The following is a 115,343-nucleotide window of genomic DNA, read 5'->3' on the forward strand; positions in this document are numbered from 1 at the left end:
CGGTGACCGCGTGCACGCTGACTCCGACCTGGCAGTTGCCCCGCTTGCCCAACGCTCCGCAGTACATCCGCGCCACTCCGGGCGAGGAGGTGCCGTCCTTGGGGAAGCCGGTGTCGTCCACGGCCAACGCGTCCGGATCGACGAACCCCGCTGCCCATACCGCCAACCGCCGCCTCACCTCGACGTGGTCCCAGGTCGAGGTCGTGACGAACTGCTGCAACTGCTGATGATCGACACCGAGACGTTCGGCCATGGGCTGCATCGACTTGCGCCTGCCGTCCAACAACAGCCCACGCAGGTACAGCTCGCCCTTCCCGCGCTGGTCACGACGGGCGAACCCGCCGAACACCTCCGCAGCGAACTCCTCGATCACCGGCCGAACCTCGGCCATCTCCTCCGGCGTCACCACCGCAGAAGACCACACCGCCCACCCATCCCATCACTCGACCTAACAAAGCCCTACTAGGGCGCGTTTCGGAAGTGGGGCGCGCTCCGGACGGGCGGCCCGATCGGCTCGCGGCACGGTCGGACCACGCCGGGACACACCCTCGCGCCTGCTCCGGAGCGCCCGCACCGCGAGGGCGCCGAGCATTCATGATCGACGCGCGCCACTTTCGGCGCACGTCCTGGAAAACGCCGCGCGGATCAGCGCGCTTCGGCTGTGCCACGCGGGCTTTCCGGCGGGGCGTCGCGCATCTCCGAAAGCAGTACCACACGGGGACCCTCCCCTCGGAGCACCGGAACCCCACTCCGCCGCGTAGGGGCTCTTAGGGGGCCAGGGCGGCGATAGCTTCCGATTGGAATTCCGGTCAGCGCGCCGTTTTGCCGCTGCCGTGGCCCGTTCCAGCGAATGCAGCCCAAGGAGGTGGTCTTCGTGCCGTTCGGAATCAGCGTCCCCTCGCCCAGCGCCAAGGGAACCGTGGCTTTCCGCGACTACCGGACCTGGTACCGCGTGACCGGTGAGCCGGGCGGCGACCGGCCCGCCGTGGTCGTGGTCCACGGTGGGCCCGGCAGCACGCACGACTACCTGCTACCGCTGGCGCGGCTCGCGGACGACGGCTGGCCGGTGGTGCACTACGACCAGCTCGGCAACGGCGGGTCGACGCACCTGCCCGACGCCGATCCGGCGTTCTGGACGGTCGAGCTCTTCATGGCGGAGCTGGACAACCTGCTGACCAGCCTGGGGGTCGACGACAACTACGTCCTCTTCGGACAGTCGTGGGGAGGTCCGCTGTGCGCGAAGCACGCCGCGACCGGCCCGGCGGGGCTGCGCGGGCTCGTGGTGGCCAACGCGCCCGCCTCTTACCCGATCTGGTTGCAGGAGATGGCGCGCCTGCGCGCCGACCTGCCCGAGGAGAGCAGGGAAGCCCTGCTCCGCCACGAGGCGGCGGGCACCTACGACGACCAGGAGTACCTCGCGGCGATGCGGGTCTTCTACGACCGGCACGTCTGCCGGGTCCAGCCGTGGCCGCGCGACTTCGTCTCCTCGTTCATGGAGATCTACAACAATCCCGCCGTCTACTACGCGATGAACGGGCCGAACGAATTCCACGTGATCGGCTCGCTCAAGGACTTCTCGGTCATCGACGACCTCCCCGCGATCGACACCCCGACGCTGCTGCTCAGCGGCAGGCACGACGAGGCGACGCCGACCGTGGTGCGGCCTTACGAGGAGCACGTCGAAGGCGCCCGCTGGGAGATGTTCGAGGAATCCTCGCACCTTCCGCACCTCGAAGAGCCCGAACGCTTCCACGAGGTGCTCGTCGACTTCCTCAAGGGGCTCTGAACGATGGGCTCACCGGTGGCACCGGGCGGCGGCGGTGCGCTCACCACGGCGATGGTCTTCCCCGGCATGGGACCGGTGCCGTTCCGCGACGTCGGCCGGTTCATGGTGGCCAACCCGTTCGCGCGGGAACTGGTCGCCGTGGCCGACGACGTGCTCGGCTACTCACTGGTCGACGCGCTGCGCGAGGCCTCCGGCGACTACTCGGAGGCCGCGCAGGTGGCGTTCCTCGTGAACTGCCTCGCCTGCGCGCGGTGGGCCGAGGCGGACCTCGGCGTGACACCGGACGTGGTGACGGGACCCAGCTTCGGGGAGAAAGCGGTGCTCGCCCACACCGGCGTGCTCGAACTGCCCGACGCGGTGCGGCTCACCGCCGACATCGCCCGGTGCCTCGACGAGTACTTCGCCGAGGAGCACACCGATGTGGTCACGCTGTCCTTCATCCGCGCGCCCCTGGCGAAGATCGAGCCGATCTTCGCCGAACTCGCCGAACGCGGTGAGTGGCACGAGATCTCCTGCCACATCGACGACGGGTTCTTCATGGTGTCGATCGCGGAGGGGGAAGTCGAGTGGCTGGTCGCGCGGGTGCGCGGGATCGGCGGGATGCCGCTGTACACGATGAGGCCGCCGATGCACGCCTCCCTCTTCCGAGGGCTGCGCGACAAGGCTGAGCGCGAGGTGGTCTCGCGCTACCGGTTCGCCGACCCCTCGCTGCCCGTCGTCGCCGACCAGGACGGCTCGCTGCTGCACACCGGCGAGCAGTTGCGCACGATGCTGCTCGACGGGTTCGACCACCCGATGAACTGGCCGAGCGTCACGGACGCGCTGCGCGAGTCCGGTGTGCGGCGGCTGTGCGTCGCCGGACCGGACAGCTTGTTCGGCCGCGTTCCGTGCGCGGCGGAGCGGTTCGACGTCGTCGCCGCCCAGCCGAGGCTGGCGATGACCCCCCGGCGCCGCGTGCTCGCGGCCTGAGCCAGACAGATGGAGGAAACCATGTGGAACGATGACTTCGAGAACCTGCTCCGAGGCTTTCTGCCGTTCCTGCCCGACGGCGAGGAGCTGGCGCCGGAGGCCGAGCTCAAGGAACTCGGCCTCGACTCGCTGAACGCGGTGCACCTGCTCAGCGTTCTGGAGAACACGTACCGCGTCCGCTTCGACGACAGCGCGCTGAGCATGGAGACCTTCCGCACGGCGGGCGCGCTGTGGTCGACCGTGGAGCGCACACTCGACCACGCGGCGCGCTGAGCCATGACGGCGAACCTGGTCCAGGTCACCGACGACACTCTGGCAGGACGGTTCTCCCGAGGCCTCGCCCTGTCACCGGAGCGGCCCGCGGTGCGCGCGGACGGGGACGTGACGACCTTCCGCGAGCTGCACGAGCGGGCACTGCTGCTCGCGGGCTCCGCGCTCGCCGGCCTCCCGGAGGACACCCGGACGATCGGTGTGCTGGTGGGCAGGGGAACCTCGGCCTACGCGACCCTGCTCGCCGGGTTCTACAGCGGACTGACCGTAGTGCCGCTGCAGCCCGCGTTCCCCCCGGCGCGCACCCGGCAGATGATCGAGGCGGCCGGTGTGCAGGCGCTTCTCGCCGACAACGACTCCCTGCCCGCGCTGCGCGCGCTGGCCGAGCAGGGGGTTGAGCTGCCGACGTTGTTCGCGCCGGGCGGCCAACCCGCGCCGGGGCTCGACGTCGATCCCGGCAGCGTGTTGACCGCCCCGGCGCCGACACGTCCGCACGATGTCGCGTACGTGCTGTTCACCTCGGGATCCACGGGGCGCCCCAAGGGCGTCCCGGTCACGCACGCCAACACGGCGCACTACTTCGCCTTGCAGGACAAGCGCTACGACTTCGGTCCCGAGGACGTCTTCTCGCAGACCTTCGACCTCAACTTCGACTGCGCGATGTTCGACCTGTTCTGCGCCTGGGGCGCGGGCGCGCCGGTGGTCCCGCTGCCGCCCCGCGCTTACGCGCGGCTCCCCGAGTTCCTGAGCGAGCACGGCATCACGGTGTGGTTCTCCACGCCGAGCGCGATCTCCCTGGCGCGCAGGACCGGCGCTCTCCAGGCGGGATCCCTCCCCACCCTGCGGTGGAGCTTCTTCGCCGGTGAGGCGCTCTACGACGTCGACGCGGGGGACTGGGCGCTCGCCGCCTCGGGATCCACCGTGGAGAACCTCTACGGCCCCACCGAACTGACGATCACCGTCAGCGCCCACCGCTGGTGCGCCGAGGAACGACAGCACCACGTCGTGCCCATCGGCGAACTCCACGAAGGTCACGACCTGCTGCTGCTCGACGACGACGGCAGGCCGAGCCGGACCGGGGAGGGCGAGCTGTGCGTCGCGGGCCCGCAGCTGACCGCAGGCTACCTCGACCCGGCCGACGACGTGAACCGCTTCCTGGTGCACGGGGGAAAGCGCTTCTACCGCACCGGCGACCGCGCGCGGCTCGCCACCGACGGCTCGGGGCTGCTCTACCTGGGCCGCAAGGACTCCCAGGTCCAGGTGCACGGCATCCGCGTCGAACTGGCCGAGGTGGACGCGGCGGTCCGCGACTGCGAAGGCGTCGACCAGGCCGTCACGCTGGCGCTGGAGCTGGAGGGCGCCGTCGAGCTGGCCGTGTTCCACACCGGGGAGCCGCTCTCGCCCGCGCTGCTCGCCCGTCACCTGCGCGACCGGCTGCCGCCCGGCGTCGTGCCGAGGGCCTACTACCACATCGACGCGTTCCCGCTGAACAGCAACCGCAAGATCGACCGCTCGAAGCTCGCCGCAGAGGTGAGCGGGACAGCGCTCCAAGGCCGGCCGCGCCATCGTGGCGGCCGGTGACCGGGAACCAGCACGGAAGGCCCGAGCCACAAGTGAACTCCACGCAGACCACCGGGGCCCGCACCAGGGCGGCCCTGGTCCACGACCTGCTCGACGAAGCCCTCGCGGGCCACCCCGACTCCTTCGCGATCAGCGACTCCGCTGGCCGGTGGACCTACCGGGAACTGGCCGACCACAGCCACGCCGTCGACGCCTGGCTGGCGCTCTCCGGCATCGGTCGAGGCGACCGCGTGCTGGTCCAGCTGCCGAGCAACCGCGAACTGGCGGCCCTGCTGTACGGCACGTCGCGCTGCGGCGCGGTGCTGGTGCCGGTCAACACCGGGATGAAGGACTACCACCTGCGCGGGGTGGTGCAGAACGCCGAGCCCGCGCTCATCGTCGTGCCCGACGAGGCGGTGGACCGCGTCGCCGCGCTCTCCGGCGGCGTGGGCGTGTGCGGCTTCTCCGGTGTGTGGGGTGAGATCGAGGAGCTGCGCCGGATGAAGGCGCGGGGGGCAGGCGCGGACGTGCGCCCCGACGACGTCGCCGTGCTCGTCTACACCTCGGGCTCGACCGCGGCCCCCAAAGCGGTCATCTGCCCGCACCGGCAGATGGTGTTCGTCACCGAGGCGATCAACGCCGAACTCGGCTACCGGCCCGACGACGTGGTGTTCTGCCGGTTCCCGATCTCCTGGGACTACGGGCTCTACAAGGTGCTGCTCACGGCCGTCGGCCACAGCGAGCTGGTGCTCGCCGACGGCGAGTCGGACCTGCTGCTGCTGCGCCGGATCGTGGACACCGGCGCGACCGTCGTGCCCATCGTCCCCTCGTTGGCCACCATGATCGGCACCCTCGCGCGGCGCGGTGTGCCGGAGGGCGCGCGGGTGCGGATGTTCACCAACACCGGCGCCGCGCTGCCCAAGCCCACCGCCGACGCGCTGCGCGCGGCCTTCCCCGGCAGCGAGGTGGTCATCCAGTTCGGGCAGACCGAGTGCAAGCGGGTGTCCGTGCTGCCGCCGGAGTTCGCGGGCGGCAAGCCGGACTCGGTGGGCAGGCCCCTGCCCGGAACCCGCGCCTTCGCCGTGGACGAGCACGGCGAGCCGCTGCCGCCGTGGCGGACCGGGGAGATCGTCGTCGAGGGACCGCACGTCATGCCCGGCTACTGGCGCGCCCCCCAGCAGACCGCGCGGTCCTTCCGCGTCGGGCCCGGTGGCGCGCTCCGGTTGCACACAGGCGATTTCGGCCACGTGGACGAGGACGGGTTCCTCTACTACGAGGGCCGCCGCGACGACATGTTCAAGCACAAGGGCGTGCGCATGAGCACGAGCGAGCTGGAGGCCGCGGCCGTCGACGTGCCAGGGGTGCGCGCTGCCGCCGCGGTGCCGCCCGAGGACGGCCGTGAACTCGCCGTGTTCGTGGAGGGCGACGTCGAACCGCACGCACTGCTGCGGGAACTCGCGCGCAGGCTCGAACCCGCGAAGGTGCCCACGGTGGCGAGGATCGTCGAGGAACTGCCGCTGACCCAGCACGGCAAGTACGACAGGGCCCGGCTCACCAAGCTCCTGGAAGGAGTCGCTCCATGACCGGCCACCGCGAGATCGCGGACCGCTTCGGCACGCCCACCTTCGTCTACGACCTCGACCGCGTCGTGGCGGCGAGGGACGACCTGCTCGCGGCGCTGCCCGAGCAGGTGGTGCTGTACTACGCAGCCAAGGCCAACCCCCACCCCGAACTGCTGCGCGAGCTGCGGTCCGGCGAACGCGGCGTCCGCGCGGAGATCAGCTCGACCGGCGAGCTGGACGCTGTGCTGCGCGCAGGTTTCCCCGGTGACGAGGTGCTCTACACCGGCCCCGGCAAGACGGCGGGCGAACTCGCCACAGCGATCGCGCACGGCGTGCGGTTGTTCTCGGTCGAGTCGATCGGCGACCTGCGCCGCGTCGGCGCGGTGGCTCTGGAGGCGGGCGTGACCGCGGACTGCCTCCTGCGGGTCAACAACGCCACGGGGGCCGCGGCGACGAGCATCCGCATGACCGGTGTGCCGTCGCAGTTCGGATTCGACAGCGAGACGCTGGCCGACCTCGGCCCGGCTCTGCGCGAGGCGCCGGGGGTGGACATCGCCGGGCTGCACTTCTTCCCGCTGAGCAACACCCAGGACGAGGACAGCCTCATCGCGGAGTTCCAGCACACCATCACCAGCGCCGCGCGGCTGCAGGACGTGCTCGGCGTCCGGTTCCGCTTCGTCGACATCGGCGGTGGTTTCGCCGCGCCGTACGCCGTGCAGGGCCACCGCCCCGTCTACGAGCACCTGGGCAAGGCCATGTCGGAGGCGCTCGACGAGCACTTCCCCGGCTGGCGGGACGGCTCGCCCCGGATCGCCTGCGAGTCGGGGCGGTACCTCGTCGCGGACAGCGGCACGCTGCTGACCTCGATCGTCAACGTCAAGCACAGCAGAGGACAGCGCTACCTGGTCCTCGACGCGGGGATCAACACCTTCGGCGGCATGTCCGGGCTCGGGCGGATCATGCCGATCTCCGTCGAGCCGCACGAGGCCGTCGCCGACGGCGCGGGCGCGCACCTCGCAGGCCCGCTGTGCACCCCCGGTGACCTGCTCGGCAGGGGGGTCCGGCTGCCCGACCTGGAGCCCGGTGAACTGCTGACCGTGCCCAACGCCGGATCCTACGGCCCGACCGCGAGCCTGCTGATGTTCCTCGGCAGGCCCGCGCCCACCGAAGTCGTCGTCCGCGGCGCGGACGTCATCTCCGCCTCCCACATCGAGCACTCACGAGCATACGAACACGGAGAGGCACTCTGATGAGCACTCCTTCGTCGCAGCGCGACAACCTCGGCCTCCTCCCCGGCGACGCGGACGACCAGCCCGTGCTCGTGGCGGGCGGCACGTCGGACTCCCACACCTGGAACCTCGTCTACCTCCAGCTGCTGATCGAGGAGCACGGCAGGCGGGTGGTCAACCTCGGCCCGTGCGTGCCCGAGGACCTGCTCGTCGACGAGGCGGTGGCGGAGCAGCCCGCCCTCGTGGTCGTGAGCAGCGTCAACGGCCACGGCTTCCACGATGGCATCCGGATGGTCGCACGGCTGCGCGCGCGGCGGGAGCTGGCCGACGTCCCCGCCGTGATCGGGGGCAAGCTCGGCATCACCGGCAGCTCCTCCGCCGAGCAGGTCGCCGAGCTGAAGGCGGCGGGCTACGACGTGGTGTTCGCCGACGGAGCGGACGGCGGGGGCATCGACGAGTTCAGCCGCCTGCTGTTCACACTCCCCCAGCGGCTGCGGGTATGACCCGCGCGGGAACCGGTTTCGGCGCCTTCGTCCGCGAGGCGCGCGAGCGCGGCAGGCTCGTCGTGCAACCGCGCATGGGGATGAGCGATCCCGAGCGGATGCGCGCGGGCCTGCGGGCCACCAAGAAGGCGGGCGCGACCACGGTCGGCACCCTGACCATCGACAGCTACACGCGCGTCGGTGATCTGGAGTCGGCCCGCCTGGCCCTGCTGGAAGGGGCCGCGCTCAACGGCTACCCGATCGTCAGCCACGAACGCCGGACCACCGAGGCGGTGCTCGACGACCTCTGCGGACCGGACTTCCCGGTCCAGGTGCGGCACGGCTCGGCGGCGCCGGAGGACATCATCCGCGCTCTGCTCGCGGTCGGGCTGGACGCCTCGGAGGGCGGCCCGATCTCCTACTGCCTGCCCTACGGGCGGGTGCCGCTGCGGGAGTCCGTGGCGCACTGGACGGCGGCGTCCGAGCTGATGGCCGCCGCGCGAGGGCCGGGCGTGGAACCGCACCTGGAGACGTTCGGCGGGTGCATGCTCGGGCAGCTGTGCCCGCCGAGCCTGCTCGTCGCGATCAGCGCGCTGGAAGCGGTGTTCTTCCGGCGGCACGGCATACGCAGCATCTCGGTGAGCTACGCGCAGCAGACGAACGAGGCCCAGGACGCCGAAGCCGTCGCCGCGCTGCGCGCGCTGTGCTCGACGCTCCTGCCGGACGTCGACTGGCACGTCGTCATCTACGCCTACATGGGCCTGTTCCCGGAGACCGAGAACGGCGCGCGCGCGCTGCTCGGCGCGGCGGCGGGGCTGGCGTCGCGCACGGGGGCGGAGCGGATCATCGTCAAGACGGTCGCGGAGTCGCAGCGCATCCCGTCGATCGAGGAGAACGTGGCCGCCCTGAGGTTGGCCTCCGACGTCGCCGCCCGCACGCCGCACGCGCCCGCCTCCCTGGAGGGCAACGTCGTCTACGCCGAAGCCCGCGCACTGGTGGAGGCCGTGCTGACGTTGAACGACGACCTCGGCGAGGCGTTCCTGACGGCGTTCGCGACGGGCCTGCTCGACGTGCCGTACTGCCTGCACCCGGACAACGCGGGGGAGAGCAGGAGCTACATCGACACCGACGGCAGCCTGCGCTGGTCCCGGATCGGGCGGATGCCGTTGCGCGGCATCGCCGAGAGCCGCGCGACGCGCGGCCTCACCTCGTCGGAACTGCTGCGGTCGCTGTCCTTCGTGCGCCGAACCTACGACGGACTGGCAGCCGCAGGTGTGCCTTAGACCTCCTTTCGGAATGAGTGGAGGCGTCGGTGGCAGATCAGCGCACAGGCCAGGTTCAGGAAGCCTTGGTGTAGGTCGGTCCGGCGGTCCCAGCGGGTGCGTAGACGTCGGTACTGGTGCAGCCAGGACAGGGTGCGTTCAACCACCCACCGCAGCGTGCCCGGCCCCGAGCCGTGCGGCTGGCCGCGTCGGGCGATCAGTGGGTCGATCCCCCGACTGCGCAGGGCGTTCCGGTTGGCCTGGCTGTCGTAGCCACAGTCGGCGAGCATCACCGCAGGCCGCCACCTCGGACGTCCAGGTTTGCCCGAGACGCGGGGCATCGCGTCGAGCATCTCGGTCAGTGTGCTGGTGTCGGGAATGTCGGCCGCGCTGACCGCGACCGTCAGTGGGTGACCGACACCGTCGACGACCAGGTGGTGTTTCGACCCGCTCTTGCGGCGGTCGACCGGACTGGGCCCGGTGAAGCGCCCCCTTTTAGTGCTCGCACGTGGGAGGAGTCGATCGCCGCGCGGGACCGGTCGATCCTGTTCGCCGCGTGCAGTTCGGCGAGCATCACCTCGTGCAGGCGCTGCCAGACCCCTACCTCCGCCCACTCGAGCATCCGGCGCCTGCAGGTGGAACCGGAACCGAACCCCAACTCGGTGGGCAGGTCGGCCCACTCGATGCCGGTGTGCAGCACGAACAGGGTGCCCTGCAGACACTCACGGGCGGGCAGCCGTTTGCGGCCGGGGTGGCGGAAGTTCCTGGTCCGAACCGGGATCAACGGCTCGACCAGATCCTACAGCTCGTCATCGACGACCCACGGCGCAGCCATGCCCTATCGGGTTCCCCACCAGCCAAAACCCCAACCAACTCATTCTGAAAGGAGGTCTTAGGGGCTTCTAAGGGTGGGGTCCCTCCTCCCGCCCTCGTTACGTTTCAGGCAAGGACCAGAGATCGCGCCGGGCGAGTCGGGAGATGCGCGGATGAACGGGCTCGTAACCGAATCAGCACTGGCGAAGCGGCTGGCACAGGCCGCGCCGGGCGGACACCGCCGGGTGGTCACCGAGTTGGTGCGCGCCGCCGTGGCCGAGGCCATCGCGCAGGCGCGGCCGGACGACGCGGCCTCCGGCGCAGCGCTCGACGCCGAGCAGCCCTTCGCGGCTCAGGGGCTCGACTCGCTGGCCGCCGTCCACCTGCACCGCGTCCTCACCGAGCGCACCGGGATCCCCTTGCCGGTGAGCCTCGCCTACGACTGCCCGACGCTGCCGGAGCTGGTGGACCGGCTGCTGCGCGCGGCCGACGGAACCGACGACGCCGTTGACGTGCCCACCGCCCCCGCCGTCGACGACGAGCCGGTCGCGATCGTGGGCATCGGCTGCCGCTTCCCCGGCGGCGTCGACGATCCGGCGGCGTTGTGGCGGCTGCTCGCCGAGGGCGGCACCGTGCTGTCCGACTTCCCCTCCGACCGGGGCTGGGACCTCGGCGCCCTGTTCGACGACGATCCCGAGACGCCGGGCAGCGCCTACGTGCGCAAGGGCGGGTTCCTCGACACCGCGACCGACTTCGACGCCGAGTTCTTCGGCATCAGCCCGCGCGAGGCGCTGGGCATGGACCCGCAGCAGCGACTCGTGCTGGAGACCACCTGGCACGCGCTCGAGAACGCCGGGATCGACCCCACCGCGCTGCGCGGCACGTCGACCGGTGTCTTCGTCGGCGCGGAGATGCTGGACTACGGCCCGCGCCTGCACGAGGCGCCCGACGGCATGGACGCGTACCTGCTGGCGGGCAACGCCTCCAGCGTTGTGTCCGGCCGGGTCGCGTACGTGCTCGGCGCGGAAGGTCCCGCGCTCACCGTGGACACGGCGTGCTCCGCCGGACTCGTCTCGCTGCACCTGGCGTGCCGCTCGTTGCGCGCGGGGGAGACGACGCTCGCGCTCGCCGGTGGTGTGGCCGTGCTCGGCGGACCGGGCGTCTTCACCGCGTTCAGCAGGCAACGCGGCCTCGCGCCGGACGGGGTCTGCAAGCCCTTCGCCGCCGCCGCGGACGGCACCGGTTTCGCCGAGGGCGTGGGCGTCCTGGTCCTGGAGCGGCTGTCGGACGCGCGGAAGAACGGCCACCGGGTGCTCGCGCTGGTGCGCGGCTCCGCGGTCAACTCCGACGGCGCGTCCAACGGCCTCACCGCGCCCAACGGCACCGCGCAGCAGCGGGTCATCCGCAGCGCGCTCGCGTCCGCGGGGCTCGCGCCCGAGGACGTGGACGTCGTCGAGGCGCACGGCACCGGCACCCGGCTCGGCGACCCGATCGAGGTGACAGCGCTGCTGGCCATTTACGGGCGCGATCGCGCGAGGCCGCTGCTGCTCGGGTCGGTGAAGTCCAACCTCGGGCACACCCAGGCCGCCGCAGGCGTCGCCGGGGTGATCAAGGCCGTGCTCGCGATGGAGCACGGCGAGGTTCCCGCGACGCTCCACGTCGACGAACCGACGCCGCACGTCGACTGGTCCTCCGGCCAGGTCGAGCTGACCGTCGAGTCCCGTCCGTGGCCGGAGACCGGCCGCCCCCGCCGCGCCGCCGTGTCGTCCTTCGGCGTCAGCGGCACCAACGCGCACGTCATCCTCGAACGCCCCGAGCCGGAACCCGCCGCCTCCGCACCGAGCCCGGTCGGCGGGCGCCCGCTGGCGTTCCCGCTGTCCGCGCGAGGCGAGGACGCGCTCCGCGCGCGTGCCCGAGACCTGCTGCCCCTCGCCGACACCGTCGAACCGGTGGAGCTGGCGCGGGCGCTCGGCACCACGCGCGCCGCGCTGCGCGACTCGGCGGTGCTCGTCGCGACCGGCCGGGTCGAGCTGCGCGCCGCCCTGGAAGGTCTCGCGAGCGGCGCCACCCCGGCGCCGGAGCGGGCGCCGGGCGAACTCGCGTTCCTGTTCGCCGGGCAGGGCAGCCAGCGCGCGGGGATGGGCCGCGAGCTGGCGACCGCCTACCCCGTCTTCGCGGACTCGCTCGCCGCGACCTGCGCCCACTTCGACCTCCAGCTGCCGCGCGGGCTCGACGAGCTGATGTTCGCCGATCCGGGCGGCGCCGACGCAGCCCTGCTGGACACGACGGAGTACGCGCAGCCCGCGCTGTTCGCCTTCGAGGTCGCGCTGTACCGGCTGTTCGAGAGCTGGGGCCTCGCACCCGACCACCTCGCGGGCCACTCCGTCGGCGAGATCGCCGCCGCGCACGTCGCGGGTGTGCTGACGCTGCAGGACGCGACGATCCTGGTCGCCGCGCGCGGCAGGCTCATGCAGCGGCTGCCCGCCGGGGGCGCGATGCTCGCCGTTCGCGCGTCCGAGGCCGAGGTGACCCCCCTGCTGACCGGGGGAACCGGGATCGCCGCCGTCAACGGCCCCGAGTCGGTGGTGGTGTCGGGAGTGCTCGGCGACGTCGAGCGGATCGCCGAGGAGCTGTCGGCACGCGGTCGCGACACCCGACGCCTGCGCGTGAGCCACGCCTTCCACTCGCCGCTCATGGAGCCGATGCTCGACGAGTTCCGCCGCGTCGTGCGCGTGCTCGACTTCCACGAGCCGCGCCTGCCGATCGTGTCGACCGTGACCGGACAGCCGGTGTCGGGCGAGCTGCGCGACCCCGAGCACTGGGTCGGCCACGTCCGCGCGCGGGTGCGCTTCCACGACGCGCTGCGGGTGCTCGCCGACGCGGGCGTGCGCACGTTCCTCGAACTCGGACCGGGCGCCACGCTGTCGGCGATGGGACCGGAGTGCGTGGACGCCGACGGAACGGCCTTCATCGCGGCGCTGCGCCGGGACCGGCCCGAAGCGCGCGAGGCCATGTCGGGGCTCGCGGCCGTGCACTCGCGCGGCGTGCCCGTCGACTGGGAGCGGCACTTCGCCGAGTTCGGCGGCACCCCGGTCCCACTGCCCCGCTACCCGTTCCAGCGGCGACGCTTCTGGCTCGACCAGGGCACCTCCTCGGGCGCCGGCGCGCTCGGACAGCTGCCCGCCGGTCATCCGCTGCTCGCCGCTGTCGCGGGCGTGGGCGCGGACGCCGCCGTGCTGACCGGACGGATCTCCACGCGCACCCAGCCGTGGCTCGCCGACCACGTCATCGGCGGCAGGGTCCTGTTCCCCGGCACGGCGTTCGTGGAACTCGTGCTGCGCGCCGCCGACCACGTGCCCGCAGGCCCGCCGCTGCGGCTGGAGGAACTGACCTTGAGCGCGCCGCTCGCCCTCGACGGCGACCGGGAGGTCTCCGTCCAGGTGGCGGTCGGCGCGGCGGACGAGGACGGCCGTCGTCCGGTCACCGTCCACAGCCGCGCCGACCAGGCGGGCCGGTGGACCGAGCACGCGGCGGGCGTGCTCGCCCCGGCCGACGTCGCCGAGCCCGCCCCGTTCGGCGAGTGGCCGCCGCCGGGCGCCCACCCGGTGGACACGACCGACCTCTACGAGCGCCTGGCCGACGAGGGCTACGGCTACGGGCAGGCGTTCCGGGGTCTTCGCGCGGCGTGGCGGCTGGGCGGCACCACGTACGCGGACGTCGCGCTGCCGAAACGGATCGCGGAAGGCGCGGGCGCCTTCGGCCTGCACCCCGCGCTGCTCGACGCGGCGCTGCACGCGGCGGACCTGGACACGCCCGCACCGGGCGTGAGCGTGCCGTTCGCCTGGACCGGCGTCACGCTGCACGCCACCGGCGCGACCGCCGTGCGCGTCGCGATCACGCGCGGCGAAGGAGGCGGCATCGCGCTCCGGCTCGCCGACGCCACCGGCACGCCGGTGGCCGACGTCGGCGGGCTGATCTCCCGCCCCGTGCGGGACCAGGAGGCGCTGCACGCCCTGCGGTGGGTGCCGCACCCCGTCCCCGCGCACACCACGATTCCCCAGGGCGCTGTCGTGCACCGCTTCGGCGACGCCGCGAGCGCGGACGCGCGTGACGCCCGCGAGCACGTCGGCACGGCGCTGCGCCTGGTGCGCGCCTGGCTGGAGGCCGACGGCACGGCCGCGCCGCTCGTCGTGGTGACGCCACCCGCGAGCCCCGCGCACGCCGCCGTCCGGGGGCTCGTCCGCGCGGCGCAGGCCGAGAACCCCGGTCGTCTCGTGCTCGTCGAGCACGACGCCGAGCCCTCCGAGGCCGAACTGGGCCAGGCTCTCGCCAGCGGTGAGCCGGAGCTGTCGCTGACCGGCGGGCGGTTCCTGGTGCCGCGCCTGGTCTCCGCTCCGGTCCCGGTTCCGGCCTCCGCTCCGGTCCCGGTTCCGGCCGACGACTGGGGCACCGTGCTGGTGACCGGCGGCACCGGCGGGATCGGGTCGCTCGTGGCGCGGCACCTGGTCGAGGCGCACGGCGTCCACCGCCTGGTGCTGGTGGGCAGGCGCGGCGAGGCTCCAGGCTTCGTCGGGGACCTGGACGCCGAGGTGACCGTGGTGGCCTGCGACGTCGGCGACCGCGACGCCCTCGCGCGGTTGCTGGCCGAGCACCCCGTCGACTCGGTGGTGCACACCGCCGGAGTCGTCCGCGACGGTCTGCTCGGCTCGCTCACCGACGAGATGGTCGACGAGGTCTTCCACGCCAAGGCCCGCGGCGCCTGGCTGCTGCACGAGCTGACGCGGGATCGCCCGCTCAAGCGGTTCGTGCTGTTCTCCTCGCTCGCCTCTGTGCTCGACGCGCCGGGCCAGGCCAACTACGCCGCCGCCAACGCCTACCTCGACGCGCTCGCGGAGCACCGCGCCTCCCTCGGCCTGCCCGCCACGGCGCTGTCCTGGAGCCTGTGGGCGACGGGCACCGGCATGGGCGCCGCGCTCGACGCCGCCGCGCTGCGCCGCATCGCCGCCGCCGGTCTGCCGGGACTCCCGGCGGAGCGGTCACTGCGGCTGTTCGACCTGGCCGTCCGATCAGGGTGGTCCACGGCGGTGCCGGTCGAGGTGGACGCGGCAGCCGTGCGCCGCCGTTCCGACGGCGTGCCGCACCTGCTGCGCGAACTCGTGCGCCCCGCCGCGCGCCGTGCCGCCACGGGCGGTGCGCGGACTTCCGAGGAGAGCCGGTTCGCCACCGTTCCGGTCGCCGAGCGCGAACGCGTCGTGCTGGACCTCGTGCGCACCGAGGTGGCCGACGTGCTGCGCCACGACGGGGCCTCCGCCGTCGACCCGGCGCGCGCGTTCACCGAGCTGGGGTTCGACTCCCTCGCCGCCGTCGAGCTGCGCAACCGGCTCAACGCGGTGACCGGGCTGCGGCTGGCCGCCACCCTCGTGTTCGACCACCCGACGCCGCGCGCGCTCGCCAAGCACGTCGAGGAGGGCCTGTTCGGCGGCGCGGAGCCCGTGGTTCCCGTCGTCGCGCGCGACCCCGGCGCGGGCGCCGATCCGATCGTCATCGTCGGCACGGCCTGCCGCTACCCCGGCGGCGTCACCTCGCCCGAGGACCTGTGGCGGCTGGTCGCCGACGGCGTCGACGCGGTGGGCGAATTCCCCTCGGACCGGGGCTGGGACGCCGACGCGCTCTACGACCCCGAGCCGGGCACGCCCGGCCGCACCTACGCGCGGGAAGGCGCGTTCCTGCACGACGCCGCGTGGTTCGACGCAGGCTTCTTCGGCATCAGCCCCCGCGAGGCCACCGCGATGGACCCGCAGCAGCGGTTGCTGCTGGAGGTGTCCTGGGAGGCGCTGGAACGGGCGTCGATCGACCCCACCAGCGTGCGCGGCAGCCGGACCGGTGTGTACGCGGGTGTGATGTACCACGACTACGGCGCCTGGCTCCCCGAGCTGCCGGAGGACCTCGCGGCCTACGCGGGCAACGGCAACCTGGGCAGCGTCGTCTCGGGCCGCGTCGCGTACGCGCTCGGTCTCGAGGGCCCCGCCGTCACGGTGGACACGGCGTGCTCGTCCTCCCTGGTCACGCTGCACCGCGCCGCCCACGCGCTGCAGCACGGCGAGTGCGACCTCGCCCTCGCGGGCGGGGTGACGGTGATGTCCACTCCGGACACGTTCATCGACTTCTCCCGCCAGCGCGGGCTCGCCGCCGACGGCCGTTGCAAGTCGTTCGCCGACGGCGCGGACGGCACCGGCTGGGGCGAGGGCGTCGGGGTGCTCGTCGTCGAACGGCTCTCCGACGCGCGGCGCAACGGGCACCGGGTGCTGGCCGTGGTGAGCGGTTCCGCGATCAACCAGGACGGGGCGTCGAACGGGCTGACCGCGCCGAACGGCCCGTCGCAGCAGCGGGTCATCCGCGCGGCGCTGGCCTCGGCCGGTCTGGCGCCGTCCGAGGTGGACGTGGTGGAGGCGCACGGGACCGGGACGACCCTCGGTGATCCGATCGAGGCGCAGGCGTTGCTGGCGGCCTACGGGCAGGACCGGGGTGAGCCGTTGTGGCTCGGTTCGGTGAAGTCGAACATCGGGCACACCCAGGCCGCGGCGGGCGTCGCGGGGATCATCAAGATGGTGCAGGCCATGCGGCACGGCGTCCTCCCGAAGACGTTGCACGTCGACTCACCGTCCTCGAAGGTCGACTGGGACGCGGGCGCCGTCGAGCTGCTCACCGAGGCGCGGCCGTGGGAACCCGGAGCCCGGCCGCGCCGCGCCGCCGTGTCGTCCTTCGGCATCAGCGGCACGAACGCCCACGTCATCCTCGAAGAGCCCGGTGCACAGGAGGCGGTGGCCGGGGGGCAAGCGCCCCCGCTCGTCGCCCTGCCGGTCTCGGCGCGGACGACCGAGGCGCTGCGCCACCAGGCGCGCGACCTGGTCGCCACGGCGTCCGCCACCGCCACCGCCGACCTCGGCTTCGCGCTCGCCACCACGCGCGCCGCGCACACCGAGCGCGCCGTCGTCCTCGCGGGCGCGGACTCCTCCGACGACGTCGTCGCGGGCCTCGACGCGCTCGCCCTGGCCGCCGGTGCGCCGGGTCTCGTCGTGACCGGTTCGGCCAGCGAGGGCACGCTGGCGTTCCTGTTCTCCGGCCAAGGCGCCCAGCGGCCCGGCATGGGACGCGACTGGTACCGCGCCCACCCCGTCTTCGCGGAGCACTTCGACCGCGTCGCCGCGCGGTTCGCGGGCCACCTCGACCACCCGCTCGCCGACGTGCTGTTCGGGGACGGCGAGGCGGCCGACCTGCTCGACCAGACCGCCTACACGCAGGCGGCGCTGTTCACCACGCAGGTGGCCCTCTACCGGTTGCTGGAGTCGGCGGGGCTGCGTCCGGCGTGGCTCGCGGGGCACTCCGTCGGCGAGTTCGCCGCCGCGCACGTGGCCGGTGTCTGGTCGCTGGCCGACGCGGTGGCCGCGGTCGCGGCGCGGGGCAAGCTGATGCAGGCCTTGCCCCCTGGCGGGGCCATGATCGCCGTGCAGGCCTCCGAGGAGGAGGTCGCCCCGCTCCTCGGCGAACGGTGCGGCATCGCCGCGGTCAACGGGCCGCGCGCGGTCGTGGTGTCCGGTGACGAGGACGCCGTGGAGGCGATCGCCGCGCGGTTCGCCACGACTCGGCGGCTGAAGGTCTCGCACGCCTTCCACTCGCCGCGCATGGAACCGATGCTCGCCGAGTTCCGCGAGGTCGTGTCCGGGCTCACCGCGCACGAGCCCGCGGTGCCGATCATGTCCACGCTCACCGGCGAGCCCGCGACCGCCGCCCAGCTCGGCTCGGCGGGCTACTGGGTGGACCACGTGCGCGGGACCGTGCGCTTCGCCGACGCCGTGCGCGCGCTCGCCGATCGCGGCGTCGACACCTTCCTCGAACTCGGCGCCGCCCCCGTGCTCACCGCGATGGGGCCCGACTGCCTCGTCGAGGCCGGGGGCGACGCCGAACCGGCCTTCGCGTGCACCGCGCGCAAGGACACCGGGGAGGCGCGCGCGCTGCTGACCGCGCTCGCCGAGGTGCACGTGCGGGGCTTCGACGTCGACTGGCGTCAGCTCTACGGCGACTTCACCGGCGCGCACGTCGACCTGCCGACGTACCCGTTCCAGCACCGGCACCACTGGCTGCCGCTGGCCGCGACCGGCGGCGACGTCACCGCGCACGGACTGGCCGCGGCGGACCACCCGCTGGTCAGCGCGGCCGTGGACCTGCCGGGGGACGGCGGCCTGCTGCTCACCGGGCGCGTCTCGCTCGCCACGCACCCGCTGCTCGCCGAGCACGCCGTCCTCGGCGCCGTGCTGGTGCCCGGCGCCGCGCTGGTGGGCCTCGCCCTGCACGCGGGCCGCCTCACCGGTCGCCCCGCGCTCACCGAGCTGACCCTGCGGTCGCCGCTCGTGGTGCCGGGGGAGTCGGCCGTGCGGCTGCACGTCTCGGCCACCCCGGACGGCGCCGTCGAGATCCACTCGCGGCCCGACGACGGGGCAGGCGAGTGGACCTGCCACGCCACGGGCGTTCTCGACCTGGCCGGGGACGACCCCGGCCAGGCGGTCGCCGAGTGGCCCGAGCCGGGCGCGACCGGGCTCGACGTCAGCGGCCTGTACGAGCGGATGCACGCCGAGGGCTACGACTACGGGCCCGTCTTCCGCGCCGTGCGCGCCGCGTGGCGGGCAGGTGGGGACACCGTGCTCGCGGAGCTGGAGCTGCCCGCAGAGGCCAGGCACGACGCCGCCCGCTACGGCCTGCACCCGGCGCTGCTCGACGCGGCGCTGCACGTCACCGGGTTGCTCGACCCGCGAGACGGGGCCGCCGACGCGGGCGTGGTCGAGCTGCCGTTCGCGTGGACCGGGGTCACCCAGCACGGCTCCGGCGCGCTCGCCGCCAGGGTGCGCGTGACCCGAGGAGGCGGCGAGGGCGGTCTGCGGATCGAGCTGGCCACCGAGGACGGGGCGCCGCTGGCGACCGTGGCGTCGTACGTGACGCGGCCCTTCGCCGCCGACCGGCTGGGCGTCCCGGCGCGGGACCTGTACGTCGTGGCCGACGAGCCGCTGCCGAAGCCCGTCGCGCGGGCACGGCGGAACTGGGCGGTGCTCGGCGACGACGACCTCGGACTCGGTGTCCCGGTCGCACCGGAACCGGCCGCGCTGGGCGCCGTCGACGCGGTCCTGCACGTCGCGCAGGCCCCGGACGGCGCCGGTGTGCCGGACGCCGTGCGGTCGGCCCTCGCCGGGACCCTGCGGGTCGTGCAGGCGTGGCTCGCCGAGGAGCGGCAGGCGGTGCTCGTCGTGCTGACCCGCGACGACCTCGCAGGCGCGGCGGTGCGCGGTCTGGTCCGCGCCGCGCACGGGGAAGAACCCGGCCGCGTGGTGCTCGTGGACGTCGGAGGCGCTCGGCCGGAACTCGCCTCCCTCGACGCGGCGCTCGACACCGGTGAGCCGGAAGTGCGCCTCAAGGACGGCGACGTGCACGTGCCGCGTCTCATGCGCGCGCCGGACGCGGTGCGCCGCGTGGCGAGGCGCCCGTGGGGCACCGTGCTCATCACCGGGGGGACGGGCGGGCTCGGCGCCCTCGTCGCGAAGCACCTCGCGCGGCGCGACGACGTCGAGAGGCTCGTTCTCACGAGCAGGCGCGGGCCCGACGCGCCGGGCGCCACCGCCCTGCTCGGCGAGCTGAGCGCGCTGGGCGCCAAGGCCGAGATCGTCGCCTGCGACGTCGCCGACCGCGCGGCTGTCGCCACCCTGCTCGCGCTCACGCCGGTCGACAGCGTCGTGCACACGGCAGGTGTGCTGGACGACGGCGTCATCACGGCGCTGACGCCGTCGCGCGTGGACACCGTGCTGCGCCCGAAGGCCGAGGCCGCCTGGCACCTGCACGAGCTGACCCTCGGCCGCGAACTGGCGCACTTCGTGCTGTTCTCGTCGGCCGCGGGCACCATCGACGCCTCCGGCCAGGGCAACTACGCGGCGGCCAACGCCTTCCTCGACGCGCTCGCCGCGCACCGGGCGGACCTCGGGCTCGCCGCGACGTCGATGGCGTGGGGCCTGTGGGCGGGCGGCGGCATGGGCGCGTCGCTGGACGAGGGCGAACTCGCCCGGATCGGGCGTTCCGGCGTCGGCGTGCTCGAACCGGACGACGCGCTCGCCCTCTTCGACGCCGCTGTGGCGGCAGACCTGCCCGCCGTGCTGCCGGTCCGGCTCGACCTCCGCGCGCTGCGGCGGCGAGGCGCGGAGGCGCCCGCGCCGCTGCGGACGCTCGCGGGTGTCGGCCTGGCGCCCGCCCAGCACGCCCCCACCCTCGGCGACCGGCTCGCCGGCCTGCCGAAGGCCGACCACGAGCACGCCGTGCTCACCGCCGTCCGCGCCGAGGTGGCCGGGGTGCTCGGCCACGCCGGACCCGCCGACGTGGAACCACGGCGCGCGTTCACCGAACTGGGGTTCGACTCGCTCGCCGCGGTGGAGCTGCGCAACCGGCTCAACACCGTCAGCGGGCTGCGGCTGCCGTCCACGATGATCTTCGACTACGCGACGCCCGCCGCACTCGCGGGCTACCTCCTCGGCAGGCTGGCCCCGGAACCGCAGGCCGAACCGCAGGTGTCGCGAGCAGCGGACGCCGAACCCGGCATCGACATCAAGTCCATGGACGTGGCCGACCTCGTGCGCGCCGCGTTGAACCGCGGCGGCACCTGAGCCGCCTGCCCGGCCACACGGGGAAGCAGGGCCAGGGGCGTGTCTCAGAAGCAGCCGCGCGAGCAGGGGAGCGACACCGAGCATGGAAACATCCGTCGAGCAGATCGTCGAAGCGCTGCGCGAGTCGTTGATCGAGAACGAGCGGCTGCGCGCGCGGAACGCCCAAGCGGCTCGTGAACCGGTCGCGATCGTCGGCATGAGCTGCCGGTACCCCGGTGGCGTCGACACCCCGGAGAAGCTCTGGGAGCTGGTCGCCGGAGGCGCCGACGCGATCGGGGACTTCCCGACCGACCGCGACTGGGACGTCGAGAACATCTACGACCCCGATCCCGACGCACCGGGCAGGACCCACGTGCGCGAAGGCGGGTTCCTGCACGACGCCGCGTGGTTCGACCCCGCCTTCTTCGGCATCAGCCCCCGCGAGGCCACCGCGATGGACCCGCAGCAGCGGTTGCTGCTGGAGGTGTCCTGGGAGGCGCTGGAACGGGCGTCGATCGACCCCAACAGCCTGCGCGGCAGCCGAACCGGCGTCTACGCGGGTGTGATGTACCACGACTACGGGACCTGGCTCACCGAGGTGCCCGAGGAGGTCGAGGGCTACCTCGGCAACGGCAACCTGGGCAGCGTCGCGTCCGGACGGGTGTCGTACGCGCTCGGTCTCGAGGGCCCCGCCGTCACGGTGGACACGGCGTGCTCGTCCTCGCTGGTCGCGCTGCACCTCGCGGTGCAGGCGCTCCGGTCCGGTGAGTGCTCGCTGGCGCTCGCGGGCGGGGTGACGGTGATGTCCACTCCGGACACGTTCATCGACTTCTCGAAGCAGCGCGGGCTCGCCCAGGACGGCCGTTGCAAGTCGTTCGCCGAGGGCGCAGACGGCACGGGCTGGGGCGAGGGCGTCGGAATGGTGCTGCTCGAACGGCTCTCCGACGCGCGGCGCAACGGGCACCGGGTGCTGGCCGTGGTGAGCGGTTCCGCGATCAACCAGGACGGGGCGTCGAACGGGCTGACCGCGCCGAACGGCCCGTCGCAGCAGCGCGTGATCCGGGCGGCGCTGACCGACGCCGAACTCGAACCGTCCGAGGTGGACGTGGTGGAGGCGCACGGCACCGGCACGCCGCTCGGTGATCCGATCGAGGCGCAGGCGTTGCTGGCGACCTACGGGCAGGACCGGGGTGAGCCGTTGTGGCTCGGTTCGGTGAAGTCGAACATCGGGCACACCCAGGCCGCGGCGGGCGTCGCGGGGATCATCAAGATGGTCCAGGCCATGCGGCACGGCAGGCTGCCCCGGACCCTCCACGCCGACCAGCCCACCTCGAAGGTCGACTGGGCGGAGGGCGCCGTCGAACTGCTCCGCGAGGCGCGCGACTGGCCCGCGCGCGACGGGCGGCGCAGGGCCGCCGTGTCCTCGTTCGGCATCAGCGGCACCAACGCCCACGTCATCCTCGAGTCGCCCCCGGAGGAGCCCGTCGCGCAACCGGCCGAGCCGTGGTCGGGCCCGGTGCCCCTGGTGCTGTCGGGAGCGAGCGGACGCGCCCTCGCGGCGCAGGCCCGCCGGATGCTCGACCACCTCGCCTCCGCCCCCGACTCCCTGGCGGACACCGCGCACGGCCTCGTGGCGTCGCGCGCGGCGCTCGACGAGCGCGCCGTCGTCGTCGGCAGCGACCTCGCCGGGCTGACGGCGGGGCTCACCGCGCTCGCGGCGGGCGAGAGCGCCACCGGTGTCGTGCGCGGCGCCCGCGCCCCCGAGTCGCGGGTCGCGTTCGTCTTCCCCGGCCAGGGCTCGCAGTGGGTCGGCATGGCCGCCGACCTCCTCGACTCCTCACCTGTCTTCTCCGCCGCGCTGGCGGACTGCGCGGCGGCCCTGGACCCGATCACCGGATGGGAGCTGCTCGACACCATCCGCGCCCGGCGCGAGCTGGGTCGCGTCGACGTGGTGCAGCCGGTGCTGTGGGCGGTCATGGTGTCGCTGGCGGCGGTCTGGCGCGCGCACGGGGTCGAGCCCGCAGCGGTCATCGGCCACTCGCAGGGCGAGATCGCCGCCGCCTGCGTGGCGGGCGCGCTCAGCCTCGCCGACGGCGCGAAGGTGGTGACCCTGCGCGCGAAGGCCATCGCCGACCAGCTCTCCGGCCGGGGCGGGATGCTGTCGATCGCGCTCCCGGCCGAGCAGGTGCGCGAACGACTCGCGGCCCACGGGGGCCTCCTGGAGATCGCCGTGGTGAACGGGCCGCTGTCGGTGGTCGTCTCGGGCGACCCAGAGGCGCTCGGTGAGCTGAAGGCGTCGGTGGTCGCGGACGGGCACCGGGCCAAGCTCGTGCCGGTCGACTACGCGTCGCACTGCGCGCACGTCGAGGCGATACACGAGCGGCTGCTCACCGACCTCGCAGGCATCCGGCCGCGCGCGGCGGACGTGCCGTTCTACTCGACCGCGACCGGCGGCCGGATCGACACCGCGGTCCTCGACGCCCAGTACTGGTACGAGAACCTGCGGCAGACCGTCCTCTTCGAGCGGACGACCCGCGAGCTGCTCGACGCCGGGTACGGCGCCTTCATCGAGTGCAGCCCGCATCCGGTGCTGCTGCACAGCATCGCGGAGACGGCGGACGCCGCAGGCGTCGACGTCACCGGGGTCGGGTCGCTGCGCAGGCACGACGGCGGTTCCCAGCGGTTGCTCACCTCGCTGGCCGACGCGTTCGTCGCCGGAATCCCCGTGGACTGGCGCGCGGTGTTCAGCGCTTCCGGCGCGCGCGCGACCGATCTGCCGACGTACGCGTTCCAGCGGGAGCGCTACTGGCTGGGCCGGTCCGGGACGGCGGGCGACGTCACGGCGGCGGGCCTCGACACCGTCGCGCACCCGCTCGTCGGGGCCGCGGTCCCCGTGCCGGGGGACGGGGACGGCGCGGGAGCGGTGGTCTTCACCTCCCGCCTCTCGACGTCGGCGCTGCCGTGGCTCGCCGATCACGCGGTGGCGGGCGCGGTGCTGCTCCCCGGCACGGCGCTGGTCGAGCTGGCGCTGTCGCTCGGCCACGACCTCGGGCACGGTCATCTCGCGGAGCTGACCCTCCACGCGCCCGTCGTGCTGGCCGGGCGGGGCGGCGTCCAGCTGCAGGTGCGCGTCGATGCGCCGGACGAGACCGGGCGTCGCGCGCTGACCGTCCACTCGCGACCGCACGGCGATCCCGGCGAACCCTGGTCGCGCAACGCCTCCGGCCTGCTCGCCCCCCAGCCCGCGACCGCGGACTTCGACCTGGCGGCCTGGCCGCCGAGCGGTGCCGAGCCGCTGGTCGTCGACGGCGCGTACGACAGGCTCGCCGCGCTCGGCTACGACTACGGTCCCTCCTTCCAGGGGTTGCGCGCGGCCTGGCGGCGGGGTGACGAGCTGTTCGCCGAGGTGGAACTGCCCGTCGAGGCGGCGGGCTTCGGCCTGCACCCGGCGCTGTTCGACGCCGCCCTGCACGTGGACGGCCTGGTCGCCGACGGTGACGGCGGGACGAGCCTGCCGTTCGCCTGGACCGGTGTCTCACTGCACGCCACCGGCGCGACCGCCCTGCGAGTGGCGATCCGGCGCGGCGAGACCCTGTCGCTGCGCGTGGCCGACCCCACCGGCGCGCCGGTGGCGGAGGTGGCGGCGCTGGTGGCGCGCCCGGTCGACCGGGACGCCGCCGCCACCCGCACCGACGACCTCTACCGCCTGAGCTGGCCCGCGCTGCCCGCGCCCAGCGCCCGACCTGCCTCGTTCGTCGTGTGGGACGGTGAGTCCGCACTGCCCGACGGCGAGCGCGAGTGGGTGGTCCTGCCGATCAGCGGGGACCCCGGAGGCGCTCTTGATCCCGCTGCCGCGGCACGCGGCACCACGGCGCTCGCGCTCGCGGCGGTCCAGCGCTGGATCGCCGAGGAGCCTTCCGCGCGGCTGCTCGTGCTCACCGAGGGCGCCGTCACCGAACCCGTCCGCGACGTGGCCGCCGCCGCCGTGTGGGGTCTGGTGCGCGCGGCCCAGGACGAGCACCCCGGCCGGTTCGTGCTGGTCGACTCCGGCGACGGGGTGGACGCGGCCGTCGCGGTCGCGGGCGCGACCGCCGAACCGCAGCTCGCCGTGCACGATGGCGCCGTGTCCGTGCCGCGCCTCGCGCGGGTGCCCGCCGCCTCGCGCGCCACGACCCTCGACCCCGGGGGCACGGTGCTCCTCACGGGCGGCACCGGTGTCCTCGGTCGCCTGGTCGCGCGGCACCTGGTGCACGAGCACGGTGTGCGGCGGCTCGTCCTCACCGGCCGCCGAGGCGCGGCGGTGGACGACCTGTCGGACCTCGACGCCGACGTGTCCGTGGTCGCCTGCGACGCAGCCGACCGCGACCAGCTCGCCCGCGTGCTCTCCGCCGTGGACCCCGCGCACCCGCTGACCGCCGTGGTGCACCTCGCCGGTGTCCTCGACGACGGCCTGGTGAGCGACCAGACCCCCGAGCGCCTCGACGCGGTGCTGCGGCCCAAGGCGGACGCGGCGTGGCACCTGCACGAGCTGACGAAGGACCTGGACCTGGCGGCGTTCGTGCTGTTCTCCTCGGCCGCGGGCACGGTCGACGGCGGGGGACAGGCGGGCTACGCGGCGGCCAACGCGTTCCTCGACGCGCTCGCCGCGCACCGCCGCTCCCACGGCCTGCCCGCGCACTCCCTCGCCTGGGGGTTCTGGGAGCAGCGCACCGGGCTCACCGGACACCTGACCGACGCCGACGTCGAGCGCATGGCCCGCGCGGGCGTGCGCCCCATCCCCACCGCCGACGGACTCCGGTTGTTCGACGCGGCGCTGTCCGCGTCGGACGCCCGCCTGGCGCCGATCGCCCTCGACCTCCCCGCCCTGCGCAGAGCGGGAGAGGTGGCGCCGCTGCTGCGGGGGCTCGTGCCCTCGGGCAAGCGCGCCGCGACCGGCCTCGCCGCCGCCGCGCGGTCGACGCTCGTCGACCGCCTCACCACCCTCGGCCCCGCCGAACGCGACACCGAGCTGCGCGAGCTGCTCCGCACGCTCGTCGCCGCCGTGCTCGGCTTCGGCGACGACCTCGTGCTCGACCCGCGCCGCCCGTTCCGGGAGACCGGCTTCGACTCGCTGACCGCCGTCGAACTGCGCAACCGCCTCGGCACGGCGCTGGGCCTGCGGCTGCCCGCCACGCTCGTCTTCGACCACCCCGACGCCGACGCGCTGATCGCCCACGTCAGCGCGGAGCTGTTCGGCGCCGAGGCGGGCGAGCGGGCGCCTGCCCCGCCGGTCGCCGGTGACGAGCGGGAAGACCCGGTGGTGATCGTCGGCATGGCCTGCCGGTTCCCCGGCGGCATCACCACGCCGGAGGACCTGTGGCAGCTCGTCGCCGACGGTCGCGACGGCATGGGAGGGTTCCCCACCGACCGGGGCTGGGACCTCGCGCACCTCTACGACCCTGAGCCGGGCAAGGCCGGGCACTGCAGCACGGCCGTGGGCGGGTTCCTCCACGACGCCGACCGGTTCGACCCCGCCTTCTTCGGCATCGGCCCGAGGGAGGCGATCGCGATGGACCCGCAGCAGCGGTTGCTGCTGGAGGTGTCCTGGGAGGCGCTGGAGCGCGCGGGCGTCGACCCGCACACCGTGCGCGGCACCCGGACCGGTGTGTACGTGGGCGTGATGTACCACGACTACGGCAGCAGGCTGCGCGCCGTGCCCGAGGAGGTGCGCGACTACCTCGGCAACGGCAGTCTCGGCAGCGTCGCCTCCGGCCGCGTCGCCTACGCGCTGGGCCTGGAGGGGCCGACGCTCTCCGTGGACACGGCGTGCTCGTCCTCGCTCGTCGCGCTGCACCTCGCCGCCGACGCCGTGCGACGGGGCGAGTGCGACCGCGCCCTCGCCGGTGGCGTGAGCGTGATGTCGACCGAGGACACGTTCGTGGACTTCAGCAGGCAGCGCAACCTCGCGGCCGACGGCAGGGTCAAGGCCTTCTCCGACGACGCGGACGGCACGGCGCTGTCCGAGGGCGTCGGCGTCCTCGTGGTGGAACGGCTGTCGCAGGCCCGGCGCCACGGCCACGACGTGCTGGCCGTCGTCCGGGGCTCCGCGGTGAACTCGGACGGGGCGTCGAACGGGCTGACCGCGCCGAACGGCCCGTCGCAGCAGCGGGTCATCCGCGCGGCGCTGGCCTCGGCCGGTCTGGCGCCGTCCGAGGTGGACGTGGTGGAGGCGCACGGCACCGGGACGACCCTCGGTGATCCGATCGAGGCGCAGGCGTTGCTGGCGGCCTACGGGCAGGACCGGGGTGAGCCGTTGTGGCTCGGTTCGGTGAAGTCGAACATCGGGCACACCCAGGCCGCGGCGGGCGTCGCCGGGGTGGTGAAGATGGTGCAGGCCATGCGGCACGGCGTGCTCCCCGCGTCGCTGAACGTCACCGAGCCCTCGTCGGAGGTCGACTGGGACGCGGGCGCCGTGCGGCTGGTCACCGAGCAGCGCGCCTGGCCGGAGTCCGGCCACCCGCGTCGCGCGGGCGTGTCGTCGTTCGGGATCAGCGGCACCAACGTCCACCTGATCCTGGAGCAGGCCCCGGCGGGCCCTCCTGCCCCGGACCCCGTGGCGCAGGCTCCCCTGCTGCCGTTCGTGGTCTCCGCGACCACCCCGGACGCGCTCGCCGCGCAGGCGGCGCGGCTGCGGCAGGTCGCGGGCGCGCCGCTGCCGGACCTCGCCTACTCGCTGCTCACGACGCGCAGCGCGTTCGGCCACCGCGCCGCCGTGGTGGCGCGCGACGCCGATGAGCTGGACGCGGCGCTCGAAGCGCTCGCCGGGGGACGCGAGTCGGAGGCGGTCGTCACCGGGCGCCCGGTGGCGGGCAAGGTCGCGTTCCTGTTCACCGGGCAGGGCGCCCAGCGACTCGGCATGGGGCGGGCCCTGCACGAGAGCTACCCCGTGTTCCGCGCCGCCTTCGACGAGGCCTGCGAGGCGCTGGACGAGCACCTCGACGCCCCGCTGCGCGAGGTCGTGTGGGCCGACGCGGAAGACGCGACCGCGCTGCTCGACCGCACCGACTACGCCCAGTGCGCGTTGTTCGCCGTCGAGACCGCGCTCTTCCGGCTGCTCGAGTCCTACGGGGTGCGGCCGGACTGGGTGGCGGGCCACTCCGTCGGCGAGCTGACCGCGGCCCACGTCGCGGGCGTGTGGTCGCTGCGGGACGCCGCGCGCCTCGTCGCGGCGCGCGGACGGCTCATGGCCGCCCTGCCCTCGGGCGGCACGATGCTCGCCGTCGACGCGGCGGAGACCGACGTGCTGCCGTACCTGACGGCCGACGACGTCGCGATCGCCGCCGTCAACGGGCCGAGCGCCGTCGTCGTGTCCGGCTCCGAAGCCGCCGTGGCCGCCGTGGCGGACAAGCTGACCGGCCGTCGCACGAAGCGGTTGCGCGTCAGCCACGCCTTCCACTCGCCGCTGGTGGAACCGATGCTGGCGGAGTTCGAGCGGATCGCGAGCGGGCTGGCGTTCGCGGCGCCGTCGATCCCCCTGGTGTCCAACGTGACCGGTGAGCGCGCGACCGACGAGGAACTGCGCTCGCCCGCCTACTGGGTGCGGCACGTGCGCGACGCCGTGCGCTTCGCCGACGGCGTTCGCGCGCTCGTCGACGCCGGGGTGAGCACCTTCGTCGAAGTCGGTCCCGACGCGGTTCTCACCGCGATGGGCCGCGAGGTCGTCGGGGACGTGGAGAAGGCCGCGCCCGCCTTCGTGCCGACGTGCAGGCGCGGGCACGACGAGGTGCGGGCCTTCGCCACGCTGCTCGGCACGGCGCACGTCCGGGGAGTCGAGGTCGACTGGGCGCAGGCGTTCCACGGCGCGCGCAGGATCGACCTCCCGACCTACGCCTTCCAGCACCAGCGGCTGTGGCTGCACGACGAGCCCGGCGCGGTGGTGGACGCCCGAGGCCTCGGCCAGACCCCTGCGGCGCACCCGATGCTGGGCGCGGCCATGACGCTCGCGGACGACCACACCGTGGTGCTGACCGGGCGGCTGTCGATCGCGACGCACCCGTGGCTGGCCGACCACGTCGTCGCCGGGACCGCGCTCGTGCCCGGCAGCGCGTTCGTGGAACTCGCCGTGCGCGCGGGCGACCAGGCAGGCTGCCCGCACCTGGCCGAGTTGACGCTCGAACGGCCGCTGGCGCTCGCCGACGGCGAGGCCGTTCAGCTGCAGGTGGCCGCCGCCGCGCCGGGACCGGACGGAAGTCGCGCGGTCACCGTGCACTCCCTGCCGGAAGGGGCGGACGCGCCGTGGACGCGGCACGCCACCGGCGTCCTCGGCACGGCCTCGGCGGAGGAACCGCCCGCGCTGGGCGAGTGGCCGCCCCCCGGCGCGGAGCCGATCGACGTCAGCGGCGTCTACGACCGGCTCTCGGCGCAGGGGTACGACTACGGGCCGCTGTTCCGGGGGCTGGGCGCCGCGTGGCGCGACGGCGCCGACGTGTGCGCCGAGGTGCGGCTGCCGGATGGCGATGGCGCCGGTTTCGCCCTGCACCCCGCGCTGCTGGACTCGGCGCTGCACCTGCTCGACCTCCTGGAGGGCCAGGACCCGGACGCCATGGCACTGCCGTTCTCGTGGGAGGGCGTGGACGTGCACGCCACCGGGGCGACCGCGCTCCGGGTGCGGTTGACGCCGCTGGGGGAGGGGCGACTCGGCGTGCGCCTGCACGACGGCGTGGGCGCTCCGGTCGCGGACATCGCCTCGCTGCGCCTGCGGGAGATCACTCCCGGCCTGCTGCGGGCGACCGAGCCCGGTGACCTGCTCCGCCTCCGCTGGACGACGAAGCCGGTCGGAACCGCGACCGTCGAATCGCGGGTGCACACCGTGGACCACGCCGGTGGCGAGATGACGGCCGCGACGCACGCGACGGTGGCGGCCACCCTCGCGGTGCTGCAACGCGAGGTCGGCGACACCGCGAGCGGTCCGCTCGTGGTCCGCACCCGGCGCGCGGTGGCGGTCTCGGCGGACGAGACCCCCGACCTCGCGCAGGCGGCGGTGTGGGGCATGGTGCGCGCCGCCGCCGTCGAGCACCCCGGCCTGTTCGTGCTGCTCGACTCCGACGGCACGGCCGAGTCGGACGCCGTCCTCTCGGCCGCTGTCGCGACCGGGGCTCCGGAGCTGGCGCTGCGCGCCGGGGTGGCCCACGTGCCCGAGCTGTCCAAAGTGGACGATCGGGGCGCGCCTGTGCCGCTCGACCCGGAGGGCGCGGTGCTCGTCCTCGGCGGCACCGGTGGCCTCGGTCTGCTGCTGGCCCGCCACCTGGTGGCGCGCCACGGGGTCCGCCACCTGGTGCTGGTGGGGCGTGGTCACCGGGAGCCGGACCTGACGGACCTCCACGGGCTCGGCGCGCGGGTGGAGGTGGTGGCCTGCGACGTCACCGACCGCACCGCGCTGGCCGCGCTGATCGCCGGGGTGCGCGCGGACCGTCCGCTGACGGCCGTCGTGCACGCGGCGGGCGTCCTCGACGACGGACTGCTCACCGACCTCACCCCGCACCGGTTCGAGACGGTGCTGCGGCCCAAGGCGGACGCGGCGTGGCACCTGCACGAGCTGACGAAGGACCTGGACCTGGCGGCGTTCGTGCTGTTCTCCTCGGCCGCGGGCACGCTGGGAGCCGCTGGGCAGGCCAACTACGCGGCGGGCAACGCCTTCCTCGACGCGCTCGCCGCGCACCGCCGTTCCCTCGGCCTGCCCGCGCACTCGCTCGGCTGGGGCCTGTGGGAGACCGGGGGCGCGGGAGGAATGGGCGCGAGCCTGGACGAGGTGGAGCGGAGCAGGCTCGCCCGCGACGGCATCCTGCCGCTGCCGGTGAGTCGCGCGCTGGAGCTGTTCGACGCCGCGCTCGGCGCCGACCACGCCGCCGTCCTGCCGGTGCGGGTCCGCGTCACCGAGGACGCCCCCGCCCTCGTCCGCGCGCTGTCCAGGCACGCCTCGGGTGCTCCGGTCCGCCGCGTGGCGAACGCCGCAGGCGCGGTCGCGGCCGAGCCGCTGTCCGCGCGGCTGCCGAAGCTCCCGGCGGCGGAGGGCAGGAAGCTGCTCACCGAGCTGGTGCGCGGTCACGTCGCGGGCGTGCTCGGCCACACCTCCTCGGCCGCGATCGAACCCGACCGCTCCCTGGGCGACCTCGGCGTGGACTCACTGGCCGCGCTCGAACTCCGCAACCGGCTCGGGGCCGACACCGGCCTGCGGTTGTCGAGCACGCTCACGTTCGACCACCCGACCGCCGAAGCGCTCGCCGAGCACCTGTTCGCCGAGTTCGGCGGGGCGGCAGCGGCCGAGGGGGCGGTGGACCTGGAGGCCGAGGTGGTCCGGCTGGAGACGCTGCTGGACTCCACCTCGGACCCGGCCTCGGTGGACGAGGAGCAGCGTGCCAGGGTGGGCGCCCGCCTGCGCGCGCTGAGCGCGCGCTGGGACGGCGCCGCTTCCGGCGCGGACGTGCCGGTCGTCAGCGAGGGGCGCGCGCTGGAGACCGCGACCGTGGAGGAGCTGCTCGGCATCCTGGACGACGAGCTGGGAAGCCACGCCTGACGCGCGAAGCGGCCCGCCACGCTGTGGCGGGCCGCTTCGGCGAGGGCCCGGTGCGCTGCGGATCGTTCTCAGTCCACCGCCGATCTCTGCCGCTGCGCCTGCTCCCCGACGACGATGTCCGACGGGAGTTCGGAGCGCTTGGCGACGTTGAGCTTGCGGTACACGCGGGTCAGGTGCTGTTCGACGGTGCTGACCGTGACGTGCAGCCGGTTGCTGATCTCGCGGTTGGTGTAGCCGAGCACGGCGAAGTGCGCGACGCGGCGCTCGGCGTCGCTGAGCAGGACCGTGCCGCTCTGGTCCGAGTCGGAGGTCGTCGGTTCCGCGTCTTCGAGCAGGTGCTTGTCGACGGGGGAGACCATCCCGCACGCCTCCGCCTCGCGCGCGGCGTGCTTGGCGACCAGCCGTGCGCGGGCGAACTCGCCGAACTCGTAGTGCGCGGACGCCAGTTCGGCGTACGCGTGGGCGAGGGACTGCCGGTCACCGCAAGCCTTGAGCAGGTCGATCGACTGGTGGAGCAGCGGTGCGCGCTGGTAGGGCTTGCTGGTCGCCGCCAGCACCCTCAGCGCGAGGGCCTGCGCGTTCGCGCTGCTGGTCCGCGAACGCCGCAGCTCCTCCTCGGCCAGGGTGCGGGCCGTGCGCGCCTTGCCCAGCCGCAGGTAGGCCATGGCGAGGTCGGCACGCCACGGGATGCCGCGCTGCAGCTGCGAGTTGCCCTCCCTGATCAGCCGTGCGCTGATCTCGAAGTCGTTCAGGGCGGCGAACGGCTGCGCGGTCTCCAGGTAGTGGTGTCCTCGTGCACGCAGGTACTGCACGCCGAACACGGTGTGGTACATCGGTTTCGGCACCGGCAGGCTGAGCAGCTGCTCGTTGTGCGCGATCGCGCCGAGACCGGGGTTGGCGAACAGCGAGGTGGAGAGCGGCAGGCCGATGAGCACACCCCACCCCTGCGGGGCCAGCAGCTCCATCGCCTCCCTCGCTCCTTTCGACGCGGCCGGTAGATCCCCCTGTAATCGCGCGATCTCGGCCTGCACGCTGCTCAGGATCGCCTGCCACGTCTTGGCGCGCCGCGCGGCGGCGGAGTCCAGCAGCCCCTCGCAGGCGGCGCCTGCCAGCGCGGGCTGCCCCGCGTACGCGATCGCCAGCAGCGACATCGCCACGATCTCCAGGTTGAGGTCGTCCAGCCGGTGGCCCTGCAGGCACTGCACCAGGGCGGTGGTGGACTCCGCCGTGTCCACCCCGTCGAGCAGGGCGCTCAGCCGCGCCATGGTGCCGTACAGGGTTCGGCGCTTGTCGGCGCGCCCGCTGGAACGGGAGAGGCTGGCGGGTTCGCCCGCGCCGTAGAACCACTGCCGGATCATGTCGACCTCTTGCCGCACCAGCTCGTCGGCCGAGGAGACCGGCGGTGGCAGCGCCTGCGCGATCCGGCCTGCCAGCTCCGTGTCGCCCTGCCACAGCACGTGCCGGAGCACCGTGGTGGCATCACGCAGGTCCAGCTCCCCCTTCTCGGCGGCCTGCCGCAGCGGGTCGAGGCGCCTGCCCGCCGCGGCCGGGTTGGTGAGCCACTCGACCCTGGCGAGCGCCGCGGTGATCGCCTGGCTCTCGGCGGTGCCGGAGCAGCCGCGCAGGGCGAGCTGGAGGCAGGCGGCGCAACGTTCGAGGTCGTCCCGCCCGAGCGCCGCCTCCGCCGCGCTCCGCAGCGTGCTCGTGCCCCAGCCCGAGGGCACGATCTCGGCGGCGAGCAGGTGGGAGGCGACCACCTCGGCGGGTGCGCCCGCGTTGTAGAGCGTTTCGGCGATCCTGCTGTGCAGTGTCGTGCGCAGGTCCGATCTCATGTCCTCGCGCACCGCGGATGCGGCGGCCGGGTCGCGGAAGCGGCGACCGGTGAGCAGGCCGATCGTGTTGCCCCGGTCGACGGAGTTGCGGATCGTCTCCTCGTTCACCCCGACGATCGCGGAGAAACCGACGCTGTCGATGGTCCCGCTGAGGTGTTGGACGGACTCGCCGAGCATGGCCAGCACCCGCAGCACGTGGATCTTCTCGGATGAGTTGCGGTGCAGCAGTTGCAGGACCGCGTTGCGGTACGCGGCCCCCGCGACCGGACGCTCGACCAGGGCGCCGCGCGTCTTGCAGTCGTCCAGCAGCGCGTGCGCGAGCAGGGGGACGCCTGCGGTCATCCGGGAGAAGCCGGTCGTGAGCTCCTCGGAAGGCGGACTTCCGGCGTCCGCCGCGAGCAGTTCGGCGAGTTCCTCGGCGGACAGCGGCGCCAGCCGGATCCGCCGGTGCGGCCTGCGGTTCAGCTTCCGGGCTGAGGCGGTGTGCGAGGCGTCGTCCTCGATCCCGAGCGCGCACACGACCAGGAGCTTGCGGAACCGGCTGCGCTGCAGCAGGTGCACGATGCTCGTGATGGACCAGACGTCCATCACGTGTGCGTCGTCCACCGCGAGCACCAGCGGGCAGTCCTCGTCCACGAGGTCGAGCAGGGTCTCCGTCGTGGCTTCCAGTTCGGCCGCGGAGAAGTCGACTTGTTCACCGTCTTCTCGCGGAGGATCCACGCGGTCGGAGGCGGTGTCGCTGGTTCGTCCGGTCCGCGAGTCCGCGCAACCGGTTCCGCTGTTCTTCAGCAAATGGCGGACGAGGCTCAGCGGTCTGTCCCGGGAACCGGGGTCCGCAGTGGCGTGGAGTATCCGCGCGCCTGATTCCCGAATGCTTATCAGAAACTCGTCGAGAACCTGTGTCTTTCCTGAACCTGGTGTGCCGCTCACCAGTACGAGCAGGCTGTTCCCTCTTGAGCTCTCGGCGAATGCGTCCTGCAGGCTGTCCAGTTCTCTCGTTCGACCGAATATGTGAGCCATCGCCTCTATGCCGCCCCGGGTGCTCGTGGAGAGTCGGGAACTCGCACTCGTCGTTGTGTGCGGTCGCGCCCTTGCGCGAAGGCACCGCCGATGAGAACGGCTATGACCGTTCGTTCCTGGTCACTCCGTCCTCACGAGGGACGACTCCACTGATGACCACCCCCGGAGTCGTTCACCGTCATGCAGCGGTGTTTCCCGGCATGAGTCCAAGGTAGCACGATTCAGGACGCTTTCGCTGGTCTGCGAAGCACCTGTGTCTCAATTCGCGTGCTGTCGTTCAAGATCCCTTTTTGGTGGCGAATCTGCTGGTGAAACCGTTGCGAACCTGACTTATTTGCTGTCGCGGAACTGCCGCCGGGAACCCCTCGCGACCTCTTGAGCGCGTTCGCACTAGCGCAACCCGCCGCCCCTTTGCAAGTGATCTGAATCACAGCGTTTCGAAGCGTCCTCCGCGCTCGACCCCAGTGCTCCACCACCCCTCCTGGGGGCATTAGGGGTATCTGGTGTGAATGCCGTCTCCCTAACCTCCGATGCAAGGCGGCCAAGGGGGTTCGCGGACGGAAGCCAACGGCCGGGCAGGCACGGCGATCGTGATCGGATGGCGCGCTGGTGAACAACGAAGATCAGCTTCTCGACTACCTCAAGCGGACCACCGCGGAGCTGCGGGACACGCGGAGGCGATTGCGTGAGCACGAAGAGCGGGAACGCGGCCCGGTCGCGATCGTCGGGATCGGCTGCCGGTTCCCCGGCGGCGTCACGACGCCGGAACACCTGTGGGACCTGGTCTCCTCCGGTGTCGACGCGATCTCGGAGTTCCCGTCGAACCGGAACTGGGACCTCTCGGCGCTGTACGACCCCGATCCGGCGCGGCGCGGGCACACCTACGCCCGCACCGGCGGATTCTTGCACGACGCCGCCGAATTCGACCACGACTTCTTCGGCATCAGCCCGCGCGAGGCGCTCGCGATGGACCCGCAGCAGCGGTTGCTGCTCGAGACCTCCTTCGAGGCGATCGAGCGCGCGGGCATCGCTCCGCACTCCCTGCGGGGCAGCCGCACCGGGGTCTTCGCGGGCGTCATGTACAACGACTACGCCACCAGGATCACCTCGGTCCCGGACGACCTCGACGGCTACCTCTCCAACGGCAGCGCCGCGAGCATCGCCTCCGGTCGAGTCGCCTACACCTTCGGGCTCGAAGGCCCGGCCGTCACCGTCGACACCGCCTGCTCCTCCTCCCTGGTCGGGCTGCACTGGGCGGTGCGCGCGCTGCAGTCCGGGGAGTGCTCGCTCGCCCTGGCGGGCGGCGTGACGGTGATGTCGACCCCCGAGACGTTCGTGGACTTCTCGCGGCAGCGCGGACTCGCTCCCGACGGCCGGTGCAAGGCGTTCTCGGTCGACGCGGACGGCACGGGCTGGGGCGAGGGCGCGGGCATGGTCCTGCTGGAACGCCTGTCCGACGCGCAGCGCAACGGTCACCCCGTGCTCGCGGTGATCCGCGGTTCCGCGATCAACTCCGACGGTGCGGTCAGCAGGCTGACCGCGCCGAACGGGCCGTCGCAGCAGCGCGTCATCCGGCAGGCGCTCGCGAGCGCCGGTGTGAAGCCGTCGGACGTGGACGTCGTGGAGGCGCACGGCACGGGCACCGCGCTGGGCGACCCGATCGAGGCCCAGGCGCTGCTGGCCGCCTACGGCCAGAACCGCGCGCAACCCCTGCTGCTCGGCTCGGTGAAGTCGAACATCGGCCACGCCCAGGCCGCGGCCGGGATCGCGGGCGTGATCAAGATGGTGCTGGCCATGGAGCACGGCGAGGTTCCGCCGACGCTGCACGCCGACACCGCCACCGACCAGGTGGACTGGACCTCGGGTGCGGTCGAGCTGGTGGTGAAGCGGCAGCCGTGGCCGGAGACCGGACGGCCGCGCAGGGCCGCCGTGTCCTCGTTCGGGCTCAGCGGGACCAACGCGCACGTGGTGCTCGAACAACCCCCCGCGCCCGCGCCGCCACCGGAGACCGGGAAACCGGCCAGCTCCGCGGTGCCGTGGATCGTCACCGCGCGCACGCCGCGCGCGCTCGACGACCAGCGCGTCCGCCTGCGAGCGCACCTCGCCGAGCACCCGGAGCTGCGCGGCGCGGACGTCGCGCTGTCCCTCGCCGTCACGCGGTCCAGGTTCCAGCACGGCGTGATCGCCGTCGGCAGGGACGAGGCCGAACTGCTCGACCGCCTCGCCCTCGCGTCCCCGTCGGCTGCCACGAGGGGCTCGACGGCGTTCTTGTTCACCGGCCAGGGTTCCCAGCGGATCGGCATGGGCCGCGCGCTGCGCGCGGCGTTCCCCACGTACGCCGAAGCCTTCGACGCCGTGTGCGCGCTCGCGGACCGGAGCCTGGACGAGCCGCTGGCCGCCGTGATCGACGGCGACGCCGAGCTGCTGAACCGGACCGACTACGCGCAGCTCGCCATCTTCGCCGTGGAAGTGGCGCTCTACCGGTTGTTCGAGTCCTGGGGGATCGTGCCCGACCACCTGATCGGCCACTCGGTCGGCGAGCTGTCCGCCGCGCACGTCGCCGGTGTGCTCTCGCTGGAGGACGCCGTCGCCCTGACCGGTGCGCGGGGTCGCCTGATGGCGGCCCTGCCGTCCGGGGGCGCGATGGCCGCGGTGCGGGCCTCCGAGGCCGAGGTCACGCCGTTCCTCACCGGCCAGGTGGCGCTCGCGGCCGTCAACGGCGCGCGGTCGGTCGTCGTCTCCGGCACGGCCGAGGCCGTCGACCAGCTCGCCGCGCGGTTCGGCGAGGTCAAGCGACTCACCGTGTCCCACGCCTTCCACTCGCCGCTGATGCGCCCGATGCTCGCGGAGTTCGCGCGGGTGGCGGAGCGGTGCGCCTACGCGGAGCCGCAGGTGCCGATCGTCTCGACGATGACGGGGCAGGTCGAGACCACCGCGCTGACCACACCCGACCACTGGGTCGAGCACGTGGTGAGACCGGTCCTCTTCGCGCCCGCGCTCACGGCGGCGCACGCGCTGGGCGCGCGCCGGTTCGTGGAGCTGGGGCCGGACGCCGCGCTCACCGCGCTCGCCGCCGACGCGCTCGACGGCGACAGCGCGGTGATCGCCGGGCTCCGCCGCGACGGTGACGAGGAGCTGGACGTCGTCAGCGCCGCCGCGGCCCTGCACGTCTCGGGTGGCGCGGTCGACTGGGGCCGCTTCTACGCCGCGCACCACGCCCAGCGGGTGGAGCTGCCGACCTACGCGTTCCAGCGCGAGCGGTCGTGGCTGGAGGAGAGCGCGACGTCGGCGGGCGACCCGGAAGGGCTCGGCCAGCACTCGACCGGGCACCCGCTGGTGCCCGCGGCGACCGACGTGCCCGAGAGCGGGGCCGCCGTGCTCACCGGACGACTCGCGCCGAAGGCGCAGACCTGGCTGGCCGACCACTCGGTGCACGGCGCGGTCCTGCTGCCCGGCACGGCGTTCGTCGAGCTGGCGCTGCGAGCCGGTGAGCACGTCGGGTGCGACACCGTCGAGGAGCTGGCCCTCGACGCGCCGCTGCTCCTCCCCGGTGACGGCGCGGTGGCCGTCCGGGTGGTCGTCGGCGGCGCGCGGGACGACGCGCCGGACCGCCGCGAGCTGACGATCTGGTCCCGTCGCGGTGACGCCGCCGACGAAGGCGGTTCCTGGACGCGCCACGCGAGCGGCACCCTCGCCTCGGGCGCCGAGGAAGCGGCGGCGGCGCCGGAGGGCTGGCCGCCGGAGGGAGCCGAGCCGGTCGACCTGGCCGACCTGTACCCGAGGCTGGCGCGCACGGGCTACGGCTACGGCGAGGTGTTCCAAGGTCTGCGGGCGATGTGGCGTCGCGGCGACGAGCTGTTCGGCGAAGCCGCGCTGCCCGACTCGGCCAGGGGCGCCGCCGCCGGGTTCGGCCTGCACCCCGCGCTGCTCGACGCCGTGCTGCACGTCAACCTGCTCGACCTGCCCGGCGGACGCGCCGTGCTGCCGTTCGCGTGGGGCGGGGTGCGGTTGCACCGCACCGGAGCCGACGTGCTGCGGTTGCGGCTCTCGCCGGACGGGACGGGCGCGGTGTCGCTTGAGCTGTCCGATCAGCACGGGCAGCCGGTGGCCAGCGTGCGCAGCCTCGTCGCGCGCCCGGTGTCCCCGGAGGCGCTCGCGGGCTCCGGAGACCTGCCGCTGCACCGGATCGAGCTGGTCGCGGCGTCCGGTGCGGCCGACCGCTCCGACACCGACCCGATGTTCGTCCCGCCCGCGCCCGGCGCCGGTGACGAGGTGCCGGAAGTGGTGCGGGAACGCGTGCGCACGACCTTGGACCGGGTGCGGGGGTGGCTGGACGACCCAGGGTCCGCCGGGCGCCGCCTGGCCGTGGTGCTGCGCACGGGTGATCTCGCCCACGCGGCCGTGCGCGGGTTGATCCGCGCCGCGGAGGCGGAGAACCCCGGCCGGTTCCTCATCGTGAGCACCGACCTGGCGGTGACCGACGAGCGGGTCGCCGCCGACGACGCGGTCCGCGCGGCGCTCACCGTCGACGAGCCGGAGGTCGTCGTCGCGGGCGGCGAGCTGCTGGTGCCGCGCCTCGCGCGGACCGAGGCGGCCGAACCGCCGACCTGGGATCCCGACGGACTCGTGCTGATCACCGGCGGCACCGGCGGCCTCGGCGGGCAGCTCGCGCGGCACCTCGTCGCGGAGCGCGGTGCGCGGCGGCTGCTGCTGGCCGGGCGCAGGGGAGCGGACGCGCCCGGCGCCGAGGAGCTGCGCGCGGAGCTGGAGGCGGCAGGCGCGTCGGTGACGCTCGCCCGCTGCGACGTGGCGGACCGGGAGGCGCTCGCCGCGCTGCTCGCCGAGCACGACGTGCGCGCCGTGGTGCACGCCGCGGGCGTGGTGGACAACGGCATGCTGGCCGGGCTCGACCACGAGCGCGTCGACCGGGTGCTGCGGCCGAAGGTGGACGCCGCGTGGCACCTGCACCAGCTCACGCGCGAGCGGGACCTGTCGGCCTTCGTGCTGCTGTCGTCGGCCGCGGGCACGCTGGTGCCGGGCGGCCAGGGCAACTACGCCGCGGCGAACACCTTCCTCGACGGGCTCGCCGAGCACCGCCGCGCGCTGGGACTTCCCGCCGTCTCACTCGCCTACGGCCTGTGGACGGGCACCGGCGGCATGAGCGACGACATGGACGAGGCGGACACCGAACGCCTGCGCCGCCTCGGGTTCCCGCCGCTGACCGCCGAGCAGGGACTGCGCCTCTTCGACGCCTCGGTCGGTGGCGAGGAAGCGGTGCTCGTTCCCACGCGGCTCGACGCGGCCGTCGTGCGGCACCGCGCGGGTGGCGTGCCGCCGCTGCTGCGCGGTCTCGTGCGCGCGCCGAGGAGGGCTGCCGAGCCGGGCGCGGGCGCCGCGAACGGCGCGGGCTGGCGCGAGCGGCTCGCGCCGCTCACCGAAGCGCAGCGGGACAAGGCGCTGCTGGACCTCGTGCGCACGCACGTGGCCGCCGTGCTCGGCCACCCGTCGGCCGAGTCGATCGACCCCGGCCGCGCGTTCCAGGAGCTGGGCTTCGACTCGCTGGCCGCCGTGGAGCTGCGCAACCTGCTCGCCGCGGCGACGGGACTGACCCTCCCGGCGACGCTCGTGTTCGACCAGCCGTCCCCGATCGCGCTGGCCGCGCACCTCCGAGCCGCGCTCGTGCCCGGTCCCGAGGACCTCGCCAGGGCGGTGCTGACCGAGATCGACGGCCTGGAAGCGACCCTGCGCGCGCTGCACGGCGACGAAGACGGGCAGGCCCGCGTGACGGCGCGGTTGGAGGCGCTGCTGCACGCCTGGCGCGACGGCCGCACGGACAGCTCCGAACCCGCCTCGCCCGATGTCGGCGAGGCGAGCGACGACGAGCTCTTCGCGAGGATCGACAACGAACTGGGAGCCCTCTGATGGATGCCACGGCAGATTCGGCGACTGCGGACAAGCTCCGCGACTACCTCAAGCGGGCGACGACGGAACTGGGGCGCAGCCGCCGCCGCGTCCGCGAGCTGGAGGACCGCCACCGCGAGCCCATCGCGATCATCGGCATGGGCTGCCGGTACCCCGGCGGGGTGCGCACGCCGGAGGAGCTGTGGGGGCTCGTCGCCGACGGCGTGGACGCGGTGAGCGAGTTCCCGACCGACCGGGGCTGGGACGCCGAGTCGTTCTACGTCCCCGAGCCCGGACCGCCCGGCACCTCCTACGTCCGCGAGGGCGGGTTCCTGCACGACGCCGCCGAGTGCGACCCCGCGTTCTTCGGCATCAGCCCCAAGGACGCTCCGGGCACCGACCCGCAGCAGCGGCTGCTGCTGGAGGTCACCTGGGAGGCGTTCGAACGCGCGGGGATCGACCCGGGGACGTGCAAGGGCTCTCCGACCGGGGTCTTCGTCGGGCTGATGCACCACGACTACGTCGGCGGCACGATCTCCGGCAGCATCGTCTCCGGCCGCATCGCCTACACGCTCGGCCTGGAGGGGCCCGCGGTCACGATGGACACCGCGTGCTCGTCCTCGCTGGTCGCACTGCACTCGGCGATCGGGGCGCTGCGCCGGGGGGAGTGCACGCTCGCCCTCGCGGGCGGCGCCGCGGTCATGGCGAGCCCGGAGATGTTCCTCGAGTTCAGCGAGCGCCGCGCGCTGTCCCCGGACGGGCGCTGCCACTCCTTCTCCGACGACGCGGCGGGCGCCGCCTGGTCGGAGGGAGCGGGGATGCTGCTGCTCGAACGCCTCTCGGACGCCGTGCGCAACGGGCACGAGGTCCTCGCCGTCGTGCGCGGCAGCGCGGTCAACCAGGACGGCGCCTCCAACGGCCTCACCGCGCCCAGCGGTCCGGCGCAGGTGCGCGTGATCGAGCAGGCGCTCGCCGACGCGCGGCTCGCGCCGCACCACGTCGACGCGGTCGAGGCGCACGGCACCGGCACCACGCTCGGGGACCCGATCGAGGCGCAGTCCGTGATCACCGCCTACGGCCAGAACCGCCAGGCGCCGCTGTGGCTGGGCTCGATCAAGTCGAACATGGGCCACCCGCAGGCGGCGGCGGGCGTGGCCTCGATCATCAAGGCGGTCCAGGCGATCCGGCACGGCGTGCTCCCGAAGACGCTGCACGTCACCGAGCCGAGCAAGGCCGTCGACTGGTCCGCGGGCAACGTCCGGCTGCTCACCGAGACCCGCGACTGGCCGGAGCAGGACCACCCGCGCCGCATCGGCGTCTCGTCGTTCGGCATCTCCGGCACCAACTCGCACGTGATCGTCGAGCAGGCGCCCGAGCCCGCCGCCGGGCCGGAGCGGGAGCGCGGCACGCTGCCGGTGGTGCCGTGGGTGCTGTCCGGCAAGGGGGCCGACGCCGTGCGGCGTCAGGCCGACCGGCTGCGCGCGAGGTTCGGCGACGACGCCGGGGCCGATCCGTTCGACATCGGGTTCTCACTGGCCACCACCCGCGCGGCGCTCTCCCACCGCGTCGCCGTGACCGGCAGGAACCGCGCCGAACTGCTGGAGGCGCTGCGCGCGGTCGCGTCCGGTGACACGCCCGCCGTCGCCGCCGGGGCGCCCGGCGGGCTCGCGGTGCTGTTCTCGGGCCAGGGTTCCCAGCGCCCCGGCATGGGCCGCGTGCTGCACGCCGAGTTCGAGGTGTTCGCGCGGACCTTCGACGAGCTGTGCCTGGCGTTCGACAAGCACCTCGACGAGCCGCTGCGCGAACTGATGTTCGCCGACCCCGAGGACCCGGCGGCCGTGGCGGCGCTCGCGCGCACCGCCTACACCCAGGCGGCGCTGTTCACCTTCGAGACCGCGCTCCACCGCCAGTTGGAGCACTGGGGCGTGCGTCCGGACTACGTCGGCGGCCACTCGATCGGCGAGGTGGTGGCCGCGCACGTCGCGGGCGTGCTGAGCGTCGAGGACGCCGTGGGGCTGGTGTCCGCGCGCGGCAGGTTGATGCAGGCCCTGCCGCCCGGCGGCGCGATGGTGTCGCTGCTGGCCTCGGAAGCCGACGTCGCCCCGCTGCTGACCGGCGGCGTTGACATCGCGGCGGTCAACGGACCGCGCTCGGTCGTGATCTCCGGCGACGAGGACGCCGTGACCGAGGTGGCCACGCGCTTCGAGAAGACCACCCGCCTGACCGTCTCGCACGCCTTCCACTCGCACCGCATGGACCCGATGCTCGACGAGTTCCGCGAAGTCCTGTCCGGACTGGCGTTCCACGAGCCCACGCTGCCGGTGGTCTCCAACGTGACCGGCGCGCTCGCCACGACGGAGGAGCTGACCTCGCCGGAGTACTGGGTGCGGCACGTGCGCCGGGCCGTGCGCTTCGGCGACGGCGTCTCCACGCTGGTCGAGGAAGGCGCGACGCGGCTGCTGGAGGTGGGGCCGGACTCGGTGCTGACCACCATGGCGCCTGCCGTGGTGGGGGAGGCGGTCGAGGTCCTCCGCACGCAGCGGCGCGACCGGGCCGAGGACGCGACCCTCGTGGAAGCGCTGTGCGCACTGCACAACACCGGTGGAGGGCTTGACTGGAAGGCCGTGTTCGCGGGCGGTCGCAAGGTGGAGCTGCCGACGTACCCGTTCCGGCGCGACCGCTACTGGGAGGACGCGCCGATCCTGCAGGCCGAGCGGTCCGCAGGCGCTCGCGGCGACGTGACCTCGGCCTTCTGGGACCTGGTGTCCGAGGGGGACCTGCCCTCGCTCACCGCGGCACTGGGAGTCGGCGAGGAGTTGGTCGCGCCGGTGCTCCCCGCACTCGCCTCGTGGCACGACCGGCAGCGCGCCGACTCGGCCGCCGACGCCTGGCGCCACCGGACCACGTGGGCTCCGCTGGCTCCGCCCGCGACGCCCGGCGGAGCGTCCTCCTGGCTCGTCCTGACGCCGGAGGACCCCGACGACTGGACGCGCGCGGTGCTCGACGGCCTCGCGGCTGCCGGGACGCGGACCGAGGTGCTCGCCGTGCCCGGCGGCGCCGACCGCACCGCGCTCGCCGGGCTGCTCGCGACGGCAGGTCCCGGCGTCGACGGGGTGCTGTCGCTGCTCGCACCGGCGGTGGGCGCCGCGGTGGAGGCGGCCGTGCTGACCGCGACCCTCGTCCAGGCTCTCGGCGACACCGGGCACGTCGCACCGCTCTGGTGCGTCACACGGGACGCGGTGGCGCACGGCGCCTCCTCCGAGGTGACCGGTCTCGACCAGGCGGCGGTCTGGGGCCTGGCCAGGGTCGCCGCGCTGGAGCACCCCGACCGGTGGGGCGGCGTCGTGGACCTGCCCGCCGAGCTGGGAACCGCCACCGCGGCGCGGTTCGCGGCCGTCCTCGCCGACCAGGGGAACGAGGACCAGCTGCTCGTCCGCGAGTCCGTCGCCTACGGCAGGCGGCTCGAACCCGCGCCCGCGCGGATCGCGTCCCGCTGGGAGCCGGACGGCACGGTGCTGGTCACCGGCGCCACCGGCGCGGTCGGCGCCGCCGTGACGAGCTGGCTCGCCGACCAGGGCGCCAAGCACCTGCTGCTGGTCTCGCGGCGCGGCGCGGACGCGCCCGGCGCGGACGCGCTCGTCGCCGAGCTGGCCGAGGCGGGCGCCGAGGCGCGTCTGGTCGCCTGCGACGTGGCCGACCGCGACGCGGTGGTTGCGCTGCTCGACGGCATCCCCGACGACCGCCCGCTCTCGACGGTCGTGCACCTCGCGGGCGTGCTGGACGACGGCGTGCTCGACTCGCTCACGCCCGAGCGGTTCAGCGCCGTCTTCGAGCCGAAGGCAGACGCCGCCAGGCACCTGCACGAGCTGACGAAGACCAAGGACCTCTCGGCGTTCGTGCTCTTCTCCTCGCTGACCGCGACGGTCGGCGGCGCCGGCCAGGCCAACTACGCGGCGGCCAACGCCTACCTCGACGCGCTCGCCGAGCACCGCCGAGGCGCGGGGCTCCCGGCGACGTCGGTGGCGTGGGGGCCGTGGGGCGGCGACGGCATGGCCGCGCACGGCGCGGTGCGCTCCGCGACGACCGCCATGGGCATCACGGCGCTCGACCCCGCCAAGGCGCTGGTGGCGCTGCGCCGCGCGCTCGACGGAGGCGACACCTCGGTGACCGTCGCCGACGTCGAGTGGTCCACCTTCGCCCCCGCGTTCACCGCGACGCGGCCGAGCCCGCTGCTGGCCCAGCTCCCTGGGGTCACCGCCGTCGCGGGCGGCGGCAGCGGCGCCGCCGAACTCGCCGGCTTCGCCGACAGCCTCGTCGGCCTGACCGCCGGTGAGCGCGACCGGGCGTTGCAGGGCCTCGTGTGCACCCAGGCCGCCTCGGTGCTCGGCTACGAGAGCGGCACCGCGATCGAACCGGGCACCGCGTTCCGCGACCTCGGCTTCGACTCGCTGACCTCGGTGGACCTGCGCAACCGGATCAGCGGCGCGGCAGGCGTCCCGCTGCCTGCCACGCTGATCTTCGACTACGCCACACCACTGGCCCTCGCCCGGCACTTGGACGAGCAGATCGGCGGCGGCGCGCCCGAGGACGGGGCGGGCACCGTGGACGGCGTCGTCGCCGAGCTGGAGGGCGTGGCCGCCCGGTTGACCGCGATGAGCCCGGCCGATCTGGAGCAGGGCCGGATCACCATGCGGTTGCAGGCGCTGCTCACCGACCTGAACGGGGCCTTCGTCGGTGACGGGGCGGCTGTGCTGGCCGGACGGCTGGAGGAGGCGTCGGCGGACGACGTCTTCGCCTTCATCGACAAAGAACTCGGCTCGGCCTGATCCGGCCGCGGCCCCCGGCTTCGCACAGGAGTGGCGACACACCCATGACCAACGACGAGAAGCTGCTCGCCTACCTCAAGCGCGTCTCGGGCGAACTGCACGCGACGCGGCAGCGGTTGCGCGAGGTCGAGACGCGGGACGCCGAGCCGATCGCGATCGTCGGCATGGGCTGCCGGTTCCCCGGCGGTGTCACCACGCCGGAACAGCTGTGGCGGCTGGTGACCGGTGGGGTCGACGCGGTGGGCGAGTTCCCGCAGGACCGGGGCTGGGACATCGCAGGGCTCTTCGACCCGGACCCCGACGCCGAGGGGAAGACCTACCTCACCCGAGGCGCCTTCCTCGACGACGCGGCGGGGTTCGAGCCGGACTTCTTCGGCATCAGCCCGCGCGAGGCGCTCGCGATGGACCCGCAGCAGCGGTTGCTGCTCGAAACCTCCTGGGAGGCGCTGGAGCGGTCCGGGGTGGCGCCCGGCGCCCTGCGGGGCGCGCGCGTCGGCGTCTTCGCGGGCACGAACGGGCAGGACTACAAGGACCTGCTCGCCCGGATGCCGAGCGACCGCGAGGCGGCGCTCGGGACCGGTGTGCTCGCCGCGGTGCTCTCCGGCCGCATCTCCTACGCCCTCGGGCTCGAAGGCCCGGCTGTCACGGTCGACACCGCGTGCTCGTCCGCGCTCGTCGCGGTGCACCTCGCCATCCAGGCGCTGCGGGCGAAGGAGTGCGCGCTCGCGCTCGCGGGCGGCGCGACGGTCATGGCGACGCCGAACGCCTTCATCGCGTTCAGCCGCCAGCGCGGGCTGGCGGCGGACGGCCGGTGCAAGGCCTTCTCCGACGCCGCGGACGGCACGGGGTGGGGCGAGGGCGCCGGGATGCTCGTGCTCGAACGGCTCTCCGACGCGCGCCGCAACGGCCACGAGGTGCTGGCCGTCGTGCGCGGCAGCGCAGTGAACCAGGACGGCGCCTCGAACGGGCTCACCGCCCCGAACGGACCGTCGCAGCAGCGGGTCATCCGGGCGGCGCTGGACTCGGCCAGGCTCACCCCCGCCGACGTGGACCTGGTCGAGGCGCACGGCACCGGCACCACGCTCGGCGACCCGATCGAAGCCCAGTCCCTGCAGGCGACGTACGGCGCGGAGCACACCCGCGACACCCCGCTGTTCCTCGGCTCGGTCAAGACCAACATCGGGCACACCCAGGCCGCCGCGGGCGTCGCCGGGATCATCAAGGTCGTCATGGCGCTGCGGCACCACACCCTGCCCAAGACGCTGCACGGCGGGAACCCGACGTCCACAGTGGACTGGAGCGGCGGCGAGATCCGACTGCTGAACGAGAACCGGCCGTGGCCGGAGGCAGGCCGCCCCCGGCGGGCCGCCGTCTCCTCGTTCGGCGCCAGCGGCACCAACGCGCACACCATCATCGAGGAAGCCCCGGTCGCGGAGCCCGTGGGCGACGAGGAGGAGCAGGCGGGCCGCCTCGCGCCGCCGGTCGTGCCGTGGGTGCTGTCGGGCCGCACGTGGGCGGCGGTCCGCGCGCAGGCCGAGGGGCTGGTCGAGCACGCCCGCGACCTGGACCCGCTGGACGTCGCCTGGTCGCTCGCCGGGACGCGCACCGCCCAGCAGCACCGGGCGGTGGTGCTGGGCGCGGACCGCGACGCGCTGCTGGCCGCCGTCACGCGCGTCGCCGAAGGCGGACCCGCCGCCGCGGCGGGCCGCGTCCGGAGAGGGCAGACCGCGTACCTGTTCACCGGGCAGGGCTCCCAGCGGCCCGGCATGGGGCGGGAGCTGCACGCGGGCTTCCCGGTCTTCGCGACGGCCCTCGACGAGCTGTGCGCGCGCTTCGCGCAGGAGGACGCGGCGCTGTCCGGATTGCGCGACACCATGTTCGGCGCCGACCCCGAACCGCTCAACCGCACCTCGGTGACGCAGGCCGCGCTGTTCGCCTTCGAGGTCGCGCTGTACCGGCTGGTCGAGTCCTGGGGCATGGCCCCGGACTACGTCGGCGGCCACTCGATCGGCGAACTGGCCGCGGCGCACGTCGCCGGGGTGCTCGACCTGGACGACGCCGTCCGGCTGGTGGCCGCGCGCGGCAGGCTCATGCAGGCCCTGCCCGAGGGCGGCGCCATGGTGTCGTTGCGCGCAGGCGAGAGCGAGGTGCTGCCGCTGCTCGGCGGAACCGGCGGACGGGTGGGCGTCGCGGCCGTCAACGGACCGAGGTCCGTGGTGGTCTCGGGTGACGCCGACGCCGTGGGATCGGTCGCCGCGCGGTTCGAGAAGAGCAAGCGGCTGCGCGTGTCCCACGCCTTCCACTCGCCGCTCATGGAGCCGATGCTGGCCGAATTCCGCGAGGTCGCCGCCACGCTGACCTACCGGCGCGCCAGGATTCCCGTCGTCTCCAACGTCACCGGCGCGCTCGCCGGGCACGAGGAGCCGGCCGCACCGGACTACTGGGTGCGCCACGTGCGCGAGGCGGTGCGCTTCCACGACGGCGTGCGCGCCCTGCGCGACGCGGGCGTCACCCGCTTCCTGGAGATCGGGCCGGACGCGGTGCTCACCGCGATGGCGCGCGAGTGCCTGGTCGCCGAGGACGGCGCCGAGTCGGACGTGGTGCTCGTCGCGACGGCTCGCCGCGAGCGCGGCGAGGCCGAGACGCTGCTGACCGCCGCGGCCGGGTTGCACGTCACCGGCGCCGGTCCGGAGTGGACGGAGCTGGTGCGCGGCGCACGCCCGGTCGACCTGCCGCCGACGGTGTTCCAGCGCGACCGGTTCTGGCCGGAGACGACCGGGGACGCGGGGGCGACGGGCTCGGTCGCCGCGTTCGGCGTCGACGCGGCCGAGCACCCGCTGCTGGGCGCGGTGACCGTGGTCGCCGGTTCGGGCGGGGTGGTGCTCACCGGCAGGCTCTCCACCCGCACGCACCCGTGGCTCGCCGATCACGTCGTGGGCGGCGCGGTGGTGCTGCCCGGCACCGCGATGGTGGAGCTGGCCGTCCGCGCGGGCGACCAGGTCGGTGCGCGGAGCGTCGAGGAGCTGACGCTGGAGGTGCCCCTGGTGCTCCCAGCCGACGGGGCCGTGCGCATCCAGGTCGTCGTCGAGGCGGGGCAGGACGATCTCCGGGAAGTCGCGGTGTACGCGCGCCCCGAGCAGGGCGCGCCGGACGAGCCCTGGACGCTGCACGCGTCGGGTCTGCTCGGCTCCGGGCGGCCTGAGCTGCCCGCCGGGCTGGACGTCTGGCCGCCCGAGGACGCCGAACCGCTCGACGTGACCGGCCTCTACGAGCGGCTGGCCGAGTCCGGGCTGGACTACGGCCCCGCGTTCCGCGCGCTCACGGCGGCGTGGCGCGGTGCGACCGGCGAGGTGTACGCCGAGGTCCGCCTCCCGGACGGCCCGGCGGCCGACGCGGGCCGGTTCGGCCTGCACCCGGCCGCGTTCGACGCCGCGCTGCACTCCCTCGCGCTGCTCGGCGGAGGCGCCGGGGGTGGCGACACAGCGGGCCGAGGCGCCACAGGAGGCGGCACCGGGGGCGGTGACGGCGCGCGGCTGCCGTTCCTGTTCACCGGGGTCGCGCTGCACGCCGCGGGCGCGGCGGTGCTGCGCGCGCGGCTGCTGCCGCTGTCCGACGGCGAGTTCGCGGTGGAGCTGGCCGACAGCGAGGGCGCACCCGTCGCCACCGCGGCCTCGCTCGTCTCGCGGCCCCTGGCGAACCTGCGCCGGGAGCACGACACGACCGCCGACGCGCTGCACACCCTCGCCTGGCAGCCGGTGGCGCTCGGCGAGACCGGCGGTTCCGGCGGTTCCGGCTACCGAGTGCTGATGACGAAGCCCGGCGCCACGGCCGAGGCGGTCCGCGCGGCGACGCACGCCGCGCTGGCCGCGCTCCAGGAGGACGACGCCCGGCCGCTCGCGGTCGTGACGCGCGGCGCGGTCGACCACACCGGCGCCGGAGGCGTGACCGACCTGGCGGGCGCCTCGGTGTGGGGCCTGGTGCGCTCCGCCCAGTCCGAGCAGCCGGACCGGTTCCTGCTGGTCGACCTCGAACCCGGCGCCGCCGACAACCTCGCCGCGCTCGTCCCGGCGGCTCTCGCCTCCGGCGAACCGCAGCTCGCCGTCCGGGACGGCCGGACGTACGCGGCCCGCCTCCTGCGCGCGAACCGCGCCTCGGGCGAGGACCGGTTCGCGTTCGACCCCGAAGGCACCGTGCTGCTCACCGGCGCCACCGGCGGCCTCGGCCCGGTGCTCGCCAGGCACCTCGTCACCGTGCACGGCGTGCGGCACCTGCTGCTGGTCAGCCGGAGCGGCGCGGGCGAGGAGCTGGTGGCGGAGCTGACCGGTCTCGGCGCGGTGGTGACGAGCGCCGCCTGCGACGTGGCGGACCGCGCCGCGCTCGCCGCCGTGCTCGCCGCCGTGCCCGCCGGGCGCCCGCTCACCGCCGTCGTGCACGCGGCAGGCGTGCTCGACGACGGCGTCGTGGACTCGCTGACCCCGCAACGGCTCGACACCGTGCTGGGGCCGAAGGCGCTCGGCGCGCTGCACCTGCACGAACTGGCGGGCGAGGTCTCGGCGTTCGTGCTGTTCTCCTCGATCGCAGGCACCGTTGGCGCGCCGGGCCAGGGCAACTACGCCGCGGCGAACGCCCTCCTCGACGCCCTCGCCGCCCACCGCGTCGCGAGCGGTTCGCCCGCGCTGTCACTCGCGTGGGGCCCCTGGGCGCCCACCGGCGGGATGACGAGCGCGCTGGAGGCGGCCGACCACGCGAGGATCGCGCGCGGAGGCATGAGGCCGCTGGCGGAAGAAGAAGGCGTGGCGCTGTTCGACCGCGCCCTGCGCGCCGAGGGGCCCGCGCTCGCACCGGTGCGGCTCGCCCTCGCCGCGCTGCGCGCGCAGGGCGAGGCGCTCGCCCCCGTGTTCCGCTCGCTCGTCGGGCGGACCGAACGCCGCAGGGCCGCCTCGGGCGAGTCGGGAACGACCTTCGCCGACCGCGTCGCCGCCCTCGGCGACGAGGAACGAGCAGAGGCGCTGCTGAAGCTCGTGCGCACGCACGTCGCCTCGGTGCTGGGGCACGCCTCACCCGAGGGGATCGAGGCCGACCGCGCGTTCAACGACCTCGGCTTCGACTCGCTCGCCGCGATCGAGCTGCGCAACGCGCTCATCCAGGAGACGGGGCTGCGCCTACCGGCGACGCTCGTGTTCGACCACCCCTCGTCCGAGGTGCTCAGCGCCTACCTCGGCGCCCTCGTCACCGGCGGAGGGCGCGAGCGTCGCGCACGCGTCTCCACCGCGCCCGAGGACGAGCCGCTCGCGATCGTCGGCATGGCCTGCCGCTACCCCGGCGGCGCCACCTCGCCCGAGGAGCTGTGGCGCCTGGTGCGCGACGCCTCCGACGCGATCACCCCGTTCCCCCGCAACCGGGGCTGGGACGTCGACCGCGTCCTCGACCCGACCGGTCAGCGTCCAGGGACCAGCTACGTCGGCGAAGGCGGCTTCCTGCACGAGGCAGGCGAGTTCGACGCGGCGTTCTTCGGCATCAGCCCCAACGAGGCCCAGGTGATGGACCCGCAGCAGCGGTTGCTGCTCCAGGCCTCCTGGGAGGCGCTGGAAGCGGCGGGCATCGACCCGCAGTCCCTCAAGGGCAGCCGCACGGGCGTGTTCGCCGGTGTGCAGTACCACGACTACCTCGGCAGCTTCGGCACCGGCAGCATCATCTCCGGTCGGATCTCCTACACCCTCGGGTTGGAGGGGCCGAGCCTGTCCGTGGACACCGCGTGCTCCTCCTCGCTGGTGGCGCTGCACCTCGCGGGGCAGGCGCTGCGGCAGGGCGAGTGCGGGCTGGCGCTCGTCGGCGGTGTCGCGGTGATGGCGACGCCGGACACGTTCGTGGAGTTCAGCAGGCAGGGCGCGCTCGCCGCCGACGCCCGCACCCACGCCTTCGCCGACTCCGCGTCCGGCACGGTGTGGGGAGAGGGCGTCGGCGTGCTGGTCGTGGAACGGCTCTCCGAAGCCCGCCGCAACGGCCACGAGGTCCTCGCCCTGGTCCGGGGGACCGCGGTGAACTCGGACGGCGCCTCCAACGGCCTGACCGCGCCGAACGGACCGTCGCAGGAGCGCGTCATCCTGGACGCGCTGGCGAACGCGCGCCTCTCGCCCGCCGACGTGGACGTGGTGGAGGCGCACGGCACGGGCACGACGCTGGGCGACCCGATCGAGGCGCAGGCGCTGCTCGCCACCTACGGGCAGGAACGCGGCGAGCACGGCGAACCGCTGTGGCTCGGCTCGATCAAGTCGAACATCGGGCACACCCAGGCAGCCGCCGGTGTCGCCGGTGTCATCAAGATGGTGCAGGCGCTGCGCCACGGCGTCATGCCGAAGACCCTGCACGTCGACGCCCCCTCGACCAAGGTGGACTGGGAGGCGGGCGAGGTGCGGCTGCTGACCGAGGCGAGGGAGTGGACCGCGCTGCCCCGTCCGCGCCGCGCCGCGATCTCCTCGTTCGGGATCAGCGGCACCAACGCGCACGTCATCGTCGAGCAGGCGCCCGCCTCGCCCGCCGAGCACGCCGCCTGCGGCGGAGCGCGGCTGCCCTGGCTGCTCTCCGCGAAGACGCCCGACGCGCTCGCGGGCCAGGCGACCGCCCTGCGCGACCACCTGATCGCGAACCAGGGGCTCGGCACGCCGGAAGTCGGCTGGTCGCTCGCCCACGGCAGGGCGCGCTTCGCGCAGCGCGCGTCCATCACCGGCACCGACGAGGAACGGCGCGAGGCCCTGGACGCGCTCGCGGCGGGCGGCGCCCACGCCGCGCTCACCTCCGCCACCTCGGCGGGCAAGGCCAAGCCGGTGTTCGTCTTCCCCGGCCAGGGGTCGCAGTGGCGGGGCATGGCCACCGAGCTGATCGACTCCTCACCGGTGTTCGCCGCGCGCATGGCCGAGTGCGCGGCAGCGTTGAAGCCGCACGCCGACTGGGACTTCGACTCCGAGCTGTCCGGCGCGCTGGACCGCGTGGACGTGGTTCAGCCGCTGCTGTGGGCGGTGATGGTGTCGCTGGCGCACACCTGGCAGGCGGCGGGCGTGACCCCTGCGGCCTTCATCGGCCACTCGCAGGGGGAGATCGCCGCCGCGTGCGCCTCTGGCGCTCTGTCGCTGGCCGACGGAGCCCGCGTCGTGGCGTTGCGGTCGCGCGCCATCGCGGAGGTGCTCGCGGGCACCGGCGGCATGATGTCGGTCGGCGCCGGGGTGGACGACGTCCGCGAGCGCCTCGGCGCCCAGGGTGGAAGGCTGTCGGTCGCCGCCGTCAACGGCGCCGCCTCGACCGTGGTGTCCGGCGACGGCGACGCGCTCGACGAGCTGTACGAGCAGCTGGTGGCGGACGGCGTCCGGGCGAAGCGGCTCCCGGTGGACTACGCCTCGCACAGCGCGCACGTCGAGTCGCTGTGCGAACGCCTCGCTGGGGTGCTCGACGGCCTGCGGCCGAGTTCGACCGGCGTGCCGTTCTACTCGACGGTGACCGGCGAGCCGATCGACACCGCCACGATGGACGCCGACTACTGGTACGCGAACCTGCGCGGCACCGTCCTGTTCGAACAGGCCGTGCGCGCGGCGATCGACGCCGGGCACACGCTCTTCGTGGAGGCGAGCCCGCACCCGGTCCTCACCGTCGGGATCCAGGAGACCGATGCCGAGGTGGCCGCCGTCGGCTCGCTGCGCCGTGACGACGGCGGCCTCGACCGGGTCCTCGCCTCGTTCGGCGAGGCGTTCGCGCACGGCGCCGCCGTGGACTGGGCCGCCGTCGCCGACGGTCACAGCGGGCGCCCGAAGCGGGTGCCGCTGCCCGGCTACGCGTTCCAGCGCGAGTGGTACTGGCTCGACAGCACCGCCGCAGGCGCCGACGTGACCTCGCTCGGCCTCGCGCCCACGGAGCACTCCGTGCTCGGCGCGGCGGTCATGCGCGCCGACGAGGACAGCGCCGTGTTCACGGGACGGCTCTCGCCCGCGCTGCAACCGTGGCTCAACGACCACCGCGTCGCGGGCAGGCTGCTGTTCCCCGGCACCGGGCACCTGGAGATCGTCCTGCGCGCGGGAGAGCAGGTCGGCGCCGGTGACGTCGTCGAGCTGACCCTCGGCGCCCCGCTGGTGGTGCCCGACGCGGGCGCGGTCCAGCTGCAGGTGGTGGTCGGCGCCGCGGACCCGGACAACGGCACGCGCGAGGTCGGCGTCTACTCGCGGTCCGCGAGCCGCGACGACGAGGCGAGCTGGACCCGGCACGCCGAAGGCGTCCTCGCCCCGACCGGCACGCTGCCCGCCGTCCAGGGCGGGAACCTGGCCGCCTGGCCGCCCGCGAACGCGGAACCGCTTCCGCTCGCGGGGTTCTACGACGAACTCGCCGAGATCGGCCTGGGCTACGGACCGCTGTTCCGCGGCCTGCGCGCCGCGTGGCGCACGGCGGACGGCCTCTGCGCGGACCTGGTGCTCGACGGTCGCGGCGCCACCGCCGACGGGTTCGGCCTGCACCCCGCGCTGTCCGACGCGGCACTGCACACCGTGGCGCTCGCGGGCGAGGTGCTCGGCGGCTCCGGCCCGATGCTGCCGTTCGCGTGGTCCGGCGCGCGCCTGCACGCCACCGGCGCGACGGCCCTGCGCGCGCTGATCCGCCCGCTCGGCGAAGGCGCGGTCTCACTGGTGCTCGCCGATCCCGAGGGCGACGTCGTGGCGACGGTCGAGTCGCTGACGCTGCGACCGCTGCGCACCGACGCGCTCGACGCAGCCGAGCAGGCCGGTGCGAACGGCGCACTGCACAGCGTCGGCTGGACGCCCGTTGCCGTGCCGGACGCGACCGGAGAACCCGTTGCGGCGGTCCTGCGGGCGGCGGCGGGCAGCAGCGCGGACGAAGCCCGCGCCGAGGTGAACCGGGTGTGCGCCCCGCTGCGGGACGCCCTCGCCTCGGACGGTCTGCTGGCGGTCGTGACCGGGACCGACCCCGCAGGCGCCGCGGTCGCAGGGTTCGTCCGCTCGGCGCAGTCGGAGAACCCCGGCCGCGTGCTGCTCGTGGAGAGCGACGACGCGGACGTGGCGGAGGACCGGATCGCCCAGGCCGTCGCGATCGGGGAGCCGCACGTGCGGCTGCGGGACGGCGCGTGGTTCGTGCCCCGGTTGACCAGGACCACGACCGAGGACACCGAGCAGGCGGCGTTCGCGGAGGGGACCGTGCTGCTCACCGGCGCCACCGGCGCGCTGGGCACGGCGATCGCGCGCCACCTGGTCGCCACGCGGGGCGTCCGGAACCTCCTGCTGCTCAGCAGGCGCGGCGCCGCGCCGGAGTTCGTCGACGAGTTGGCCTCGCACGGCGCCGAGGTGACGTCGGTCGCCTGCGACGTCGCCGACCGCGCCGCGCTCGCCGCCGTGCTGGCGGGCCTGCCCCCGGAGCGCCCGCTGGTCGCGGTGGTCCACGCGGCGGGCGTGCTCGCGGACGGCGTGCTCGACTCGATGACGCCGGAGCGCGTGGACGCGGTGTTCCGGCCCAAGGTCGACGCCGCCTGGAACCTCCACGAACTGACGGCGGACGGCGCGCTGACGGAGTTCGTCGTGTTCTCCTCGTCGGCGGCCACCCTCGGATCGCCGGGACAGGCCAACTACGCGGCGGCGAACAGCTACCTCGACGCGCTCGTGCGGCACCGGCGCGGACTCGGCCTGCCCGCGCGCTCCCTCGCCTGGGGCCTGTGGGACCGGTCGGGCGGCATGACCGGCGCGCTCGACGAGGCCGACCGCTCGCGCATCGCGCGCGGCGGCGTCGCGCCCCTGTCCACGGCGGACGGTCTGGCGCTGTTCGACGCCGCGCTGCGCGCGGGCGAACCCGTCGTGCTCCCCGTCAGGTTCGAGCTGGCGGCGCTGCGCGCCCAGGGCGAGTACCTGGCGCCGCTGTTCCGAGGCCTCGTTCCGGTCCGCCGCGTCGCGGCGGGCAGGGCGAGCGCGGCCGGTGCGGGCGGGCTGCGCGAACGGCTCGCCGCGATGGCCGAGCCGGACCGCGAGCCACTGCTGGTCGACCTGGTGCGCGAGCACGTGGCGGCCATCCTCGGCTACCGGTCGGCGCAGGAGGTCGACCGCGCGCTGGCGTTCCGCGAACTCGGCTTCGACTCCCTGGCGTCGGTGGAACTGCGCAACGGCCTGTCCAAGGCGACGGGCCTGCGGCTGCCCGCGACGCTCGTGTTCGACCACCCGACCCCCGCCGCGCTCGGGAGGTACCTGCTGGACGAGTTCGCGGGCACGATCGCCGCGGCGGCGGTGAGCGCGCCGCGCCCGCAGGGGAGCGGGGCCTCGGACGAGCCGATCGCCGTCATCGGCATCGGGTGCAGGCTCCCCGGTGGGATCGGCTCCCCCGAGGACCTGTGGCGGGTCGTCGCCGAAGGCCGTGACGTGGTGGGCGAGTTCCCCGAGGACCGGGGCTGGGACATCGCGAACCTGTACGACCCCACCCTCGACCGGCCGGGCACGAGCTACACGAAGCACGGCTCGTTCCTCCGGGGCGCCGCCGACTTCGACCCCGGCTTCTTCGGCATGGACGACGAGGAGGCGCTCGGCACCGACCCCCAGCAGCGGTTGCTGCTGGAGACCTCGTGGGAGGCGCTCGAACGCGCGTCGATCGACCCCGCGACCCTGCGCGGCTCCGACACCGGCGTGTTCGCGGGCGTGATGTACCACGACTACGTCGGCAGCGCGGGCTCCGGCAGCGTGGTGTCCGGCCGCGTGGCGTACGAGCTGGGGCTCGAAGGGCCGACCCTGTCGATCGACACCGCGTGCTCGTCGTCGCTCGTCGCGCTGCACCTCGCCGCGCAGTCGTTGCGGCAGGGCGACTGCGCGCTGGCGCTGGCCGGTGGCGTGACCGTCATGGCGACGCCGGGGACCTTCGTGGAGTTCAGCAAGCACCGGGGGCTCTCGCGGGACGGCCGGTGCAGGCCGTTCGCCGACGGCGCCGACGGCACCGGTTTCGGCGAGGGCTCCGGCGTGCTCGTCCTCGAACGGCTCTCCGACGCCCGGCGCAACGGCAGGCGCGTCCTGGCCGTCGTGCGGGGCAGCGCGGTCAACTCCGACGGCGCGTCCAACGGCATCACCGCCCCCAACGGGCCCGCGCAGCAGCGTGTGATCCGCAGGGCGCTCCAGGCCGCCGGACTCGCACCGTCCGACGTGGACGTCGTGGAGGCGCACGGCACGGGCACGACGCTGGGCGACCCGATCGAGGCGCAGGCCCTGCAGGCCACCTACGGCGCGGGCCGGGCCGAGGACGCGCCGCTGTGGCTGGGATCGGTGAAGTCCAACCTCGGCCACACGCAGGCCGCGGCGGGCGTCGCCGGGGTGATCAAGATGATCGAGGCGATGCGCGCCGGGACGATGCCCGCCAGCCTCGGCGTCGACGCGCCCTCCCGGCACGTGGAGTGGGAGGGCGGCAACGTCCGGCTGCTCACCGAGTCGCGCCCGTGGCCCGCGACCGACCGCCCCCGCCGCGCCGGTGTGTCCTCGTTCGGCATCTCGGGCACCAACGCGCACGTGATCATCGAATCCGCCCCGCAGGACGAGGCGCGGGCGCCCGAACCGGCCGCACCGGACACCGGTGTCGTCCCGTGGCTGCTGTCCGGCCACACACCGGAGGCGTTGCGCGCGCAGGCCGCCCGGCTGCTGGACCACCTCGCCCGAGGCCCCGAGAAGCCGATCGAGGCGCTCGCGGGCGCGCTGGCGAGCGCCCGGACCAGGCTGCGCCACCGCGCCGCCGTGCTCGGCGGCACCCTTGAAGAGCTGACCGGCGGGCTGCGCGAGGTCGTCGAGGGCCGGTCGCCGCGCACCGGCGCGTCGGGCGTCGCCACCGAGGGCAAGCTCGCCTTCCTGTTCTCCGGACAGGGGTCGCAGCGAACGGGCATGGGCAGGCGGCTCGCCGAGGTGTTCCCCGGTTACGCCGAAGCCCTCGCCGAGGTCCGCGCGCACCTCGACCCGCTGCTCGAACGGCCGCTGGACGACGTGCTCGACGACGCCGCCGCGCTGGACCGCACCGGGTTCACGCAGCCCGCGCTCTTCGCGCACCAGGTGGCGTTGTTCCGGCTGCTCGCCGCGCTCGGCGTCCGGCCGGAAGCCGTCGCGGGGCACTCGGTCGGCGAGTTCGCCGCCGCGCACGTCGCGGGTGTGCTCGACCTGCCCGACGCGTGCCGCCTCGTCGCCGCGCGCGGCAGGCTCATGCAGGAGCTGCCCGAGGGCGGCGTGATGATCGCGATCAAGGCCACCGAGGCCGAGGTGGCGCCGCTGCTGACCCCGGACGTGAGCATCGCCGCGGTCAACGGTCCGTCGTCGGTGGTCGTGGCGGGCCCCGGTGAACCGGTGCGGGCGATCGCGGCGCGGTTCGACCGCGTGCGGGAGCTGAAGGTGAGCCACGCGTTCCACTCACCCCTGATGGACCCGGTGCTCGCCGAGTTCCGCGAGGTCGCCGAATCGGTGCGCTTCGCGGCGCCGCGCATCGCGTTCGTCTCCAGCCTGACCGGGACGGCGGTCACCGGCGACGACCTGGCCTCACCCGAGTACTGGGTGCGCCACGCGCGCGAAGCGGTGCGGTTCGCCGACGCGGTGGCCGCGCTGCACGACGCGGGGGTGCGCCGGTTCGCCGAGGTCGGCAGCGGCAGCACCCTCACCTCGGCCGCGCTCGAGTGCCTGCCGGAGGACGGCAGCGCGGTCGTCCCCCTGCTGCGCAAGGACTCCGACGAGGCCGCGTCGCTGGTGTCCGCGCTCGCCGCCCTGCACGTGCGCGGCGCCGCCGTCGACTGGACGGCGCTGCTGCCGCACCGCGACGGCGCGAGCCTGCCGACGTACGCCTTCCAACACCGGCGGTTCTGGCTCACCAGCGGCGCCACGTCCTCGTCCGGGGGCGGACACCCGCTGCTGGGCGCCCCCGTCGACCTGGCGGGCAGCGAGGGCGTGGTCCACGCGGCACGGCTGTCGCTGGCCGAGCAGCCGTGGCTCGCCGAGCACGCCGTGGGCGGTGTGCCACTGCTCGCGGGCGCGGCGTTCGTGGAACTGGCGCTGGCCGCGGGCGCCGGGCTCGGCTGCGCGCGGATCGACGAGCTGCTGGTCATCGAGCCCCTGGTCCTGCCGGACCACGCGGCGGTGCGGGTGCAGTGCGCCGTGGGGGAGCCCGACGACGCCGGACGTCGTGAGTTCCGCTGCTACGCGGCGGTCGGGAGCGAGCCGTGGACGCTGCACGCGTCCGGCCTGCTGCGGCCCGCGCGCGGGGAGACGGCCGACCTCGGCGCGTGGCCTCCGCCGGACGCGGAACCCGTCGCGCTCGATGGCGCGTACGAACGCCTCGCCGAGCTGGGCGCGGACTACGGTCCCCGCTTCCAGGGCCTGCGCTCGGCCTGGCGGCGCGGCGAGGACGTCTACGCCGAGGTGGAGGTGCCGCGCGAGCCCGCCGCCCCGGAGCCGTTCCTGCTGTACCCGGCGCTGCTGGACGCGGTCCTGCACGGCATCGGCCTCCGCTCCGGCGAGGAGCCGGAGCGGATCCGGCTGCCGTTCGCGTGGAACGGCGTGGAACTGGCCGCGCGGGGAGCGACCGCGCTGCGCGTCAGGATCAGCCCGAGCGGCGGCGACGCCGTGCGGGTCGTGGCCGTCGACGCGACCGGCCGCCTGGTGCTCACCGTGGACTCCCTCACCCTGCGCGAGATCCGGCCCGAGCAGTTCGCCGCAGCCGCGTCCGGCGGGCACGAGCACCTGTTCCAGCTCGCGTGGACCCCGCTCGCCGTGCCGTCCGCTCCGAGCGCCGGACGCTGGGCCGTGCTCGGTCAGGGCGCCGTGCCCGACTCGCGGTGCGAGGAGGCCGCGAGCGCGCTCCGGGGGGCCGTCGCCGAGGTGGTCCCCGCCGGGGACCTCCGCGAGCTGGACAGCACGACGGACGCGCTCGTCGTGCTCGCCGAGCCCGGCGGCGACGATCCGGGCTCCACGCGCGCCGCCCTCGAACGGCTGCTCGACCTGGTGCGGGAATGGCTCGGGGACGACCGGTTCGCCGACATGACGCTCGTGGTGGTCACGCACGGCGCGGCGGGGCCGGACCCGACCGACCCCGGCCAGGCGGCGGCGTGGGGGCTGCTCCGCTCGGCGCAGACGGAGAACCCCGGCCGCGTCGTGCTCGCGGACCTCGGAGTCCCCGACGCCGCGAGGAGTTCCTGGCCGGCGCTGCCCGGCGCCGTGGCGTCCGGCGAACCGCAGTTCGTCGTGCGCGACGGCCACGTCGCCGTCCCCCGGCTCGTGCGCGCCCCGAGGCGGGACGCGGACCCGGCCGACTGGTCCGGGGGTGTGCTGGTCACCGGTGGCACGGGTGCGCTCGGCGCCGCCGTCGCACGGCACCTGGTCGCCGCGCACGGCGCCGAGCGGCTCGTGCTGGTGAGCCGCAGCGGTCCCGACGCCCCCGGAGCGCTCGTGCTGCGGGACGAACTGGCCGGAGCGGGCGCCGAGGTGACCGTCGTCGCCTGCGACACCGCGGATCGCGCGGAGCTGGCCGGTGTGCTCGACGAGCACCCCGTGTCCTCCGTCGTGCACACCGCGGGTGTGCTGGCCGACGCCGTGCTGACCTCCCTGACCGCCGAACGGCTGAGCGAGGTCCTGCGCCCGAAGCTGGACGCGGCCTGGCACCTGCACGAGCTGACCCGTGACCGGGGCCTGAAGCGGTTCGTGCTGTTCTCCTCGGCGGCGGGTCTGCTCGGCAGCCCCGGACAGGCCGGGTACGCGGCGGGCAACGCCTTCCTCGACGCACTCGCCGAACACCGCCGCGCGCTCGGGCTCCCCGCCGTGTCCCTCGCCTGGGGACCGTGGAAGGGCGCGGGAATGGCCGCCTCGCTGGACGACGGCGACGCCGACCGGATGGCCAGGGGTGGTGTGCTCCCGCTCGCCGGGGACGCCGCGCTCGCGCTGTTCGACACCGCGACGGCGGGGGAGGCGGGGGAAGCGGCGCTGCTGCTCGCCGCCGCGCTCGACACCTCCGCCCCGCGCGACGCCGCTCACGTGGCCCCGCTGCTGCGCGGGCTCGTCAGGGCGCCGAAGCAGCAGGCGGCGGCGTCCGGGTCCGGTGCGGCGGCGGCGTTGCGGCGCGAGCTGGCGGTCCTGGACGAGGAGGGCCGCGCGGAACGGCTGCTGCGGCTCGTCGAGGACGAGGTGCGGCACGCGCTCGACGTCGAGCGGGTCGAGGAGGGACTGTCGTTCAAGGACCTCGGATTCGACTCGCTCAGCGCCGTCGAGTTCCGCAACCACCTCAACGAGGCCACCGGCCTGCGGCTGCCCGCGACGCTCGTCTTCGACTACCCGAACCCGGACGCGCTGACCGCGCACCTCGCGGCGCAGCTCACGCAGGCGATGCCCGCTCCGCGTGGCGGTGACGGCGCCGAAGCGGACATCCGGGCGACGCTCGCGTCGATCCCGGTCGGCGCGCTCCGCGAGGCCGGTCTGCTCGACACCCTGCTCGCGCTCGCCGAGCCCCGTCCCGCCGCCGCCGGGACGAACGCCCCGCCCGCGGCCGACGCCGGGACGAACGCCCCGCCCGCGGCCGACGCGCTGGACGATCTCGACACCGAAGCCCTCATCAGTCTCGCCCTCGGCGAGACCGGCGACGACCTCGTCGGCGGAGGGCTGTGACATGGAGGCACGGATGGCTGACAACGCCGGCAGAGCGGACGCCAGACTCGTCGAGGCCTTGCGCGCCTCGCTGAAGGAGAACGAGCGGCTGCGCGAGTTCAACCGCTCCCTCACCGAGGCGGCCGACGACCCGGTGGTGCTCGTCGGCATGGCGTGCCGGTACCCCGGCGGGGTCACGACACCGGACGAGCTGTGGCAACTGGTCGTGGAGGGCAGGGAAGGCATCACCGCCTTTCCCGCCGACCGCGACTGGGACCCCGCGCTGTACGACCCGGAACCGGGGAAGGCGGGGCACACCTACACCTGGGAAGGCGGCTTCCTGCACGACGCGGGGGAGTTCGACGCCGCGTTCTTCGGCATCAGCCCGAACGAGGCCGCCGTGCTCGACCCCCAGCAGCGGCTGCTGCTGGAGGCCTCGTGGGAGGCGCTCGAGAACGCGGGAATCGACCCGCACGCGCTCAAGGGCAGCCGCACCGGCGTCTACGCGGGCGTGATGTACCACGACTACTTCGGCAGCTTCGGCACGGGCGGCATGGTCTCCGGCCGAGTGTCGTACGCGCTGGGCCTGGAAGGCCCGACGATGTCGGTGGACACGGCGTGCTCGTCGTCGCTCGTCGCGCTGCACCTCGCCGCCGAGGCCATCCGCGGCGGTCAGTGCGACCGGGCGCTGGCAGGCGGTGTGACGGTGATGGGCACCCCCGGCACCTTCGTGGAGTTCAGCAGGCAGGGAGGGCTGTCCCCGGACGGCCGCTGCCGGTCGTTCTCCGACGACGCCGACGGAACCGGCTTCGCCGAGGGCGTCGGGGTCGTCGTGCTGGAGCGGCTGTCGGAAGCGCGGCGGTGCGGTCACGAGGTGCTCGCCGTCGTGCGCGGCGCCGCCGTGAACTCCGACGGCGCGTCGAACGGCATCACCGCGCCCAACGGGCCGTCGCAGCAGCGCGTCATCACGCAGGCCCTCGCCTCGGCGGGGCTGAAGGCGTCCGAGGTCGACGTGGTGGAGGCGCACGGCACCGGAACGACCCTCGGCGACCCGATCGAGGCGCAGGCGCTGCTCGCCACCTACGGTCAGGGCCGTGAGGGCGGCGAACCGCTGTGGCTGGGCTCGATCAAGTCGAACATCGGGCACACCCAGGCCGCCGCCGGAGTGGCGGCCGTGATCAAGATGGTGCTCGCCATGCGGCACGGGGTCCTGCCGCAGACGCTGCACGTCGGCACCCCGTCCACCAGGGTGGACTGGTCCGGGGGAGCCGTGAGGCCGCTGACCCGGCGCCGCGCGTGGCCGGAGACCGGCCGTCCGCGCCGCGCGGGCGTCTCCTCGTTCGGCATCAGCGGCACGAACGCCCACGTGGTGCTCGAAGCGCCTCCTGCGGCGCCCGAGCCGGGGGACGAGCCCCCGGCGCCCGTCGTGGTGTGGCCGCTGTCCGCGCGCTCGCCCCGTTCGCTCGCCGCGCAGGCGGGCAAGCTGCACGCCTTCCTGGCGGAGCGGGAAGCCGAGCCGATCACCGCCGTCGCGCGGACGCTCGGCACGGCGCGATCGGCGTTCGAGCACCGCGCGGCGGTCTTCGGTTCCACCAGGGAGCAGCTGCTCGACGCGCTGCGCGCGTTCGAGGTGGGCGAACCCACCGCGGCGGCCGTCAGCGGCCGTGCGCGGACCAGGGGCCGCACGGCGTTCCTCTTCACCGGCCAGGGCGCCCAGCGTCCCGGCATGGGGCTGGCACTGCGCGCGCACCACCCGGTCTTCGCGGAGGCGTTCGACGAGATCGACGACGTGCTCGACCTCGGCCTCGCGGAGGTGCTGGCCTCGGAGGACCCCGAGCTGGTGCGCAGGACCGAGTACGCGCAACCGGCGCTGTTCGCCTTCGAGGTCGCGATGTTCCGGCTGGTCACCTCGCTCGGGGTCAGACCGGCCGTCCTGACGGGACACTCGATCGGCGAGCTGGCCGCCGCGCACGTGGCGGGTGTGCTCGACCTGCCCGACGCGTGCGCGCTCGTCGCGGCGCGCGGCAAGCTGATGCAGGCGCTGCCGGAAGGCGGCGTGATGGTCGCGGTGGCCGCGAGCGAGGACGAGGTCGTCCCGCTGCTGGCGGACGCTCCCGGCCGCGTGGCGATCGCGGCGGTCAACGGCCCCGGCGCGGTGGTGCTCTCCGGCGACGAGGCCGCCGTCCTGGCGGTCGCGGGGCGGTTCGCCAAGACCCGTCGGCTCACCGTCTCGCACGCCTTCCACTCCCCGCTGGTGGACGACGTGCTCGCCGATTTCCGCTTGGTGGCGGACAAGCTGGCCTACCACGAGCCGAGCATCCCGATCGTCTCGGCGCTCACCGGCCGCGCCGCCACGACCGAGCTGACCGACCCCGGCTACTGGGTGCGCCACGCGCGCGAGACCGTGCGGTTCGCGGACGCGGTGGCGACCTTGCACGCCTCCGGTGTCACCCGCTACGTCGAACTCGGCCCCGACGCCGTGCTGACCGGGATGGCCGACGACTGCCTCGGCGAGGACGGCGGGACCGGGCTCGTCGCCCTCGGACGTCGCCAGGTCGAGGAACCCCTGGCCCTGGCCGCCGGTCTCGCACGGCTGCACGCCGACGGAGTGGCGCTCGACTGGCGGAAGCTGTTCCCCGGCACGCGCCTCGTGGCGCTGCCCACGTACGCCTTCCAGCGCGAGCACTACTGGTTGTCCTCGCAGGCGCAGCTCACCTTCGACACGCTGCCCGGCCACATCGACGACGCCTCGTCAGAGAAGGCGTTGTGGGCGAGGATCTCCGGACTGCCCGCCGAGGAGCAGCGGGCGCTGCTGACCGACGCGGTGCGCGCGCACACCGCCGCCGTGCTCGGCCACGCGGGTCCCGGCGACGTCGACGCGGACGCGGTGTTCCTGGAGATCGGCATGGACTCGGTGTCGGCCACCGAGCTGCGCAACTCCCTCGCGGGCGTTCTCGGCACGGCACTGCCCTCGGGCGCCGTGTTCGACCACGGCACCCCGTCCGCGCTCGCCGCGCACCTGCGGGAGCAGTTGGCCGAGGGGGAGCGGCCTGCTTCCGGAGGCCCCGCCGAGGACGGGTCGGTGGCCGGGCTGGTGCGCAGGGCCGCGGCGGACGGCCGGATGTCCTCGGCGATCGACCTGCTGCGCGCCGTCGCGGACATCCTGCCCGCGTTCGACGGCGTCGGGGGGTTCGGCGCGGTGCCGCCGCCGGTCCGGCTCTCCACCGGGGACGACCCCGTCCGGCTGGTGTGCGTGCCCTCGCCGATGGCTCTCGGCGGAGCGCACCAGTACGCGCGGTTCGCCCGGCACTTCCACGGCGTGCGCGACGTCCTCGTGCCCGCCGTTCCGGGGTTCGGCGCGGGCGAGCCGCTGCCCGCTTCGGTGGCCGCGGTGGTGGACGTGCTGGTCGAGGGCGTTCGCGCCGCCTGCGAGGACGGCAGGCCCTACGTGCTCGTGGGCTACTCCTCGGGCGGGCAGTTCGCGCACTCCGCCGCCGAGGCTCTGGAGAGGGCCAACCTGCCCGCCGAGGGCGTGGTGGTGGTGGACACGTACCTGCCCGGCGGCGAGGGCAGGGACGACCTGTGGCGGAAGATGTTCGACGGGATGCTGGACCGCGAGTCCGCGTTCGGCGGGTTCGGCGCCTCCCGGCTCGCGGCGATGAGCCGCTACAGCGACCTGATCCAGCACTGCCCCCCTGGGGCGCTGACCGCGCCCGTCCTGTTCGTGCGGCCTTCCGAGTCCTTCGCCGAGGGGAATTCCGAGTGGCGGGCGATCTGGCCCGGCGACCACGAGCTGACCGAGGTGCCCGGAACGCACTTCACCATTTTGGAGGACTTCGCCTCGACCACGGCCGAGGCCGTCGACCGCTGGGTTCGCACGTCCCTGGAAATCAATCGGTGAGGTCAGGGGTGGGGGTGACGCGTGAGACGGTGACGGAGCTGTTCAGCTCGCCTTCGTGCGAAAATGCACGAGCCAGGCTTCCGCCTCGCACTGCACCGATTCGACGTCCACATTCAGCTGCCACGCTATTTCGTGCGCCGCCAGGTCCGGCCGCCAGTCGCTGCGCCGCAGTGCGATCCACATCGCGGTACCGCGCCGGCTGCACTTGTGCCAGCTCTGCTTGCTGTGGCAGAAGAGTTCGAGACATCCGTCGGGCAGTACACGGGCGATGAATTCATCATCATGCACCGTCATATTGTGAACCTCCGAGTCCGCAGCTGCCGCTGCGGATTCTGCATTGATCTTGATACCTGGAGTTTACCGGACCTGAAGTGCGGACGCATTGGTGCTGACGTCAATTCATACGGTTGTATGAGTCGGAGTGGGGAAAGTGGAGAAAAGTGGAGGTTCAAGGGGGTGGCGTGCTCCGCCTCGGCTACTGAGCGTGTCGAGGTGGAGAAAACTCTACCTTCAATCGGCGGGTTAGGAGCAATGTCCCGTCCCGGTTCGATCGCTAGCGTCGAATCCAGACGCCGTGCTAGGAGCGCGGGAATCCAGTCAGGAGACCGCAGTGACCACAACCGCCATCCGCAGTCGCACCAAGGCGGTCCGACTCGAGGCCGTGACGAAGACCTATGGCAAGGGCAACAGCCAGGTCGCCGCGTTACCAGGGCTGAGCCTGGACTTCGGCGAAGGCACCTTCACCGCCGTGATGGGCCCCTCCGGTTCCGGCAAGAGCACCTTCCTGCACTGCGCGGCGGGGCTCGTGACGCCGACCTCGGGCCGGGTGACCGTCGGCGGCATCGACCTGTCCGGCCTGGACAGCACCCAGCTCACCGAGCTGCGGCGCGACCGGATCGGCTTCATCTTCCAGTCCTTCAACCTGATGCCCGCGCTGACGGTGATGGAGAACATCACCCTGCCGCTGCAGCTGGCGGGCAAGCGCGCGGACAAGGCGCTCATCAGCGAGGTCGTCCAGCGCGTCGGTCTGGCCGACCGGCTCAAGCACCGGCCGTCCGAGCTCTCCGGCGGGCAGCAGCAGCGCGTCGCGATCGCGCGGGCACTGGTGACCCGGCCCGCCGTGGTGTTCGCCGACGAGCCGACCGGCGCCCTCGACACCCGCACCGCCTCCTCGGTGCTCGCCCTGCTGCGCCAGTCGGTCGACCGGGCGGGCCAGACGCTCGTCATGGTCACCCACGACCCGGTCGCCGCGTCCTACGCGGACCGCGTCGTGTTCCTGGTCGACGGCGCCGTCGCGGGTGAGCTGGTGTCGCCGACCGCCGACGCGGTCGCGGCGCGGATGACCCGGCTCGGCGCCTGGCAGGACGACGCGGCGGACTCGCACGGGCGGGGTGGGTTCTGATGTTCCAACTGGCACTGAGCACGCTCAAGTTCCGCAGGGCGAGCTTCGTCGCGACGTTCCTCGCGATGTTCCTCGGCGCTGCGATCGTGATCGCCTGCGGCGCGCTGATGGAGACCGGTGTCCGGATGTCCGCCGAGCCCCAGCGGCTCGGCGGCGCGCCGATCGTCGTCACCGGGCAGCAGTCCGGCGACGCGGGCGCGTTCACCGAGCGTCGCCACGTCGATCCGGAGCTGGCCGGCGTCGTGGCGTCGGTGCCCGGTGTCGAAGGCGTGGTTCCCGACGTCTCGGTCCAGTCGGCCGTGCTGCGCGACGGCAAGGCCGTGGGCGGAACCTCCTACGGCCACGGCTGGGGGAGCGCGGCGCTGACGCCCTACACCCTCTCCGACGGCACGGCGCCCGCCGCTCGTGACGACGTCGTGCTCGACTCCGACCTGGCAGCCGCTTCGGGGGTCGAGCCGGGCGCTTCGGTGCGCGTCGCGGTCCGCGGCATCACCCGGACCTTCCACGTCACCGGTGTCGCCGGGCAGGACGGCGGCGCGAACCCCGCGAGCGCGCTGTTCTTCACCGACGACACCGCACGCCTGCTCGCGGGCGGCAGCACCGACTCCCTGGCCGTCGTGCTCGCTCCGGGCGCCGACGTGGACGCGGTCGCCGCCGCGATCAGCGCCGAGGTCGGCTCGGGCGCCGAAGTCCGCACCGGGGACGCCCGAGGGCTCGCCGAGCTGCCGGGCGCGCTCGCGAGCCAGAAGACGATCGTCATCCTCGCCGCGGTCTTCGGCACGGCGGTCGTGCTCATCGTGATGTTCGGCGTCGCCTCGACGTTCGGGCTGTCCCTGCAGCAGCGGGTGCGCGAGATGGCGCTGCTGCGCGGCGTCGGCGCCACGCCGGTGCAGCTGCGCCGGATGATCGGCTCCGAGACGGCCGTGCTGTCGGTGCTGGCCGTGCTCCTGGCGCTCCTCCCCGGGTACTGGCTCGGCGAGGCGCTCTTCGCCGTGCTGTCCTCCAGCGGCGTGGTGCCGTCCTCGGTGGTCTACCACGCGGGCTGGGCGCCCATGGCCGTCGGCGGGCTGGTCACCGTGCTGGCCGCCGCGCTCGCGACCCGCTTCGCCGGGCGGAAGTCCGCGCGCACCGAACCGGTGGTCGCCGCCGCGGAGAGCGCGTCGGAAGCCGGGTGGTTCAGCGCGTGGCGGCTGGTCTTCGCGCTGTTCTTCCTCGCCAACGGCATCGCACTCGCCGTGGTGACCGCGACGCTGATGGAGAACGGCCCCACTCTGGCCACCACGGCGGGGCCTGCCTCGGTGCTGTTCTGCATCGGCATCGCGCTGCTCGCCCCCGGCATCACGAAGGCGCTGGTCGCCGCGCTGTGGCTGCCGGTCCGGCTGGTCAGCGGGCTGTCGGGCAAGCTCGCGCTGCGGAACGCGATGACGTCGTCGGTGCGGACGGCGGGGGCCGTCGCGCCGATCATCCTGCTCGTCGGCATCGCCACGAGCACGCTGTACATGCAGGCCACCGAGGACGCCGTGTCGCAGACCTCGTACGACCGGAACGTGCTCGCGGACCACCTGCTCATCTCCTCCTCGGGCGGCTTCGCCCCCGAGGTGCTCGACCGGGTGCGGGCCACGCCGGGCGTGTCGGCGGCCACGGACTTCGTCACCAGCACGGGCTACCTGGAGGGCGTCGGCGACTCGGTCGAACTGCGCGGTGTCTCCTCGGACGGCGTGGCGCTGAACCTCGACCTGCCGCTGGTCGCGGGTTCGCTGGACCGGCTCACCGGTGACGCGGTGGCGCTCTCGGACAAGACCGCCGAGAAGCAGGGCGTCAAGGTCGGCGACCGGCTGCCGCTCCAGCTCGGCGACGGCGCGGGCATCCGGCCCACCGTGGTCGCCCTGTACGCCGACAACCCCGACCAGAACTACCTGACGCTGCCCTCGGAGACCCTCGCGCCGCACACCACCGAAGGCGTGCCCGGCCAGATCCTGGTCCGCTCCTCGGAGGGCCAGGCGGACGCGGTGCGCGACCGGCTCTCCACCCTCGCCTCGGGCGTGCCCGGCACCGAACTGGTCGACAGCTCCGCGCTGGCCGCCCGCAACAACCAGATCCAGCAGATCCTCGCCTCGGCCAACTACACGATCGTCGCGATGATCGCGAGCTACGCGGCGATCACCGTGCTCAACACGCTGATCGCGGTGACCCGCAAGCGGAAGGCCGAGTTCGGGCTCCAGCAGCTGGTCGGCGCGACCAAGCGGCAGGTGCTCGGGATGCTGACCGCCGAGGGCGTGCTGATCGGCGCGGTGGCGATCCTGCTGGGCACGATCGCGTCGGCCGTCACGATCGTGCCCTACAGCCTGGTCAAGACCGGCTCCTGGCTGCCGTCCGGCTCCGTCGGGATCTACCTGGCAATCGTCGCCTGCTCGCTGCTGCTGGTGTTCGGCGCGACGCTGACGTCCTCCTGGCGGGGCATGCGCTCGCCCGCGGTGGAGGCGGTCAAGGAAGGATGACCACGACCACCGGTCGCGGATCGCCTCCGTTCCGGAACGGAGGCGATTCGCCCGCCGCGCTCGTGCGGGAGAAGTGGAATCATGGTCGGGTGCACCCGATCGCGGTCTCCTGGCGCCCCTGGCTCCGCCGCGCCGTCCTGCACACCGCGATCGGCATGGCCGCCGGAGCGGGCGCGCTGCTCTCGATCGTCCTGTTCATCTCGACGACGTACTTCATCGTCATGTGCCTGATCGGCATCGGCTTCGTCGTGCTCCCGCACCTGACCCTGGCCGTGCGGTGGTTGTGCGATCTCAACCGCCGCGCGGCCACCCGCGTCGGAGTGCCGGTCGAGCGCCCGTACCTCCCGCCGCCGGAGCAGGTGGAGCGCGACATCGTCGGCTGGATGCGCCGCTGCAAGTGGATCCTCGCGGACCCGGCGACCTGGCGCGATCTGCTGTGGCTGCTGCTGAACTGCGCGGCGGGCGCGGTGGCCGTGCTGCCCGCGGCGCTGCTCTACTACGTCGGTCACGGGCTCGTGCTCGCGAGCGGCCTCTGGATCGTCTTCGCCGAGGACGGTTCTCCGACCTGGTACGCCTTCTTCCGAGTCGGCAGCTGGGGCGCCGCGGTCGCCGCGGTCGCCGTCGCGGTCGTGGTGTTCGTGGTGTGGCTGACGCTGTCGCCGTGGATCGTCACGGGCTACGCGCACTTCGTCCGCTTGCTGCTCGGCCCCACCGAGCGGAGCAGGCTCGCCCACCGCGTGCTGCACCTCGCCGAGACCCGTTCCGGCGCGTTGGACACCCAGGCGGCGGAACTGCGGCGGATCGAGCGCGATCTGCACGACGGCGTGCAGGCCCGGCTGGTGAGCCTCGGCCTGCAGCTCGGCGTGGCCGACCGCCACGTCGCCAACAACGACGGCGAGCAAGCGCGGCAGGTGCTGCGCGAGGTCCGCGCGTCGTCCGTGCAGGCGCTGCGGGAACTCCGCGACCTGGTGCGCGGCATCCACCCCCCGGTGCTCGCCGAACGCGGCTTCGCCGACGCCGTGCGCGCGCTCGGGCTGGCCAGTCCGCTGGCCGTCGAGGTCACGCTCGACCTGCCGGGAAGGCTGCCCGACCCGGTGGAGTCGGCGGTGTACTTCTCGATCTCGGAGCTGCTGGCGAACGTGCTCAAGCACTCCGGCGCGCGCCGCGTCGACATCGTCGGCGGGCACACCGGGGGTGTGTTCCACGTCGTGGTCACCGATGACGGCCGCGGCGGCGCGGTCCTCACGGAGGCGGGCGGACTCGGTGGGATCCGGCGCAGGCTGGCCGCGTTCGACGGGATCCTCTACCTGGACAGCCCGCCCGGCGGTCCCACGAGAACAAAGATGGAGGTGCCGTGCGCGTTGTTCTCGCCGAGGACCTCTTCCTCCTGAGACAAGGCATTGTTCAGCTGTTGGAGGTGCACGGGTGCACCGTGCTGGAGGCGGTCGACAACGGCGTCGACTTCATGGCCGCCGTCGCCCGGCACCGGCCGGACGTGGCGATCGTCGACGTGCGCCTGCCCCCCACCTTCACCACCGAGGGCCTGCAGGCCGCGCTGCGGGTGCGGCGCGAGCACTCCGGGGTGCCGATCCTCGTGCTGTCGCAGCACGTGGAGCAGATGTACGCGCGGGAGCTGCTCAGCGACGGCAGGGGAGGGATCGGCTATCTGCTCAAGGACAGCGTCCTCGACGACGTGCAGTTCATCGACGCGGTGCGCCGGGTCGCAGGCGGCGGAACCGCGATGGACCCCATGGTGGTGGCGCAGCTGATGGTCAGTCACTCCCAGGACGAGCCGCTGGCCGCGCTCAGCACCCGCGAGCGCGAGATCCTGGAGCTGATGGCGGAGGGCCGCTCGAACACCTCGATCGCCCAGCACCTCGTGGTCACCGAGGGCACCGTGGCCAAGCACATCTCCAGCATCTTCACGAAGCTGGTGCTCCCGGCGACCGGGGACACCAACCGCCGGGTGCTCGCGGTGCTGGCCTACCTCAACACCTGAGCGCGCTCAGCCGAGCAGCGCCGCTTGATCGTCGCGGAAGCACGGGGACGGCCGAACAGGTCATTGATCGGCCTTCCTCAGCGCACCAGGCTGAGACGCGGACGTTCCACACTCTCGGCTGAGGTGGGCGATGCGGCTGCTCCGGGCGAGTTCCACGATGACCGGGTTGGCCACGGCCGTCGCGCTCGCCGCACTGGCGGGCGCGGCCCTCTCCCCGGTGGACGCCTCCGCCGGAGCCGCAGCCGCGCCGATCGCGCCTGAGCTCACCGCCCAGATCGCCGGAGCGGGCGCCGGAGAACCGGTGCGGGCGATGCTGATGCTGCCCAACGTCGCCGAGCCGGGTGGCGGCGGCCACGACGCCGTCGTCGCCGGCCTGCGCGAGCACGCCGCCCGGAGCCAGGCCGAGGTCGTGCGCCGCCCGGAGGACCACGGCGTCACCGTGCTGAACCGCCTGTGGCCCACCAACGCGCTCGTCGTCGAGTTCCCGGCCGCCCCCTGGACGCTCGACGCGCTCGCCGAGGTTCCCAGCGTCAGCCGCGTGATCCCCGACTTCGAGTCGACCCTGCCGGACGTGGTGGAGTCCGCCGACGGCACGGCACAGGCGCGGCGCACTCGGGGGCTGGACCGGATCGAGGCCGCGCGGGCCTGGCAGGCCGGATGGCCACCATCGACCCCCGCGACCCCAAGCACCCCGGCGGCTGGGCCGAGTTCGACTCCGCCGGGGGACGGGGCGACAGCGCGCCCCGCGACTCGGCGGCGCACGTCACGCACGTGACCGGCACCGCGGTCGGCGGCGACACCTCCGGCTCCGCGATCGGCGTCGCGCCCGGCGCGACGTTCATGCACGGCCTGATCATCCCCAACGGGCGCGGCTCGTGCGCGCAGGTCGTGGCCGGGACGCAGGGGGCCGTCGCACCGATCGGCGTCAACGGCGAGCAGGTGGGCCCGCCTCCCGACGTGGTGTCGATGTCGTTGGGCGGCAACGGCTTCCTCAACGAGATGATCGCGCCGACGCGCGCCATCCGGGCCGCGGGCATCGTCTCGGTCGTCGCCATCGGGAACAACTGCGGCGCGGCGGGCACGGCGAGCCCCGGCAACGTCCACGAGGCGGTCGCCGCCGGCGCCGCGGACCGGGCGAACGACGTGGCCCCGTTCTCCTGCGGCGGCCTGGTCCGCGCGGACCAGTGGTCCGACCCGCCCGCCGACTGGCCTGCCCGTTGGGGCAAGCCGGACGTCTCCGCGCCGGGCGTGGACGTGCTCTCGGCCGTTCCCGGCGGTGGCCACGACACGCTCTCCGGCACCTCGATGGCCACCCCGCACGTCGCGGGCACGGCCGCGCTGCTGCGCCCGGCCTCGCCCGACCTGCCCGTGGACGCCCTGTTCGCCGGGCTCGCGGACACCTCGTTCTGGGACGACCGCAACTCGCCCGACCGCAACTCGCCCGACCGGCCGGACCCGAGGTTCGGGCACGGCCGGGTCAACGCCTGCGAGGCCACCGCGCGGGTCGTGGTGCGCTCCGGGACCACCGGGACGGTCACCTCGGGTGCGTCGGGCGAGCGCGTCGGCGGCGCGACGGTCGTCGTCTCGCCGGGAGACCGCGCGGTGACCGCCGACGCGAACGGCGTCTTCGGCACCCGGCTCGAACCGGGCGAGTACGACCTCGCGGTGTCCGCCTTCGGCTTCGAGGGGGCCGAGGTGTCCGGCCTCGTCGTCGAGGAGGACTCCTTCACCGCGCCGCCGCCCGCCAGGATCGCCGTCGCGGCGGGCGTCGGGTCCACTCCCAAGTCGTACGCCCAGGAGTACGTGGACGACGTGTTCGCGCCGGTGGGCGTCCCGGCGACCGCCTACTCCCACGATCAGCTCGCACTGGCCGCGCGGCACCCCGTCGTGGTGCTCGGCCGGAGCAGCGGGGGCGCGGGCCACGACGCGACGCGCTTCCAGGCCGTGCTGGACACCACCGACGCGAGCGGCTCGGGCGTGCTGTTCCTCGACCACCCGCTCGGCTGCCCCAACGGGGTGAGCCAGCTGTCCAGGCACACCGGTCAGCCCGAGGGGACCTGGTCGACGGCGGGCTGGACCGACGGGGAGGACCTGCGCTACGAGGTCACCGCCCAGCACCCGGTCTTCGGGGACCGGAAGGTCGGCGACCACGTGGTGCTGGCCTCCGCCGAGTCGAGCACCCCCGAGTGGGCCGCCTGGTTCGCGGGCTACGCGGGCGGCGGCAGGCGGATCATCGGCGCGCTGGGGCGCAACACCGGTGTCGTCGGCGGTGGCGTCGCCGTCGACCAGCGCGCGGGCAACCGGCACGTGCTGCTGTCCATGCAGGGCGCCGAGCCCGCGAGCCGGACGGCGGACGCGCGGGAGGTCTTCCACGACGCGGTCGAGTGGGTCTCCCCGGAACCACCGGCGAACGCCCCGCACCCCACCCCGCGCGGGCTGACCGCGAGTCCCGGCGCCGTCGCCGTCGGCGACCCGGTCACCGTGACCGCGCGGGTGAAGAACGTCGGCGGTTCGGCGGGCGCGTGCGACGCCGAGCTGGAGGTTCGCGGCCGGACGTTCGCGGTGACCAGGGTGGACCTGGCACCCGGCGCGTCGACCGTGGTCAGCTGGACGGTGATCCCCGACACCGCGGGGGCGCACCCGATCTCCGTCGGGCTCCTGGAGGCCTCGTTCCTGGTCCGGTAGGGCGGGGACCGCGCGCGATCCCCCTGTTCGGCGCGCGGGCGGGCGGGTGCGCGGTTCGCGGATCCGCCACCCGCCGAAGAACCGGACCTGTCATCCCCGAACGGTTCCAGGGCGTCTTCAGCCCCGGCCAGGGCGGGCGTCGAGGCCATCCACGGGGCCTACCCGCACCGATGACCCGATCGACGTCGTTGCGACGCGGCGTCCCCCGCTTGCCGGATCAGCGCTCGGCCCGCGCGGTCCGCACCAGGTCCGCCGCCGCCTCCCGGTCCGGGAAGTCGAAGGCGGACCCCGCCTCCGGCAGGCGGGTCGGCGCCACCCTGCGGCTCTTGAGCAGCAGTTCGGTGTCCGAGCGCAGCGCGAACGCCCCGATCTCGGCCCTGCACCTCGTCGCGGGCAACCCCACCGGGGTCCGCCACGCCCGGCGCAGCGTTCGGGCGAAGTCGCGTTGTGGCCCTGGGTCCGGGGACGCCACGTTGACCGGGCCGTCCAGGTCGTCCCTGGACAGCAGGAACTACACCGACCGCGCGAAGTCGCGGGCGTGCACCCACGACACGTACTGCCGCCCGCCCGCCACCGGACCGCCCCAGACCGAGCCGCGCCATCCAGGACAGCACGTCGAACACGCTTCCCCGATCCGTGCTCATCACCATCGCCGTGCGCAGCGCCACCTTGCGCGTGGCGGGGGTCGCGGCCGGCTGCTGCACCTCCTCCCAGCGCCGGGCGATCCGGACGCTGAACTCCCAGCAGCCCGGCACCCCGGCCTCGTCGCCGCCGATCACCCCGATCACCTCGTCGTTGGGCGCGTCGTGGCGGTGGGCGTAGATCGTCGCGGTGCTCATCTGCAACCACACCGACGGCGGCTCGGCCGCCGACGCGATCGCCTCCCCCACCACCCGCGCGCTGTCCACCCGCGAGTCCATCATCTCCTGGAGGTTCTCCGGGGTGTAGCGGCAGCTCACGCTGCACCCGGCCAGGTCGACCCCGGCCCGCCTGCTGAGCACGACCACCTCGTGCCCCGCCCCGGCCAGCGCTCGGCTCAGGAAACCCCCGACGTTCCCGGCCCCACCGGGCAGCACGATCTTCATGACAGCCTCCCCGTCACGACGCTGCTCCCGGCGGCGGCCGGTCACGGCGTGACGGTGAACCCGCCGAACTCCGCGACGCCCGAACCCGCGCCCTCGGGCGCGGTGGCGAACAGGCCGATCGTCGCGCCGATCCAGCGGCCGGGGGTGGCCGGGAACGGCTCGCCGAGCGGCGTCCAGCCGTCCAGGTCGGCCAGGAACCGGCACGACGCGCCCGCGCCCACCTCCACGCGCAGCCGCACCGGGCCCCGGTGGCGCGGCGGGACCGGCGTCGGCGCGACCGCGTCCACCTCGGCCGCGCCGACCCCGGCGGTGCGGTGGACCAGGACGAGCCGGTCGCCGTCGTGCCGCAGCCCGACCCACGCGTAGGTGTCGCCCAGCACCACCAGGCCCGCCCTGGCGTCGGGCGCGGTGGTGGACAGGGTCAGCGAGGTGGTCGCGGTGAACACCTCGGCGGGGAAGCGCTGGCCCAGCACGTTCGGCAGCAGCCGCAGGTCCGAGGTGTCCGGGCTGGGCGCGCAGGCCAGGGTGAGGCCGCGTCCGCGCAGCGACCACCAGCGGCGGTCGGCGTTGGCCTGCCACACCCACTGCGCGCCCAGCGCGGGACCGGCGAAGTCGTCGCCGGTGGGCGGCGCGGTGATCCGCGACGGCGCGACGCGCGGCTTGGCGTGCACCGCCACCGGGCTGCCCAGCCCCGCGCCGTCGTCGACGCCCATCACCGGCCACCCGTCGTCGCGCCAGCGCAGCGGCTGCAGGTGCACCACCCGGCCGTAGGCCTCCCGGTCCTGGAAGTGCAGGAACCAGTCCTCGCCCGTCGCGGTGGACACCCACGCGCCCTGGTGCGGGCCGTTGACGTCGGTGTCCCCCTGCGCCAGCACGATCCGGTCCTCGTACGGGCCGTGGATCGAGCGGGAGCGGAACGCGGACTGCCAGCCCTGCTTGACCCCGCCGGCGGGCGCGAAGATCCAGTACCAGCCGTCGCGCTTGTACAGCTTCGGGCCCTCCAGGGTGGTGTAGCCGGGCAGCAGGTTCCCGTCGACCACCACCTGGCCCTCGTCCAGCAGCGACTTCCCGTCCGGGCTCATCCGGTGCAGGGTGAGCAGGTTGTTGATGCCCGCGCGGCTCTTGGCCCAGGCGTGCACCAGGTAGGCCTGGCCGTCGTCGTCCCACAGCGGGCACGGGTCGATCAGGCCGCGACCGGGCTTGAGGGCGTGCGGTCTCGTCCACGGCCCGCGCGGGTCGGTGGCGGTGGTGACGAAGATCCCGTGGTCCGGATCGGGGTAGAAGATCCAGAACCTGCCGTCGTGGTGGCGCAGCGCGGGCGCCCACACCCCGCCGCCGCGCTGGGGCCTCGCGAAGTGGTCGAGGGGTTCCAGCTCGGTCAGCGCGTGGCCGATCAGGGACCAGTTGACGAGGTCGGTGGAGCGCAGGACCGGCAGGCCGGGGATGCGGTTGAAGGTCGAGGCGACCAGGTAGAAGTGCTCGCCGACGCGGACGGCGTCGGGATCGGACCAGTCGGCGAAGAGCACGGGGTTGCGGTAGCGCCCGTCACCGAGGTCGGCGACCCAGGGCAGCCGCCCGCGATGGGGCGGGGCCTGGTCGATCGGGGGGTTCGGCGCGCCCGCAGGGGGTGGGGCGCCCTCGGCGGCGGCCGGTGCTCCTCCCAGCCCGAACACCGAGGCTCCGGCCACCAGACCGAGTCCCGCCTGCAACGCCCGCCTGCGGCTGTGCTCGCTCACTGCTCCTCCACGTCAGGGGCGACACGGCGGCGGTGTGGGTACGGTAAGCGCTTTCCGGCGGGATGGCCAGGTGTCGTCGGGCGCGCACTGCGGGCGTGGTGGTGGCAGGCCCGACCGCGTCCGGGCCCCGACCCGGCTGCCACCGGGGCGAAGCCCTCAGCCCGTCACCCCGCCCCCGCCTCCCGGACCCGCCGCTCCACCGAATCCCGCACCGCCGCCGCGATCCTGGCCTCCGCCGCCGCCCGCTCCGCCGCGCGCCCGTGCTCCAGCAGCGGCCCGATCACCCGCTCCAGCCCCTCCACCACCGCGTCCACCCGACGGCCCGAGGCGGCGTCGGGGCGCTCCGCCCACTCCGCGAACACCCGCAGCCCCGACACCAGCCGGTCCCGCTGCTCCTGGGTCAGTCCCTCGGCCGCACGGCTGACGGTGTCCGGGGCGGGGTCCGCCGCCCACTCCGCCAGCCGCGCGGACGCCTCCGCCCGCGCCCGGCCGCCCGCCTCGGTGTCCCGGTCCGCGCCCGCCAGGTCGGCGAGCGCGCGCAGCACCTCCACCGCCCGGCCCAGGTCGTGCGGCGCGTCCTCGCCGCGCTCCGCCGCGGCCAGCGCGCGCAGCTCCGCCAGCATCGCCCGCCGCGAGCAGGTGAACCGGTCGCCGACCAGCGCGACCTCCACCTCGTCGTGGTCGACCACGTCGATCCCGTACTCCTCGACCCCGGCGCCGCCGCCGGTCTCCAGCGCCCCGATCAGCCCGTCCACCGTCCCTGGGGTGAGCCACCGGCGGCCGATCGCCTCGACGACCACGTGCCAGCAGGCGAACACGCCGGGGTCGGCGATCGTGGCGTAGCGCTGTTCCGCCAGCGCGCGGAACCGGTCCGTGTCCTCGCGTCCCAACTTCCCTCTCCCGTCAGTCGCCCGCGTCGTAGTCCGGCGGGGTGAACACCCCGCCCGGCACGGACACCTGCGAGCCGGGCACCGGGGAGACCCTGGCGTTCGCGACGTCCGTCGCCGGGTAGGCGGTCTTGATCTCCAGCCCGCCCGGCCCCTGCGCGTAGTAGCCCTCGACCCTGATCGGGTGGCCGTCCGGTGTGACGACGACGGCGCTGAAACTACCGTTCATCGGCGACCCGTTGGCGTTCGTTCCCGGCGCGGTGTGGCTGGTCTGCGGCGCGCCCGCCCGCGCCCGCTCCAGCGCGACCGCCGCCAGCTTCGCGATCTCCGCCTCGCCCATGCTCTCCGGGAACAGCGACTTCATCCGCACCCGCACCTGCACCCCACCGGGCGCGGTCGCGTCGGGAATGGTGTTGCCGGAGCTGTTCAGCGCGGGCCTGGAGAACTTCTCCACCGCGACCCCGGTCACCGGGTCGACGTCCACCGAGGTGCTGGTGATGCCCTCCCGCGCGGCCCGAGCCCTGATCGCGGTGGCGTTGTGCCCGCCGCCCTGCATGTCCCAGGTGTTGCGGTACGGGCTGCTCGGGGAGGCGGTGTCGCCGACGTTGACGTGCTGGTGGTCCACGGTGACGGGCCCGCGCGGCCCGCTCCTGCTCGTGGTGTGCCCGCTCAGCCCGGTGGTCGCCTCGAACGCCGCCCCGTACGACCTGCTGGTCGCGTTGTGCTGGAACCCCTGGACCCTCGGGTGCGCCGTCACGCCGTTGACCAGGGCCGACATCAGCAGCCCGGTGGCGAAGGCCTCCCAGGTCAGGTTCCCGGTGGCCGCGTTGATCCCGGTGTCGACGACCGCGTCCACGGCCACCTGCGCCCCGTAGCGCGCCAGCGCCGACATGCCCTGGAGCGGCCCGGCGAGCAGCCCGGACGCCGCGCCGCCCAGCGCCCCGCCGAGCGCGCCGACGGCGATGGCCGTGCCGATCCCGGTCATCAGGTCGCGCCCGGCGAACGCGTTGTCCACCACGGTCGTCGCCGCGCTGGTGCCCGCGCCGACCAGCGCCCCGCCGACCACCATGCCGATCAACCCCGCCGCGCCCGCGCTCGCGCCGAGCGCCGCGGCGGCACCGGTCACCGCGCCGATCACCAACGGGCCGAGCACGACCGCGGCCAGCAGCACGACCGCGATGACGACGACCCACTTGAGGACCGACTTCCAGCGCGGCTGGACCTGCTCGCGCGCCTTGGCCGCCTCGGTGGTGATGGCGCCCGGCAGGTCCTTGACGACGGACGCGGTCAGCCCGTCCCGCACCGCCTCGACCTGCCGCGCCGCCCCGTCGGACACGGTCGCCGCCAGGGTGTCGAACCCGGTCGCCATCCCGCCCAGCACGGCGGTGACGGCGGTGTCGTGGCCGGTCAGGGCGCTGTCCACGGCCCGCCGGTGCCCCGAGGCCAGCTCGCCGAACCCCTCGGCGCCCCGCTCCCGCGCGGTCGACAGCGCCTGCCCCGCGCCCGCGCCGGTCCGCCGCGCCGCCGCCGTGGCCGCGTCACCCGTTCGCTCGATCGTGTCGGTCGCTGCGGTGGCGTGCGCGCTGAGCCCCTGCCCGACCTGGTCGGCCCGCTCGCGCAGGTCCGCCACGAGCAGGGTGAACCGGTCGTCGAGCTGCCCGCCCGCGTCCCGCAGCGCCCCCGCCAGCGAGTCGGGGTCGGGCACGCCCGCCGCGCCGAGCCGCTCGACCAGCGCCGCCACCCCCGAGTCGGTGTCGGCGACGGCGTGCTCCACCGTCCGGTCGAGCGCCGCGACCGCCGACTCGGCCGACCGCGCCACCGCCTGCCGCTGCCGCTGCGCCTGGGACCTGATCGCCGCCACCTGCGCGCTCTCGTGCCGCGCCAGGGCGGCCTCGGCGGTGCGCAGCGTCTCGCCGATCGCGTCCAGCACCGACGCCTTGGCCGCCCGCGCGCCTGCCGAGGACTGCGCCTCGGTGCCCGCGAGGCCGTCCACGGCCTGCCCGGCGACCACGCCGAGGCTGTCCCTGGTGTCGCCCGCGAGCTTCCTGACCACGGCCTCGTCGGTCGACCGCCGCCCGCGCAGCGCCTCGACCTGCTTGACCGCCTCCTGGGTCAGCCCGTCGCGGTAGGCGGCCCCGACCTTCTCGGCGGCCTCGGCCTGCGCGTCGCACCGGTTGTCGGTGAGGTGCCCGTCGAGGAGGCTGTCCTCCCGGTCGATCCGCCCCGCCCGGTACTGGGCGGCCCGCGCGGCGGCCTGCTCGACCGCGAGCACGCCCGCGTCGTGCCCGACCGCCCTGAACTGGCCCTCCACCCGCGCGTACAGGCCGCCGAGCCTGGTCAGCTGCGCCGACTCGGCGATCCCGGTCCGGCCGGCCGCAGCGGTCGACGCGCCCCTGATCCGCGCCCTGCCGTCCTCGGTGGCCGCCCGGATCGCGGCCAGGCTCGCCGCGTGGTCGCCCTCGACCTGCGCCCGAGCCCGCTCCGCGCCCGCGCGCAGCTGGGCGCGGACCTCCCGCACCGCCGCCCGCACGGCGTCGACCCGGTCGTTCGCGGCCCGCTCGATCCCGACCCCCGCCGTCGCGCCCGACGCCGTCACCCGCTCCGCCAGCTCAGCCCTGAGCGCGGTCACCTCGGCGCTCCTGGCCCGCCGCGCGGCCACGAACGCGTCGACGGACGCGGTCGCCGAGACCCGGTCGGCGGCCAGCTCGTCCCCGATCCCGACCGCGACCTCCGCCCGGCGCTCCGGCCGGAAACCGGGACCGGCCTCCGGCAGGAGGGCGTCCACGTCGGTGTCGGCGAACGCCACCCGTGGGAGCACGGTCGGGGGCTGGTGCGGTGCGACCCGAGGTGGGGGCGGGCTCTCGACGGTGACCGGGGCCTGCGGCGCCTCGGTGTCCAGGTGGGCGTCCCGCAGCTCCCGCAGCGGGTTCTCGCCGGGCCGCGCGACGGGCGCGGGCGTCCGGACCTCGGCCAACCGCGCGCCGCGCTCGACCACCGCCGCCCCGGTGGGGCCTGCGGCTCCCGGCGCTTCGACCGGGGACGTCTCGGCGACGGGGGTTCCGGCTCGGGGCGCGTCGGCCCCGGACGTCTCGGGCGTCGACCCGGCGGTCCCACCTGAGGGCGGGGCAGCCGCGACGGGCCCCATCTCCGCGCCCTCGCGCGAGCTCCCCGCTCTGTCGGACGCCACGTCCGACGCCACCTCCGGCAGCGGACCAGCGGCGTCACCGGGCCGCGCGACCACCCCGCCCGGTCCTGCGGTCGAGCCCGCCAGCAGCCGGGAGAGCGCCCGGTTGCCCGCCGTCCCCTGGAGCCGCTGCACCGCTCCCGCGCCCAGCGGCGCGGGCCCACCGGGCTCCCGCTGCCCGCCCGCGAAGCCCGCCCCGCCCGCGCGGGCCCGGTCGTCACCCTCTGCCTCACGCTCGGAGGCGCGCATCGTCCTGGTCCACCCTCCGGGTCGATCGGGTCGTCCGACCAGTGTGGACCGGCGGGTGGGCGATCTCCCCGCCCCGGAGGGCGGCCACGGGGGCAGCATCGCGGGGCCGCTCAGCCGACCCGCGTCCGCACCCCGCTACCAGCCGAGCCCGGTGACCAGCCGAGCCCGGTGACCGGGAAGGCCGCGAGCGGATCGACCCGGAGCACAGGCGCGGCGCGCACCGCGTCGGCCATCAGCCGCCCGATCAGGCGACCGGCGTCGCCAGCGGTTCGCGCAGCCCGGCCGCGAAGTCCGCGAACAGGGCGCGCACCAGGTCCTCGGCCAGGTCCCGCCGGTCGTAGGTGACGGTTGCGTGCAGCGAGCCCGACGACCTCCGGTGCAGGCGGAACATCAGGCCCACGTCACCGGTCGGGCCCGCTTCCGTCTTCGCCAGCACGCGCGCCGTCGCCGGGCCGTACGCGAACTCGTCCTCCAGACCCGAGTACGGCAGGTACTGGAACACGCACAGGCCCACCGGTTCGGTCTCCACCGCGCGGATCACGTCCGGGTGCAGGCGCAGGACGTCGAAGCCGGGGACGTGGGCGCGGGCGTGCGCGGCCATGACCGCGTCGCGCACCACCGGGGTCAGGCTCGACCAGGTCGCGCCCTCCGGCACCCGTACGCGCAGCACCGACGGGTGCAGGAACGGGCCGATCAGGGTGCGGACGTCCGGGTGGGCGCGCTGCTCGAACACGGTGTTCACCAGGACGTCCCGCGTGGTCGAGCGGTCCGCCGCGGCCAGGCAGAACGCGGTGAACAGGCTGGCGAACAGCGTCGTCCGGCTGCGCAGCGACCACTTCTCCAGCGCGGCGGTCTCCCGCGCGTCCAGCACCTCCAGGCGCAGGACGCCGGACCTGGGCGGGGTGGACCAGTCCCTGGTGGTGGCCAGGTCCAGCGGGCGGGCGCCGTCGACGACCTCGCGCCAGTGCTCGCGGTCCGCGTCCAGGGTGGGGGCGGTGATCTCCGCGCGCCGCGCCGAGTACGGGCCGTACTGGAGCGGCGGGGGCGGGAGGGGCGTGCCGGACAGGCGCGCGGTGTAGAGGGCGCCGAGCTCGGCCACCGCCAGCACCAGCGACGGGGGATCGGTGTGCAGGTGGTGGAACACCAGGCTGATCAGGTGGGTCCCGTCGTCCAGGGCCACCACCTGGCCGCGCACCAGGGGCGGGTGGTCGATCGGGACCGGCTCCCTGGTCCAAGCGTCCACAAAGGACTGGGCCTCGGACGCCTTCGCCACTGCCCGCTCCAGGTGCGCGGCGCGGTGCGGGTGGACCCGCTGGACCCACTGCGCGCCGTCCGGCTCCACCGTGGTGCGCAGGACGTCGTTGCGCGCCACCAGGTCGTCGTACGCCGCGTCCAGGAGGTCCACGTCCAGCCCGCCGGTGACCAGGACCGAGATGGCCATGGTCATGTGCGGGCCGGTCGAGCCGCTCGGGATCGTCGCGTCGTTGGTCATGATCGTGTGCTGGAACGGGGACGCGGGCCAGGTTCCGGGCATGGGCCATCCGTTCGTGGAAAAAGGGGGGCGGCGGCGGAAACGTACACACTCGGAGCGGTGCGGCAAATACTCCACAAGCCGCCGGAAGTGCTGCTGCGAACGGTCCACGCCGGGGTGCTGAGCTGCGGGAACCCTTGTCCCAGGCGTGAAAGGCAGTTCCGGAACTCTTGCTTATCGCAGGAAACGGCGGGCGTTTCCTTGCCAGGCCGACGCCCCGGCTGCTTCGCTGCCCGAGCGGGAATATTCCTCGCCAGAGGCCTGCGTCGTGAGGAGCTGCGGTGCACCCCAGAACGGCCCGAACGCTGAACCAGAAGGAGTTCCACGACCTCCGGCGCACGGTCGCGATCCGGGCCGAGACCCGGCGCAACGTCGAGGTCGACGCGACCTACGCGACGCCGCTGCCCAGGGAGGTCAGCCTCCAGCTGACCTACAAGTGCAACCTGCGGTGCAACCACTGCTACCAGTGGAACGACCAGGGGTTCTTCCACGACTTCAGCAAGGTCAAGCAGCGCACCGAGCTGGACCTGGACATCGTCGACGAAGTGCTGCGGATGACCGACGACACCCGCGCCAAGGTGTTCCTGTGGGGCGGGGAACCGCTGATGCACAGCAGGTTCGGGGAGGTCGCGCGGTTGCTGGCGCGCGTGCCCCGCACGGTCAACCTGTGCACCAACGCGCTGCTGATCAAGCGGAACCTGGACCACCTGCTCACCATCGGGCCGGGGCTCAACGTGCTGGTCAGCCTGGACGGCCTCGGGGCCGACCACGAGGCGCTGCGCGGCAAGGGGACCTTCCCGCGCACCATCGACAACGTGCGGCTGCTGCTGGACCTGCAGAAGAGCGGCGAGTACCAGGGAGAGGTCTCGCTGTCCTGCATGGTCAGCAACGAGACCGTGGGCTCCATGCGGCAGTTCATGGAGTGGGCCGAGGAGCTGGGGGTGAACTCGGTCTACTTCCAGTTCCCGTGGTTCATCAGCCCGGAAGTGGCCTCGGCGATGGACGACATGTACGCCGAGAACTTCGCCTGGCTCAACCCGCCCGCGCCGGGGACCACGCCCACCTGGCACTCGTACACCTACCGGATCGAGCCGGGGCTGATCGACACCCTGCGCCGGTCCATGGCGGAGCTCGCCGAGCGGACCTGGAACGTGCGCGTCCGCTACCAGCCGCAGCTGGAGCCGGACGAGGTCGAGGACTTCGTGCTGGGCACGTCCCGGCCCGCGCAGAAGCGCAACCGGTGCCTGGCGGTGTCGAACCGGCTGGAGGTGCACGCCGACGGCAAGGTCAGCTCGTGCAAGTTCTTCCCCGAGTTCGTGATCGGCGACCTGCACGAGAGCGGTGTCGCGCAGGTGTGGCAGGGCGAGGCGTTCCGCAGGGTCCGGTCGGTCCTGCGCGGCACCAGCCTGATGCCCGTGTGCTCCAAGTGCATCCTCCTCTACCTGAACGGGGTCTGACGGTGACCGGTGTCCACGTGAGCGGCGGTGCGCGGGTCGACGAAGGTGCGGTCGCGCGGCGGGTCCGGGAGGTGCTGGCCGGGGTCCTGGGGACGCCCGAGCTGGCGGACGGCATCACCGACGCGACGAACGTCGTGCACGACCTGGGGATCAACTCCATCCAGATGATCAACTTCCTGCTGGCGCTGGAGGACGAGTTCGACGTCGAGCTGGAGTTCGAGGAGCTCAGCTTCGAGCAGCTGGAGTCGCTGCCGGAGATCCGGCGGTTCGTCGTGGCCGCGATGCCGGACTCGCCGTGACCGGTGCGCGGGCGCTGCGGCTGGGCACGTTCGACGTCGAGCGGCGCTGGCGGCCGGACCGGCTCGCCGTGCTGCCGGAGATCGTCGACCGGGGCGCGGACGTGGTCACCTCGGCGATGGACGAGCTGCTCGCGGTCGCCTGCGAGCCGGGGGACGTGCTGGTCACCGGGGCGCCCCCGGCCGCCGGGTGGGGCGAGGTCCTGGCGGGCGCGGGCGTCGGGTTCGAGCACCGGGTCGCACCGGCCGGGGTGGGCGGGAGCGTCGAGGAGCGGCTGCTGGCGCGCCCGCTCGCCGACCTCGGCGGGCTCGGGTTCGAGCCCTACGCCGTGCTGCCCGAGAGCGCCGGAGTCGTTGGCGCGCTGGGGCTCCAGGCCGCGCTGCCGGACTGGCGGGTGGTCCGGGCGGTCTCGTCCAAGTCCTGGTCCAACGCGCTGGTGCGCGACCTCGGGCTCGCGGGCGCCGGGGTGGTGGTCGACTCGGTGGCCGGGGTCGAGGCGGAGGTCGCGGCGCTGCGGGGCGCGCCCGCCCTGCTCAAGGACCCCTTCGGGGTGTCCGGGCGCGGGGTGCTGGCGGTCACCTCGCCGCTCGTGCTGCGCTCGGTGGTCCGGGTGCTGGGCAAGCAGGTCCGGCGCGGGCTGGACGTGGAAGTGCTGGTGCAGCGGCGGTTCGACCCGGTGGCGGACTTCTCCGCGCAGTTCGTGGTGCGACCGGGCGGGGAGGTGGACTGGCTGGGCGTGCGGCTGACCGAGAACACCGGCTTCGCCTACGCCGGGTCCCGGCCCGCGCCGCCGGGGCTGGCGGAGCGGTTGGCCGCGTCGGGGTACCGGGACGTCATGGCCGACGTGGGCGCGGCGCTGGCCGACGCGGGGTACCTCGGGCCGGTGTGCGTGGACTCGATGCTGCTGCGCGACGGGACCGCGGTCCCGGTGCTGGAGATCAACCCCCGGATGTCCATGGGGTTGATCAGCGTGCTGGCCGGGCGGCGGCTCGCCGCCGATCCGGACCGGGTGCGGTTGGTGGTGCGGCCCTCGCGCGGCGGCTGCGGGTTCGACCGGCTGGTGGGGTTGCTGCGCGCGGAGGGGATTCTGCTGCGGGCCGGTGGGATCGGGGTGCTGCCGCTGTCCTCCGGCGCGCTGGCCTCCTCCAGGGGGCGGCTGTACTGCGCGGTGGTGGCCCGCGACGAGGCCGGGCACCGGGCGCTCGACGCCGCGCTGGACGCGGTCCTGGCGGCCTGGCGGGTGAGCCGTGCCTCGTGAGCTGGGGCTGATCGGAGCCACGGGGATCGCGGTGCGGGCCGTGCTCGACCCGGCGCGGCGGCGGGAGGACGTACGGGTCGCGGCGGTCGCGGCGTCCACGCCCGAGCGCGCCGAGGCGTTCCGCGCCGAGCACGGGCTGCCGGTCGCGCACGCCGGGTACCGGGATCTGGTGCGGGACGAGGGGATCGACACCGTCTACGTGTCGCTGCACAACAGCGCGCACGCGCACTGGGCGGCAGAGGCGGCCAGGGCGGGCAAGCACGTGGTCGTGGAGAAACCGCTGTGCCTGGGCCGCCGCGAGGCGCACGCGCTGCGCCGGGCCGCAGGGGACGCGGGGGTGCACGTGGTGGAGGCGGTCATGACCGCCGGGCACCCGTGGCAGGCCGCCGTGCGCGAGCTGGTCGCCTCGCGGGAGCTGGGGGAGCTGAGCGGGATCTCCTCGCGCATCGCGTTCGACCTGCCGCCGGGCGCCGGGTACCGGTTCCGGCCCGAGCTGGGCGGCGGCGCGTTCCACGACACCGCCTCCTACTGGCTCGACGCCGTGCAGGCCGTGGTCGGGCTGGACGGCGCGACCGTCTCCGGGCACTCGGAGTTCTCCGGGCCCAACGGGGTCGACCTGGAGTTCGACGCGGTGCTGCGGCTGCCATCGGGGGTGCGGGCGGAGCTGCGGGCCTCGCTGGTGGGGCCGTACCGGGCCGACCACGAGTTCCGGTTCACCGGCGGGAGGGTCCGGCTGCGCAACTTCCTGCGCCCGGCCGCCGGGCCGTTCCCGGTGAACCTGGTCCTCCAGCGGGACGGGGGAGCGCGCGAGGTGCGGTCGTTCCCGGCGGTCTCGTACTACGACGCGCAGTTCGACCGGATCATGGCGCTGCTGAACGGGCCCGCGCGCGCGGACGACGCGGTGGTCGAGCGGATCGCGGTGCTGGAGAGCGCTTACCTGAACGCGCTGGAGCGGTGCGCCCGTGCGGGGAGGGGTGGGGTGTGACCATCGCCGTGCTGACGTCCGGGGTCGCGCTGGGCGTGCACGTCCCAGGGCTGCTGCTGGCCCGCAGGCTCGCCGAGGTCGGGGTGGCGGCGCGGGTGGACGTGCTGGAGAACCACCTGCCGGAGCGGCAGCGCGAGCTGATCCCGGCGTCGAAGCTGGCGTTCCACCGGGACTTCCGGGTCGCGCTCGCCGGTCAGCGGTTGGCCGCGCGCAACACCACCGAGCCCGACCCGGAGCTGGTGGCCGGGCTGCTGGTGGAGTGGGAGCGGGACGGGGTCGAGCTGCTGGTGGTGCTGTCGGGGTTCTGGTTGCCGACCGCCCACCGGTACGCCCTGGCGCACCACGGGGTCCGGGTGCGCTCGTGCCACGTCGACTCGGTCGCCTCGCCCTCGTTCACCTCGGCCTCGGGCGCGGGGCGGGGGAGCTGGGCCGAGCACGAGGACGTGTGGCTGCTGGAGCGGGCCGGGAGCGCGGTGGCGCGGACGATCCCGGTCAGCCGGGAGGAACCGGCGCCGTGGCGGGAGCGGGACGGGCGGGTGCTCGCGCACGGCGGCGGGTGGGGCATGGGCACCTACCGGACCGGGGCCGCCGAGCTGGGCGCGGCCGGGTTCGCGCTGGACGTGGTGGCCTACGAGCGGTCCGAGGTGCCCGAGGAGCAGGGGCGCGACCGGTACTTCATGATCGACCCGGACTGGCACCCGTGGCACGACACCGGGTTCCCGCCGTTCGGGCGGGTCGTGGACGGCGAGGTGGCGTACCGGCGGCGCGCGGAGCACCACGACGGGTTCGACCTGACCCGGCGGGCGATCGCGGTGGTGAGCAAGCCCGGCGGTGGCACGCTGATGGACTCGCTGTCGGCGGCGACGCCGGTGCTGCTGCTGGAGCCGTTCGGCGCGCACGAGGCGCGCAACGCGGAGCTGTGGCGCGGGCTGGGGTTCGGGATCGGGTACCGGGAGTGGGTGGACGGCGGGAGCCAGGTCGCGGTGCTGGAATCCTTGCACCGCAACCTGATCGCCGCACGCGGGCGTGTCCTGTCCTATCCGGACGAACTCGCCGGGCACTGACTCCAGGCGCCTCGGCTCGGGTCGCTGCCGCTCAGGGCGCCGCGCGGCGCAGGGCCTTGCGGTAGCGCGAGCGGAAGAGCGCTTGCGCGGCAGCGGACTTCACGCCCTTGTGGCCCCTGGGCACCGCCTCCACGATCATGATCAGGTACAGGTACGCCTGGTACAGCGCGATCCGGCGGCGGCTCGACGCGGTCAGCTCGGCCGGGCCGCCCGCCTCGCGGTAGCCGTCCAGCAGCGGGTCGTCGTCGGCCAACTCGCCCAGCAGGGCCAGCGACACGAAGTCCGCGCACGGGTCGCCCCAGAACGCGCGCTCCAGGTCGATCAGGCCGGACAGGCGCCGCTCGCCCGCGTCCCCGGCGAGCATGACGTTGCCGTTCCACAGGTCGAAGTGCACCAGCACGGGCTCGGCGACCTCGTCCAGCAGGGCGCGGTCGGCCACCACCAGGTCGTGCAGCGCGGTGGGCCTGCCGGGCGGGGTGACGCCGAAGCGGCGGGCGTCCGCGAGCAGCGCGTCGACCATGGCGGTGAACGCCTCGGACCAGGTGTCGCCGTGCAGCCCGGTCGACCGCTCGGGGTAGCCGAAACCGCTGCCGCGCACCGCGTGCAGCCCGGCGACGGCCCGGCCCAGCTCGCGGCGCGACCGGGTCCGCTCGGCCCCGCTCAGCGTGCCGGACAGCCGCTGCCAGGTGTCGCCCTCGACCACCGAGGTGATCAGGAAGTCGCCGCCGACGCCCGCGCTGCCGTGCCCGGCGTGGTGCAGCGCGGGGACCGGGGCGGTGGCCGCGGCGGCGCTCAGGACCGCCGCCTCGGTGCGGGCGATGCGACGCTCGTAGGTCAGCAGCGGCAGGCCGTCCGGCGGCGCGGCTTTCAGGACGACCGGACCCGCCGGGTCGACGTCGAGCAGCCAGACGGCGTTGAACGTGCCGTCCGCCAGCTCCCTGGACGAGGTGATCGTGGCCTGCGGGCCGAACGCCTCGGTCACCGCCGCCCGCAGCTGGTCGTCGGACAGCGATCGCTTGGTGGTGCTCCGCACGTGTTCCTCCTCCGGTCCCCGGCGTCGCGCTCGTCTCACTTCACGAACGCGGGTTCCACCTTGGGGGGCCAGTTGGCCGGGCTCAGCACGCCGAGCGAGTAGGCGCGCGAGACCAGCGCGGTCCGGTTGGGGGCCTTGAGCTTGCGCAGCAGCGTGCCCAGGTGGTACTCGACGCCCTGGCGGGTCAGGAAGAGCGTGGTGGCGAGCTGGGCGGTGCTCTCGCCCGCGGCGACGCCCTCCAGGATGCGGGCGTGCACCTCGCTCAGCGGGGCCGCCGCGTCCCCGTGCGGTTCCGGGGAGCGGCGCAGCAGCACCAGCAGCGCCGATGCGGCCCTGCCGGGGCCGGGGACGGCGATCGCCGTCATGGCGGCGGGCGCGGTGCTGCCGTCCGGGCGCACGGCGGTGACCCGCTCGGCGAAGCGGCCCCGCCCGCCCGTCGCCAGGCCGGTCAGGCCGCGCTCCAGCGCGGGGCGCAGGGCCGGGTGGAGCAGGTCGGTGAAGTCGCGGCCCCGGATCTGGCTCAGCGGGCGGCCGAGCAGGTCGAGCAGGTCGGGGTTGGCCTCCACGACCCTCCCGCGCGGGTCGAGCCGGGCGATGCCCAGTCCGGAGCGCTCGAACACCGAGCGGTAGAGGGCGCCGTCGACCGGTTCGTGAGAGCGCTCTCCCGGATGGTCATGACACTGGCGCATCACTACCCCCAACCATCGAGAACGGCGGCGAGGCGACCTGCTTGCGGGACCGCGAGCGATAGCGATCATAGGAACCGCCGTCGTGCCGGGGCAATGCGCGCCCGCCCGACCGCGAACAACTCTGCGGCCTGCCGAACGCGGGGAGCGCGGGTGGTCCGGGGCGTCCGTTCGGGGCAGTTCGCGGCCGTCCGGGAGGCGGGGGTGTGATTCACGCCGGAATTCGATCCGGACGCGCGGGAGAATTCCGGAAAAAGGGGCGGTGGCGCCCGCCGCGCGCACCGGGCGGCGGGCGTCCGGCGCCGGGTCAGAACTGGTCGGCCGAGGTCAGCTCGTGCTCGAAGGCGTCGGCCCGCTCGACCAGCAGGCCCAGCGGCGTCGCGAACTCGGCCACCACGCCCTGCTCGCCGAGGACCACGGTGTGCTTGAGCAGCGCCACCCGGTCCACGACGCCCGCGCCGCCGACCGGGGCCGAGCCCGCCAGCTCCAGGAAGCGGGCCTGGTCGATCTGCTCGGCCCAGCCCACCGGGGAGGACAGCACCAACCAGGTCGAGCCGTCCTCCTGCGGCACGCGCTGCACGGAGACCTGCTGGGTGCGGGTGTCGGAGACCTCGACGCGGAAGCGCAGCCAGGTGTCGGACTCCTCCAGCACCTCGGACCGCGTTCGGACGTAGTTGATCACATCGGTCCAGGTGGTCACGCTCATCTGCCCTTCGCCATCAGGGGACAACAGGGGGCAGCATCTCACGTCGACCAGGGGCGACGGGCGGGAACACCGCAGACCGGGCGGGTCGGGGGTGTCGGGCGGGGGCGGGCGCCCGCCGTTCGCGGACCGTAGCGATCTCCCACCTCGGGGGACAGCGGAAATCCCCGCCGGGTGAAGGTGGTTCCGGTGAATCTTCACGGGCCTTTCCCGGAGCTACGCTCGACCGGCTTTTGCCGGAAACCGAGGGAAAGGGTCCACCATGAGGAAGTTCGCCGCCGCGCTGCTGTCCGCGGTCTGCCTGCTCGCTGGTTTCACCGGAACCGCGTCCGCGTCGGCCAGGTCGTACTTCTACACCGTTCCGTCGCTGCCCTGGGCGAAGATCGTCGACCGGTGCATCGGCGGCGCCGAGTGCGGTGGGACCGGGAACCGGTTGCACTTCACGCTGGAGCAGCCCGCCTACCTGACGCTGCTCGAAGTGCGGGCGAACGACGACGTCGCCGACCGCCACAACGCCGTGCTGCGCGTGTACGTGGACGGCGGGCTCGCCGGGCAGCAGGACGTGAAGCAGGCGGGCAGCACGCTGAGCTACCCGCTGTACCGGTTCGGCGAGCAGGTCGTGCTGGAGTCGGTGTCCACCAACGGCGGGACCGAGGAGACGCAGGTCGTCCGGGTCCGGCTGAGCTGAGCGGCTTCGGGGTCCAGCAGCCATCCCCGGCCCACGCGGGAACCCCGTGACCAGCACCGATCCGCTCTCCCCGCCCCACCGGCCGCTCCCGCCGCACTTGTGCTCCCCGTAGTCCGCTGCTTGCCTGGGCTCTCCTTGATCGCCCGAGCGAGCGGAGGCCGGTGGCGTGGTGCTGGAGGAGACCGGGGACCGGTGGCCCGCGCTGCGCGCCGCGCTGTCCGACACCACCGACCGCTTCGCGCGCCTGATCGCCGCCGCGCCCGCGCCCACCAGGGCCGCGATCGGCGGCTGGAGCGCGGACGAGGCCGCCGCGCACACCGCGATCGTGTCCGGGATGAACGCCGAGCTGATGGCCGGGCGCGATCCGTTCGACGACCCGGACCTGGCGCGCGCCAGCCGGGAGATGACCTTCGCCGACCTGGCCGCGCTGAACGCCCGCGCGCTCCGCAGGTACCCGACCCGCGACCCCGGCGCGCTGGGCGCGTACCTGCGCGAGCAGGTCGACCGCCTGCTGGAGCGCAGCGCCGACCTCGACCCCGACGAGCCGAGGCCGTGGCTGGGCGGGGCCGAGCTGCCGGTGTCGACGCTCCTGGCCCACCAGCTGAACGAGCTGCTGCTGCACGGGGTCGACGTCGCGCGCGCCACCGGGGCGCGGTGGGCCGTGCCGGAGCCGGAGGCGGCGCTGGCGTTCGACCTGTTCCTGATGCGCCTGCTCGGCGCGGGGGCGGACACCCGGCACCTGCTGTCCCGGTCGGGCGGCGGGCGCGAGCTGCGCGTGGAGCTGCGGTCGGAGCGGACGACGCCGGTGATGGTGGTCAGCGGGGAGCGGAAGCTGCTGGTCGTGCGCCCGGACGGGAGCGCGGACGCGGTGGTCCGGTTCCGGCCGTCGGCGTTCATGCTGGCGCTGTTCCGGCGGACCGGGCTGGCGGGCGCGCTGGCGTCCGGGGCGATCACCGCGTCGGGGCCCAGGCCCTGGGTGGCGCTGGCGTACTTCCGGCGGACCCGGACGCCCTGAGGCGGGGGAGTGCCGTCGTCCCGGTGCGCGCGGGATGATCGGGGTGTGGAGGGCGAGTACCGGTTGAGGCGGCAGAAGGGCGGGATCGGCTACTTCGGGCAGGTCAGGGTGCGGGTGGTGGCCGGGGACCCGGTGCGGGTGGTGTGGGCGGTCGACCCCGGTGACCGGTCCTCGCTCCAGCCCGGCTCCGACCGGGAGTTCACCGACGCGGCCGTGGTCGGGGCGCGGGACGGGCTCGACCTGGTGGCGCGGTGCGGGGTGGAGCTGTCGGGGCACGTGGTGGAGGTCGTGCACGCCCAGTTGGACCTGACCGACGTCGAGGTGTCCGCCGTGCGCGCCGCCTCGGCCATGGCGGTCGCGGAGGCGTTCGGGGTGGGGGACCGGGTGGAGCTCGGGTTCGACGGCGGGTGGGCGGTCCGGTTGGCGGACTGAGCCGGGGGTCAGTCGCGGGTCAGGGTCAGGGTGGCGTCCCCGCCGGCCAGCAGCAGGGTGTCGCCGTCCAGCCGCCAGGTCGGGCCCGCGCTGAACAGCGCCACCAGGAACCGGTCCTGGTCGGTGCGCGCCTCGTCGCACGCCATCTCCGTCACGGCCGCCTCGCCCAGCGCCAGCGCGCCACCGCCCGCGTCCACCCGGCCGGACAGGGTGTTGCAGCCGCCTCGCACGGTCAGGTGACCGTCGTCGGTGAAGCGGGCCTTGACCTCGGTCCCCGGCGCGAACGGTCTCGGGGCGCCCAGCTCGGTCGCGCCGGACGCGGTGAACTCCCCGACCAGCGGCGGGGGTTCGCTCGCGGGGGCCTGGCCGCACGCCGTGAGCAGGGCCGTCACCAGCAGCAATCGCATCATGGCAGCAGGACGTGCCATCGGACCTCCCCGGTTGCACGGGGGCCGGACCCCTCGGGAGCCCGGCCCCCGCCCGTCTCACGGTCGCGAGATCCAGTAGTTCACGAACGACATCACGTCCGGGCGCAGCCGGGTGCCGCTGTTGGCCGGGTTGCCGCCCGCGACGCCGTTGGTGTGGATGGCGGTCACGCACCAGCCGCCGCACAGGCCCGCCGTGGTCGAGTTGTAGCGGTAGACCGGCGAACCGCTCTGGCCCCGCGCGGTGTCGACCCAGTACCACAGCTTGTTCGCGCTCTGCGAGTACGAGGTGTCGCCGTCCCACCACATCGTCCCGTACGGCTTGTCGCCGGGGTAGCCCTCGACGTAGAACTGCTGGCCGACCAGGTTCTCGCCGGTGTTGTACCACCAGCCGAACCAGCCGGTGCGGTCGCCGATGTCGCAGGTCAGCTTCACTAGGCCGTAGTCGTGGTCGCTCGGGTAGCCGTTGATCCACGCGCTGGTGGTCCACACGTCGGCGATGCCGCCGCCGCACCTGCCGAACGGCGCGGAACCGCCGGTGCGACCGGGGGTGACGGTGTACGAGGTGACCCAGCTCCCGCCGAAGTGGACGCAGTGGCCCGCCGTGACCAGGACGTCCCGGCTGAGCATGAACCCGGTGCAGCCGCCCTGGTCGGTCTCCAGGTGCGCGACGGCGCCCCAGGGGAAGGCGGCGGGGGCGGCTTCCTGGACGCGGCCGTCCGGGCCGATGACGGAGTCGGCGCCCGCGTCCGGCGCGGTCTTGAGGGCGGGTTTCGCGCTGCCGCTGCCCGAGCTGCCCGCCGAGGCGGCGGACTTGAGCGCGGAGGCGGTGGCGGCGGGCAGGGTGATGGTCCGGCCCTCGCCGTTCACCATGGTCAGGCCCTCGGGGGCGGCGGTCGCGGTCGTGGTGACGAGCGCGGACGTCGCCAGCAGCGTCAGCGCGAGTGCGGTGACCGCCCTGCGGAGCGGTGTTCGGACGGACATGGGGCCTCCCCGTGGTCGTGCGGCTCGCCGCCGCTTGCAGGGGTAGGGGGCGGCCGGACGGCCCGCGATACCGGTTGGGCCGAGGTGGGCCGGATGCCGTCCGGAAGGGCGGGGTTCGCTGCCCGAAAGGGCGGCGCGGGGCCGCTGAACGGCGGTTCGGGGGGCGCGGTAACGCGGCCTCGCGCACGGGCGACCACACGGGTGATGGGGAGACCGGGGTCCGCGCGGAACTGGATCAGCGGCCAGCGGGGCACGTCGGTGCAGGCTGGACGTGTGGACGGCGACGTGCACGTCCACCCCCCTGGACGGGACTGGCGGTTCGTGGTGCTGGCCGCGCTGCTGATCGGCGCGGGCGCGGTGGGCTTGCCCGCGCTGATCGGGGGATCGGCTGAGCGGACCGGTGAACCGGGCGCCGGCGGGTCCTCCGGTGTCGGGGCGGGGCCCCTGCGCGAGGGCGCGCCGTGCGACCACGACCACGCGGTCTCGATCGACGCGCCGCAGTCGGCGGACGACCACTACGAGTACACCGTCACGGTCCACTGCGACCCGCCGCCGGGGCAGAGCTACCAGTTCGTGTTCGAGGTGCTCGGCGACCACCGCGCGGCGAGCCCGACCCGGTACGTGTGGCGGCGCACCTGGGTCCCGGCGAAGGCGGGGACGGGCGCGGAGCGGTTCGAGGGCAACACGGTCGGCTACCCGAAGGGCACCGCGCACCTGCTGTACGCGATCAGGTGCGACGCGGCGGGGGTGCGGGAGCTGGAGCACCTCGCGGCGGGCGGCGCCGGGCTGGAGCGGCTGCCGGACTGCCCGAAGGCGTCGACCGAGGTGTGGGTGACCGAGAGCCGGTGAGCAGGCGCCGCCTCCGCCCGGCGCGACGCGGGCTAGGCTGACCGCACCGCCCTCGCCGGGCGTGGTGTGCCGGGAAGCCTGGTCGGCGTCGTGATCCGCCGACGCCTGGAGCCGACCGTGCCGCCCACCACCGCCCCGATCCGCGTCGACCTGCCCACCCGGTTGGCGCACCTGCCGAGCGGGGTCGTCGAGCACCGCTTCGAGCGGCGCGGCGACGAGGCGGTGCTCGTGCTCCACGGCGGGCACCTGCGCGCCGGGTTCGCGCTGGGGGAGGACGTGTTCGCCGACGGGCGCCACTCGGTCCTGGTCCCCTCCCGACCCGGCTACGGGCGCACCCCGCTGTCCACCGGCGCCACGCCCGACGGGTTCGCCGACAGCGCCCGCGAGCTGTGCGAGCACCTGGGGATCACCCGCCTGGCCGCCGTCGTGGGCGTCTCCGCCGGGGGACCCACCGCGCTCGCCCTCGCCGCCCGCCACCCCGACCTGGTGGCGCGGGTGGTGCTGTGGAGCGCGGTCGGCGCGCTGCCCTGGCCGGACCGGCGCACCCGCCTCGCCGCCCGCGCGGCCTTCTCGCCCGCCACCGAGCGCCTGGTCTGGACCGCCCTGCGCGGGCTCCTGCGGGTGTCGCCCGACGCGGGGCTGAGGTCGCTGCTGGGCGACCTGTCCACGCTGCCCGCCGGTCGGGTCCTGGCCGCGCTGAGCGCCGAGCAGCGGGCGGCGCTGGTGGCGCTGTTCGGGCGGATGCGGTCGGGCGCCGGGTTCCGCAACGACCTGGTCTCGTTCCCCGACCGCGTCCCGCCGGTGGGGCAGCCCGCGCTCGTCGTCGCCAGCCGCCGCGACGGCTCCGTCCCGTTCGCCCACGCCGAGGCGCTCGTCGCCGCCCTGCCGCGCGCCGAGCTCCTGGAGAGCCGGGCGGACAGCCACTTCGTGTGGCTGGGACCGGACTGGGGCGAGGTGGGCGCGGCCGTCCGGGAGTTCGCGCGCTGAGCGCCGTGCCCGGTCAGCACGCGCCCGGTCAGCGCGCGCCCGACAGCAGCTCGGCCACGGCGTGGGTCAGCCTGCGGTGGTCGGCCGGGCTCAGGGTCGACCACTGCTGACCCGCGCCGTCCGGGCGGCGGGTGAACTGCCAGCGGCCCTCCGGGGTGTCGTAGAACGTCACCGCGTACGGGCCCCGCTGCCGCCTGCCCGCGCGCGCGGACCGCGTCGCCACGCCGAACTGGCCCGTGCGCACCACGTCGCCCAGCACCTCGGCGACCTTCCCGGCGTCCTGGCGGGGCAACCCGGCCTCGCGCAGCGCCGACTCCAGTCCCGCCGCCGACCGGCCCGCCCGCGCCGCCGCCCGCTCCAGGTCCACCGCGCGCAGGCTGATCGAGCGGGACCTCGGCGTCGGGTGCGGCGGCAGCAGGCCCACCACCGACTCGGCCAGCGCGTCCTCGCCGACCCCCTCCAGCAGCAGCCGCTCGGCGGTCAGGACGGCCAGCACCGCACGCCCCCGACCGGCCGCCGCGACCGCCCGGACGCGCGGACCCGAGTCCAGGCGCAACCGGGCGTCGACCTCGCGGTCCGGGCGGGACAGCAGGGTCAGCCACCCCGTCAGGCGCGGGTCCAGCGCGCCGCGCCCGGCCAGTCCGCGCGCCTCCAGGGCGTCCCACGCGTCGGCGAGGAGGGCGGCGCGCTCCTCACGGGTGGCGCCGTGCGAGGGGATCGCCAGGATCGTGGGCGGCTCGCCCAGCGCCAGCCGCTCCCAGCACAGGTCGAACTCCGGCCTGGAGAGCGCGATCCTCACGGCCCGACGTCCCCGATCACCGGCGGGGCGACCTTCGGCAGCCCGTCCTGGCCCCACACGTCGTCCAGCTCCTCCAGGTAGTCGGCCGACCTGTGCTCCAGGTCGTCCTCGTCCCGCCCCCGCTGGGGCGACCCGAGCGGGCCCGTCGCGCCGGGAGCGCCGGTGGCGCCGCGCGTCGCCGAGGGGGACGCGCCGGTGGGGCGGGTGGCCGGGGCGCCGTGCTCGACGCCGGTGCTCGGGCCCGCGGAACCGGGGGTTCCCCTTCCCGCGCCGGGGGAGGAGGGCGGACCGCCGCCGAACCCGCCCGGCCCTGGCGTGCCACCGCCAACCCGGCCCATGCCGCCGCCCGCCCCGCCACCACGTCCGGCGGCGACCGCGCCCGCCCAACCACCGGGGAGGCCGCTGGGCGGGGCCGGTGCGGCTGCCGGGTTCTGCTGCGGGTGGGACGCGGGCGCGGGGAGCGAACCCGAGGTGTGCGTCGACCCGCTGGGGCTCGTCACCCCCGGAAGCGGCGCGGAGGACGTGCCGCCACCGGTGCGCGGCTCGGAGGACGTGCCCGGCTCTCCCCGCCCGGCGCCGTCGTCACGCGCCTCGATCCCGGTCCGCCCGCCCGCCTCCTCCCGCTCCGGCCCGCCGTCCCGCTCACCCGCGTGGTCGACCAGCCGCTCGCGCACGTCGTCCGGCCGCGCGGACGTCCCCTCGGCGACCTGCGTGGCCACGCTGGGCGGCGGGGTGAACGTGCCCAGCGCGTCCACCGCCGACACCGCCGCCGACTGGTACTCGACCATCACCCGCACGGCCTCGCGCTTGGCCTCCAGGGCCTGCGCCTCCTGGACGTCCTGGTCGGTCTGGCCGCCGACCAGGTGCGTGAACCCGGCGGGAACGCCCCAGAAGTCGTCGTTCGCCGTCGAGGTCACCTCCACCGGGCGCGGCATCCGGACGGCGGTCCCGCTGTACGAGCTGTGCTGCGCCTGGAACGAGTGGTGCGTCGCGACCCCGGCCGCCCGCGCGTCCTCCGCCCACTGCACCAGCGGCGCCGAGGCGCTGGTGAACCGCTCGCCCGCCGCGCCGACCCACACCGCGCCCGCCTTCTCGATCGCGGTCTGCAGGTCGCTCTTCGCGTTGCCCATGACGGCCCGGAAGGAGTTCCACGCGTCGTCGACGACCTGCGCGGCCGACGTCCCCACCCGGTCGTGGATCTTGTCGTAGAGCTGCTGGTGCGACTGGGCGTCGAAGTTGGCGCTGCCTAACCCCATGTGCTCTTCCCCCCTCAGTTCAGCAGGTTCTTCACCAGGACCACCGCGAGCGCCCGAGCCCCCTCGCACGGCGCCGGGAAGCGGTCCTCGAACCCCGGCAGGACGCTGAGCGTGGCCGACAGGTACTGGCCGTCGGCGGTGTCCACCACCAGGTCGCAGTTCAGCGGCGTCTCGGGCAGGGTCACCGTGATGGCGGGGAACCCCTCGACCGGGGCGACCTCGGTCGGGCGGCCCAGCCGCTTGCCCTCCGACCAGGCCTCGATGCCCTCCGCCGTCACCGGGATCACCTGGATGGCCGCGCCGTTGACGATCAAGGTGCAGGTGGGGGCGCCCGTGAGGTCGTCGGTCCCCGCCCTGCCGGGGCGGTCGAAGCCGAGCCCCGCGAACTGCTCCACGCTGGCCATCGCGCACGGGTCGCGACCGTCGAGGGCGATGTCCCGAGGGCGGGCCGGGGTCGACCGGGTGGTCGTGGCCGTGGCAGAGCTGGTCGTGGCGGGGCGGGCCCTGCCGGTCTCGGCGGCGCACCCGACCAGCACCGGTCCGGCGAGCGCGAGCACCACCAGCGCGCGGACCCTCACCCGCCCGCCCCGTCCCGGAACGCCTCCGCGTTGCCCTCCTCGACCAGGCCGTAGAGCTTGGCCGCGTTCTCCAGCTGCTGGATGTTGAGCGTCAGCTCCTCGAGGAACCGCGCCGTGACGTTGTTCGCCATCTGCGCGTTCTTCGCGAAGATCGGCGCGGCGGCGGTGGACACGTCGTCCCCGGCCAGTGCGACCCCGCGCAGATTCCTGCCCTCCCGCATCAGGAAGTCCTGGACGGTGTCGCGGACCGCCTCGTAGCGCCCCTTCAACTCCATGATCTTCTCGGGTTCCACCTGCATCGTCACGGCCGCGACCTGCGGTGCGCCCGCTCCGATGTCAGTTGAGGCGAATGGCATGGATTCCCTCCCCCGCTCCTGAAGGCGCTTTCAGACTGCCACACGCGCCGGTTCCGATCGTGCGGAACACGAGGAGAAATCAGGGGTCTGTTGATTCCATTCAAATGGTAATCAGAAATTCCGAAATATTTCGGCGCACCGAGCGGTGGGCCGTCCGGACGCACACCCGGAAATCGGCGGTGTCGCCCTCGTGGGCGACACCGCCGACCTGACCGCCCCGGCGTCACCGCCGCCGGGTCACGGGCTGGTGCAGGACAGGGTAGGCGTGGTCGCGGAGCCGGTGCCGATGTAGCCGAACGTGGTGGACGCGCCCGCGCCCAGCGAGCCGTTCCACTCGGCGTTGCGGATGGCCGCGCTCGTCCCGCTGCCCTGCGGCACGCCGCCCCACGCCTGGGTGATCGACTGACCCTGCCCCAGCGTCCAGCGGACCGTCCAGCCGCTCAGCGCCGCGCTGCCCGCCGTCACCGTGACCTCGGCCTGGAACCCGCCCTGCCACGTGCCGACCGTGCGGTGAGAGGCCGTGCAGGAGCCGGTCGGGGGCGGGGTGGTCGTCGTGGTCGTGCCGCCGCCGTCGTCGTCGATGCTGCCGGGGATCGACAGCAGCGCGCTGTGCCAGGCGGTGGCCATCTTGCTGTAGCCGCCCGCGTTCGGGTGCACGCCGTCCGCCAGGTCGGCCGTCGTCAGCGCCCGGTACATGTCGACCAGGTGGACCTTCTTGCCCGCGCTCGCCTTCGTCCGCACCATGTCCGGGATCGTCGCGTTGAACGCCCGCACGCCCGCGTCGTAGTTGGTCAGCGGGGTGATGGTGGCGACGAGCAGGATCGCGTCCGGGGCCTGGGCGGTGATCTTGTCGACCAGCGCGGACAGCCGCGCGGGCGCGCCCGCCGGGTCCGGGCCGTAGATGTCGTTGGTGCCGATGTGCAGCAGAACCGTGCGCGGCACGTAGGTGCGCAGCCAGCCCGTCACGTTGGCGTCGACCTGCGCGATGGTCCACCCGGAGTGGCCCTCGTGGTCGCGGTCGCCCAGGCCGCTCGGGCCGTTGCTCATCGACCCGACGAAGTCCACGGTCCGCCCGCTCGCGACCAGCTTGCTCCACAGGTCGACCCGGTAGCCGCCGGGGACGTTGAAGCCGTCGGTGATCGAGTCGCCCAGCGGCATCACGCGCCGCCCGGCGTCGGGGGATGCCCCGCTCGCGGGGGCCGAGGCGACGAAGGCGCTCACCAGGGCGGCCAGCAGGGCGACGACCAGCCCGCCCGCCCTCCACCGGCTCGCTCGTGCGGGGTTTCCCATCGGAGACGTCCTTGTCCGCTCGCGGGTTCTCCAGCCGTGCCGGGCCAACACTAGGGAACGCGACCGGCGCCCAGTCGGGCCTTTCGGTCGTATTTCACCGGGGGCGGTGTGCGCCTTACGGGCGACCCCTACGGCACCCGCGCGGTGTTCGCTCTTTCGTCCACTGTGGACTGACGGGTGCTGCGCGAGCGGCCGGATGCCCGGTGCCGAATTGGTCCGAACCACAGCCTTGACGAAGTCGATCCGAGGCAGCACCGTGTCGTATGAGAGCGCTCTCCCTTGACCCTGCGACGAGATGAGAGCACATGGGCAACGTGAGGAAGTTCGGCGCGTCGTTGGCGGGGGCAGCCCTCGTGCTGAGCGCGGTCGTGGCGGGCGGAGGCACTTCTGCCGCGGGTCCCGACCTGCGGGCGCAGGCGGCTGACGCGTACGCCGCCGCGATGGGGCGCGACCTCGGCCTCAGCGAGGACCAGGCGCGCACGCGGGTCCGGCAGGAGAGCACCGCCATGGCGGTCGACCCGCAGGCGCAGGCCGCCGCGGGCGAGGCGTTCGGCGGGTCCTGGTTCGACGCCGAGCGCGGCAAGCTCGTCGTCGGCCTGGCCGGGGACGACAAGGCCGTGGCCGAGGCCGTGCGCGCCACCGGCGCCGACGTCGTCCGGGTGGACCGCACGCTCGCCGCGCTCGACGCGGCCAAGGCGGAGCTGGACGGGGTCAAGGCGCCCGAGGGCGTCGCGGCCTGGCGGGTCGACCCCCGGCGCGGCGGGCTGGTCGTGACCGTGCACGACGCCGAGGACGCCAGGGAGTTCGTCGACACCGCGCGGGCGCTCGGGCCGGTGGTCGTGGAGGAGGTCGCCGAGCGGCCCGCCACGTTCGCGGCGGGCACCGTCGGCGGCGACCCGTACTACATCAACGGCAACACCCGCTGCTCCATCGGGTTCTCGGTGCACGGCGGCTTCGTCAGCGCGGGCCACTGCGGCGGCACGGGCAGCTCGGTCGTCGGCTGGGACGGGTCGGCCATGGGCAGCTTCGCCGGTTCCTCCTTCCCCGGCAACGACTACGCGTTCATCCGCACCGGCAACGGCTGGTGGAACGCCCCCGTCGTGCTCGGCTGGGGCGCCATCCCGGACCGGCTCGTGTGGGGCTCGAACGAGGCCCCGGTCGGCAGCTCCATCTGCCGCTCCGGCTCCACCACGCACTGGCACTGCGGCACGCTGCTGGCCAAGAACGAGACGGTGAACTACCAGCAGGGCGCCGTGCACCAGATGACCAAGACCAGCGTGTGCGCCCAGCCCGGCGACTCCGGCGGGTCGTTCATCACCGGCGACCAGGCCCAGGGCGTCACCTCCGGCGGCTGGGGCAACTGCTCCTCCGGCGGCGAGACCTGGTACCAGCCGGTCAAGGAGATCCTGAACGTCTACGGCCTGTCCCTGGTCACCCCGTGACTGCGGCCCGTCCCGGCGCCCGCTGGTCGGGGCCGCCGGGACGGGCGCGCACCACCTGATCGGGGCAGGCTCGCATACACCCGCGATAACCCCGCCCACCTAGCCTTTCCCCTGTGCGAGTACTGATCGTGGAGGACGAGCCCTACCTCGCGCAGGCCATCCGCGACGGCCTGCGCCTGGCCGCCATCGCCGCGGACGTGGCCGGTGACGGCCACACCGCCCTGGAGTTGCTCACCGTCAACGCCTACGACCTGGCGGTGCTGGACCGCGACATCCCCGGCCCGTCCGGCGACGAGGTGGCCAGGCACATCGTCGCGTCCGGCCGGGGCACCCCGATCCTGATGCTCACCGCCGCCGACCGCATCGACGACAAGGCCTCCGGCTTCGAGCTGGGGGCGGACGACTACCTGACCAAGCCGTTCGAACTGCGCGAGCTGGTACTGAGACTGCGCGCACTGGACCGCAGACGCGCGCACGCCCGCCCCCCGGTCCACGAACTGGCCGACCTGCGCCTTGACCCGTTCCGCCGCGAGGTCTTCCGAGCCGGCCGGCTGATCCCGCTGACCCGCAAGCAGTTCGCCGTGCTGGAGGTGCTGGTGACCGCGCGGGGCGGGGTGATCAGCGCCGAGGAGCTGCTGGAACGAGCCTGGGACGAACACGCCGACCCGTTCACCAACGCGGTGCGGATCACGGTCTCGGCCCTGCGCAAGCGGCTCGGGAAGCCGTGGGTGATCGTGACCGTGCCGGGGGCGGGGTACCGGATCGACGCTGGTGGTGAGGGTGATCCGGGCGGCGGTGTTGATGCCGGTGGTGTCGACACCGGTGGCGGCAGCGGTGCCGATCGCGACACCGACCGCAGCATCGACCGCAGCATCGACACCGACTGCGGCAGTGACACCGGTCGCGGCTTCAGGCCTGACCGTGACACCGGTGCCGGTACCGACTTTGGCATCGGTACCGACCTCGGCGTCGGTACCGGCACAGGGCTTGGTACCGGAAACGACCTTGGAACCGGCACCGGGCTTGGAACATGCACCGGGCTTGACATCAGAACCGGGCTTGGCATCGGTACTGGTCGTGTCAACGATGCCGGTCGTGCCAACGACACTGGCCATGCCAACGACACTGGCCATGTCAACGACGCTGGCCATGCCAACGATGCCGGTCGTACCAACGATGCCGGTCATGGTTAGGCGGCGGCCAGGTCTGAGCGTCCGCCTCAAGCTAACCCTCAGCTACGCGGGTCTCCTGCTGATCACCGGTGCGGTGCTGCTCGCGGTGGTCTGGCTGTACCTGCTGCGTTACGTGCCCGACAACGACCAGGGACTGCTCTGGATCTCCCCGAACCGCTTCCTGCTGGTCCGGATCTTCGGTCGCGCGGCGGCCGTGGCACTGGCGGTGCTGCTGGTATTCGGCCTGGTGGGCGGCTGGTTCCTGGCCGGGCGCGTCCTGGCGCCGCTCACCCGTCTCGCAGACGCCGCACGCACGGCGGCGAACGGCTCCCTGTCACACCGGGTGCGCCTGCCGGGCCGCGCGGACGAGTTCCGCGAACTGGCCGACCTCTTCGACACCATGCTCGAACAACTGGAAGCACACGTGGCCGAACAACGCAGGTTCGCCGCGAACGCCTCCCACGAACTCCGCACCCCGCTGGCGATCACCCAAGCCCTGCTGGAGGTGGCCCACAACGACCCCACGTGGAACCGGGACGAGACGCTGACCCGACTGCGGACGGTGAACCGCCGAGCGATCAACCTGACCGAGTCCCTGCTGCTGCTCAGCCGCGGCGAAAACGGCAACTTAACCCGTGAGCCGGTCGATCTGTCCCTGCTCGCCGAGGAAGCAGCCGAAACGCTGCTACCGCAGGCCGAACGTCGCAGGACCACGCTCAACGTCACCGGGTCGGCGGCGGTGGTCCACGGCTCGGCGGAGCTGCTGCTGCGGGTGGTGCTGAACCTCGTGCAGAACGCCATCGCGCACAACCTCCCCGAGGGCGGCTGGGTGGAGGCGCGTACCGGGACGCGGGACGGGACGGGCGTGCTGGAGGTCGAGAACACCGGCCCCCACCTACCGCTGGACCTGATCCCGACCCTGACCGAGCCTTTCCAACGGGGAGCACGACGCACCCACACCGACGAGGACGCCGGGGTCGGCCTAGGACTGGCCATCGTGCGCAGCATCGTCCGCGCACACGGCGGAACCCTAACCCTGACGGCCAGACCCAGCCCCGAGGGCGGCCTGCACGTCACGGTCCAACTGCCACGCGCTCCTGACCGACCCGGAGCGCCCGCCCACCACCGGTGAACCGCCAACACGGCCAACACGGCACCGGCCACGTTGAACGGCATGACTCACACCTGATGGCCATGCCCGAGGGCGACCTACCAGTCACGGTCCAACTGCCGCTTGCACCCCCACCAATTCCGGCACCTGCTACCAACTCCGGAACTCACCACCAACGGCAGAACCCACCGCCTACTCCGAACCTGTCACCAGCGACAAAACCCGCCATCAGCGGTTGGGTGTCAGCACGGCAGCGTGACACCGGTCGCGTTGAACAGCACGTTGCCGGACCTGGCTGGCCCGGTCAGCGGATGGGGTGCGCGTCTCGGCCCAACTGTCGCGCGTGCCTTGAGCGGGTGGGGTGTGCTGGTTCGCTGGGGCGTGTTCTCAAAGTCGGATGAGCAGGGTGGCGAGGTTGATCGTGCCTTGGTAGGAGGTGGTGGTCTTGTCGAAGTGAGTGGCTGTGGCGCGGAACTGCTTGAGTCGGTCGAAGCAGCGTTCCACGACGTTGCGGCATGTGGGCGGTGCGGGCGAAGACGGGCGATGAGACCTCCGGTCTGGCCGCTACACGGCCGATTGGCCTGCCGGTTGTGGTGTTCGGGAATGGTCGTCGGGATGCGGCGTCGGTGTGGGTGGGAGTGGATCGCGTGGCTGGAGTGGCCCTTGTTCGTGATCACCCGGCTGGTCGTGCCTGCCGCACGACTCGACCGTCCCCAGTTTGGGCGGCGGTTGGGCTCTGCGGTGGGTACCGGCGGTGTGCTGATGGGCACGCACGATGCCGGTGACCACCGGGACCTCGCGGTCGAGGTCGTTGACCGCCTCGGCGATGGCACCGTCCCCGGTTACCGGTGCGGTGCGGGTGTCGTTGCGTGACCAGCGCCAGTACCGGTTACGGACTGCCTTCCGCAGCCCGTGGTGTTCGGGCAGGCCATGTCGAGCTACTCCGGTCTTGGCCTTGAACGACATCCTGTTGACCACCCGACGGTCGTCCCGCTTGGGCGTTCCGTTGCCCCCCTAGACGCAATGCCGATTACTTAAGCATTTCCCCTGGTCAAGGCTTGTCTTGACGTCAGATTGGCCACACCTCAAGGGGCGGGAGTTTGTCCACTAAGGACAGTTGTCCTTCTGCCTGAAGGGATTCCCTGCTACACACGGCGATGCGAGGAACCCGAAGGGGTTGCTGGCAGCTACCTCAAAAAGCCCCTGAACTGCGCAAACGGGCCTTAAGTCACCGGTATTGCCCCTAGACGGGCAACAGTGGCTCGGCAGCCTGTCACTGCTCATTGGTGCAGCTTGTGACTACGTGCCATAACCCAAGACCAGAGCAGACCAGCACCAGCTGCTTTGAGGGCACGCCTTAGTGGTAGGACGTCAGCGTGGTCAGGGTGTGGTGCTGGTTGTGTTGCTAGGCCTGTTGTCGGGCCTGACGGTCTGGTTTGCAGGGATTGCGTGTCGTGGTCGGCTGGCGCTCGTGTCCTGAGCGTTTTGGGGCGCTGGTTCATCAGTGGCGGGATGGCGGCTTTGGGCTGGTCTGCGTTGAGCAGTACGGCGTCTGGCTGGGTGATCTCTGCCTGAGGGGGAGCGGGTTGGCTTTGTGTCAGGGGCTTACCGCCGTTCTTGGTTCGACCGGTTTCGGGGTGGTCGCCCACCAGCGGCGGGATGCCAGTGCGGCCAGTGCGGTGCCTGTTGCGTTCAGCAGGACGTCGTCCACTGACGACACCCGGTCCAGTTGGAGTGCGTACTGCGCGGTTTCCACCAGCAGTGAGCAGAGTGCGCCCAGGGCCAGCACGCGTGGGGCAGTGGCCAGTGCTGGGAAGCGGATCGGGGCGAAGAAGCCCAGTGCCGCGAACACCAGCAGGTTGCCGACGATCCCTAGCGGGCCCATTTCCAGCAGGTCGCGCAGTGGTACCAGGCTCAGCCTTCCTGGGACCTCGCCTGCGTTCTCGCCCGGCATCAATGTGATCCACAGCCACGGGAGCGTGCCGTAGACCATGCCCACCTCGGCCACGGACGTGCGCCAGGGGCCCGTGCGTCGTGGACCCGTGTGCCAGGGGCCCGTCCAGCTCGACCCTGACCGCCGCGCTCTCGCCTGCCGCAAGCGGGCCAGTGCCCAGGCCAGCAGGACGGCCACCGGGAGGCCGACCAGGGTCATCAGCACCACCCCGTTCTCCGTGTCCCAGCAGCCGTGCCACTGGCCTGCCGCGCACGCTGGAGCGGACATCAGCAGTGGGCGGCGCAGGGTGAACAGGACGGCGGCCACGGTCAGTGCGGTCGCTGTGGTGAGTGCGATCGTGCGGGGTGTTTTGGGCATGGGGGTAGTCAAGCCTGGCGGGGTTATCGTGGGTGTATCTGGAATGTCGACCTATCGGGGGAAAGTGGTCGGGTCAGGCGGCCGGTGACGGGTCTCCCGGGACCACCAAGCGGTTCTGGTACGCGATGACCACCAGCTGCGCCCGGTCCCGCGCGCCCAGCTTGCTCATCGCCCGGTTCACGTGCGTGCGCACCGTCAGCGGGGACAGGAACAAGTGCCTGGCGATCGCGTCGTTCGACAGGCCGTGCGCCACCAGGACCATCACCTCCCGCTCCCGCTCGGTCACCAGGTCCAACCCGGCCGCCCGCACCACCGGCGGCCTGGACTGCGCGACGAACGCGCTGACCAGGCCCCGCGTCGCCTTCGGCGACAGCAGCGCGTTCCCCTCCGCCACCACCCGGATCGCGGTGACCAGCTCGGCCGGGTCCACGTTCTTGCCCAGGAAGCCGCTGGCCCCCGCCCGCAGCGCGGTGACCACGTTCTCGTCGTCGTCGAACGTGGTCAGCACCAGCACCCGCACCCCGGCCAACCGCTCGTCGGCGCAGATCCGCCCGGTCGCCTCGATGCCGTCCACGCCCGGCATCCGCAGGTCCATCAGCACCACGTCCACGCGCGAGGCGCGCGCCAGCTCCACGGCCTGCGCGCCGTCCCCGGCCTCGGCGACCACCTCCATCCCCGGCGAGGCGTCCACGATCATCCGGAACCCGGCCCTGATCAGGGCCTGGTCGTCGGCCAGCAGCACGCGGATCGTCACGGGTGTCCTCCGGTCGGGGTGGGGAGCAGGTCCGCCGAGTCGTCCCAGCTCGTCGCGGAACCCGGCGCGGGCAGTTCGGCGCGGACCCGGAACCGGCCGCCGGGCGCCCGGCCCGAGGTGAGCACCCCGCCCGCCGCGCTCGCGCGCTCGCCCATGCCGATCAGGCCGAAACTGGAACCGCCGGGCAGAGCGCGCCCGACCCGGTTGACCACCTCGACAATGATCTTCTCCGGTTCGCGGACCACCACCAGCTCGGCCGAGCCGTCCCCGTGCTTGTGCGCGTTGGTCAGCGCCTCCTGGACGATCCGGTACGCCGCCAGGTCCACCAGCGCGGGCAGCCTGCGCGGCTCGCCGTCGTACCGGCAGCGCACCGCGAACCCCGCCGCCTCCAGACCCGCCAGCAGCGCGGGCAGCTGGTCCAGACCGGGCGTCGGCTGGGTGCTGGGGACCTCGTTCGGGTCGCGCAGCACGCTGATCACCGACTTCACCTCGTCCAGCACCGCGTCCGCCGCGCCCCTGATGTGCCCGAGCACCGGCCAGACCTGGTCCGGCCGGTCCCGCAGCACGTGCCTGGCCGCGCCCGCGTGCACGCTGATCACCGCGATGTGGTGCGCGACCACGTCGTGCAGCTCGCGCGCGATCCGCAGCCGCTCGTCCACCACGCGCCTGCGCGCCTCCTGCTCGCGGGTCTCCTCGGCCTGCCTGGCCCGCTCGGTCACCTCGGCGACGTACGCGTGCCGCATCCGCACCGAGTCCCCGATGCCCGCGCCGCCGAAGACGCACGCGAACAGGCTGAACTGCTCCGGCGACCACCAGTGCGACAGGTCCAGCGCGAAGCCCGCCAACGCCGTGGCGCCCCACGCCAGCCCCGCGTACAACCAGGGCCGCCGGTGGCGGCTGTGCAGGGCCGCCGAGTAGGTCAGCACGCTGACCAGCAGGAACAGCCCGGCAGGCGCGGGCCAGCGCGCGGCCACGCCGAGCGCGGTGACCAGCGCCGCCACCGCGAGCACCACCTCCGGGCAGCGCCGCCGCAGCAGCACCGTGCCGACGATCAGCGCGCTCGTCCACCACCGCTGCTCGGGCGGTCCCGCCGGTTCGGCGTGGTGCACGCCCACCACCAGCAGCGCGGCCAGCAGCACGTCACCGGCCCACGCGCGGTGCTGACGCGTCCACACGGGCATCCGGGCGACGGCTGACTCGTACATGACCCCGACGGTAGGCGAACGGTCCCGGCTCCTCGCCCTGCCCCTGCGGTATCCGGTGTCCGGGGGAGTACGGCGAGCGCGGTACCCCACCGCCCGCAGCCGCACGACGACTTCCCGCTTCCGGGTGTCCATCGTGGACCGGGTCCGCATCACCCGAGTTCCGAAGGGCTCCACCCGTGGCCACCCTGCTGTACCGGCTAGGCCGGTTCTCGTTCCGGCGCCGCCGGACCACCCTCGCCGCGTGGGTGATCCTGCTCGCCCTGCTCGGCCTCGGCGCGGCCGAGCTGTCCGGACCGGCGAGCCAGTCGTTCTCCATCCCCGGCGCCGAGTCCACCCGCGCCATGGACGTCATCGGCGAGAAGTTCGGCGGCGGCGCCTCCCCGGCCACCGCCTCGGCGCGGGTGGTCTTCACCGCGCCCGGATCGGCGACGCTGACCGGGCCCGAGCAGAAGGCCGCCGTCGAGGGCGTGCTCGCCGAGCTGGCCCGCGCGCCCCAGGTCGCCTCGGTCGTCGGCCCGTACGAGGCGCTCACGATCTCGCCCGACCAGCGCACCGCGTACGCCTCGGTCACCTACGACGCGCCGCTGGCGGACGTGACCACCGCCTCCAGGGAAGCGCTGCTGGCCACCGGCGGCGCCGCGCGCGAGGCCGGGATCGGCGTCGAGTACTCGGGCCAGGTCACCACCGTGGTCGCGGGCGGGCACGCCGCCGAGGCGATCGGCCTGGCCGTGGCCGCGCTGGTCCTGCTGCTCACGTTCGGCTCACTGGTCGCCGCCGGGCTCCCGCTGCTCACCGCCCTGGTCGGCGTCGGCCTCGGCATCACCGGCATCCAGATCGCCACCGGCCTGTTCGAGCTGTCCGCCGCCACCCCCGCGCTGTCCACCATGCTCGGCCTGGCCGTCGGCATCGACTACGCGCTGTTCGTCGTCTCCCGCTACCGAGGCGAGCTGGAGCTCGGGCACGACCGGGAGGAGGCGGCGGGCCGGGCCGTCGGCACCGCCGGGTCCGCAGTGGTCTTCGCCGGGCTCACCGTGATCATCGCGCTGGCCGCGCTGACCGTCACCGGCCTCGGGTTCCTGGCCGCCATGGGCGTCGCCGCCGCCTGCACGGTCGCGATCGCCGTGCTGGCCACGCTCAGCCTCGTCCCCGCCCTGCTCGGCTTCGCCGGTCGCGCGATCAAGCCCGCCCGCAGGCGCGCGGGCGAGTCCCCGGCCACCCCGCTCGGCGAGCGCTGGGCGCGCGTCGTGGTCAAGCACCGGTGGCTCGCGGTGGTGCTGTCGGTGGCCGCGCTCGGCGTGATCGCGCTGCCCGCCACCGACCTGCGGCTGGCCCTGCCCGACGACGGCGCCGCCGCCGTGGACTCCACCCAGCGCAAGGCCTACGATCAGCTCTCGGCCGGGTTCGGCGCCGGGTTCCAGGGGCCGCTGACCGTGGTGGTCGAGGCCCCCGGAGACGCCGCCGAGGTGGCCGAGCGGTCCAGGCTGGCCATCGCCGCGCTGGACGACGTCGCGACCGCCACCCCGGCGGTGGTCGACGAGGCGGGCGACACCGCCCTGCTCACCGTCATCCCGCTCAGCGCGCCGACCAGCGAGGCCACCGAGGACCTCGTGCACGCCATCCGCGACCTGCCCGACCCCGACGGCGCGCGGCTGTCCGTCACCGGCCCCACCGCGCTGAACATCGACGTCTCGGAGCGGCTCGCCGACGCCCTCGTGCCGTACCTGGCGGTCGTGGTGGGACTGGCGTTCCTGCTGATGACGCTGGTGTTCCGCAGCGTCCTGGTGCCGCTCAAGGCGGCCCTGGGCTTCCTGCTGTCGGTCGCGGCCTCGTTCGGCGCGCTGGTCGCGGTGTTCCAGAACGGTCACCTCGCCGGGCTGATCGGCCTGGACAGCACGGGGCCGGTCATCAGCCTCATGCCGATCTTCCTGGTGGGCGTCCTGTTCGGGCTGGCCATGGACTACGAGGTGTTCCTGGTGACCAGGACCCGCGAGGAGCACGTGCACGGCGCCGAGCCGGACGAGGCCGTGGTGAGCGGGATGCGGCACGGGGCGCGGGTGGTCACCGCCGCCGCGCTGATCATGATCAGCGTGTTCGCCGGGTTCGTGCTCGCCGACGACGCGATCGTGAAGTCGCTCGGCTTCGCGCTGGCGTTCGGGGTGGCGGTGGACGCGTTCGTGGTGCGGATGACGATCGTGCCCGCCGTGCTGTCGCTGCTCGGCCGGTCCGCGTGGTGGCTGCCGCGCTGGCTCGACCGGATCCTGCCGGACGTGGACGTCGAGGGGGAGAAGTTGGCGCGGCGGTTGGCCGCCGAGGAGCGGGCGCGGGTCTGAGGAGGCGCCGGGGCCGCGTCGACGAGCGGCTCCGGCGTTCCCGGCTCAGGCGACCCGCAGCTGGCCCAGCTCCTGCGTGCACCGGGTCAGCGCCACGTACAGCCCGTTCCAGCCGCGCGGTTCGGCGCTGATGCCCTCCGGGTCGACCACCAGGGTCGCGTCCCACTCCAGGCCCTTGGCCTCGGTCGCGGTGAGGACGGGGATGTCGTCGTCCAGCAGGGCTTTCAGGGGTGCGACGTGCGCGCGGGCGGCGACCACGCCGACGGTGCCGCCCCGCCAGCGCTCGCGAAGCCCCGCCACGGCCTCCCGCGCCGCGCCCGGCAGGTCGGCCGGGGTGGTGGAGCGCTCCCACGGGGTGACGCCGGAGGAGCGGACCGCGCGCGGCGGGGTGTTGCGGCTGCCCGCCTTCTCCAGCACCGGGGCGGTCAGGGACATGACCTCGCTCGGGGTGCGGTAGCAGATGGTCAGCTCCGCGGTGGTCCAGTTGTCGCCGAGGGTGGCGCGGACGGCCTGCGCCCAGCTGGTGTGCCGGTGCGAGGCCTCGGCCTGGTCGATGTCGCCGACCGCCGTGATCGACCTGGCCGGGCAGCGGCGCAGGACCATGTGCCACTGCATCTCGGACAGCTCCTGCGCCTCGTCCACCACGACGTGCCCGTACGTCCAGCCGCGCCGCGCGCGCGCCCGGTCCGCGACGGACTCGGCCTGACCGCGCGGGGGGTCCACGTCGCCGAGCAGGTCGGCCACCGCGTCGAGCAGCGGGATGTCGCCGGGCGCCAGGGCTTCCGGTTCGGCGACCACCAGCGCCACCTCCTCCGGCGGCAGGAAACCGCCCAGCAGCACCGGATCGGCCAGGAACCCGCGCAGCACCGCGCCCGCGTCCAGGGTCGGCCACCAGTGCTCGACGAACCTCGCGATGGTCGGGTGCCCGGCGATCGCCGCGCGCAGCTCGTCCACCTCCTCCTCGGACAGCCTGCCGTCCACGTCGCTGCCGGTGGCCGGTCCGTCGTGGACGGTCCCGCCCAGGCTGCGGTCGACGCGGGCCAGGACGTCCTCGAAGCCCTCCTCCACCTCGGCGAGCGCGGCCTCGCGGTGCTCGGCGATCAGCTCGGCCAGCACCTGGTGCAGCTGCTCGGCGAACGCGGCCCTGGCCGGGTGGTGCGGGCGCGCCCGCACCGAGGCGAGCAGCTGCGCGACCACCGCGCGGTCGACGACGTGAGACTCGCCGTCCCAGCGCAGCTCCAAATCGCGCGGCCGGGGGCGCAGCGCCGCCACGCGCTCCTCCAGGGCCCGCTGCCACGCCGCGCGCCCCTTGATCTCGGACACCACCCGGTCCTCGGCGCGGGCCACCACGGCGCCGGGCACCAGGGTGTCGCAGGTCGCCGACACCACGGCGGTCTCGCCGAGCGCGGGCAGCACCTGCGCGATGTAGTCCAGGAAGCGCGGCGACGGGCCGAGCACCAGCACCGCCCGGTCGGCCACCTGCTGGTGCGTGAACAGCAGGTACGCCACCCGGTGCAGGGCCACCACGGTCTTGCCGGTGCCCGGCCCGCCCTGCACGATCAGCGGCCCTGACGCCTCGGCGCGCACCACCTCGTCCTGCTCGCGCTGCAACGTCGACACCGCCGTTGACATCCGCCCGGTGCGCCGCTCGCCCAGCGCCGCGAGCAGCGCCCCCTCGCCGACCAGGTCGGAGGCGGAGGACCCGTCGAGCGGCTCGTCCTCCACCCCGACCACCGCCGCGCCCTCGGTGCGGATGTGGCGGCGCCGCGCCTGCCCCTGCGGGTCCACCGGCGTCGCGGTGTAGAACGGCCGGGCGGCGGGGGCGCGCCAGTCCAGCACCAGCGGTTCGGCGCGCACGTCCTCCTCCCGCACCCCGACCCGGCCCACGTGCCACACCGAGCCGTCGAGCCCGTCGAGCCTGCCGAAGACGAGCCGGTCGGACGCGAGCAGCAGCTCGTCGTGCTGCCTGCGCAGCACCCGGTGCAGCGCCCGGTCCCCGTCCTCCTCGGCCTCCGCCATCCCGTCCGCCAGCCGCGCGATCATCCGGCCGCGCAGCGCGGTGGCGGTGTCGAGGAACGCCTGCTCCTCGGCGATCGCGGAGCGGCGGCTGTCGGGGGTCGGGCTCATGCAGGTGACCTCGCATCGCTGTGCCGGTCCGACCGGGCGGTCCGGTTCTCGGCGAAGCGGAATGGTAGGGGCTCGTCGGTGGGGGAACGGGCATCGATCCGCGTGGGGGAGAGGGTTGTCTCACCGGCTTGAAAATGCCGGGAAACCCTGGTCTCCCAGGGGTTTTGGCATCGGCGGGAACAGGTCTTCCGGGAATTGGCAAACGCGACACGCGGGGGATCGGCGATGTCCGGTCGGGAATCCCACCCGGTCCGCCCTGGAGCTGGCCGACGGCGGCCGATCACCCGTCCAGCTCGGCGACCAGGCGCTTCGGGGCGCGGGTGCGCCACGCGTCGGTGAGCACCTCGCGCAGCTCCGCCTCGTCGACCGCACCGAGCCGCACCAGCACGTGCGGGTGGCCGTCGTAGTGCGCGGTGGTGAAGAAGCGGTCGGGGGAAGCGGCGACCAGGGCGCGCTTCTCCTCCTCGGAGGCGCAGCGCGCCACCAGCACGCCGTCCTCCTCGTGCAGGCGCGCGAACAGCCTGTCCGACACCCGCCACCCCGGCGTGCCGTAGGAGGCGCGCTCCACCACCCCCGGCAACGACAGCGCGATCCGGCGGACGTCCGCCTCGGTCATCGGCACCGCACCCACCGCCCTCCGCGCCCGACGGTCACCATGATGCCCGGACCGGGACCACCCGGCAGGGGGAACGCCGCAGGTCACCCGGCTCCGCGCCGCCGCGACGCGCCCACCCGCGCCTATCGTGGACGACCGTGCCCCCGACCCCGCCGCTCCACCGCGCCCTGACCGACCCGTCCACCCCGCCGCTGCGCCCGCTGCCCGCGCCGGTCGTGGCGCTGCTGGTGGACCTCGCCGCGCCGCCCCGGCTCGCCGCGCACCTGCGGGCGGTGCACGACGTGGCGTGCGAGCTGACCGCGTGGGTGCGGCTGCGCTACCCGCAGGCGGCGTTCGACGGCGCCGCGGTGGAGTTCGGGGCGGCGGTGCACGACGTCGGCAAGGTCGTGCACCCCGCCGAGCTGTCCGGCCCCGGTTCCGAGCACGAACCCGCCGGGCGGGAGCTGCTGCTCGCGCGCGGCGTCGAGCCCGCGCTGGCGCGGTTCGCGGGCACGCACGCGTCGTGGGCGGCGGACGGGATCGGGTTGGAGGACCTGCTGGTGAGCCTGGCCGACAAGGTCTGGAAGGGCCAGCGGGTCGCGGACCTGGAGCGGCTGGTGGTCGACCGGTTGGCCGCTGCGGGTGGGCAGGAGCCGTGGGAGGCGTTCCTGGCGCTGGACGACGCGCTCGACCGGATCGCGGCGGACGCTGACGGCAGGTTGGCGTTCCAGGGGAGCTTCCCGATCACCGGGTGAGCGGGAAGCCGACCGTGATCACCCGGTAGCGCAGAGCACCCGGCCCGGCGCCAACCCGACCATCCCCACCACACCTGTCGGTGCAGGTTGCTAGCGTGGCCCGGTGTCTGAGCGAGAGCACACCGGGCGGATCCTCGACGGCCGGTTCGAGCTGTTGGAGCGGCTGGGCAGCGGCGGCATGGGGACGGTGTGGCGGGCGCTCGACCTCGGGTTGCAGCGCGAGGTGGCCATCAAGGAGGTCCGGCCCGCCGACGCCGACCAGGTCGAGAGCAACCCGGCCGTGGCCGCGCAGCTGCGCGAGCGGGTGCTGCGCGAGTCCCGCGCGCTCGCCCGGCTCCAGCACCCCAACGTGGTGTCGATCTACCAGATCGTGGACCTGCCCGGCTCGACCTACCCGTGGATCGTCATGGAGCTGGTCAGGGGCACCTCGCTGGAGGACCGGCTGAGCAAGGGGGTGCTCAGCCCCGTCGAGGCGGCGGGCATCGGGCGGGACGTGCTCGCCGCGCTGCGGTCCGCGCACGCCGCCGGGGTGATGCACCGGGACGTCAAGCCGGGCAACGTGCTGCTGCGCCCCGACGGCAGCGCCGTGCTCACCGACTTCGGCATCGCCGCGCTCCAGGGCTCGACCCAGCTCACCGCCACCGGCGAGGTCATCGGGTCGCCCGAGTACATCGCGCCGGAGCGGCTGCGCGGGGACGAGACGCAGGTGTCCTCCGACTTCTGGTCGCTGGCGATGCTGCTGTACGTGGCCGTCGAGGGCAGCCACCCGATGCGCCGCGCCTCCACCATGGCCACCCTCGCCGCCGTGATGACCGAACCGGTCCCGCCGCCGCGCCGCGCGGGCGCGCTCGGGGCCGCGCTGAACGCCGCGCTCCTGCAGGACCCGGCGATGCGGCCCAGCGGCGAGGCGCTGGACCAGCTGTTCGCGGCGGCCGAGCGGGAGACCGTCGGCGGGTTCGGTGCGCCGCCCACGCCCGCCGGTGGCGCGTTCGGCGCGCCGCTCACCCCCGCGAGCGGGAACTTCACCCCGCCGGGCGGGAACTTCGTCGGGACGCCGCCCGGCGGGTTCACCCCCGCCAGCGGCGGACCCCAGCAGCACCCGCAGCACGGCCCGGCCAGCGGGCCGCAGCACGTCTACCAGCAGTCCTACCCGACCCCGCTCCCCGCGCCGCGCAAGAAGGCGGGCACCGTGGTCTTCTCGCTGGTCGGCGTCGTGCTGGTCGTCGCGCTCACCGTCGTCGTGGTCAGGATGGTCGGCACGGGCGCGGACACCGGGGGCGGCAGCGCCCGCACGGGCGTCTCCAGCACCGCCGGTGACACCCCGTACCAGAGCCAGGGCGTCACCCCCGCCCCGGACGTCGCGAAGGTCGACCTGCTCACCCCGGACGGCGCGCGCACCGCCGCCGCCGCGTTCATCGAGGTCATGGGCACCACCAAGGTCTCCGACATCACCCTGTGGCCCGAGCGCGCCAGCGCCGTCGCCCCCACCGCGGCGGTCCCGAACGGGTTCGACAACTTCGAGTACACCGTCGGCGGCAAGGCCACCAGGGAGCGCCCGGACGGGGTCGACGCCGACCGGGCCGTGCTCGACCTCAACGAGGTCAACTGGGACGCCCTGCCCGGCCTGTTCGAGCGGGCGGCCAAGGACCTGGGCGTCCCGCAGCCGAAGAACCGGTACGTCATCGTCGACACCGGCCTCATCGACCACAAGGCCACGATCCGGATCTACCTGAGCGACGACTACGGCGGCGCCTACCTGAGCGCGAACCTCAAGGGCGAGGTCGAGCGCCTCTACCCGCGCGACAAGTGACGTGCGGGGGGCGGCGACCCCGCCCCCCGCAGCCGGGTCACGGCCGGACGCCGGGCCCGTCCACGACCGCCGTCCCCACCGAGGTGAACCCGGTCACCGCCCCCGAGGGCAGCGAACCCTCCCCGGTCGCGACCGTCCGCTCGCCGATGAACTGCCCCGTCGCCGGGTCCACGATCAGCTCGGCCCGCTCGAACGGCCCGGTCAGCCCGAGCGCGATCCCGACCCGGCCGTCCAGGTTCACCGCCCGGTCCAGCACCTCCAGACCGGGCAGTTCCGCCAGCACCCGGTACATCAGCGCCCGCACCTCCTTGCGCACCAGCCCGGTGCGCAGCGCGTCCGCGACGTAGGTCAGCAGCGCCGCGTCACCGCGCGAGCTGTCCTTGGGCGCGTCGGCGCGCAGCCGCGCGTGCAGCCCGGCCACGTCGGTGGGCAGCCCGTCCTGCCAGCGCTCGGTCGGCTGCTGCCAGCTCCCGGCGCCGCACCAGTCCGACTCCGGGACCGGCTCGACCCCGTGCACCCGGACCCGTCCCGCGGGCGGGGGCTCGTGGAACCGCCCGCACACCCCGCGCCACTCGCCCTCGGGTTGGCCCTCCTCCTCGGGGAACGCCCCGGCCCGCTCGGCCTCCTCGGCCGTGCCGACCACCCACCGGTGCTCCCCGGTGACGTCCCTGCGCTCCACCCACTCGGCGCGCCGGTCGGCGGGGACCCAGGTCTCCGCCAGGTTCTCGCTCAGCCTGCTGAACGACCGGCCGCCCGCCGACGAGGTGTCCAACGTCCACGCGCGGGTGGTGACCAGCAGGTACCGCCCCGGCCCCACCTCGGGGTCGACCTCGCCCACCGCGACCGCCGCGGCCCGCTCCAGCGCCTCCGCCGCCTCCGCCGACGCGCCCCGCCCGCCGAACCGCTCGGGCCCCACCACCAGCCCGCCCGCGACCAGCACGGCCACCGCCGCCGCTCCCGCCACCCAGCGCCCGCCCACCACGCCCACCCCTCTCGTCGCACCCGTGCCCGCCATCCCGTCCAGCAGCGCCGCGCGCGCCCTGCCCAGCGCCGCGTCCGCCCCGCCGTCCCGGTC

At 74.3% G+C, this 115,343-nt stretch carries 60 protein-coding genes and 5 pseudogenes (1 of these 65 running past the window's edge); 40 read left to right on the forward strand and 25 right to left on the reverse strand.

From position 1 onward, the window contains the following. On the reverse strand, nt 1-391 hold a 391-nt coding region (locus LV78_RS11490), incomplete at its 3' end, for a transposase (protein ID WP_253845554.1). A 483-nt stretch (nt 392-874) separates the two neighbouring features. Here LV78_RS11490 and LV78_RS11495 point away from each other — a divergent pair. From LV78_RS11495 to LV78_RS11530, 8 genes are read left to right on the forward strand one after another with little or no spacing between them, the layout of a single operon-like run. Further along, nucleotides 875-1,786, forward strand: coding sequence for a proline iminopeptidase-family hydrolase (locus LV78_RS11495; protein ID WP_253844965.1), 912 nt, complete (start codon nt 875-877; stop codon nt 1,784-1,786). 3 nt (nt 1,787-1,789) lie between these two features. Further along, nucleotides 1,790-2,755 carry an ACP S-malonyltransferase gene (locus tag LV78_RS11500; RefSeq protein ID WP_253844967.1) on the forward strand — a complete coding sequence of 322 codons (966 nt, stop codon included), beginning with the start codon at nt 1,790-1,792 and terminating at the stop codon, nt 2,753-2,755. Nucleotides 2,756-2,776: 21 nt separating this feature from the next. Next, a complete protein-coding gene (locus LV78_RS11505; protein ID WP_253844968.1) occupies nt 2,777-3,028 on the forward strand; it encodes a phosphopantetheine-binding protein in 252 nt (83 codons plus the stop codon). A 3-nt stretch (nt 3,029-3,031) separates the two neighbouring features. After that, nucleotides 3,032-4,606 (forward strand): AMP-binding protein, encoded by a 1,575-nt coding sequence (locus LV78_RS11510; RefSeq protein WP_253844970.1) that lies wholly within the window; start codon nt 3,032-3,034, stop codon nt 4,604-4,606. Nucleotides 4,607-4,638: 32 nt separating this feature from the next. Next, nucleotides 4,639-6,168, forward strand: a complete 1,530-nt coding sequence (locus LV78_RS11515) for an AMP-binding protein (protein ID WP_253844972.1) — start codon at nt 4,639-4,641, stop codon at nt 6,166-6,168. Beyond that, nucleotides 6,165-7,397, forward strand: a complete 1,233-nt coding sequence (locus LV78_RS11520; RefSeq protein WP_253844973.1) for a type III PLP-dependent enzyme domain-containing protein — start codon at nt 6,165-6,167, stop codon at nt 7,395-7,397. Before LV78_RS11515 ends, LV78_RS11520 begins: the two co-directional genes overlap by 4 nt. Next, entirely contained in the window at nt 7,397-7,879 is a 483-nt protein-coding gene (locus tag LV78_RS11525) for a cobalamin B12-binding domain-containing protein (RefSeq protein ID WP_253844975.1), read from the forward strand. Before LV78_RS11520 ends, LV78_RS11525 begins: the two co-directional genes overlap by 1 nt. Next, nucleotides 7,876-9,141, forward strand: a complete 1,266-nt coding sequence (locus tag LV78_RS11530) for a methylaspartate mutase (protein ID WP_253844977.1) — start codon at nt 7,876-7,878, stop codon at nt 9,139-9,141. The genes LV78_RS11525 and LV78_RS11530 overlap by 4 nt, the downstream gene beginning before the upstream one ends. Here the strand turns inward: LV78_RS11530 and LV78_RS11535 are convergent. Further along, nucleotides 9,138-9,916 (reverse strand): IS5 family transposase gene (locus LV78_RS11535; RefSeq protein WP_372494878.1). Its coding sequence is split into 2 segments (ribosomal slippage): nt 9,138-9,616 and nt 9,616-9,916, totalling 780 coding nucleotides; the frame shifts between segments, so codons are not numbered across the junction. The genes LV78_RS11530 and LV78_RS11535 overlap by 4 nt on opposite strands. A gap of 190 nt (nt 9,917-10,106) precedes the next feature. On the opposite strand from LV78_RS11535, the gene LV78_RS11540 reads away from it, so the two are divergent. Continuing rightward, entirely contained in the window at nt 10,107-20,630 is a 10,524-nt protein-coding gene (locus tag LV78_RS11540) for a type I polyketide synthase (protein ID WP_253844980.1), read from the forward strand. Nucleotides 20,631-20,745: 115 nt separating this feature from the next. Further along, a pseudogene (locus LV78_RS11545) lies at nt 20,746-31,161 on the forward strand (SDR family NAD(P)-dependent oxidoreductase); the annotation flags it as partial. Nucleotides 31,162-31,229: 68 nt separating this feature from the next. On the opposite strand, the gene LV78_RS11550 reads toward LV78_RS11545, so the two are convergent. Then, on the reverse strand, nt 31,230-34,013 hold the full coding sequence (locus LV78_RS11550) for an AAA family ATPase (RefSeq protein WP_253844982.1): 2,784 nt from the start codon (nt 34,011-34,013) through the stop codon (nt 31,230-31,232). Nucleotides 34,014-34,631: 618 nt separating this feature from the next. On the opposite strand from LV78_RS11550, the pseudogene LV78_RS11555 reads away from it, so the two are divergent. The 6 genes and pseudogenes from LV78_RS11555 to LV78_RS11570 all read left to right on the forward strand — a co-directional run. After that, nucleotides 34,632-37,637: pseudogene (locus LV78_RS11555) on the forward strand (type I polyketide synthase); the annotation flags it as partial. Nucleotides 37,638-37,736: 99 nt separating this feature from the next. Beyond that, nucleotides 37,737-39,620: pseudogene (locus LV78_RS42170) on the forward strand (type I polyketide synthase); the annotation flags it as partial. 102 nt (nt 39,621-39,722) lie between these two features. Then, nucleotides 39,723-39,935 (forward strand): hypothetical protein, encoded by a 213-nt coding sequence (locus LV78_RS42200; RefSeq protein WP_504923060.1) that lies wholly within the window; start codon nt 39,723-39,725, stop codon nt 39,933-39,935. Beyond that, on the forward strand, nt 39,932-44,740 hold the full coding sequence (locus LV78_RS11560) for a type I polyketide synthase (RefSeq protein WP_386936295.1): 4,809 nt from the start codon (nt 39,932-39,934) through the stop codon (nt 44,738-44,740). Before LV78_RS42200 ends, LV78_RS11560 begins: the two co-directional genes overlap by 4 nt. A 44-nt stretch (nt 44,741-44,784) precedes the next feature. Beyond that, on the forward strand, nt 44,785-60,378 hold the full coding sequence (locus tag LV78_RS11565) for a type I polyketide synthase (RefSeq protein ID WP_253844985.1): 15,594 nt from the start codon (nt 44,785-44,787) through the stop codon (nt 60,376-60,378). Nucleotides 60,379-60,424: 46 nt separating this feature from the next. Beyond that, nucleotides 60,425-64,258, forward strand: a pseudogene (locus LV78_RS11570) (type I polyketide synthase); the annotation flags it as partial. Between the two features lie 42 nt (nt 64,259-64,300). Here the strand turns inward: LV78_RS11570 and LV78_RS11575 are convergent. Beyond that, nucleotides 64,301-64,552, reverse strand: coding sequence for a hypothetical protein (locus LV78_RS11575; RefSeq protein WP_253844987.1), 252 nt, complete (start codon nt 64,550-64,552; stop codon nt 64,301-64,303). Between the two features lie 367 nt (nt 64,553-64,919). Between LV78_RS11575 and LV78_RS11580 the strand changes: the two genes are divergently transcribed. The 6 genes from LV78_RS11580 to LV78_RS11605 all read left to right on the forward strand — a co-directional run bounded on the left by LV78_RS11580 (nt 64,920) and on the right by LV78_RS11605 (nt 72,842). After that, nucleotides 64,920-65,660 carry an ABC transporter ATP-binding protein gene (locus LV78_RS11580; protein ID WP_253844988.1) on the forward strand — a complete coding sequence of 247 codons (741 nt, stop codon included), beginning with the start codon at nt 64,920-64,922 and terminating at the stop codon, nt 65,658-65,660. Beyond that, nucleotides 65,660-68,158 carry an ABC transporter permease gene (locus tag LV78_RS11585; protein WP_253844989.1) on the forward strand — a complete coding sequence of 833 codons (2,499 nt, stop codon included), beginning with the start codon at nt 65,660-65,662 and terminating at the stop codon, nt 68,156-68,158. The genes LV78_RS11580 and LV78_RS11585 overlap by 1 nt, the downstream gene beginning before the upstream one ends. A gap of 89 nt (nt 68,159-68,247) precedes the next feature. Further along, nucleotides 68,248-69,549, forward strand: coding sequence for a sensor histidine kinase (locus LV78_RS11590; protein WP_253844990.1), 1,302 nt, complete (start codon nt 68,248-68,250; stop codon nt 69,547-69,549). Then, a complete protein-coding gene (locus LV78_RS11595) occupies nt 69,513-70,157 on the forward strand; it encodes a response regulator transcription factor (protein ID WP_253844991.1) in 645 nt (214 codons plus the stop codon). The genes LV78_RS11590 and LV78_RS11595 overlap by 37 nt, the downstream gene beginning before the upstream one ends. 130 nt (nt 70,158-70,287) lie before the next feature. Next, on the forward strand, nt 70,288-70,932 hold the full coding sequence (locus tag LV78_RS11600) for a hypothetical protein (protein WP_253844992.1): 645 nt from the start codon (nt 70,288-70,290) through the stop codon (nt 70,930-70,932). After that, entirely contained in the window at nt 70,815-72,842 is a 2,028-nt protein-coding gene (locus tag LV78_RS11605) for a S8 family serine peptidase (protein WP_253844993.1), read from the forward strand. The genes LV78_RS11600 and LV78_RS11605 overlap by 118 nt, the downstream gene beginning before the upstream one ends. Nucleotides 72,843-73,059: 217 nt before the next feature. Here the strand turns inward: LV78_RS11605 and LV78_RS11610 are convergent, their stop codons facing one another. Continuing rightward, on the reverse strand, nt 73,060-73,239 hold the full coding sequence (locus tag LV78_RS11610) for a DUF1731 domain-containing protein (protein ID WP_253844994.1): 180 nt from the start codon (nt 73,237-73,239) through the stop codon (nt 73,060-73,062). A 239-nt stretch (nt 73,240-73,478) separates the two neighbouring features. Here LV78_RS11610 and LV78_RS11615 point away from each other — a divergent pair, with 239 nt between their 5' ends. After that, entirely contained in the window at nt 73,479-73,664 is a 186-nt protein-coding gene (locus LV78_RS11615) for a hypothetical protein (RefSeq protein ID WP_253844995.1), read from the forward strand. A gap of 304 nt (nt 73,665-73,968) precedes the next feature. Here LV78_RS11615 and LV78_RS11620 read toward each other — a convergent pair whose 3' ends face one another. The 4 genes from LV78_RS11620 to LV78_RS11635 all read right to left on the reverse strand — a co-directional run bounded on the left by LV78_RS11620 (nt 73,969) and on the right by LV78_RS11635 (nt 81,517). Further along, nucleotides 73,969-75,663, reverse strand: a complete 1,695-nt coding sequence (locus LV78_RS11620) for a glycoside hydrolase family 43 protein (protein WP_253844996.1) — start codon at nt 75,661-75,663, stop codon at nt 73,969-73,971. A 164-nt stretch (nt 75,664-75,827) separates the two neighbouring features. Beyond that, complete coding sequence (locus LV78_RS11625) at nt 75,828-76,553, reverse strand: hypothetical protein (protein WP_253844997.1); 726 nt, start codon at nt 76,551-76,553, stop codon at nt 75,828-75,830. Nucleotides 76,554-76,566: 13 nt separating this feature from the next. Further along, nucleotides 76,567-79,983 (reverse strand): hypothetical protein, encoded by a 3,417-nt coding sequence (locus tag LV78_RS11630; protein WP_253844998.1) that lies wholly within the window; start codon nt 79,981-79,983, stop codon nt 76,567-76,569. A 244-nt stretch (nt 79,984-80,227) separates the two neighbouring features. Then, nucleotides 80,228-81,517: a condensation domain-containing protein gene (locus LV78_RS11635; RefSeq protein WP_253844999.1), complete on the reverse strand. Its 1,290-nt coding sequence runs from the start codon at nt 81,515-81,517 to the stop codon at nt 80,228-80,230. Nucleotides 81,518-81,795: 278 nt separating this feature from the next. On the opposite strand from LV78_RS11635, the gene LV78_RS11640 reads away from it, so the two are divergent. The 5 genes from LV78_RS11640 to LV78_RS11660 are packed head-to-tail and all read left to right on the forward strand — an operon-like array spanning nt 81,796 to nt 86,575. Beyond that, nucleotides 81,796-82,971, forward strand: a complete 1,176-nt coding sequence (locus LV78_RS11640) for a radical SAM protein (RefSeq protein ID WP_253845000.1) — start codon at nt 81,796-81,798, stop codon at nt 82,969-82,971. 2 nt (nt 82,972-82,973) lie between these two features. After that, nucleotides 82,974-83,270: an acyl carrier protein gene (locus LV78_RS11645; protein WP_253845001.1), complete on the forward strand. Its 297-nt coding sequence runs from the start codon at nt 82,974-82,976 to the stop codon at nt 83,268-83,270. Next, a complete protein-coding gene (locus LV78_RS11650) occupies nt 83,267-84,526 on the forward strand; it encodes an ATP-grasp domain-containing protein (protein WP_253845002.1) in 1,260 nt (419 codons plus the stop codon). Before LV78_RS11645 ends, LV78_RS11650 begins: the two co-directional genes overlap by 4 nt. Then, nucleotides 84,516-85,511: a Gfo/Idh/MocA family protein gene (locus LV78_RS11655; RefSeq protein ID WP_253845003.1), complete on the forward strand. Its 996-nt coding sequence runs from the start codon at nt 84,516-84,518 to the stop codon at nt 85,509-85,511. Before LV78_RS11650 ends, LV78_RS11655 begins: the two co-directional genes overlap by 11 nt. Next, entirely contained in the window at nt 85,508-86,575 is a 1,068-nt protein-coding gene (locus LV78_RS11660; protein ID WP_253845004.1) for a hypothetical protein, read from the forward strand. Before LV78_RS11655 ends, LV78_RS11660 begins: the two co-directional genes overlap by 4 nt. Nucleotides 86,576-86,606: 31 nt before the next feature. On the opposite strand, the gene LV78_RS11665 is transcribed toward LV78_RS11660, so the two are convergent. The 3 genes from LV78_RS11665 to LV78_RS11675 form a co-directional block, all read right to left on the reverse strand. Next, nucleotides 86,607-87,608 (reverse strand): phosphotransferase family protein, encoded by a 1,002-nt coding sequence (locus LV78_RS11665; RefSeq protein ID WP_253845005.1) that lies wholly within the window; start codon nt 87,606-87,608, stop codon nt 86,607-86,609. A 35-nt stretch (nt 87,609-87,643) separates the two neighbouring features. Further along, complete coding sequence (locus tag LV78_RS11670) at nt 87,644-88,366, reverse strand: LuxR C-terminal-related transcriptional regulator (RefSeq protein ID WP_308208703.1); 723 nt, start codon at nt 88,364-88,366, stop codon at nt 87,644-87,646. A gap of 235 nt (nt 88,367-88,601) precedes the next feature. Further along, on the reverse strand, nt 88,602-88,994 hold the full coding sequence (locus LV78_RS11675; protein ID WP_253845557.1) for a hypothetical protein: 393 nt from the start codon (nt 88,992-88,994) through the stop codon (nt 88,602-88,604). Nucleotides 88,995-89,259: 265 nt separating this feature from the next. Here LV78_RS11675 and LV78_RS11680 point away from each other — a divergent pair, with 265 nt between their 5' ends. From LV78_RS11680 to LV78_RS11690, 3 genes are all read left to right on the forward strand, one after another. Next, the gene (locus LV78_RS11680; RefSeq protein WP_253845007.1) at nt 89,260-89,685 is read left to right on the forward strand and encodes a hypothetical protein; all 426 of its coding nucleotides are present in this window, start codon (nt 89,260-89,262) and stop codon (nt 89,683-89,685) included. A 166-nt stretch (nt 89,686-89,851) separates the two neighbouring features. Continuing rightward, on the forward strand, nt 89,852-90,700 hold the full coding sequence (locus LV78_RS11685; RefSeq protein WP_253845008.1) for a maleylpyruvate isomerase family mycothiol-dependent enzyme: 849 nt from the start codon (nt 89,852-89,854) through the stop codon (nt 90,698-90,700). Nucleotides 90,701-90,745: 45 nt separating this feature from the next. Then, nucleotides 90,746-91,132 (forward strand): hypothetical protein, encoded by a 387-nt coding sequence (locus LV78_RS11690; protein WP_253845009.1) that lies wholly within the window; start codon nt 90,746-90,748, stop codon nt 91,130-91,132. Between the two features lie 8 nt (nt 91,133-91,140). On the opposite strand, the gene LV78_RS11695 is transcribed toward LV78_RS11690, so the two are convergent. Further along, on the reverse strand, nt 91,141-91,560 hold the full coding sequence (locus LV78_RS11695) for an META domain-containing protein (protein WP_253845010.1): 420 nt from the start codon (nt 91,558-91,560) through the stop codon (nt 91,141-91,143). Nucleotides 91,561-91,617: 57 nt separating this feature from the next. Next, on the reverse strand, nt 91,618-92,541 hold the full coding sequence (locus LV78_RS11700; RefSeq protein WP_253845011.1) for a trypsin-like serine peptidase: 924 nt from the start codon (nt 92,539-92,541) through the stop codon (nt 91,618-91,620). A gap of 204 nt (nt 92,542-92,745) precedes the next feature. Here LV78_RS11700 and LV78_RS11705 point away from each other — a divergent pair, with 204 nt between their 5' ends. Together LV78_RS11705 and LV78_RS11710 are read left to right on the forward strand one after the other, a co-directional pair. Further along, complete coding sequence (locus tag LV78_RS11705) at nt 92,746-93,390, forward strand: hypothetical protein (protein WP_253845012.1); 645 nt, start codon at nt 92,746-92,748, stop codon at nt 93,388-93,390. Nucleotides 93,391-93,480: 90 nt separating this feature from the next. Then, nucleotides 93,481-94,377: an alpha/beta fold hydrolase gene (locus LV78_RS11710; protein ID WP_253845013.1), complete on the forward strand. Its 897-nt coding sequence runs from the start codon at nt 93,481-93,483 to the stop codon at nt 94,375-94,377. Nucleotides 94,378-94,405: 28 nt separating this feature from the next. On the opposite strand, the gene LV78_RS11715 is transcribed toward LV78_RS11710, so the two are convergent. From LV78_RS11715 to LV78_RS11735, 5 genes are all read right to left on the reverse strand, one after another. Then, a complete protein-coding gene (locus LV78_RS11715) occupies nt 94,406-95,176 on the reverse strand; it encodes an ESX secretion-associated protein EspG (protein ID WP_253845014.1) in 771 nt (256 codons plus the stop codon). Then, nucleotides 95,173-96,432, reverse strand: a complete 1,260-nt coding sequence (locus tag LV78_RS11720) for a PPE domain-containing protein (protein ID WP_253845015.1) — start codon at nt 96,430-96,432, stop codon at nt 95,173-95,175. The genes LV78_RS11715 and LV78_RS11720 overlap by 4 nt, the downstream gene beginning before the upstream one ends. Before the next feature lie 14 nt (nt 96,433-96,446). Next, nucleotides 96,447-97,010 carry a DUF3558 domain-containing protein gene (locus tag LV78_RS11725; RefSeq protein WP_253845016.1) on the reverse strand — a complete coding sequence of 188 codons (564 nt, stop codon included), beginning with the start codon at nt 97,008-97,010 and terminating at the stop codon, nt 96,447-96,449. Continuing rightward, on the reverse strand, nt 97,007-97,309 hold the full coding sequence (locus tag LV78_RS11730) for a PE family protein (protein ID WP_253845559.1): 303 nt from the start codon (nt 97,307-97,309) through the stop codon (nt 97,007-97,009). The genes LV78_RS11725 and LV78_RS11730 overlap by 4 nt, the downstream gene beginning before the upstream one ends. A gap of 294 nt (nt 97,310-97,603) precedes the next feature. After that, the gene (locus LV78_RS11735) at nt 97,604-98,656 is read right to left on the reverse strand and encodes a GDSL-type esterase/lipase family protein (RefSeq protein ID WP_253845017.1); all 1,053 of its coding nucleotides are present in this window, start codon (nt 98,654-98,656) and stop codon (nt 97,604-97,606) included. 305 nt (nt 98,657-98,961) lie between these two features. Between LV78_RS11735 and LV78_RS11740 the strand changes: the two genes are divergently transcribed. The 4 genes and pseudogenes from LV78_RS11740 to LV78_RS11755 all read left to right on the forward strand — a co-directional run bounded on the left by LV78_RS11740 (nt 98,962) and on the right by LV78_RS11755 (nt 103,254). Then, a complete protein-coding gene (locus LV78_RS11740; RefSeq protein ID WP_253845018.1) occupies nt 98,962-100,098 on the forward strand; it encodes a S1 family peptidase in 1,137 nt (378 codons plus the stop codon). 113 nt (nt 100,099-100,211) lie between these two features. Continuing rightward, nucleotides 100,212-100,877 (forward strand): annotated as a pseudogene (locus tag LV78_RS11745) (response regulator transcription factor); the annotation flags it as partial. Between the two features lie 427 nt (nt 100,878-101,304). Then, nucleotides 101,305-102,402, forward strand: coding sequence for a sensor histidine kinase (locus LV78_RS11750; protein WP_372494880.1), 1,098 nt, complete (start codon nt 101,305-101,307; stop codon nt 102,400-102,402). Nucleotides 102,403-103,044: 642 nt separating this feature from the next. Then, nucleotides 103,045-103,254 (forward strand): hypothetical protein, encoded by a 210-nt coding sequence (locus LV78_RS11755; RefSeq protein WP_253845020.1) that lies wholly within the window; start codon nt 103,045-103,047, stop codon nt 103,252-103,254. Between the two features lie 724 nt (nt 103,255-103,978). Here LV78_RS11755 and LV78_RS11760 read toward each other — a convergent pair. The 3 genes from LV78_RS11760 to LV78_RS11770 form a co-directional block, all read right to left on the reverse strand. Next, a complete protein-coding gene (locus tag LV78_RS11760) occupies nt 103,979-104,692 on the reverse strand; it encodes a VanZ family protein (RefSeq protein ID WP_253845022.1) in 714 nt (237 codons plus the stop codon). A gap of 73 nt (nt 104,693-104,765) precedes the next feature. Continuing rightward, nucleotides 104,766-105,446 carry a response regulator gene (locus LV78_RS11765; RefSeq protein WP_253845024.1) on the reverse strand — a complete coding sequence of 227 codons (681 nt, stop codon included), beginning with the start codon at nt 105,444-105,446 and terminating at the stop codon, nt 104,766-104,768. Beyond that, nucleotides 105,443-106,651: a sensor histidine kinase gene (locus tag LV78_RS11770; RefSeq protein WP_253845025.1), complete on the reverse strand. Its 1,209-nt coding sequence runs from the start codon at nt 106,649-106,651 to the stop codon at nt 105,443-105,445. The genes LV78_RS11765 and LV78_RS11770 overlap by 4 nt, the downstream gene beginning before the upstream one ends. Before the next feature lie 176 nt (nt 106,652-106,827). Between LV78_RS11770 and LV78_RS11775 the strand changes: the two genes are divergently transcribed. Next, the gene (locus tag LV78_RS11775) at nt 106,828-108,981 is read left to right on the forward strand and encodes an MMPL family transporter (protein WP_253845027.1); all 2,154 of its coding nucleotides are present in this window, start codon (nt 106,828-106,830) and stop codon (nt 108,979-108,981) included. Between the two features lie 45 nt (nt 108,982-109,026). Here the strand turns inward: LV78_RS11775 and LV78_RS11780 are convergent, their stop codons facing one another. Together LV78_RS11780 and LV78_RS11785 are read right to left on the reverse strand one after the other, a co-directional pair. Then, complete coding sequence (locus tag LV78_RS11780) at nt 109,027-111,108, reverse strand: HelD family protein (RefSeq protein ID WP_253845029.1); 2,082 nt, start codon at nt 111,106-111,108, stop codon at nt 109,027-109,029. Nucleotides 111,109-111,388: 280 nt separating this feature from the next. Then, a complete protein-coding gene (locus LV78_RS11785; protein ID WP_253845031.1) occupies nt 111,389-111,724 on the reverse strand; it encodes an MmcQ/YjbR family DNA-binding protein in 336 nt (111 codons plus the stop codon). 137 nt (nt 111,725-111,861) lie between these two features. Here LV78_RS11785 and LV78_RS11790 point away from each other — a divergent pair, with 137 nt between their 5' ends. Further along, a complete protein-coding gene (locus LV78_RS11790) occupies nt 111,862-112,458 on the forward strand; it encodes an HD domain-containing protein (protein ID WP_253845033.1) in 597 nt (198 codons plus the stop codon). 103 nt (nt 112,459-112,561) lie between these two features. Beyond that, nucleotides 112,562-114,268, forward strand: a complete 1,707-nt coding sequence (locus LV78_RS11795; protein WP_253845034.1) for a protein kinase domain-containing protein — start codon at nt 112,562-112,564, stop codon at nt 114,266-114,268. 37 nt (nt 114,269-114,305) lie between these two features. Here the strand turns inward: LV78_RS11795 and LV78_RS11800 are convergent, their stop codons facing one another. Then, on the reverse strand, nt 114,306-115,343 hold the 3' portion of the coding sequence (locus tag LV78_RS11800) for a CU044_5270 family protein (protein ID WP_253845035.1). Its footprint extends 69 nt past the window's final position; the window shows 1,038 of its 1,107 coding nt (coding positions 70-1,107); its start codon lies off the right edge, out of view — the gene reads right to left on this strand; it ends in the stop codon at nt 114,306-114,308.

The organism is Actinosynnema pretiosum (assembly GCF_024171695.1).
In the GTDB taxonomy this organism is placed as follows: domain Bacteria; phylum Actinomycetota; class Actinomycetes; order Mycobacteriales; family Pseudonocardiaceae; genus Actinosynnema; species Actinosynnema pretiosum.

Bases quoted from the DNA above. Each gene is read 5' to 3' on its own strand.
- LV78_RS11585 (WP_253844989.1), top strand. From the start codon at position 65,660: ATGTTCCAACTGGCACTGAGCACGCTCAAGTTCCGCAGGGCGAGCTTC.
- LV78_RS11705 (WP_253845012.1), top strand. From the start codon at position 92,746: ATGGGGAGACCGGGGTCCGCGCGGAACTGGATCAGCGGCCAGCGGGGC.
- LV78_RS11760 (WP_253845022.1), bottom strand. From the start codon at position 104,692: ATGCCCAAAACACCCCGCACGATCGCACTCACCACAGCGACCGCACTG.
- LV78_RS11550 (WP_253844982.1), bottom strand. From the start codon at position 34,013: ATGGCTCACATATTCGGTCGAACGAGAGAACTGGACAGCCTGCAGGAC.
- LV78_RS11720 (WP_253845015.1), bottom strand. From the start codon at position 96,432: ATGGGGTTAGGCAGCGCCAACTTCGACGCCCAGTCGCACCAGCAGCTC.
- LV78_RS11635 (WP_253844999.1), bottom strand. From the start codon at position 81,517: ATGCCCGGAACCTGGCCCGCGTCCCCGTTCCAGCACACGATCATGACC.
- LV78_RS11520 (WP_253844973.1), top strand. From the start codon at position 6,165: ATGACCGGCCACCGCGAGATCGCGGACCGCTTCGGCACGCCCACCTTC.
- LV78_RS11500 (WP_253844967.1), top strand. From the start codon at position 1,790: ATGGGCTCACCGGTGGCACCGGGCGGCGGCGGTGCGCTCACCACGGCG.
- LV78_RS11680 (WP_253845007.1), top strand. From the start codon at position 89,260: ATGAGGAAGTTCGCCGCCGCGCTGCTGTCCGCGGTCTGCCTGCTCGCT.
- LV78_RS11575 (WP_253844987.1), bottom strand. From the start codon at position 64,552: ATGACGGTGCATGATGATGAATTCATCGCCCGTGTACTGCCCGACGGA.
- LV78_RS11785 (WP_253845031.1), bottom strand. From the start codon at position 111,724: ATGACCGAGGCGGACGTCCGCCGGATCGCGCTGTCGTTGCCGGGGGTG.
- LV78_RS11770 (WP_253845025.1), bottom strand. From the start codon at position 106,651: ATGTACGAGTCAGCCGTCGCCCGGATGCCCGTGTGGACGCGTCAGCAC.
- LV78_RS11730 (WP_253845559.1), bottom strand. From the start codon at position 97,309: ATGCAGGTGGAACCCGAGAAGATCATGGAGTTGAAGGGGCGCTACGAG.
- LV78_RS11700 (WP_253845011.1), bottom strand. From the start codon at position 92,541: ATGTCCGTCCGAACACCGCTCCGCAGGGCGGTCACCGCACTCGCGCTG.
- LV78_RS11505 (WP_253844968.1), top strand. From the start codon at position 2,777: ATGTGGAACGATGACTTCGAGAACCTGCTCCGAGGCTTTCTGCCGTTC.
- LV78_RS11600 (WP_253844992.1), top strand. From the start codon at position 70,288: ATGCGGCTGCTCCGGGCGAGTTCCACGATGACCGGGTTGGCCACGGCC.
- LV78_RS11565 (WP_253844985.1), top strand. From the start codon at position 44,785: ATGACCAACGACGAGAAGCTGCTCGCCTACCTCAAGCGCGTCTCGGGC.
- LV78_RS11780 (WP_253845029.1), bottom strand. From the start codon at position 111,108: ATGAGCCCGACCCCCGACAGCCGCCGCTCCGCGATCGCCGAGGAGCAG.
- LV78_RS11630 (WP_253844998.1), bottom strand. From the start codon at position 79,983: ATGCGCGCCTCCGAGCGTGAGGCAGAGGGTGACGACCGGGCCCGCGCG.
- LV78_RS11605 (WP_253844993.1), top strand. From the start codon at position 70,815: ATGGCCACCATCGACCCCCGCGACCCCAAGCACCCCGGCGGCTGGGCC.
- LV78_RS11525 (WP_253844975.1), top strand. From the start codon at position 7,397: ATGAGCACTCCTTCGTCGCAGCGCGACAACCTCGGCCTCCTCCCCGGC.
- LV78_RS11530 (WP_253844977.1), top strand. From the start codon at position 7,876: ATGACCCGCGCGGGAACCGGTTTCGGCGCCTTCGTCCGCGAGGCGCGC.
- LV78_RS11695 (WP_253845010.1), bottom strand. From the start codon at position 91,560: ATGGCACGTCCTGCTGCCATGATGCGATTGCTGCTGGTGACGGCCCTG.
- LV78_RS11670 (WP_308208703.1), bottom strand. From the start codon at position 88,366: ATGATCGCTATCGCTCGCGGTCCCGCAAGCAGGTCGCCTCGCCGCCGT.
- LV78_RS11740 (WP_253845018.1), top strand. From the start codon at position 98,962: ATGGGCAACGTGAGGAAGTTCGGCGCGTCGTTGGCGGGGGCAGCCCTC.
- LV78_RS11540 (WP_253844980.1), top strand. From the start codon at position 10,107: ATGAACGGGCTCGTAACCGAATCAGCACTGGCGAAGCGGCTGGCACAG.
- LV78_RS11735 (WP_253845017.1), bottom strand. From the start codon at position 98,656: ATGGGAAACCCCGCACGAGCGAGCCGGTGGAGGGCGGGCGGGCTGGTC.
- LV78_RS11510 (WP_253844970.1), top strand. From the start codon at position 3,032: ATGACGGCGAACCTGGTCCAGGTCACCGACGACACTCTGGCAGGACGG.